The following is a 114,468-nucleotide window of genomic DNA, read 5'->3' as shown; positions in this document are numbered from 1 at the left end:
TGCGCTGCGGCCGGCCTCCAGCGGGACGTCCAGGACGTCGTGGACCATGCCGGTCGCGGTGATGAAGTTGGCCTGGGGCTGGTTGCGCGCCCACCGTTCGATCTGTGCGCGGTCGGTGGTCGACTGGGTCTGCCAGGCGAAGGAGACGGGGTGCCGGGCGGGCGTGGGACAGCCGATGCGGTCGCACGAACAGCGATAGCCGGCGGGATGGGCGGCGGGGGAGATCGGGAGGCCGGCGGCGGCGACGGCCAGGAGCAGGGCCTCGCGTTCCTTGCCGGGGTCCTCGGCGGCAGGTTTCGAGCGGCGGCGCAGCCACTGGGAAATCCTGCTCTGCTCACCGCGTTTGACGCGGCCGGACTCAGACCCCATCTGTCCCCTCACCTACCGTTGCCCCGGCGGACCGATCCATCGTCCCACCATCCTGAGCCCCGGATGACCGCACCCCTCAATCGGGTACCCGGATCCGGACCCCCACATAAGCACAGAATTCGGCCATATGTTCTCGGCCGGTCGGCCGACACCCTCCGCCGGGCTGTCAGCCGGTGACTTTTCCCACCCCCGCGAGCACCGAGTCCACCAGTGCGTCCGCGTACGCGTGCGTCAGCGGCGCGGTCCGCAGCAGCCACCGGTACGTCAGCGGCCCGAGCAACATCTCCACCACCAGCCGTAGATCGGCGTCCGCCGCGAGCTGCCCCGCCTCCTGAGCCGTCCGCAGGCGCGCCTCGTAGAGGGCGAGCTGAGGTTCCAGCAACTGTTCGGTGAAGCGGGCCCCCAGCTCCGGGTCGGTCGCCCCGGCCGCCGTCAGGGCGCGCGCGGGGGCCTCGTACCTCTCGTCGGCGAACTCGTCGACCGTCGCGCGCAGGACGTACTTGAGGTCGGCGGCGAGGTCTCCGGTGTCGGGGAAGCCGCTCCAGCCGGCGGCGGACTCGGCGTCCCCGGCCAGGGCGAGGGAGGCGTCCAGCAGCACCGCCGCCTTCGAGGGCCACCAGCGGTAGATGGTCTGCTTGCCGACGCCCGCGCGGGCGGCGATCGCCTCGACGGTCAGCTTGTTGTAGCCGACCTCACCGACCAGGGCGAGGGCGGCGTCGAGGATCGCGCGCCGGGAGCGCTCGCTGCGGCGGGTGGCATCGGGAGACTTGTTCATGCGCCCAGTATCGGCGCGAGACGTATCGTCTTCCAGCCGTCGCCGTAAACCACCCAATCAGTTCACTGCGCGGTCTTCCCCGAGGAGAGACGATTCTCTTCACATCGTCGTGAGTCGTAGTCGTGAGGAGCCTTCTTTGCGCAGAGACGCCACACCCCGGCGCTACCTGATGTGCCCACCCGCACACTTCAAGGTCACGTACTCCATCAACCCGTGGATGGACCCCACGAAACCGGTGGACCTGCCCCTCGCACTCGCCCAGTGGGAAGACCTGAGGGACCGCTACCGCTCCCTCGGCCACACCGTCGAGACCCTCGTGCCCGATCCCGGCCTGCCCGACATGGTCTTCGCCGCCAACGGCGCCCTGGTCGTCGACGGCCGGGTGCTCGGCGCCCGCTTCGCCTACCCGGAACGGACCGCCGAGGCCGAGATCCACCTCGACTGGTTCCGGGACCACGGCTTCACCGACATCCACGAGCCCTCCCACGTCAACGAGGGCGAGGGGGACTTCGCCGTCACCGCCACCTACATCCTGGCCGGCCGGGGCTTCCGCTCCAGCCCGCTCTCCCACGACGAGGCCCAGGAGTTCTTCGGCCGCCCCGTCATCGGCCTCGACCTGGTGGACCCGCGCTACTACCACCTGGACACCGCGCTCTGCGTCCTCGACGGCGACGAGATCATGTACCACCCGCAGGCCTTCTCGCAGGGCAGCCAGGCCGTCCTGCGGCGGCTCTTCCCCGACGCCCTGCTCGTGGACGGCGAGGCCGCGGCGGCCTTCGGGCTCAACTCCGTCTCGGACGGGCGGCACGTGCTGCTGCCCCAGGCCGCGACCGGACTGCTGGCGCCGCTGCGCGACCGCGGGTTCGAGCCGGTCCCCATGGACCTCGGGGAACTGCTCAAGGGCGGCGGCAGCGTGAAGTGCTGCACCCAGGAGCTGCGGCCCGCCTAAACCGAGGGCGGCGGCCAGCCCTGGCCCCAGTCGGCGTCCCGCGCCGCCTTGTAGAGGTCGCCGTGGCGCTTGGTCACGGTGGCCCGGGTCAGCCCCGCCGACGGACCTTCCTCGGGACCGCACAGGTCCAGCAGGACCAGCCCCTTCCGGATCTGCGGCCTCCGCGTGATCCGGGAGGGGACCGGGAGCGCCGGGAAACGGGTCGCGGCGACGTAGCTGAACTTCTCGTCCTCGTACGGGAGGGAGCCGCCCTTGACCTGGCGGTGCAGGGAGGAGCGGCTGACCCGCGCCGAGAAGTGGCACCAGTCCTGGCCCACCTCGATCGGGCAGGTCCCGTCGTGCGGACACGGCGCGGCCACCTTCAGCCCGGCCTCGACCAGCTGCTCGCGGGCCTCGCGGATGCGCAGGTAGCCCTCGGGCGTGCCCGGCTCGATCAGCACCACCGCCTGCCCGGCGCGGGCCGCCTCGGCGACCACGACCCGGCGGGCCTCCGGGGTGAGCTCGCCCAGCACGTACGAGACCGTCACCAGGTCGGCGTCGGGGAGCGCCAGCCCGGCCCCGATGACGGCCCGCCGCCACTCGGCCGCGCGCAGCGCCCCGGAGGCCGACCGCGCCGCCAGTTCCTTGCCGAGCGCGAGGGCGGGCTCCGCCCAGTCCAGCACCGTCGTCGTGCGGGGCCCGTCCCAGGTGGCGTCCACGGCCCAGGTCGCGGCCCCCGTCCCGCCGCCGACGTCCACGTGGGAGCCGGGGGACCACTCGGGCGCGGCCTCGGCCAGCCCGTCGAGGGCGGACCGTACGGCCTCGAAGGTGGCCGGCATCCGGTACGCGGCGTACGCGGCGACGTCGGAACGGTCGCGCAGCACGGGCGCGTTCGTCGGGGTCGCGCCCCGGTAGTTGGCGATCAGTCGCTCGACGGCGGCCGTGGCCTGCTTCGGCGGGAGCCCGTCGAGCAGCCCGCCGAGCGCGCTGCGGAGGGTTTCGGCGGTGGTGGGGTTGGAGGCGGCGTTCACCAGCGAAGTTTACGTTCCGGCGGGCACCGCCACCGCATCCGCGGCAGCCCCGCGAGATCAGGCCGTCGGCTCCGGGGCGCGCCAGGGACGGCACATGCCGAGGAAGCAGGCGACCGCCAGCAGCGAGCAGGTCAGCTGGACCACGGCCATCGGCACCGCGGTGCCCTCGCCCGCGATCCCGACGAGCGGCGAGGCCACCGCCCCGACGAGGAAGGAGGAGGTGCCGAGCAGCGCGGACGCCGATCCGGCGGCGTGCGGGGTGCGCATCAGCGCCTGCGCGTTGGTGTTCGGCAGGACCAGGCCCATCGCCGACATCAGCACGAACAGGGCGGCGGCGACCGGCACCAGTCCGACCTTCCCGAAGACCCCGGAGGACATCAGCAGCAGGGCCACCGATGCGACGGTGATGACGGCGAGACCGGCGCCCAGGGCCTTGTCCAGGCTGACCCGGCCCACCAGCAGCTTGCCGTTGATCTGGCCGAAGAGGATCAGGCCGACGGCGTTCAGGCCGAACAGCAGGCTGAAGGCCTGCGGGGAGGCCCCGTAGATCTCCTGCACCACGAAGGGCGAGGCGGAGATGTAGGAGAAGAGCACGGCGAAGGCGAAGCCGCCCGCCAGGGTGTACCCGGCGAAGACCCGGTCGCCGAGCAGCCCGCGCATGGTCCGCAGGGCGGCGCCCACCCCGCCGGTCTGCCGCCGCTCGGGCGGCAGCGTCTCGTCGAGCCGGCGCCACACGACCAGGGTGAGCGCGAGGCCGACGCCGGTGAGGACGACGAACACCCCGCGCCAGTCGGAGAAGCGCAGCACCTGCCCGCCGATGAGCGGGGCGATGATCGGGGCGGCCCCGGATATGAGCATCAGGGTGGAGAAGAACCGGGCCATCTCGACCCCGTCGTACAGGTCGCGGACCACGGCCCGCGCGATGACGATCGCGGCCGCGCCCGCCAGGCCCTGGAGCAGCCGGAAGCCGATCAGCATCTCGGTGGTCGGGGCGAGGGCGCAGATCGCGGTGGCGAGGACGTAGACGGCCATGCCGGCGAGGAGGGGGCGGCGGCGCCCCCACTTGTCGCTCATGGGGCCGATCACCAGCTGGCCCAGCGCCATGCCGGCGAGGCAGGAGGTGAGGGTCAGCTGCACGGTGGCGGCCGGGCTGTGCAGGGCGGTGGTGACCTCCGGCAGTGCCGGGAGGTACATGTCCATGGACAGCGGGGGGAGGGCGGAGAGCCCGCCGAGTATGAAGGTGACGAGCAGACTGGTGCGGCGTGCCGCCTTCAGGGGTGCCGTCTCCAGGGGCTCCGGGGGTGCCGGGGGCGCCGAGCCCGCTGACGCGGTGGCCGGGGCGGCGGCGGTGGGAACGGAGGGCGATTCGGGCGACGGCCCCTGCGCGGGGGCCGCCGAGGGGCCTCTCTCCGACATGCGGAACTCCAGTCTTCTCATCTGATCACAGCACCCCGGACCCACCCATGCTCTCAGCTGTCGGAACGTCCGGGGCCGGATGCGCGGTGTGACGTACTCTGCGGCCCCATGAACGCACCTCGGAAGAAGATCGCCGTAGTGACCGGCGCCGGCTCCGGCATCGGCCGCTCCGTGGCCCTCGCCCTGGCCGGGGCCGGCTGGTCCGTGGCCGTGGCCGGACGCCGGACCGAGCCCCTCCAGGAGACGGCCCGGGCCGCCGGGGAGGACGCGGACGTGCTCCCCGTACGGGCCGACGTGAGCGATCCGCAGGAGGTCGCCGCGCTGTTCGAGACCGTCCGCGCCCGCCACGGACGCCTCGACCTGCTCTTCAACAACGCCGGCACCTTCGGCCCGGCCGGGGTCGCGCTGGAGGACATCTCCTACGAGGCCTGGCGCCAGGTCGTCGACGTCAACCTGACCGGGTCCTTCCTGTGCGCGCAGGCGGCCTTCCGGGTGATGAAGGAGCAGGACCCGCAGGGCGGCCGCATCATCAACAACGGATCCATCTCGGCGCACGTGCCCCGCCCGAACTCCGTCGCCTACACCGCGACCAAGCACGCCATGACCGGCCTGACGAAGTCGCTGTCGCTGGACGGGCGCCCGTACCGGATCGCCTGCGGGCAGATCGACATCGGCAACGCGGCCACCGAGATGACCGAGCGCATGCAGACCGGCATCCTCCAGGCCAACGGGCAGCTGGCGGTGGAGCCGGTGATGGACGCCGCCGACGTGGCCCGCACCGTGCTGCACATGGCGGAGCTGCCGCTGGAGGCGAACGTGCAGTTCGCGACGGTGATGGCGACGGCCATGCCGTACATCGGACGCGGCTGAGCAACCCCGTTGCCAGGCGCGGCGGCGTTGGTGATCATGACCGCATGACCGATACCGAGGTACTGCGCTACACCGCTTTCTCCAGCGACCCGGAAGGCGGCAACCCCGCCGGGATCGTGCTCGACGCCGCCGGCCTGGACGAGGCCGCCATGCTGGAGGTCGCCGCCCGGCTCGGCTACAGCGAGACGGCCTTCCTCACCGCCCCGCCGGAGGGCCTGGGCGGCCCGGCCGGCCGCGGTTTCACCGTGCGGTACTTCAGCCCGAAGGCGGAGGTGCCGTTCTGCGGGCACGCCACCGTCGCCACCGCCGTGGCGCTGGCCGAGCGGATCGGGCCCGGGGACCTGCTCCTCGCGACCCGCGTCGGGACCGTGCCGGTCTCCGTCACCGCCGAGGAGGGGGGCCTGCGGGCCACCCTGACCAGCGTCGAACCGCACACCGAGGAGATCGACGGGGCCGACCTCGCGGAGGCGCTGGCCGCACTGGACTGGCCCGCGGCGGACCTGGACCCGGCGTTCCCGCCCCGGATCGCCTACGCGGGAGCGCGGCACCTCGTACTCGGCGCCGCCACCCGGGCCCGGCTCGCGGACCTCGCGTACGACTTCGCGCGGCTGGATGCCCTGATGCGGCGCCTGGACCTCACCACCGTCCAGCTCGTGCACCGGGCGGGCCCGGCGGAGTTCCACGTACGGGACCCCTTCCCGGTCGGCGGCGTCGTCGAGGACCCCGCCACGGGCGCCGCCGCAGCCGCCTTCGGCGCGTACGCGCGCGAGCTGGGCCTGGTCCCGGCGCAGGCCGTGCTGACCCTCCACCAGGGCGAGGACATGGGCCGGCCGGGCCTGCTCACGGTGGAACTGCGCGAAGGGGACCCGCGCGTCCACGTCAGCGGCACGGGCGTACGGATCGCCTGACCCGCGAACGACACGCGAAGGGCCCCCTCCGTGAACCACGGAAGGGGCCCTTCGTCCGTCAGGTGCTCAGTCGCGCGAGGCGGCGGCCGGGGCCTTGGCCGCCGGGTTCCCCGAGGACGACCGGCCGAAGCCGGCCGGCAGCAGGAACAGCGTCAGCACGACGGCCAGGTACAGCGCCCACACCACCAGCTGGGTGACCGTCGGGTCGGGCTGGAAGTTGAAGACGCCCTTGAGCAGGACCCCGTACCAGCTGTCCGGCGGGACCGCCGAGCTGATGTCGAAGGCCTTGTCGTTCAGACCGCCGAGGAACGCCGCCTCCTGGAGGTCGTGGACCCCGTACGCGAGCACGCCCGCGGCCACGACCACCAGCATGCCGCCGGTCCACCGGAAGAACTTCGCCAGGTTGATCCTCAGGGCGCCCCGGTAGAACAGCCAGCCCAGCACGATGGCCGTGCCGATGCCCAGCAGCACCCCGATCAGCGGCGCGGACGAGCCCTCACCGCTCGCGCGGACCGAGGCCCACACGAACAGCGCGGTCTCCAGGCCCTCGCGGCCCACCGCCAGGAAGGCGGTGGCCACCAGCGCGCCGGTGCCCATGGCCAGGGCCGCGTCGAGCTTGCCCTCCAGCTCGCCCTTCAGGTGCCGCGCGGTGCGCTTCATCCAGAAGACCATCCAGGTCACCAGACCGACCGAGAGGATCGACAGGCTGCCGCCCAGCAGCTCCTGCGCCTCGAAGGTCAGCTCCTGCGTCCCGAAGGTCAGCAGGGCGCCGAAGGCCAGCGAGATGGTGCAGGCGATGCCGATGCCGATCCACACCGGGCGCAGCGCGGCCCGGTTCTGCGTCTTCACCAGGTAGGCGACGAGGATGCAGACGACCAGGCTCGCCTCCAGACCCTCGCGCAGGCCGATCAGATAGTTGCCGAACACGGCGGTGGTTCCTCTCCAGGCTCTACGACGGGGACTACGCGAACAGCGTCCGGCCCCACCAGTCGTCCTTGTCGCGGACGCCCGGCGGGACGGCGAAGACGGCCGAACCCACGTGCTGGATGTATTCGTTGAGGACGTCGGCCTTGGCCAGCTGGCGCTGGATCGGCACGAAGCCCTTGCGGACGTCACGCTGGTAGGCCAGGAAGAACAGGCCCGCGTCGAGCCGGCCCAGGCCGTCCGTGCCGTCCGTGAAGGAGTAGCCGCGGCGCAGGATGGTCGCCCCGTCGTTGGTGTCGGGGTGCGCGAGACGGACGTGCGCCTCGGGCTTCATCGCCTTCAGGAACGGCTCGTCGCGCTCCTTGGACTTGCCGACGGGGGCACCCTCGCCCTTGTCGCGGCCGAAGATGTCCTCCTGCTCCCGCAGCGGGGTGCGGTCCCAGATCTCGATGTTCATCCGGATGCGCCGGGCGACCAGGTACGAGCCGCCGGTCAGCCAGTCGCTGCCGTCGCCGGAGCCGACCCACACGTGCTTTGCCAGGGCCGCGGTGTCGGTGCCCGAGATGTTCCGGGTGCCGTCCTTGAAGCCCATCATGTTGCGCGGGGTCTGCTCGTCCGGGGTGGTGGACGAGGTCTTGCCGAAGCCGAGCTGCGACCAGCGCACGGCGACCTTGCCGAAGCCGATGCGGGCCAGCTGGCGGATGGCGTGCACCGCGACCTGCGGGTCGTCGGCGCAGGCCTGGACGCACAGGTCGCCGCCGGAGCGGGCCGCGTCCAGGTTGTCGCCGGGGAACAGCTCCAGGTCGATCAGGGCCTCGGGGCGCTTGCCCTCCAGTCCGAAGCGGTCCTTGGCGAACACGCCCGGGCCGAAGCCGATGGTCAGGGTGAGGCGGGAGGGCTTGAGGCCGAGGGCCTCGCCGGTGTCGGTGGGCGGGGCCTCGGGCAGGCCCTCGTACACGTCGCCGACCGGGTGGCCGGCCGTCATCAGCCGGGCCGCGGCCGTCCATTCCTTGAGGAGCTGGACCAGCTCGTCGCGGCTCTTCGTCTTCACGTCGAAGGCCGCGAAGTGCAGCCGGTCCTGGACGGCGCTGGCGATGCCGGCCTGGTGTTCGCCGTGGAAGGGCACGGCCGCCCCGGCGGAGGCCGCCGGCGCCATGTCCGAGCCGCTGCCGAACGCGGCGACCGCGCCGCCGGCCGCGGCCGCGCCGATCGCGAGCCCCGCCCCGCCCCACCCGAGCACGGAGCGGCGCGAGGGCGCGGCGGCGGAGTCCTCGGACTCCTGCGTCACCTGGTCGTCAGTCATGAAAGTTCTCCCGCCTCTGCCTGGTCCTGACTACTTGACGACCGCGGCGGCCAGCTTGGACAGCGGCTCGCCCAGTGCGCTGACGGCGTCCGAGAGCTCCTTGCGCTCGGCCTCGCCGACCTTGTCGTACGAGGTGAACTCGTAGGTGGTCTTGTCGGCGCGGTACTTGTCCAGAAGGGTGTTCATCGCGGCGAACTGGGTGTCGAGCTGCTTGGCGAGCTCCGGGTCGTTCTTCGCGGTGACCGTCTTGAGGAGCTCGTACGACTTCTGGGCGCCCTCGACGTTGGCCTTGAAGTCGACCAGGTCGGTGTGGCTGTAGCGCTCTTCCTCGCCCGTCACCTTGCCGGTGGCGACCTCGTCGAGCAGCTCCTTGGCGCCGTTGGCCATGGAGGTCGGGGTGATCTCGGCCGTGCCGACCTTCTTCTGCCAGTCGGTCAGGTCGGCGATCAGGGTGTCGGCGAGCTTCTTCTCCTCGTCACCGATCTTGTTGTCCTGGAACAGCGACTTCTCCAGGCGGTGCCAGCCGGTCCAGTCCTTCGCCGGGTCCTGGCCGGCCTCCAGGCCGTCCTCACGGACGTCGACCTTCGGGTCGATGTCGCCGAAGGACTCGGCGACCGGCTCGGTGCGCTCCCAGCCGATGCGGGACGGGGCGTAGGCCTTCTTCGCGGCCTCCACGTCACCGGCCTTGACGGCGTCGACGAAGGTCTGGGCCTTCGGCAGCGTCTCGTCCGCCTGCTCCTGGACGTACTTGCGGTACGCGGCGACCGCGGCGTCCAGCTCGGGGGTGCGCTTCTCGCCGCCGCCCTGGCCGGTGGCCTTGACCTTCGTGCGGATGCCGTCGCCCTTCATGCCGGGCTTGCACGCGAAGGCGTAGTCGCCCGCCTTGATCTCGGCGGTGATGGTGGCCTTGGTGCCGGGGCCGATGTTCTCGCGCTCGGCGACGATGCGGTCGTCCGGGAAGAGGACGTACAGCTCGGTGACCTTGGAGCCCTTGTTCTCGACCTCGATCTCGACCTTGCCGGCCGGGAACTCGGTCTTGGAGAGCTCGCAGGCGGTGTCGGTCGCCTTCACGTGGATGTGGCCCGCGCCGGCCTTGTCGCTCTTCTCGGCGCAGCCGGTGACGGCGGTGATCGCGGCCACCGCGGCGACCGCGGTGAGGACAGTGAGGCGAGCGGGTCGCATGGGGGCTCCTGGCGAGGGTGAAGGCTGGTGGTGGCCCGTGGGGGCCGGTGAGGCGGACCTAACTTAACCGAGGCTTACCTCACCGATACCCACTCGTCCAGTGATTCAGCTCTCACCTCCCGGCCCCGGACACAAGGCCGTCACGGCCCCTCCATGGCCCCCTCAAGCCGAGGTCAAGGGAAGGTCAAGTCCCCGTTCGCATTCCGTACGCCGCAGCGGCTGCCGTCCGGTCCGTCCCGGAGCGGGACCACCAGCGGGGCACCCGTCCTGGGGTGGGGGAACACCTCCACCGGCTGCCGGTAGACCCGGCTCAGCAGCCCGGCCCCGAACACCTCGGACGGCGGTCCCACCGCCGCGATCCGGCCCTCGTGCAGGACGGCGGCCCGGTCCGCGTACGCGGCCGCCAGCCCCAGGTCGTGCAGGACGACGACCACCGCGTCCCCGGCCGCCGCCCGCTCCCGGCAGATCCGCAGCACCAGCTCCTGGTGGCGCAGGTCCAGGGCCGCCGTGGGCTCGTCCAGGAGCAGCAGCGGGGCCCGCTGGGCCAGGACGCGGGCCAGCGCCACCCGGGCCCGCTCCCCGCCCGACAGGGCCGAGAAGGGCCGCTCGGCGAAACGGGTGACCTCGGTGGCGGCCATCGCGGCGGCCACCGCCTCCTCGTCCTGGCCGGCGAGCGGGGTCCCCGCCCAGGGGGCCCGGCCCATCCGCACCACGTCCCGGACGGGGAAGGGGAAGGACAGGGCGGCCGACTGGGGGAGCACGGAGCGGCGCAGGGCCAGCTCGGGGGCCGACCAGTCGCCCACCGGGCGCCCGTCGATCCGTACGGTCCCCGAGGCGGCCGGCAGGTCGGCGGCGAGCGCGGCCAGCAGGGTGGACTTCCCGGCGCCGTTCGGGCCGACGAGGGCCAGCACCTCGCCCGCGCGGGCGCTCAGACCGATCCCGGCGAGCACCTCCCGCTCCCCGAGCCGCACGTGCAGGTCCGTGACCTCCGCGAGGGCGCTCCCGGGCACGGGCCGGGCCGGAACCGTCCGCCGGCTCCGGCGCAGCAGGGCGGTCAGCCGGGCCGGACGCCTGGCCGCGGCCCCGGCCGGGGTGCGGTCGGCCGACCCGGTCGCTGTGCTGGTCACGCCCAGCCTCCTTGCTTACGGCGGGTGCGGCGCAGCAGCCAGAAGAAGAACGGGCTGCCGATCAGGGCGGTCAGCACACCGAGCGGCAGCTCGGCCGGCTGGGCGAGCGTACGGGCCGCCAGGTCGCCGCCCGTCAGGACGACGGCCCCGGCCAGGGTGCTGCCGGGCACCAGGAAGCGGTGTCCCGGCCCGTTCGCCATCCGCAGCAGGTGCGGGACGAGCAGACCGACGAAGGTGATGACCCCGGCCACGGCCACGGCGGCCGCCGTCAGCAGCGCCACCACCAGGATCAGCGCCACGCGCAGCCGCTCCACGTCGATGCCGAGGTGGCGGGCGGGCCGCTCACCGAGCGCGAGGAGGTCCAGCTTGCGTGCGTAGAAGGGGGCGACGAGCAGTCCCGCGAGCGCGCACGGCAGGACGGCGAGCACCTTGGGCCAGGTGGCCTGGGCGAGCGAGCCGAGCTGCCAGAAGGTGATCTGGTTGACCTGGCCGCTGTCCGCGAAGAAGACGAACAGGCCGATCAGGGCGCCCGCGAAGGCGTTCACGGCGATGCCGGTGAGGATGAGGGTGACCACCTCGGTCCGGCCGCCGTTGCGGGAGAGCAGGTAGACGGCGGTGACCGTGACCAGCCCCGCGACGAAGGCGCAGGCGGTGATGGTCCAGTTGCCGAGGAAGCTCAGGCCCAGACCGATGGCGGCGACCGCGCCGACGGCGGCGCCCGCCGAGATGCCGATCACGCCCGGCTCGGCCAGCGGGTTGCCGAAGACGCCCTGCATCAGCGCGCCCGCGCAGCCGAGGCTGGCACCGACCAGCAGGGCGAGCACGACGCGGGGGAGGCGTACGTTCCACAGCACGCTCTCCCCGACCCGGTCCAGGGGGGCGCCGCCGAGGCCCAGGCGGTGCGCGACGGAGTCGAGCACGTCCCCGGTCGGGATGCGGTAGGCGCCGACTCCGGCGGAGAGCAGGGCGAGGACCAGCAGGGCGAGCAGCAGCGCGCCGGTCAGCGCCAGGGCCTTGCGGGAGCGGCGCCGCGGGACCTGCTTCCCGGACTCCCGTTCGGGCGCGGACGGTCGGGCTGCGGGCAGTGCGGCCGTCGGCCCGGCCGCAGGTCCGGCCGCGGTCCCCTCCGGCGTGGTCGCGCCACCGCGCGGGGGATCGTAGGAGACGGTCACCTCAGGCACCCTTGCCGTAGAGCTGCGCGACCAGGGAGGACAGCACCTGGTCGGTACGGGGCCCGTAGTTGAGCAGCACCCCGTCGTCCACGGTGACCACGCGGCGGTCCATCCCGGCGGGGGTCTGCGCGACGCCCGGGATCTTCGTCAGGCCGTCGACGCCGCCCACCGATTCGAGCCCCTTGGTCATGACGAGGATCGCGTCGGGCGCGGCGGCGGCCAGCGCCTCGCTGGTGATCGGGGTGAAGTCCTTGCCGAGCCCGGACTCCTTGCCCGTGTCGACCGCTCCGGCCGCCTCCAGCAGCGAGGCCGCGCCGGAGTCGGAGCCGCCCAGCAGGTACACGGAGGCGGTGCCGCGCAGGTAGAGGAAGGCGACCCGGGGCTTCTTGCCGGACGCGGCCGGGACGTCCCTGCGGACGGCGGCGATCCGGTCGGCGGTGCGCTGGTTCAGCTGCGCGCCGGCCTCCTTGACGCCCAGCGCGGCGGCGACGGCGTCGATCCGCTTCGGGACGTCCTCCAGGGCCTTGGCGGGGGCGACGACGAGGACGGGGACGCCGGCGTCACGGATCTGCTGCACCGCTTCGCCGGGGCCGGTGGTGGTCTCGGCCAGCACCAGCGTCGGGCGCAGCGAGAGCACGCTCTCGGCGGAGACGTCGTGTCCACGGGTCACCACCGGCAGGGACGCGGCCTGTTCGAAGGTGGCGGTGATGTCGCGGGCGACGACCTGGCCGCCGAGGCCCAGGGTCTGGACGATCTCGTTCAGGCTGCCGGTCAGCGGGATGATCCGCTCCGCCGAGGCGACGGTGACCTGCGTCCCGTCCGCCGAGGGCACGGTCACCGGGAGGGCGGGCCGCGGCGTGCCGGCGAGCGGCTCCACCCGGTCCGGGGCGGCGGCGACAGCGGGGGATTCTGCGGGAGCGGCCGTACCTGCGCAGCCCGTCACGGCCAGTGCCAGTGTCACCACGGCAAGGGCGAGACGGGGGAAGCGGGTTGACGCGGCGGGCGTAGGCACGAAGGCACCGTCCTGATCGTCCGACTGGAGGCGGGAGCTGGGAGCTGAGGGGGCGGGGGCGGGAGCGGGGGTGGAGCCGGACCGGGGCCGACCCGGATCCGGGGCCCGGGTCAGGTTCCGCCGTCCCGGGGGTTCCCCGCTCGACCGGCATAGCTTAGGTTAGCCTAACCTTGCCCGCTAGGCCCTGGAGGGGACCTTCATGTCCGCAAGACCCGCCCGTGCGTTCGCCGTCGCCCTGCTGGCGGCCCTGCTCGGGACTCTGCTCCCGGCCTCAGCCGCGCACGCGGCGAGCCGCACCGTGCAGGGGGGTCGGCTCGACTGGGGTATCAAATCCTCCTTCCAGAGTTATGTCACGGGTCCGGTCGCGAAAGGCGGTTTCAAGCTGAAGAACGGAGCCGCCACCGTCGGCGGCAGCCTGTTCCGCTTCCACTCGGCCAACGGCTCCTACGACCCCGACTCCGGTGAGTTCAGCGCCGCCTTCACCGGCGGCGTCAGCTTCCAGGGCCACCAGAAGCCCGACGGCGTGTACGAGCTGGACATGACCGTCAGCCGGCCGACCGTCAAGATCTCCGGCGGCCGCGGCACCCTCTACCTGGACGTCTCCAGCAAGGCCAAGGACACCGGCGCGGTCAGCGAGCAGTCCCAGGTGCCCTTCGCCACGCTCGGCCTCGGCAACGTGAACATGAAGGGCGGCGGCAGCCCGCTGGCCCTCACCAACATCCCCGCCACCCTGACCGAAGAGGGCGCCAAGGCCTTCGCCGGCTACTACGCGGCCGGCGCGCAGCTCGACCCCGTCTCCCTCTCCGCCGACGTCCTGGCCCCGGCCGCCGGGCAGCAGCCCGCCACGCCCGCGCCGACGCCGACCGCCCCGGAGCAGAGCCCGCAGGGTCAGGGCGGCTTCACCGACGCCGCCGTCGACTGGGGCGTACGCCGCACCTTCCGCGAGTACGTCTCCGGCTCCGTCGGCCAGGGCAGGTGGACCCTCGCCGAAGGCGCCCAGGACGGCGGCGCGCTGTTCCGCTTCCCGCAGGGCAAGGGGTCGTACGACGGCCAGAAGGGCACCTTCGACGCCGCGTTCGCCGGTACCGTCCAGTTCACGGGCGCCCACCTGGACCTCAAGCTCGGCAAGGTGAGCGTCAAGGTGGAGAACGGCAAGGGCGTCCTGTCCGCCGACGTGACCACCGGCGGGCAGACGAAGAACGCCGTACCGCTCGTCGAGTTCGACGCCAAGGGCCTCAAGACCGAGGGGAAGCTCGCCACCTTGACCGAAGCCCCGGCCACCCTCACCGAGGGCGGCTCCCAGGCCTTCAACGCCATGTACAAGGCCGGCACCGAGATGGACCCCGTCTCGCTCGCCGTGGCCCTGGACGGCAGCGCCCGGCTTCCGGCCCTGCCGAACCTGGGCTCCACCGCCTCCCCGGCAGCCCCGGCGCCCGCCGCCCCCGCCGCCTCGCCCACCGCGGCACCCGTACCCGCCGCCGAGGCGGGGGAGTCCTCGAACACCGGGCTGTACGCCGCCCTCGCCGCGGCCGTGCTGGTCCTGGCCGGCGGCGCCGCCTTCCTCGTCCTGCGCAGGCGCCGTACGGCAGCGGCAGCGGCAGCGGCCACGACCGCGGACACGCCCTGACGCCACCGCGGCGCCCGCCCCCTTCCCTTCACACCGCGTTCCCACGGGAGTCCTCCACCATGTCCACGTCCCACCGCCGCGCGCTCGCCGCCGCGGCCGCCGTCCTCACCGCCGCCGCCCTCGGCACCACCGCCTTCGTCCTGCCCGCGACCGCCGACGCCGGCGGCCGGGCCGCCGGGGCCCGGGCAGCCGCCGAGACGTTCCCGATCCTGAGCGGCACCCTCGACTGGGGCGTGCGGGGCAGCTACCGCAACTACGTCGAGCACACGGCCCAGGGCACGATCACCGTGAAGGACGGCGCCACCAAGAATGCGGACGGCACCTTCCGCTTCTCCGGCGCCAGCGGCACGTACGACAAGGCCGGCGGCCACGTGCTGACCGCGAAGTTCCTGGGCTCCGTCACCTTCCACTCGACCCACCACGGCTTCACGGTCACGCTGGCGAACCTCCGCTTCGACTCGGGCACGAAGAAGCTCCTGGTCGACGTCACCCGCAACGACGTGCTCACCCGGGACGTCCACTTCGCGGACGTGGCCTTCGCCGGCATGAACACGGCCGGCCTGAAGACCACCCTCACCCAGTCCGCCGCCGACCTCCTCGGCAACCAGTCGTACGCCGGCGAGGACGGCGACCCGCTGTCGGCCGCCCTGGACATCCAGCAGCCGTCCCCGACCACCTCCACCTCGGGCTCCTCCTCGCCCGCCCCCACCACCTCGACCTCCACCTCCGCCGGGCCCACGACGTCCACGACGTCCGCCGCCCCCACCACCTCGACCTCCGCCACGGGCCCGACGCCGAGCACCACCGGGGCCACTCCGTCGCAGGGCGGGTCCACCACCCCCGTCGACGGCCCGCAGCAGATCCTCAGCGGCAAGCTCGCCTGGGGCGTCAAGGAGTCCCTGCGCACCTACGTCGGGGACGGCGGCGCCATCACCCCCGAGGGCGGCGCCGCCAAGAACGGCGACAGCTTCTCCTTCGGCGGCGGCACGGGCACCCTCGACGCCAAGGCGCAGAAGCTGAACGCCTCCTTCCAGGGCAGCCTGCGCTTCCAGCGCCCCGACCACGGCGTCGACCTGAGCTTCGCCAACGTCCGCATCAACGCCGAGGGCGCCAAGGGCACCCTGGTCCTGGACATGAAGAACGGCGCCACCACGAAGACCGGCATCTCCTTCGCCACCCTCGACCTGACCACGGCCGACTACAAGACCAAGAACGGCGTCCTCACCCTGAACGCCGTCCGCACCGCCCTCACCGCCGAGGGTGCGGCCGCCTTCAGCCGGAACGGCGGCGCCAGCTCCGACTACAAGGCGGGCGTGCGGTTCGACGACGTCAACCTCTCCGTATCCGTGGACAAGGACGCCACCCTTCCCACCACCGGCGGCTCCAGCGGCGGCAGCAGCGGCGGTTCCACCACCGGCGGCTCGGTGGGCGGTTCGGCCGGCGGGTCCGTCGGCGGCAACCTCGCCTCCACCGGCTCCGAGATCCCCGCCGGCGCCCTCCTGGGCGCCTCCGGCGCGGTCATCGCCGCCGGAGCGGGAGCGGTGTACATCGCCCGCCGCCGCCGCGGAGCCGCCCAGAACTGACCCGCGGCCCCGCCGTGTTTGAATGCCCGCGTGAACGATCTCGATGTGCTCAGGGTCTTCTGCGCGGGTGACGGCCGGTACGGCAACCCGCTCGGAGTCGTCCGCGACGGCCGCACCTGCCCGGACGACGCGGCCCGGCAGGCGCTGGCCGCCGAACTCGGCTACAGCGAGACGGTGTTCGTCGACGACCCCGAGCGCGGGGTCGTCGACATCCGCACGCCCGGCACCCGCCTGGCCTTCGCCGGCCACCCGCTGGTCGGGCTCGCCTGGCTGCTCGACGTGGAGGAGCTCCAGCCGCCCGCCGGATCCGTATGGGCGCGTGACGACGGGGAGTTCACCTGGATCACGGCCCGCCCCGAGTGGGTCACCCCGATCCGCACCGAGCAGTACGCCACCCCCGCCGAGGTCGACGCGCTGCCCGCCCCGCCGCCGGGCGAGGGCTGGCTGTACGCCTGGGCCTGGGAGGACGAGAGGGCGGGCCGCGTCCGCGCCCGGGGCTTCCCCCGCCGCCCCGACGGAGCCGTCCCCGAGGACGAGGCCACCGGCTCGGCGGCGATCGTGCTGACGGCACGGCTGAACCGCGCCCTGAACATCACCCAGGGCGCCGGCTCGCAGATCCTCACGGCCCCGGGCCCGGACGGCACCGTGGAACTCGGCGGCCGGGTCCGCTTCGCCTCGTAGGACGGGACACGGCGAGAGGGACACGGCGAGGGCCGGCCCGGTGCTCCGCGCACCGGACCGGCCCTCACCTGCTGCCCGTGGGCCTCACGCGCTGAGCGGGAACTCCTCGCCCAGCTCGCGGAAGACCGCGCCGTTGAAGTCGAAGGCGCGCTTGCACTCGTCGATGATGCGCTGCTTCTCCAGGTCGTCCGCGGCGATGCCGTCCAGCAGCTCCCGGTAGGTCCGCTTGAAGGCGGCGGGGTTGGTTATGGCGGCGAAGACGTAGAATCGCACGCCGTCACCCTTGCGCTCGAAGCCCCAGGTCCGCTCCGCCTTGTCGCGGATGATCTGCCCGCCGGAGAGGTCGCCCAGGTAGCGGGTGTAGTGGTGGGCGACGTACCCGCCCGGCCAGGTGGCCGCGCACTCGGCCACGCGCTCCGCGTACGCACGCGTCGCGGGCAGCGCGCTGACGCGCTCGCGCCAGTCCGGGCCCAGCAGGTGCGCGAGGTCCCGCTCGATCTCGGCGACGCGCATCAGCTCGGGCTGGATGAAGGGCCCCGCGACGGGGTCCTCGCGCAGCGCCCCGGCCGCGTCCTCCAGAGCCCGGTACACGAACCACAGCTGCTCGGTGTACCGGGTGTACGCCTCGACCCCGAGCTGCCCGCCGAGCAGGTCGCTCATGAAGGAAGAGGTCTCGGCCTCGGTGTGCTGCTCGTGCGAGGCGACACGGATGACCGTGGAGAAGGCGTCCAAGACGGACCTCCGTAGAAGAGGAATCGGGCGTGGCGGCATCGCCACCCACGCCCGATCTTCCTACTTAGGTTTGCCTAAGTCAATGTGTTCCCGACGCCTTGTCGGTAAAAAATGAAGCCGCCCCGCGGGGCCCGCGCACTAGGGCAGGGTCAGGATCTCCGCCCCGGTGTCGGTCACCACGAGGGTGTGCTCGAACTGCGCGGTGCGCTTGCGGTCCTTCGTGACGACCGTCCAGCCGTCCTCCCACATGTCGTACTCGTGGGTGCCCAGCGTCAGCATCGGCTCGATGGTGAAGGTCATGCCGGGCTCGATCACGGTCGTGGCGTGCGGGCTGTCGTAGTGCGGGACGATCAGGCCGGAGTGGAAGGACGAGTTGATGCCGTGCCCGGTGAAGTCCCGGACCACGCCGTAGCCGAAGCGCTTCGCGTACGACTCGATGACCCGGCCGATGATGTTGATCTGACGGCCCGGCTTCACGGCCTTGACGGCCCGGTTCAGGGCCTCGCGGGTGCGCTCCACCAGCAGCCGCGACTCCTCGTCGACCTCGCCGCACAGGTAGGTGGCGTTGTTGTCGCCGTGCACCCCGCCGATGTACGCGGTCACGTCGAGGTTCACGATGTCGCCGTCGCGCAGGACGGTCGAGTCGGGGATCCCGTGGCAGATGACCTCGTTGACCGAGGAACACAGGGACTTGGGGAAGCCCCGGTAGCCCAGCGTCGAGGGATAGGCGCCGTGGTCGCACATGTACGCGTGCGCGACCCGGTCCAGCTCGTCGGTGGTCACCCCCGGAGCGATGTGCTTGGCGGCCTCCTCCATCGCCTGGGCGGCGATCCGGCCGGCGATGCGCATGGCCTCGATGGTTTCGGCCGACTGCACCTCCGGACCGGTGTACGGGGTGGGCGCGGGCTTGCCCACGTACTCGGGGCGGCGGATGTTTCCGGGAACGGAACGGGCGGGAGAGAGCTCGCCTGGTACGAGCAGCGACTGGCCGGACATGCAAGCGAGTGTATCCAGCGGGGATGGGGCAGCATGGCGGCAGAGAGAGCCGGAGAGCGGCATCGAGAGGAGCCTGACGACGATGGCCCTGTTCAAGAAGCGCCAGGTGGGCAAAGCGGGCGAGTGGTACTACTGCCTGGTCCACAAGAAGGTCGAAGAGGGACCCGAGTGCCCCGCCAAGGACCGTTTCGGCCCTTACGAGACGCCCGAGGAGGCCGGCCGCGCCATGGAGGCGGCGCAGGAACGCAACCTCGAGTGGCAGAACGACCCCAAGTGGAACGACAAGACCCGCGAGGAGGAGGAAGGCGAGGGCACGGCCGGCACCGCCACCTGAGCCCGCCCCCGCGGCAGGGCCCTCACCAGCGGCTGGGTGGTGGCGCGGTCAGCTGGTCGGCCAGCCGTGCCAGCCGGTCCCGCAGCCGCCGAGGCCCGCGCTGCACCGGCAGGCCGTTCTCCCCGGCCGCCGCGCTGACCAGGTGCTGCACCGTGTCCAGGTCCAGCTCGGCGGCGCCCCGCGGCACCGACAGTGCGTCGTGCGCGAGCGTCCCCAGATCCGGGTCCCCGCCGTCCAGCGACAGTACGGTGGCCCCCGCCCGCCGGGCGTCGTGCACCCGCTCCAGCAGGCCCTCGCCGGGCCGCTCCGGAGCCACCACCAGCAGCGTGTGCCCGCGCCGGGCCGCCTCCAGCCGGCTCAGCCCGACCGACAGGTGCGGCGGCTCACCCGGCCGCACGTGGTGGCGTACCAGGGTCGGCGCCAGCTCCGGCAGACCCGACCAGGCGGCCTCGTCCACCAGGTGCGCCGCCATGTGCCAGGGCTCGTACTGCTCCGTCCCCACCAGCAGCAGACTGCCCCCGGCCGGCATCACCGAGCGCCGCAGCGCCCCGGCGAAGCGCCGGGCGTCGCCCGGCCACTGCGTACCGGCGAGCACCTCCCGCAGCAGAGCGACCCTCACGGCATCCATGTCGGCATCCTGCACCATCCGTGGCCCCCGGGAGCGCGCATCGCCGCGCCCGGGCCCCGGCCGGTCCCCGCGTGCCCACCCCTTCGACCTTGGCCTACTCGGCAGTACCCTCGCCCCCATGACTTCCTCAGACAGCACGCAGAAGCCCCCGGCCAAGGACCCCTGGGACCTGCCCGACGTCTCCGGCCTCGTCGTCGGCGTCCTCGGCGGCACCGGGGACCAGGGCCGCGGCCTCGCCTACCGGCTCGCCCGGGCCGGCCAGAAGGTGATCATCGGCTCCCGCGCCGCCGACCGCGCGCGCACCGCGGCCGAGGAACTGGGGCTCGGCGTGGAGGGCGCGGACAACGCCGAATGCGCGCGCCGCAGCGACATCGTCATCATCGCCGTGCCGTGGGAGGGCCACGCCAAGACCCTCGAAGCGCTCCGCGAGGACCTCGCGGGCAAGCTCGTCGTGGACTGCGTCAACCCGCTGGGCTTCGACAAGCAGGGCGCCTACGCCCTCCAGGTCGAGGAGGGCAGCGCCGCCCAGCAGGCCGCCGCCCTGCTCCCCGACTCCCGCGTCACCGCCGCCTTCCACCACCTCTCGGCGGTCCTGCTCCAGGACGAGTCGGTGGAGGAGATCGACACCGACGTCATGGTCCTCGGCGAGTCCCGCGCCGACACCGACCTGGTCCAGGCCCTCGCGGCCCGCATCCCCGGCATGCGCGGCGTCTTCTCGGGCCGGCTGCGCAACGCCCACCAGGTCGAGGCCATGGTCGCCAACCTGATCTCCACCAACCGCCGCTACAAGGCCCACGCCGGCCTGCGCCTCACCGACGTCTGACCGGCCCCGCCCCTGCCGCCCCGGCACGTCCGTGCCGGGGCGGCAGGGGCATGGGGGACACTGGAGGGGCTCGACCCGTCTTGTGTTCCCGAGGAGCTGTTCCGGATGCCCCGCCTTGCCGTCTTCGCCGTTGTCGTCTGCGCCCTCGCCGTGGCCGCGGCCGTGATCGCCTTCGTCGAGGGGAGCTTCCTCGGGATCGTGTGGGTGCTGCTCGCCGGCCTGACGTCCAACATGGCCTGGTACTACATCCGCAAGGCGAAGGCCGAGAAGCAGGCCTGACGGCGGGCTAGCCCTGCTCGACGACGCAGTAGCCGTCCGTGTCCTGCCAGAAGCGGTACAGGTCGCGGCCGCAGTACGTCTCCAGGTCCGACACGCCCAGCGAGCTCAGCACTCCGCTGACCACGTCGAAGAAGAACGCGTTGACCTCCGGGATCCACAGCAGCGCGAACACGCCGATCAGCGCGAACGGGGCCAGCGGCGCCAGCTCCCGGCGCGCCCGGTGCGAGAGCCACGGCTCGATCACCCCGTAGCCGTCCAGGCCCGGCACCGGCAGGAAGTTCAGGATCGCCGCCGACACCTGGAGCAGCGCCAGGAACGCCAGCGCGAAACGGAACGCCATGGGCACCCCGTCCAGGGCGTCCAGCCAGAACGGCGCCGTGCACACGATCGCGAAGGCCACGTTCGTCAGCGGCCCCGCCGCCGAGACCAGACTGTGCTTCCAGCGGCCCTGGATCCGGTCGCGCTCGATGTACACGGCCCCGCCGGGCAGACCCAGCCCGCCCAGGATCACGAACACCACCGGCAGCACGATGCTGAGCAGTGCGTGCGTGTACTTCAGCGGGTTCAGCGTCAGGTAGCCCTTCGCGCCGACCGAGATGTCCCCGCCGTGCAGGGCGGTCCGGGCGTGCGCGTACTCGTGCAGGCACAGGGACACGATCCAGGCCGCCGTCACGAACAGGAACACCGCGAGACCGGTGCTCGTCGCGTACCCCGTCCACACCGCCCAGCCGGTGACGGCCATGACGGCGACGATGCCGAGGAATACGGAACTGATCTGCCGCTCGCCGCGGCTGCCCTGGTGACCCATGCGGCGAAACCTATCCCGGGGCCCCGGCGGGCGGGGGTCCGGGGCCGGTTCCCCGTACGGGGACAATGGGCCGGTGCGCTACGCGATTCTCGGCACCGCCCAGGCCCTCCACGACGACGGGAACCCCGTCGCCGTCGGCGGCGCGCGCCTGCGGGCGCTGCTGACCGCCCTCGCGCTGCGGCCCGGCCGGGCCGTGCCCGTCGCGCTGCTCGTCGCCGAGGTGTGGGACGCCGACCCGCCGGGCGACGCCGCGGCCGCGCTCCAGGCGCTCGTGGGGCGCCTGCGGCGGACGCTGGGGCGCGCGGCCGTACGCTCCGTCGAGGGCGGCTACCTCCTGGAGGCGCGGCGCGAGGACGTCGACGTGTACCGCTTCGAACGCCTCGTGCGGACGGCGGCGGCCACCCCCGACCCCGCCGGGGCGGCAGCCCTGTACGACGAGGCCCTCTCCCTGTGGCGGGGCCCGGCGCTGGCCTCCCTCCCCGACGCGACGGCCGAGTCCGCGCGCTGGGAGGCCGTACGGATGGACGCGCGCCGGGGCCGGCTCGGCGCGGCGCTCGCCCTGGGCGAGGCGGAGTCGGCGCTCCCCGAACTGACCGCGCTCTGCGCCCGGCAGCCCCTGGACGAGCCCCTCCAGGCGCTGCGCATCGAAGCCCTGCGTGCGGTGGGCCGCCCCGCGGAGGCGCTGGCCGCTTACGAGGAGGTCCGCCGCGACCTCGCGACCCGCCTGGGCACCGACCCGGGCCCAACCCTCCGCACCCTCCACACCACCCTCCTCACCCCGACCCCGACCACGCCACCCGTCCCGGCCCACCAGGCCCCGGCCGTCCCGGGCCACGGGTTCCCCGCGGCCCCCGGCTACCCGGCCCCCGACCGGCAGGCTCCCGCCGGGCCGGAGCGCCTGCCCGTCGGCGGCCCCCACCTTCCGGGCGCCGCCGGTCCGGGTCACCCGGACCCGGGGCATCCGGGGCCCGTGGCAGCCGGGCACGCGGGTGCCGCCGAGCCGGGTCACCCGGCCGCGGCCGGGCCGGGGCACGGGGCGGTCGCCGGGCACGGGCAGCCGGTGTCCGCCGCCCCCGGGCCGGGGAACCTCCGGGCGCGGTTGACGACCTTCGTCGGGCGGGAGGAGGACATCCGGGTCATCGGGGAGGATCTCGCGCGGGCGCGGCTCGTCACCCTGCTCGGGCCCGGCGGGGCCGGGAAGACGCGGCTGTCGCAGGAGGCCGCCGAAACGCACGCCGCAGGCGACTGGCCCGACGGGGTGTGGATCGTCGAGCTGGCGCCCGTGGACGATCCGGAGGACGTCGCCGAGGCCGTCCTCGCCGCCCTCGGCGCCCGTGAGACCAAGCTGCGCGGCGCCGCCGCCGAGGAGCTGCGGGCGCTCACGGGGGCGGGCGGGGACGACCCGCTGGCCCGGCTCGCCGAGCACTGCTCCCGCCGCCGGCTGCTGCTGCTCCTGGACAACTGCGAGCACGTCGTCGACGCCGCCGCCACCCTCGCCGAACACGTCCTCACGCACTGCCCGGGCGTGCGGATCCTGGCCACCAGCCGTGAACCCCTCGGCGTCCCGGGGGAGTTGCTGCGGCCCGTGGAGCCGCTGCCCGACCCCGTCGCGCTGCGGCTCCTCGGTGAGCGAGGGGCCGCCGCCCGCCCCGGGTTCTCCGTCGCCGACGACCCGGCCGCCGCCGCCGAGATCTGCCGCCGCCTGGACGGTCTGCCGCTGGCCATCGAACTGGCCGCCGCCCGGCTGCGGCTGCTCACCCCGCGCCAGATCGCCGACCGCCTCGACGACCGCTTCCGCCTCCTGACCAGTGGCGCCCGCACGCTCCTGCCCCGCCAGAAGACCCTGCGCGCCGTCGTCGACTGGTCCTGGGACCTCCTCGACGCACCCGAACGGGCCGTCCTCGCCCGCCTGTCGGTCTTCGCCGGCGGCTGCGACCTCGCCGCCGCCGAAGCCGTCTGCGCGCACGGCTCCCTCGACGTCGCCGACGTCCTCGGCTCCCTCGTCGACAAGTCCCTCGTCGTCGCCGAGCCGGGCGGCCCCGACGGCATGCGCTACCGGCTCCTGGAGACGGTCGGCGAGTACGCCGCCGAACGCCTCAACGCGGCCGACGGCGCCCTGGAGGACACCGCGCGCCGCCACCTCGTCCACTACCGCGAACTCGCCCGTACCAGCGAGCCCCTGCTCCGCGGCCACGGCCAGCGGCAGGCCGCCGACCGGATCGCCACCGAGTACGAGAACCTCCGTACGGCCCTGCGCCGCGCCGTCGCCACCCGCGACACCGACGAGGTGCTCTGCCTCGTCCATTCCCTGGGCTGGTACTGGCACATGCACGACCAGCGCGCCGAGTCCCGGCACTGGACCGACGCGGCCGCCGCCCTCGGCCCCAACCCCTTCCTGCCGCCCGTGACCCCCGCGCAGCCCGTGTACACGCAGCTCGTCGACTCACCCCCGCCCTACTCCGGCGAGGTCCGCACCGAGGCCTGGCGCGCCCTCCACCTGGTCCAGCTGGCCTCCCGGGACCAGACCAACGCCACCTGGGACTCCCCGGAGGTCCGCGCCCTGGTCGACGGGGTCCTCGCCACCTACCGGCCGGGGCTCCCGCAGACCTGCCGGACGCCGGCCTTCCTGTGGATCTACGCCGTCATGATCGCGGGCGACACCGGGCTGCTCCAGCGTGTCGTCGACGCCACCGTCGACACCTCCCGCACCCTCGGCTACCGCTGGGAACTGGCCTCCGCGCTCCAGCTGCGCGCCAACATCCTCGCCAACCGCGCCGACTGGGCGGGCGACGCCTCCCGCGACGCCGAGGAGAGCCTGGCCCTCTTCCGCGAACTCGGCGACACCTGGGGCTGCGCCGAGGCGATCTCCGCCCGCGCAGAGGCCCGGGAGAAGTGCGGCGAGTACGACCTCGCCACCCAGGACTACCGCGAGGCCATCTCCTACGCCGAACGCCTCGGCGCGAAGGCCCAGGTGGCGGTCCTGCGCGTGCGGATGGCCGGAACCCTCGCCGAGGCCGGCCGGAACGAGGAGGCCGAGGAGATCCTCACCGAGATCACCGGCACGGTCCAACGGTTCAGCAACGAGGCCATGCCCGCCGCCCGGATGTTCCTCGCGGGCGTCCTCGGCCGCACCGGCCGGATCACCGAGGCCCGCGCGCAGCTCCAGCTCCTGCGCGACGAGTTCGCCTTCGGCGCCTTCGCCATCTTCGACGGCTTCCTGCTGGGCACGATGGCCTGGCTGGACAACCAGGAAGGCTGCCACGAGGAGGCCCTGGAGCGGCTGCGCCAGGCCCTGCGGGTCGTCGAGGACCCCATGGCGCGGATGATGGCCCCGCAGATACCGGCGGTCTACCTGATGACCGCGAGCCTTGCCCTGGCCTCCCTCGGCGGCCGGCAGCGCAGCCGCGACGCCGCCCGGCTGCTCGGCGCCTACCGCGCCCACCTGCCCCCGGGGCACTTCCGGGTCAGCACCGAACGCGAGGACAGCGCCCGCGCCGAGGAGCTGGCGCGGGCGGCACTGGGCGACGCCGCGTACGAGGCGGCGTACGCCGAAGGCGGCGGCCTCACCCTGGAGGAGGCCACCGCCCTCTTCTGATCCGGCTCCGTCCCCCGTGCGGGTCCGTCCGGGACGCGATCCGGACGGACCGGCCGGACGCGGATCAGGTCTTCTGGCGGAACTTGCGGACCGCGATCGGCATGGTGACCGCCGTGATGGCGACCGACCAGGCCAGGGTGATCCACACCGAGTTGCCGAGCGGCGTGCCGTTGATCAGGCCGCGCGCCGCGTCGGCCAGGTTGGACAGCGGGTTGACGTCGGTGAAGCTCTGCAGCCAGCCGGGCATCGTCGTCGGCGGGGCGAAGATCGAGCTGCCGAACTGCAGCGGCATCAGGACGATCATCGCCATGCCCTGCACCGCCTGGGCGGTCTTCAGGGTGAGACCCAGCAGGATGAAGATCCACATCAGCGAGGCGCCGAAGACCGCCGACAGCCCGATGGCCAGGAACAGGTCCACCACCGACGACTTGATCGACAGGCCGAGGATGAAGCCCATGCCGAGCAGGATGGTGATGGCGACCATCATCCGGCCGAGCTCGACGACGATCTTGGCGACGAGGACCGAGGACCGGGCGATCGGCATGGACCGGAAGCGGTCCATCACGCCCTTCTTGAAGTCGTCGTTGACGCCGGTGCCGACGCCCATCGCGATGTTCATGCCCATCATGGCCATCAGGCCGGGGACCACGTAGTTGACGTAGTCGCCCTGGTTGCCCTTGCCGGAGATCGCGCCGCCGAAGACGAACACGAACAGCAGCGTGAAGATGATCGGCATGAACAGGACGTCGAACATCGACTCCGGGTCCTGCTTGATCTGCAGGGCGTTGCGGCGCACCAGCGCGCCGATGTGCCGCAGGTTGGCCCGCAGGCCGATCCGGCCCTCGCCGGGGGCCTCGGTCCGCCCGGCCGGGGCGGTGACGGCGTCGGCGGGCTTGGTCGTGGTGACGGAGCTCATGCCGCTACCTCCTCGGTGATGGCGGGCTTCTGCCCGGTGATGGACAGGAACACCTCGTCCAGGCTGGGCAGGTACGTGCCGAGGTCGGCGATGGCGTACCCGCGGGCGGCCAGCAGGCCGACCACGGCGGTCAGCTGCTCGTCGCTGAGGATCGGCACCAGCAGCGCCCCCTCGTCCGGCACGGCCTGCGAACCGGCGACGCCGTCCAGCCCGGCCTCCGCGAGGGCGCGGGCCATGCCCGGCAGGCCGGAGGGATCGACGGGGCGGATCCGCAGCGTACGGCCGCCGACCTTCGCCTTCAGCTCGTCGACCTTGCCGCTGGCGATGACCTTGCCGCGGTCGATGACCGTCAGCTCGCTCGCGAGCTGCTCGGCCTCCTCCATGTACTGGGTGGTGAGCAGGACGGTGGCGCCCTCGGCGACCAGCCGCTGCACCTCGTCCCACACCTCGTTGCGGGTACGCGGATCCAGACCGGTGGTCGGCTCGTCCAGGTAGAGGACGGCCGGGTTGCCGATCAGCGAGGCGGCCAGGTCGAGCCGGCGGCGCATACCGCCGGAGTAGTTCATCGCGGCCTTCTTCGCGGCCTCGGTGAGGGAGAACCGCTCCAGCATCTCGTCGGCGCGGGAGCGGGCGTCCTTGCGGGACAGGTCCAGCAGCCGGCCGATCATGTAGAGGTTCTCCCAGCCGGAGAGCTTCTCGTCGACCGAGGCGTACTGGCCGGTGAGGCCTATGGTGCGGCGCAGCTGCCGGGGCTGGAGGACCACGTCGTAGCCCGCGACCCGGGCGGTGCCCGCGTCCGGGATGATCAGGGTGGACAGGCAGCGCACCAGGGTGGTCTTGCCCGCGCCGTTCGGTCCGAGGACCCCGAGGACCGTGCCCTCGCGGACATCCAGGTCGACCCCGTCGAGGGCCTTGGTCTCGCCGTAGTGCTTGACCAGCCCCCGTACTTCCACGGCGTTGGGGTTCTTGTCGTTTCGCGTCATGTCCACCATGGGACCAGTCGTCACTGACAAAGCACCGACAGACGGCCGACAGGCGACCGACAGGCAGCCGACAGCCCGTCGGCGCCGGGCCGGCGGGCTGTCGGTGGAGGCCCCGGAGGACCGGGTGGGACTAGTGGAAGGCGTGCTGCTCCTGCGGGAACGTTCCGCCGACCACGTCCTCGGCGAAGGCCTTCGCCGCGTCACCCATGGTCGCCCGGAGGTTCGCGTACTGCTTCACGAACTTCGGCAGCTTCCCGCCGGTCAGCCCCATCATGTCGGTCCACACCAGCACCTGCGCGTCGCACTCCGCGCCGGCCCCGATGCCGACCGTCGGGATGTGCAGGGACCGGGTGACCTCGGCGGCCAGCTCGGCCGGGACCAGCTCCAGCACCACCGCGAAGGCGCCCGCGTCCTGCGCGGCCTTCGCGTCGCGCAGCAGCTGGTGCGCGGCCTCGTCGCCCCGGCCCTGCACCCGGTAGCCCATGGCGTTCACGGACTGCGGGGTCAGCCCCAGGTGCGACATGACCGGGATGCCCGCCTGCACGATCAGCTCGGTCTGGGCGAGGGAACGCTCGCCGCCCTCCAGCTTGACCGCGCCGACCCCGGCCTCCTTGACCAGCCGGGTGGCGTTGCGCAGGGCCTGGACCGGGCCCTCCTGGTACGAGCCGAACGGCATGTCGCCGATGACCAGCGCGCGGCTGGTGCCCCGTACGACCGCCGCGGACAGCATGGTCATGTGGTCCATGGTGACGGGGACGGTGGTGTCGTAGCCGAGGTGACAGTTGCCCATCGAGTCACCGACGAGGATCACCGGGATGCCGGCCTCGTCGAACACCGACGCCGTCATGGCGTCGTAGGCGGTGAGCATGGGCCACTTCTCGCCGCGCTCCTTGGCGAGGTTCAGGTCGCGAACGGTGATGCGCCGGGTGCCCTTGCCCCCGTACAGGGTCGGGCCGGAGGCTTCGCGGGCAGGCGAAACGGCGTGCGTCATTGCAACTGCTCCTTGTGTCATCTCGAGGCGCCCTCACGGCGTCCCCGGACTCACCCACCATGGTGGCACCCGTCGGGCCGGAGGCGGAAGTGGCGCGGACCCGGCGCACTGACCCGTACGTCACACTCCCGGCCCTCCCCGGGGGCGCGGGGGCCAATGTGCGCGTTTCGTGACAAGCGGAACCTAGGCCGCACGGCCGTTCGTCCTCCCGGTGGTACGGCCGCGAGGACGGCACGGAAGGCTTCGAACATCGCCTAGGGTCAAAGGGCGGGGACGGAGCGCGAGCACGGCAGCGAGGACACGGCATGGCACAGGCGTACTTGACGGAGACGGGGAACGACGGCTCCGAGCCCGAGCCCTCCGGATCCGGTCTGCGGCGCCGGCTGGCCGAGCTGCGCCGCGACCCGGGCATCTGGAAGCGCGGGATCGTGACCGCCTCGGTGGCCGCCGTGATCTCGCTGATCATGATCTTCCACGCGGAGCTGCCCAACGACGTGGGCAACCTCGGCAGCCTCACCGAGACCTTCCTGCCCTGGCTGGGCCTGGCCGTACCGGTGCTGCTGGTCATCGCGGTGGTCCGCAAGTCCGCCACCGCGCTGATCTCGATACTGCTGACGGCCGCCGTCTGGGCCAACCTCTTCGGCGGGCTCGTCACCGACAAGTCCGGCTCCGGCGGCAACCTGACCGTCGCCACCCACAACGTCGACGCCGACAACCCGGACCCGCGCCGCACCGCCGAGTCCGTGGCCAAGTCGGGGGCCGACGTACTGGCCCTGACCGAGCTCAAGGCCGACGCCGTCCCCGTCTACGAGAAGGCCCTCGAAGGCACGTACAAGTACCACGCCGTCGAGGGCACGGTCGGGGTGTGGAGCAAGTACCCGCTGACCTCCAGCAAGCCCGTGGACATCCGGCTGGGCTGGGTCCGGGCCATGCGCACCACCGTCGCCGGCCCCTTCGGTGACCTCGGCGTCTACGTGGCCCACCTGCCCTCGGTCCGGGTCAAGCTCAACGCCGGCTTCACCGCCAACCAGCGCGACAACAGCGCCGACGCGCTGGGCGAGGCCCTCGCCTCCGAACCGCTGAAGAACGTGGTCCTGCTCGGCGACCTCAACGGCACCATGAACGACCGCGCACTGTCCGAGGTCACCTCCCAGATGCGCTCCACGCAGGGCGCGGCCGGAGACGGCTTCGGCTTCAGCTGGCCCGCCCAGTTCCCGATGGCCCGGATCGACCAGATCCTGGTGCGCGGGGTGAAGCCGGAGGCCTCCTGGACCCTGCCGCGCACCGGCAGCGACCACCTGCCCGTGGCCGCCCGGGTGACCGGGCGGCCGTAGGGCGGCGGCCGCGGCGCGGGCCGGCTACGCCTGCTCGCGCCAGCCGTTCGTGATGGGCAGGCGGCGGTCCTTGCCGAAGCCCTTCGCGGAGATCTTGGTGCCCGGCGGGTACTGGCGGCGCTTGTACTCGGCGGCGTCCACCATCCGCAGGGTCCTGGCGACCAGCTCGGGGTCGAAGCCGGCCGCGACGATCGCCTCCAGGCCCTGGTCGCGGTCCACGTACAGGTCGAGGACCGCGTCGAGCACCGGATAGTCGGGCAGCGAGTCCGTGTCGACCTGTCCGGGCCGCAGTTCCGCGCTCGGCGGCTTCACGATCGAGTTCTCCGGGATCGGCGGGGTCTCGCCGCGCTCGGCGGCCGCCCGGTTGCGGTACCGCGCGAGCCGGAAGACATCCGTCTTGTAGACGTCCTTGATCGGACCGTAGGCGCCGACCGAGTCCCCGTAGAGCGTGGAGTAGCCGACGGCCAGCTCGGACTTGTTGCCCGGGGCCAGCACGATGTGGCCCTCCTGGTTGGAGAGGGCCATCAGCAGGGTGCCGCGCAGCCGGGACTGGAGGTTCTCCTCGGCGAGGCCGGTGAGGCCCAGCGCGCCCATGTAGGCGTCGAACATCGGCTCGATCGGGACGGTCCGGAAGTGGAGGCCGGTCCGCTGCGCCAGGTCCGCCGCGTCGCCCTTGGAGTGCTCGGAGGAGTACTTCGAGGGCATCGCGACGCCGTACACGTTCTGCGCGCCGATCGCGTCGCAGGCGACGGCCGCGACGAGCGCCGAGTCGATGCCGCCGGAGAGCCCGATCAGGACGGAGCGGAAGCCGTTCTTGCGGACGTACGCGCGCAGGCCCACGACCAGCGCGTCGTAGATCTCCTCGTCGTCGTCGAGCCGGTCGGCGTAGCCGCCGGGCACCACCGGGTCGTACGGGGCCACGGGCTCCTCGGACAGGATCACGCGGTCGATGCGCAGCCCGTCGTCCACGACGCCCTCGGGGGCGTCGGCCCGGGCGGCGGGCAGCTCCAGGTCGACCAGGACGCAGCCCTCGGAGAACTGCGGGGCGCGGGCGATCACCTCGCCGCCGGCGTCCACGACGATCGAGTCCCCGTCGAAGACCAGCTCGTCCTGGCCGCCGATCATCGCCAGGTAGGCGAGGGTGCAACCGGCCTCCTGGGCGCGCCCCCGCACCAGCTCCAGGCGCTGGTCGTCCTTGTTGCGCTCGTAGGGGGAGGCGTTGACCGAGATCAGCAGACCGGCCCCGGCGGAGCGGGTGGCGGGGACGCGGCCGCCCTCCTGCCAGAGGTCCTCGCAGATGGCGAGGGCCACGTCGACGCCGCGCACCCGGATCACGGGCTGGGTGTCGCCCGGCACGAAGTACCGGAACTCGTCGAACACCCCGTAGTTGGGGAGGTGGTGCTTGGCGAAGCGCAGCACGACCTCGCCGCGGTGCAGGACGGCGGCCGCGTTCTCGGGGGAGCCGGCCGGGCGGCCGAGCCGGGGCGCGGCCTTCTCGGTGCGGTCCAGGTAGCCGACGACGACCGGCAGCTCGTCGAGGCCCTCCGCCGCGAGGCGCTCCGCGAGGGTGCGCAGTGCGGTGCGGGAGGCCTCGACGAAGGACGCGCGCAGCGCGAGGTCCTCGACGGGGTACCCGGTCAGCATCATCTCGGGGAACGCCACCAGGTGGGCGCCCTGCTCGGCGGAGTGCCGGGTCCAGTGGACGACCGAGTCGGCGTTGGCGGCGATGTCGCCGACGTGCGAGTCGATCTGATTCAGCGCGAGGCGAAGTTGAGGCACCCCGCCAGTCTAATCGTCTTTCTGACGCGATGTCCGGGAATCCGCGCGGAACGGCGGTACCGGGCGGGGTCCGGACGGGGTCCGGACGGGGTCCGGCCGGGCGGCCGGACCCTTCGCACCGGCCGGCGTCAGCCGATCGGGCCGGCGAACTTCACCTGGTCGAGGAGGGTCCCGCCGGAGATGGAGGCGCTGATGTTCGTGGTCCCCTCGGGCACCTCGAACGCCGCGACCCCGCTGGCCGACTGCCCGGGCAGGATCGAGCCCGTGATCATCTTCGGTACGCCGCCGGCGCTGTCGTAGACCTGCTGGGCGGTCCCGCCGCTGCCGTCGCGGACGCTGGGCACGGCGTAGATCACGTCGTGCGGCGCGTCCGTGTCGTTGGTGATCGTGATCGCGATCCGGACCGCGTTCTTGATCCGGTCACGGGCGTAGCCCTTCGGCTCGTACTTCGTCGGGACCCCGAGGCTGACCTTGAGTCCGTTGTCGTACGTGAAGGTCTCGCCGAACGGCAGCGCGCTGGTCAGGCCCGGCACCTGGGAGGGGGACGCCGACGGGTCGTCCTCCGGGTACATGTGGTCCAGCTTCTCGCGCTCGCGCTCGAGGCTCCGGTCGATCGCCTTGCCGGTCTCCTTGACGACGGCGACGGTGATGAAGAAACCGGCGACCGAGGTCAGGATGCTGAGCAGGCCCAGGATCGTGCCCGCCAGGGCCATCCCCTTGCGGGGGCCGCCGTTGCGGGCGCGCACCACGGCGGCGATGCCGAGGCCCAGGCCGACCAGGCCGAGGACCGTACCGGCCCAGAAGAAGAACGGGGCGAAGGCCACCGGGAGGGCGATGATGCCGAGCACCAGGGAGGCGATGGCCATGCCGTTGGTGGGGCCGGAGGGCCGCTGCGGGTATCCCGGGTAGCCGGGGTGCCCGGGGTATCCGGGTGCCGCGGGCGGGCCGGAGGCGCCGGCGCCGTAGCCGGGACCGGGGGGCGGGCCCCAGGGGCCGCCGGGTGCGGCGGGCGCGTCCGGGGCGCCCGGGGCGCCGAACGCGCCGGCCGGGGGAGCGGGCTGCTGCGCCGGGGGCGTGAGCGGCGCGAACTGCGGCCGCGGCGCGTCCGGCGCGGGCGGGGCGTGCGGCGCGGGCGGGGCGTGCGGCGCGGGCGGGGCGTGCGGCGCGGGCGCCGCGAAGGGGTTGACCTCCGTGGGCGTCGGCGGCGTGGGGGCCGGGGCCGGGGTCTTCGACAGCGACGGCCGGGCCGCCTCGGGTATGGGCGTTCCCGAGGGCTCCGTCGGCGGACCGGGCGGGTTGCTGGGCGGGTTCGGGGGCGTGCTCATACCTGGCGGCGTCCTTGTGGAGGTGAGTGCGGCGTACCGCGGCCTGCGGCCGTGGCGTACGGGAACCACGGCGCCCGCCAGCCTGTCACGGCCCCCGGTGGCCTCCAACCGGATTCGCCCCACGCGCCACCCGCACCATCCGGAATGAGGTGATGTGTCGTAATCGCCCCCTGGGGCTGGGCAACGCGGCAGCCGGGAACCGCGTCCTCCAGGGCGTGGGGCCCGGATCCGACCGGAGGGCCGGCCACGGACCTGCTTAGGATTGGTCACACTATGCGCACAAATGGGAACGCATGGGCCGTCGCGGCCCCCATCGGCCTCGGCGCGGCCGCCTACACCGCGTGGGTGCTCGAAGTGGTCCTCTCCACCGGCCTCAACCCCATCGAGACCTACGTCAGCGAACTCGCCGCCCAGGACCAGCCCCTCGGAGGCCTCTTCCGGGCCACCGACTTCACCGCCGGCCTCCTCGCCTTCCTCGGCGGCCTCCTCGCCCTGGCCCGGCTGACCCGCCACCCCGAGTCCCGCCGCCCCTGGGCGGTCGCCGGCTGGGCCGGAGTCACCCTCTTCGGCGCGGGCACCGCCGCGGACGCCTGGCTCCCGCTGAGCTGCCAGCCGACGGTGGACCCCGAGTGCGCCGCCCGCGAGACCGCCGGACTGGTCCCCGCCACCCACCAGGCCCACGCCGTCAGCAGCAGCCTCGCCATGACCGGTGCGCTCCTCGGCATAGTCGCCCTGACGGTCGCGGCCCGCCGCTACGGCTGGTTCGCCCCGCTCGCCCGCTACGGCCCCGCCCTCGTCGCGCTGGAACTGCTCGCCACCGTCTGGACCCTGACCGCCATCGCCCTGTTCACCGCCGGGCGCGGCACCTGGGCGCTCGGCGCCGGGCAGCGGCTCCAGGTGCTGCTCGTGGCCCTCTGGCTGGGCCTGCTCGCGTACTCCGTCCACAAGGAGCGGCGTACGTGACCCGCCGCGCGTTCTTCCTCCGGGTGGCCGGCGTCCCCCTCCACGTCCGCGTCGACGGCCCGCCCCTCCCGGACGGCGCCGGCACCGGCAGCGGTGGGCCGCCCGTGGTGCTCAGCGCCGGGCTCGCCATGGCCTGGTTCGACTGGGACCCCGTCGCCGCGGAGCTCGCCGCCCGGGGGCGTACCGTCATCCGCTTCGACCGGCCGGGCCACGGACTCAGCGCCCCGGCCCTCGAACCCCCGACCGCCGCCGGGGAGGCCCGGCGGATCGCCGGCCTGCTGGACGCCCTCGGCCTGCCCCCGGAGGCCCGGGTCACCGTCGTCGGGCACTCCATCGCCGGGTTCCACGCCGAGGCCTTCGCCCGCCTCCACCCGCACCGCACCGCCGCCCTGGTGCTCCTCGACCCCAGCGTCGAGGAGGCCCCCCGCACCCTGCTGCCCGCCGCGCTGCGCACCGGCGCCGCCCGCGCGCTCGGCCGGGCCGTGACCGCCGTCGGGCTCCCCGCCGCGCTCGGCCCGGCGGCCCGGCGCGCGGCCGTCCGCGCGGCCCGGGCGGGCCGGGCGCCGGACCCGGCCGCACGCGACCTCGTACGCCGCTGCTACCGCACGGGCCGGGTCTGGCGCGGGGCCCTGCTGGAGAACGCCCGCTACCCCGACGTGGCCGCCGAGGTGCTCGCACTGGCGGCGCGGCTCCCGCTGGCCGCCCCCGCCACCGTCCTCGCGGGCCACGAGGGCGGCTCCGGCCGCGCCGGGCAGCGCTGGCTCGACCGGCAGGCGGCCCTGGCCCGCCGCCTCGGAGCCCGCTTCGAGGTCGCCGAACCCGCCGGCCACCTGGTCATGCTGGACCGCCCGCACCAGGTGGTACGGGCGGTCCTGACGGCCTAGGCCGTCTCTTCCGGATCTTGCCTGGCCCGCGCCGCCCGGCACCGCACCTCGCCGCGTTGGCGGGGCGCCCGAGTACGTCCAGTACACGGACGCCCCGCCAACGCGCCGAGGCACGGCACCGGACGACGCGGGCTTAACCGGCAAGATCCGAAAGAGACGGCCTAGCTCTTCGCGTACACCTCGGCCGCCCAGCCGGCTATCTGCTCCTCGGAGAGGTGCTTGGCGAGATCGGCCTCGCTGATCATCCCGACCAGCCGCTTGTCCTTGATCACCGGCAGTCGGCGGATCTGGTGGCTCTGCATCTCCTGGAGCACCTCGGACACGTCCGCGCCGGCGTCGATCCAGCGCGGGGTGCCCCGGGCCATGTCACCGGCCGTGATCCTCGACGGGTCGTGCCCCTTGGCCACACAGCCCACCACGATGTCGCGGTCGGTCAGGATGCCGCAGAGCCTCTCGTCGGCGTCACTGATGGGCAGCGCGCCCACATTCAGCCGGGCCATCAGCTGCGCGGCCCGGTCCAGGGTCTCGGTGGCGGGGATCCACTGGGCCCCGGGGTGCATGATCTCTGCGGCGGTGGTCATCGCGTCAACCTCCTGAGCATGCCGTCGCGGCGGGCGCGGGCGCGTCCGTCCCGGCGTCCTCATCCTCGTTCGGCTGTTCGGAGTACGCGACTCCACGCGAGGCGGACGCACCCGTACGGGTGAGAACCCGCCCGGCGCCGCGGCCCCGGGCACCGCCCCCGTACGCCGGCGGGGCCGCCCGGGATCCCCCGGACGGCCCCGCCGCCTGCCCGCCTCAGCCGCGCGGGGCCGCCCCGCGCTGCTTCAGCATGTCCGCCATCAAGGTCAGCTCCGACTGCTGCGCCTCGGCCATCCCCTGCGCCAGCGCCCGCTCCGCCGGGACCCGGCACTGCCGCGCACAGGCCTCGGCCATCGCCACGCCGCCCTTGTGGTGGTCGGTCATCAGCTGGAGGTACAGCACCTCCGCGTCCCGGCCGCCCGCGGCGCCGAGCCGCACCAGCTCCTCCTTGGTGGCCATGCCCGGCATGAGCGCCCCGTCCTGCGCGGCCTGGGCGCCGTGCCCCGCGTGCCCGGTGTGGCCCCCCTGTTCCGGGGCCGCCATCCAGGACATCGGCGGCTCACCGGACACCACCTTCGGCAGGTCCCACAGGTCCAGCCAGCCCAGCATCATGCCGCGCTGGTTGGCCTGCGTGTTGGCGATGTCGTAGGCGAGGCTGCGCACCGGCTCGTCCTGGGTGCGGTCGCGGACGACGAAGGACATCTCGACCGCCTGCTGGTGGTGCACCGACATGTCCCGGGCGAAACCGGCGTCGGGGGAGTACAGCGAGGGCCGCGTGCCCGCCCCCGCCCCCGTACCGCCCGCGGGGGCGGCGACCGTGGCCCCCACCGCGAACAGCACGGCCAGCACCACGGCCGCGCCCGCGGCCCAGTACGTACGGGTCGTCGTACGGGTCACTTGTCGGCCAGCCCGTTGGTGCAGGCCGCGCCCGGCTCGGGGGTCTGCGGGCCCTGCACGTACTTGGTGAAGAACTGCGCCACCCGGGGGTCGGACGCGTCGTCGACCGTCAGCTGCCTGCCCCACGCGCTGAGCATGATCGTCCCGCCCTGCTCCTTGACCGGGCTCATCAGCGTGTACGGGGTCTTCGCCACCGTCCCGGCGAGCTTGTCCAGGTCGGCCTTGGCGGCCTTCTCGTTGTACGTCACCCAGACCGCGCCGTGCTCCAGCGAGTGCACGGCGTTCACCTCCGGCACCGGGTTCTTGTAGACGTCGCCGTTGCAGTTCATCCAGCGGGGGTGGTGGTCCCCGCCGACGGGCGGGTTCGTCTCGTACTTGACCGGGGTCTCGACGTGGTTGCGGCCCAGCTTCTTCGCGTCCCACTCGCGCTCGCCGCTCACCGGCGAGTTGCGGGCCGCGGTCGCGGCCTTCTCCTTCTGTTCCTTCTGCTGCTTCTGGTCGATCAGCACCCACGAGCCGAAGCCGATGAGTCCGGCGACGACCGCCGTCGACACGGTGATCGCGATGATCCGGTTACGCCGTTCGCGTGCCCGGTCGGCGCGGCGCATCTCGGCTATGCGGCTCTGCCGGGAGTGCTGGTCCTGGTCCGGTGTCCTGCTGGCCATGTGCCCTGGTTCCTTCTGCTGAGGGGGGTGTCGGGATGGAGCCGGTGGTGCAGCGAGGGGTGCGCCGCGCGGGGCGGCGCCGGACCCGTCAGGTCCGCAGCACTTGCAGGGCGTGCAGGTCGGGGGCGCGCGCGAGCGTCCCGGGCGGCCGGACCGGCCCGCCGGAGGCCCGGCGTACGGGCGCCGGCGGCCCGGCGGCCCCGGCCGCGCTCACGGCGGGCGGCGGGGCCGGCAGCACGGCCGGGGTCACGTGCGACAGGCCGGAACAGCCCGGAAGGTCGTACGGGGACACGCACGCGGCGTGCGCGGCGTCGGCCCCGGCCCAGGCCCCGGCCCGTACGGGATGCGCCTCGGCGGGCCGCGGGCACAGGAACGCGGCCGCGGCCACCACGCCGAAGGCGAACAGCAGCAGGAAGGCGGCAGCGCGGCGGGCGGGACGCCGTCGGCTCCCGTTACGCGTGTGCTGCCGGCCCCCCATGGGCGCAGATGGTAATGCTCATGACGGGTGGGAGGTCAGTGCGGGGGTGTCACCACCTTTCGGGGGTGCGTAATGTGGCGGAAACCACCGCTGGCGATACTGGGCCGGCCCGACTGTGCCCCCGTCCCCCACGGCCGGTGGTGCACAGGCCGTCTGAACTGCGAGGATGAAGGCATGGACAAGCAGCAGGAATTCGTCCTCCGGACGCTCGAGGAGCGCGACATCCGCTTCGTGCGCCTGTGGTTCACCGACGTACTGGGCTTCCTCAAGTCCGTCGCGGTCGCCCCCGCGGAGCTGGAGCAGGCCTTCGACGAGGGCATCGGCTTCGACGGCTCCGCGATCGAGGGCTTCGCCCGGGTCTACGAGTCCGACATGATCGCCAAGCCGGACCCGAGCACCTTCCAGATACTGCCGTGGCGCGCCGAGGCCCCCGGGACCGCCCGGATGTTCTGCGACATCCTGATGCCGGACGGCTCCCCGTCGTACGCGGACCCCCGCTACGTCCTCAAGCGCATCCTGAACAAGACCTCGGACCTGGGCTTCACCTTCTACACCCACCCCGAGATCGAGTTCTTCCTGCTGAAGGACAAGCCGCTGGACGGCACCCGCCCGGTCCCGGCGGACAACTCCGGCTACTTCGACCACACTCCGCAGAACGTCGGCATGGACTTCCGCCGTCAGGCCATCACGATGCTCGAATCCATGGGCATCTCGGTGGAGTTCAGCCACCACGAGGGTGCCCCCGGCCAGCAGGAGATCGACCTCCGCTACGCCGACGCCCTCTCGACGGCCGACAACATCATGACCTTCCGCCTGGTCATGAAGCAGGTGGCCCTGGAACAGGGAGTCCAGGCCACCTTCATGCCGAAGCCCTTCTCGGAGTACCCGGGCTCGGGCATGCACACCCACCTCTCCCTCTTCGAGGGCGACCGCAACGCCTTCTACGAGTCGGGCGCCGAGTACCAGCTCTCGAAGGTCGGCCGCTCCTTCATCGCGGGCCTCCTGAAGCACGCCGCGGAGACCGCCGCGGTCACCAACCAGTGGGTCAACTCCTACAAGCGCATCTGGGGCGGCTCCTCCCGCACCGCCGGCTCCGGCGGCGAGGCCCCCTCGTACATCTGCTGGGGCCACAACAACCGCTCGGCCCTGATCCGCGTCCCGATGTACAAGCCGGGCAAGACGGGTTCCTCCCGGGTCGAGGTCCGCTCGATCGACTCGGGCGCCAACCCCTACCTCACGTACGCCGTCCTCCTGGCGGCCGGCCTCAAGGGCATCGAGGAGGGCTACGAACTCCCGGCGGGCGCCGACGACGACGTCTGGGCCCTCTCCGACGCCGAACGCCGCGCGATGGGCATCGAACCCCTCCCGCAGAACCTCGGCGAGGCCATCGCCCTGATGGAACGCAGCGAACTGGTCGCCGAAACCCTCGGCGAACACGTCTTCGACTTCTTCCTGCGCAACAAGAAGCAGGAGTGGGAGGAGTACCGGAGCGAGGTCACGGCCTTCGAGCTCCGCAAGAACCTGCCGGTGCTGTAACGGCAGCTCAGCACCTCCGTCAGGAATTTCTGACACTCCGGGCCGGTGGTCATCGACCACCGGCCCGGTCCGTTCGCCGCCGCGAGCGTGCTCCGCCCGTCCGATCTCCGATCGATCGGACCGGCGCACCAAGGTCACCCGTTCGGCCGAACGCGCCCTTTCCGGGGCGGTACGGCGAGGCAGCGCCGGTTTCCCGCTGTCCCGCCCCCGTCCCGGGAGCTGCCGCAGGGGAAGGCGTGCGGGCTCGGTTTGCCGGTGAATCAGCCGAGTGCGATACCTGGGGGGAGGGGGCTCTCAACGATCGCCGGGAACCTGCTGGCCATGTCGGAAGAGGCGACGTCATGACAGGAGCGCGCGAACCCGCCGGGCGCGTGATCGCCGGGCGTTACCGGCTCTTGCGCCAGCTGGGGGCCGGAGGCATGGGCCGTGTGTGGCTCGCCTACGACCAGGAGCTGGCGTGCGAGGTCGCCCTCAAGGAGATCAGTCTGCTGCCGGGCGTGCCGGAAGCAGAGGTGAGCAGCCGGATCGTCCGGGCCCGCGGCGAGGCCCGCCACGCCGCGCGGTTGCGCGACCATCCCCATGTGGTCACCGTCCACGACATCGTGGAGGAGGGCGGCCTGCCGTGGATCGTCATGGCATTCGTCCCCGGCGCGACCGATCTGGAGGCGGTGGTGCGCGAGAACGGGCCGCTGCCGCCCGTCGAGGTCGCGCGGATCGGGCTGGCGGTCCTGGACGCTCTGCTGGAGGGCCACCGGCTCGGAATCCTGCACCGGGACGTCAAACCGGCCAACGTCCTCCTGACGCGCCCCGGTCAGAACTCCGGGCAGTACGCCGAGCGTGGCAAGGTGTTGCTCGCCGACTACGGCATCGCACTGCAACCGAGCTCCGGCGAACTGCGCCTGACCGGCACGGCGGGGATCCTCGGTTCCCCGCCCTACATGGCGCCCGAACGTGCCCGCGGCGAACCGCCCACCGCGGCCGCCGATCTCTTCGGGCTCGGCGCCACCCTGTATTTCGCGCTGGAGGGGACCGGCCCCTTCGAACGGGACTCGGCCTCCGCCACGCTGGCCGCCCTGCTCACCGAGGACCCCACCCCACCGCGCCGGGCAGGGGCGCTGGCCCCGGTCGTGGAGGGGCTGTTGGCCAAGGACCCCGCGCAGCGGATGGAGGGGGAGGAGGCCGTACGGAGGCTCAGCTCCGTCGCCGACGGGCTCAAGCCGCCGCCGCGGACGGTTCTTTCGGACGGGGCGCCTGGGCCCGAGCGCCCCGAGTACCGGACGCTGACGTCCCTCCCGGGATCGGTCCCGCCCCCGGGCTCCCGCCCTCCGCCCGATCAGGCCGGCCCGGGTCCCGAACCGGCCCGGAGGCGCTCCCGGCGGAATCTTGTCCTGGCCGTCACCGGCGCGGCCGTGGTGCTGGTGGTGGGCTTGGTGCTGCTGCTTCGAGGCGGCGTTGGGGGTCCTTCGCCCTCCCGCTCCCCTTCCCCCTCCTCCAGCGGCGCCACGTCCACAGTCGCAGAGGCGCACAGGATCGTATCGGCGGTGCCGCTCTCGCCCCAGGACTGGGGACCGGGGTATGCCCGGAGCGACCCGTACGAGTGGGACCCGGCCCCGGAATCCGGGGTCCGGCCCAATTGCGAGGTGTACGAGAAACCCGCGCGGACGGGCACGCTTGCCGCGGTCGCACGCGCGGTGCAGGACGACAAACTAGGCTTCTCGGCCAGCTCCGGGGCGGTGGTGTACGTGGACGAGAGCACGGCACGGGAGTCCGTCGCCGACGACAGGGACGCGATCCACCGCTGCACGAATCAGCACCAGGGCAAAGCGCGTTGGGCTGATGTGCACGAAGCGATCGCCCCGGAACTGTCCGGCTTCGACGAGGTGTTCTCCGAAGAAGGAAGGCTCATCGCCTACGACGACGGCAGCAAGGCGAACATTCCGTACGTCATCCTGATCGGCCGGACGGGGAAGTCCGCCGTCTCGGTCTACGTGGGCGGCCCGCCGGAGAAGCAAGCGGAGACCCGGAAGAAGGCCACGGAAGTCCTGCTGCTGATGCAGAGCCGTCTCTCCGCGCAGTGACCACCGCCGCCTGGCTGCCGCCGGGGTGTCAGGGGGAGAGGACGGCCGGGTGCCAGGTGGGGTGGGGGGTTGTGGTGGTGGTGTGGAGTTGGGCGTCCAGGCCCAGGGCGGCTGTCGTGGTGGCGGTGGGTTCGAGGACGGAGGACGGGGCGCCCGCGTAGAGCAGGCGGGACTCCGCCCAGGCCGGGGGGCCGCCGAGGGTGGTGGTGCTGACGGTGCCGGTGTCGGCGCGGCCCGTCAGGAGGCGGCCCGCGACGCCGACCGCGCCGTAGCCCGCCCGGCCGCCGGACTCGGTGACGCTGGAGAGCTGCGGGGCGCCCGGGCCCGCGGTGGACAGGGCGCTGCGGACCACCCCGGAGTCGGGGCGGCGGAAGTAGAGGCGGATGCCCGCGCCGTCCGGGGTCGCCGAGAGGGGAACGGTGGTGGCGGGGAGGTTGGTGGGGAAGGGGCCGGCGAGCGGGGCGCCGGGGGCGGGCTGGGTCCAGGCCAGGACCGAGCCGGTGGTGGTGGCGTAGACGTGGCGCCGGCCGGCGGTGTCCACCACCGCGACGGGGTCGCTCTGGAGGTCCTCGCCGCCCAGGCGCTGCCAGTCGGTGAAGCCGCCCGACGGCTGCTGGACGCGGGCGCGCAGGGTGCGCCGGGTGTCGCGGACGTAGACGGTGAGGCGGCCCGCGGCGTCGACGGCGGCGGCGGGGGCGCTGATCGCGGAGGTGCCGGGTTCGTCGCCCGCCTCGGGGGTGCCGAGGGACTGCCAGGGGCCGAACGGGCCGTCGGGCGCCGCCTGGACGGCGTAGACGACGTCCCGCCGGTAGTCGGCGGGCCGGGGTCCGAGCGTGGTGCGGGTGGCGAGGACGGCGACGCGCCCGTCGGGGAGGCGGGAGGCGCAGGCGCCGGGGTCGATGCCGGTGCCGGGGAGCAGGGCGGGGCCGGTCCAGGTGCCGGCCCGGTCGCGGTTCCAGACGGCCATCCGCCCGTCCAGTACGGCGAACGCCCACAACCGGCCGGGGGTGCCCGCCGTCAGCCAGGAGGTCTGGTCGGCGCGGGCGTAGCGCAGGGACTGGGCCCAGTTGCGGCCGGTGGGGCTGCCCGCGACCTTGCGGTCGCCGCAGCCCGAGGGGCTGCCGCAGTAGTCGGTGCGGTCCTGCCAGGCGTAGGTGCGCAGGAAGCCGGTCTTCGTCTCGGCGGTCTGCGGGTCCAGCGCGTGGGGGAGGGTGCCGTTGTGGTAGCCGAGGTAGTTCTGGACCGAGAAGTGGGGCCGGTCGGCGACCCGCTCGGCGTACAGGGCGGTGGCGGCCTGCACGAAGCGGGCCCCGTACATGTGGTCCTGGTGGTCGGTGTACTTGCCGGTGTCGGCGTACCGGCCGGGGGTGGGGTCCTGCATGCGTATCGTCGTAGGCCTGTACAGCGCCAGGATCCCGGCTATCGACTCCGTCAGCTGGTCCTTGGTGTACGAGAACTGCTGCCTGACGGGGGTGCCCGAGGTCAGCTGGGCGCCGAGCGCCGGTACCGCGCCGTTCCACAGGCCGCGCAGGCTGTCCGGATTGTCCCCGGCGGGGCTGCGGGCCTCGCGCAGTTGCAGCCAGACCAGGTTGACCTGCGGGCGGGCTATGAGGACGTCGAGCTCGGCCTGGCCGCCGCCCGTGGTGGGTATGACCGTACGCCGCCACGCGCTGGTGCGGTCCCCGGTCGCCATCTGGGCGTAGGCGGACCGTATGCCGTTCTGCCGGGCCTCCGCGTAGTGGGTGCGGTCGGCGGGCTGCTCCGGGTCCTTGGCCTCGCCGCCGCGCGCCTCGTTGCGGCCGTCGGCCTCGCCGGAGGTGAGGTAGGCGGTGGTGAGCTGGGTGCCGGCCTGCAGGGAGCGGCTGAGGTCGGGGTTCATGAAGAACAGGTCGTCGTCGGGGTGCGCCACGACCTGGACGACGGTGCCGGCCGTCGTGCTGGCGGGCAGGACGGGGGCCTGGTCCCGTGACTGGGTGGCCTCGGCCGACGTCTGCTGGCCGGAGGCCACGGCGAGTACGCCGGAGGCGCCCACGGTGAGCATGGGCAGCACGGCCGCGAGGAGGAAGCGGCGGCGGGATACGGGCATCAGGTCACGCCTCGAGGTCGTTCCGGACGGGCAGGAAGAACCGCTGTGCAGTCAGTGAGAGGCCAAATCGGGGGACTTGGTTCACCGATTCCACCGATGACGCCTGCTTTCCGAAAACGACCGGTTGTGATTGTGCCTGGTGTGGTCCGGGTAGGTGCATGTGCCCGCGATGTGGACGCGGGGCGGAGGCAGTTGGAGGCACCATAAAACAACGAACACCCCTGAATGGGGTGTTCGTTGATATTTGGCACTATCCGGTGGCATCCACCGCTATTCGTTGCTGTGTGGCGAATATGGGTGTTATTGCGGAATTTCGTCTGCGTTTACGGTGCGATGTTGCGCGGGCCCACCGGCTGCCAGGGCGCCAGGTGCGCGTTCGGGTCGTCCGCGGTGGAGGTGACGTAGAGCCGGGCGTCGAGCCCGACCACCGCCAGGCTGACCATGCGCTTCCCGGTCATCGTGCTGGACGGCGCCCCGACGAACATCAGCGGCGAACGCTCCCACGGCCGGCCCCGCCCGAGGTCCGAGCCGAGCTGGCCGCCCGAGGAGCGGCCCGCCAGCAGGTGCCCGCTCGCGGTGACCGACCCGAAGCCCTGGAGGCCGCCGAGGTCGGTGAGCCCGCTCACCGCCAGCCCGTCGCCGGCGGTCATCAGGGCCGTACGGACGTTGCCCGAGCCCGGCTTGCGGAACCACAGCCGCACCCCGCCCTCGCGGCCCTCCGCCGTCAGCGGGAGCGTGGTGTCCGGCAGTCCGGTGTGCGTGGCCGGACCCAGCGGGCCGCCCGGGGCGGACTGCGTCCAGCCCAGCACCGTCTTCGTGGTGGAGGCGAAGACCATCCGCCGCCCGGCCCCGTCGGTCGCGGTCGCCGGGGTGCCGTGCACGTCGGCGCCGCCGAGGCTCTCCCACGGCCCCCAGGCGCCGTCCTCCTGCTGGACGCGGCCGCGCAGGGTGTACGCGCCGTCGCGCACGTACACGGCCGGTCGGCCGGTGCCGTCGACGGACACGGCGGGGGCGCTGATGTCGGAGGTCCAGTTCTCGTCGGAGGTCTCGGGGGTGCCGAGCGACTGCCACGCGCCGAACTCCTCGGAGCCGGGGGCCTGCTGGACGGCGTAGACGACCTCGCGCCGGTAGTCGGCCGGGCGCTCGCCGAAGGAGGTGCGGGTGCCGAAGGCGGCGGTCCGGCCGTCGGGGAGGGTGGCGGTGGATATGCCCTGGTCCATCCCGGTTCCGGGGAGCAGGCGGGGGCCGCTCCAGCGGCCGAGGAGGCCGGTGCGGTGCCAGACGGCGACCTGGCCGTCGAGGACCTTGAAGGCCCACAGCCCGTGGTCCTTGTCGGAGGTCAGCCAGGAGGTGCTGGTGCCGCGGGCGTAGTTGATCGAGTCCGTCCAGCGGTTGCCGGAGGGGTGGTCGGCGACCTTGAGGTCCCCGCAGCCGGCGTCGCTGCCGCAGTGGTTCTCGCGGTCGAGCCAGGCGTAGGTGTCCAGGATGTCCAGCTTCTCCTTGGCCTCGCCGGGGTCGAGGGCGCTGGGGAGGGAGCCGTTGAAGTAACCGATGTAGTTCTGCGTCGCGAAGTGCGGGCGGTCCTCGACCTCCTTCGCGTAGGCGGCGGCGGCCATCTGCGCGAAGCGCGCACCGTAGAAGTGGTCCTGGTGGTCGGTGTACCGCTTGGTGTCGGGGAAGCGGCCGGGAGTGGGGTCCTGCATGCGTATCGTCGTCGGCCTGTAGTGCGCCAGGACCCCGGCGATCGTCCGGACGACCTGGTCCTTCGTGTACGTGAACCCCTGCTTGACGGGGCTGCCGGAGGCGAGCACCGACTCCAGGTGCGGGACCTTGCCGTCCCACAGGCCGTGCAGGCTGTCGGGGACGTCCTGGTAGACGTTGCCGGCCTCGCGCATCTGCAGCCAGACGAGGTTGACCTCGGGCTTGGCGGTGAGGACGTCGACCTCGGCGTGGCCGCCGCCCGCGGTCGGGACGACGCTGCGCCGCCAGGGGCTGCTGCGGTCGCCGGTGGCCATCTTGGCGTAGGCGGCGCGTATGCCGTTCTGGCGGGCCTCGGCGTAGGCCGGCTTGTCGGGGCGGGTGGAGGCCTCCTTGGCGGCGCCGGCATTGATGCCGTCGGCCTCGCCGGAGGTGAGGTAGACCGAGGTGACGGGGTGGCCGGTGGCTATGGAATAGCGCAGGTCCGGGTTCATGAAGTACAGGTCGTCGTCGGGGTGGGCGACGATCTGGAGCACTCGGCCGGGGTCGGGGGCGTCCGCGGTGGTGGCGGTGGTGAGCTTGGAGTCGGCGGCGGTGGGCTCGGCGAGGGCGGCGAGGGCCTCGTTGCCGCGCAGCACGAACATGAAGGCGGCGGCGGTGGCGGCGGCGAGGGCCACGCCCTTGACGACCCGCCCCTTGGCCTGGCCGGCCGGAGCGGCGACTCCCGCGGTGGGGGGCGTGGGGCTGGTGGGGGCCAGGAGGTTGGCGGGGGCGGGGGGTCCGTCGGACATGGGGCTCCTCGCGGCCGGTCGGGCGGGGACCGGGCCCCATACGGATACAACTCAGGCAAAAGCGCCCGTACGGGGTCCGATCGGATGGAGACCGGTCCTCATGCGGATGCGACTTAAGCAACCTAAGTAAACAGATAATCCGACAATCGTCCTCATGGTGTGGGCTACGACACCCCGCGCGTCGCAACACCCGCCCCCACCCCGCCCGCCCGACGCGGCGCCTCCGCTTCGAAGATCGCCCGGCCAGGGCCTAGGCTCGCTCCTGGGGCCGGGCCACCGGCAGCGACGTACGCGGGAGGCGGCGGGATGACAGTCCCGGGACGCAGGAGCAGCACCTTCATCCGGCTGCTGCGCAGCGGGTTCACCGATCCCTCCGCCGCGAGCCGGCTCCTCGACGCCGAAGCGCTCGCCGCCGTACGCGCCGACCCGGTGCTCCTCGACGCCCTCGGCGCCACCGCCGACCCCGACCTCGCCCTCCTCGGACTCGTCCGCCTCGCCGAGGCGCAGAGCGAGGAGGACCGGCCCCTGCTCCTCGACACCCTCGTCAGCGCCAAACCCCTGCGCGACCGCCTCCTCGGCGTCCTCGGCGCCTCGGAGGCCCTCGCCGACCACCTCGCCCGCCACCCCCGCGACTGGCAGGCCCTCGTCACCTACGAGGCCGCCGACCTGCACCCCGGCCTCGCCGACTTCGAACGCGGCCTCGCCGACGCCCACGACCCCGTCCACCTGCGGGTCGCCTACCGCCGCTGCCTCCTGTCCATCGCCGCCCGCGACGTCTGCGGCACCATCGACGTCGCCCAGACCGCCGCCGAGCTCGCCGACCTCGCCACCGCCACCCTCCGCGCCGCCCTGCGCATCGCGAGCGCCGCCGACCCCGAGGACGCGGCGCGGTGCCGGCTCGCCGTCATCGCCATGGGCAAGTGCGGCGGCAACGAGCTCAACTACGTCTCCGACGTCGACGTGATCTTCGTCGGCGAGGCGGCCCCCGGCACCGACGAGGGCAAGGGCGTCCAGGCCGCCACCCGCCTCGCCTCCCACCTCATGCGGATCTGCTCCGAGACCACCGTCGAGGGCACCATCTGGCCCGTCGACGCCAACCTCCGCCCCGAGGGCAGAAACGGTCCGCTCGTCCGCACCCTCTCCTCCCACCTCGCCTACTACCAGCGCTGGGCCAAGACCTGGGAGTTCCAGGCCCTCCTCAAGGCCCGCGCCGTCGCCGGCGACCCCGAGCTCGGCGCCCAGTACATCGACGCCATAAGCCCGCTCGTCTGGCAGGCCGCCGAACGCGAGAACTTCGTCCCCGACGTCCAGAAGATGCGCCGCCGCGTCGTCGACAACATCCCCGCCGCCCAGGTCGACCGCGAGCTCAAACTCGGCCCCGGCGGCCTGCGCGACGTCGAGTTCGCCGTCCAGCTCCTCCAGCTCGTGCACGGCCGCGGCGACGCCACCCTGCACTCCGGCACCACCCTCGACGCCCTCCACGCCCTCGCCGCCGGCGGCTACGTCGGCCGCGCCGACGCCGCCCAGCTGCACGACGCGTACCGCTTCCTGCGCGCCATGGAGCACCGCATCCAGCTCTACCGGCTGCGCCGCACCCACCTCGTCCCCGAGGACGAGAACGACCTGCGGCGCCTCGGCCGCTCCATGGGCCTGCGCACCGAACCCGTCGCCGAACTCAACAAGGCCTGGCGCCGGCACGCCTCCGTCGTCCGCCGCCTGCACGAGAAGCTCTTCTACCGGCCCCTCCTCGACGCCGTCGCCCAGCTCACCCCCGGCGAGGCCCGGCTCTCCCCGCGCGCCGCCGGCCAGCGCCTCGAAGCCCTCGGCTACGCCGACCCGGCCTCCGCCCTGCGCCACATCGAGGCCCTCGCCTCCGGAGTCAGCCGCAAGGCAGCCATCCAGCGCACCCTGCTGCCCGTCCTCCTCGGCTGGTTCGCGGACTCCGCCGACCCCGACGCCGGACTGCTCAACTTCCGCAAGGTCTCCGACGCCCTCGGCAAGACCCCCTGGTACCTGCGCCTGCTGCGCGACGAGGGCGCCGCCGCCGAGAACCTCGCCCGCGTCCTGTCCGCCGGACGCCTCGCCCCCGACCTCCTCATGCGCGCCCCCGAGGCCGTCGCCCTGCTCGGCGACCCCGAAGGCCTCCAGCCCCGTACGTACGAGGCCCTCGCCCAGGAGGTGCTCGCCGCCGTCGGCCGCGCCGAAAGCGCCGAAGCCGCCGTCACCGCCGCCCGCGGGGTCCGCCGCCGCGAACTCTTCCGCACCACCGCCGCCGACATCATCAGCTCCTACGGTACGGAGGACAGCCCCGCCGAGACCGACCCCGGAGCCCTCGTCGACCGGGTCGGGCGGGCCGTCTCCGACCTCACCGCCGCCACCGTCGCCGGCGCCCTGCGCGCCGCCGTACGCGACCACTGGGGCGAAACCCTCCCCACCCGCTTCGCCGTCATCGGCGTCGGCCGCTTCGGCGGGCACGAACTCGGCTACGGCTCCGACGCCGACGTCCTGTTCGTCCACGAACCCCGCGAGGGCGTCGACGAGACCGAGGCCGCCAAGGCCGCCCAGGCCGTCATCGCCGAGATGCGCAGACTGCTCCAGCTGCCCACCGCCGACCCGCCGCTGCTCATCGACGCCGACCTGCGCCCCGAAGGCCGCTCCGGCCCGCTCGTGCGCACCCTGTCCTCGTACGCCGCCTACTACCGCCGCTGGTCCCTGACCTGGGAGAGCCAGGCCCTGCTGCGCGCCGAACCGGTCGCCGGGGACGAGGAGCTCGGCGCCCGCTTCATCGAGCTGATCGACCCGCTGCGCTACCCCTTCGAGGGCCTCGGCGAGGACGCCGTCCGCGAGATCCGCCGGCTCAAGGCGCGCATGGAGTCGGAGCGGATGCCGCGCGGCGCCGACCCGACCCTGCACACCAAACTCGGCCGCGGCGGGCTCAGCGACGTCGAGTGGACCGTCCAGCTCCTCCAGATGCGGCACGCCTGGGCCGAACCGGGCCTGCGCACCACCCGCACCCGCGAGGCCCTGGCCGCCGCCCACGCCGCCGGGCTGATCCCCACCGAGGAGGCGCAGATCCTCGACGAGGCGTGGGTCCTGGCGACCCGCGTGCGCAACGCCGTCATGCTGGTCCGCGGCCGCGCCGGGGACACCTTCCCCTCAGAGGCCCGCGAACTGGCCGCCGTCGGCCGCTACCTCGGCTACGCGGAGGGCACGGTCGGCGACATGCTCGACGACTACCGCCGCATCACCCGCCGCGCGCGGGCGGTGGTGGACGAACTCTTCTACGGCGCGTAGGCCACGGACCCGGTGCGGGTCAGTGGCCTACGCGGGCGCGGGCCCCGCTCGAGGCGGGGTGGTCAGGGCCCGGCGACCGTGGCGAACTCGTCCCGGGTCCGGGCGGTTTCCGCCTTCGCGGCCGCTTCGGCCTTGCGGCCGCGCATGAGGAGCAGCGACAGCGCGGCCGCCGCCAGCACCCCGCAGGCGCCGACCAGGAAGGTGACGGACATCGCGGAGGTGAAGGCCTCGCGGGCGGCGGCGGCCAGCCCCTCGTCCCCCGTACGGGCGGCCACGGCGAGCGCGTCGGCCACGGCGTGCCGGGCGGCCTCGGGCGCGCCGTCCGGCATCTCCGAGGTGAAGGTGCTCGACAGGACGGCGCCCAGCGCGGCCACGCCGAGGGCGGCGCCGGCCTGCTGGATGGTGTCGTTGAGCGCCGACCCGACACCCGCGTGCTCGGTCGGTACGGCCCCCATCAGGGCCGTGGTCGCGGCGGGCATGACCAGGCCGGCACCCGCACCCATCAGCACCATGGCGGTGGTCAGCAGCCCCCATCCGTCACCCGCGGTCAGGGTGGCCAGGACGGCGGACCCGGCCGCGATCACCAGCATGCCGAGGACCACCAGGGTCCGGGTGCCCACCTTCGCCAGCAGCCCGGCGCCGATGCCGTTGAAGGCGAGCGCGGCGACGGCGAGCGGGGTGAAGGCCAGGCCGGTCCCGGTGGGGGTGTAGCCGAGGACGAACTGCAGGTACTGCGTCAGCACCAGCAGCAGGCCGCCGTTGGCGAAGGTCAGCAGGACCAGCGAGAGGCTGGAGCCCGTGAAGACCCGGTTGCGGAACAGCGCCACCGGCACCATCGGGTGCGCCGTACGGGTCTCCCAGACGGCGAAGGCGGTCAGGGCCAGCAGCGCCACGGCCAGTGTGAGCTGGGTGCTCGTGTGCCCCAGGCCCTTCGTGGGCAGCTCGATGATCGTCCACACCAGCGCGGTCATACCGGTCACGGACAGGACCATGCCCAGCGGATCGGCCTTGCGCCAGGGCCCCTTGGACTCCGGCATCAGCACCAGCGCCGCGACGATGGCCAGGGCGGCGATCGGGATGTTGACCAGGAAGACCGCGCCCCACCAGTACGCGGAGATCAGCCAGCCGCCGAGCAGCGGCCCGCCCACCACGCCGAGCATGGACACCGACCCCCAGGCGGCGATCGCCCTGGGCCGCTCCTGCTCGTCGAAGACGGTGATCAGGATGGACAGCGTGCTCGGCATGATCAGCGCGCCGCCCACACCCATCAGCACACGGGCCAGGATCAGCTGCCCCGGGCTGTCGGCCACGGTGCCGAGCACCGAGGCCGCGCCGAACACCGCGAGCCCGATGCCGAACCGGTCGGACAGCAGCTGCGCGACGACCTGCGCCCCGTCTACCAGGGGCTGAAGGCGAGCATGGACCGGGCGAGGCTCACCGCCCAGGGCAAGACGGACCTGCTGCGGATCGGCATGATGGTGAGCAACGGACACGAACTCCGCCCCTTCTGGGACGCCTTCAGGTCCCTGCATCCGCAATGGGGCCTACGGCTGCGTCACAACGGCTTCGTCGATCCCTTCGGGCCGCTGCGCAGGGGCGAGATCGACCTGCTGGTCTCCTGGCTTCCCGTCGAGGAACCGGATCTCAGCGTGGGCCCGGTGCTGTTCCAGGAGGCCCGGGTCGCGGCGGTGGCCTCCGACCACCGGCTGGCGGACCGGAAGTCGGTCTCCGTGGAAGCGCTCGCCGACTACGGGGTCCTCGGCGGGGAGACCAAGCAGCCGGACTACTGGGAGGACGCGTTCACACCCTTCTACGCGCCCAGCGGCCGGACGATCGAACGGAACTTCAACGTCGCGGACCTGGACCACCTCTACGCGATCGTCTCCGCCGGAGACGCCATCCATCCCCTGGGCGCCCAGGTCACCCGCTTCTACGTCCGCCCCGACATCACCTACCTGCACCTCCACGACGCACCGATGCTGCGCTGGGGCCTGGTCCGGCGCTCGGACGACGACAACCCCATGGTCCGGGCCTTCGTACGCGTCGCACGCGAACTCGGCACCATGTCGCTCTGAGGTCAGCCCGCCGTCCCCTCCCGCAGTGCCCGCGCGTGGGCGAGGAGGCCCGTCAGGGCCAGGTCGAAGGCGGCGTCCGCGCGGCCCGGGCCACCCGCCGCCAGGGCGGCGGCCAGCAGCGGGGTCTGCGGGGTCGGCTCCCACATGGCCTCCGGGGCCGCCAGGTCCAGCGCCGAGCCGAGGACCAGGTTCTCCAGGCCGGTCAGCAGCGGCATCACGTCCTCCGCCCGGAACCCGGCCGCGCCCAGCAGCGCCACCGCCTGCTCGTACTGCGCGAGCACGGCGGGCGCCCGTACCGGGGTGGTCATCAGCAGCGGGATGGCGCGGGGGTAGGCGGCGAAGGCGGCCCGGTAGGAGCGTGCCCACGCCTCCAGGGCCCGGTCCCAGGGCTCCGAGGCCAGGGCCTCGCCGTCGATGCCGGAGCACACCCGCTCCCGTATCAGCTCGATCACCCCGGCCCGGCCGTCCACGTGGTGATACACCGAGGCGGTCTGCACCCCCAGCGCCCGCGCGATCTGCGGAACGCTGAACTCGCCCTGCTCCGCCAGCAGTTGCAGGGCCACAGCACCGATCCGCTCCCGGTCCAGCAAGGGGGTGCGTGGCCGCGCCATCGTTTTTCTCCCGCCGTCAGGTCTTCCCGTACGCCAAAACCGGAGGCTACATTGCCGCGAACCGAAAGCCTTTAGGTTTACGTTCCCGCCGCCTGCCGTTCGCAGAAGGGTGCCCCCGCATGCCCGAAACGCCAGAGCCACACAGACCCGCGACCCCCCTGCGCTCCGGCGCGCTCGGTACCGCCGACATCTCCTTCTTCGTCGTCTCCGCCGCCGCCCCCCTCACCGTCATGGCCGGCGTCGCCCCCGTCGCGATCCTCCTCGGCGGCATCGGCGCCCCCGCCGGCTACCTCCTCGCCGGCATCACCCTCGCCGTCTTCGCCGTCGGCTTCACCACCATGAGCCGCCACGTCAGGAGCGGCGGCGCCTTCTACGCGTACATCGCCCGCGGACTCGGCAAGCACGTCGGCATCGGCGCCGCCCTCCTCGCCCTCGTCGGCTACAACGGCATGGAGATCGGCGTCTACGGCCTCCTCGGCACCACCACCGCCGACACCGGACTCGCCCTCGCCGGGATCCACATCCCCTGGCTGCCCGTCTCCCTCGCCGGGCTCCTCCTCATCTGGTACGGCGGCTACCGCTCCATCGACTTCGGCGCCAAGCTCCTCGGCGTCCTCCTCGTCGCCGAGACCGGGATACTCGTCCTCCTCGCGGCAGGCGTGCTCCTCAAGGGCGGCGCCCACGGCCTCTCCGCCGGCTCCTTCGCCCCCGGCGCGGTCCTCGTCCCCGGCACCGCCGCCGTCCTGGCCTTCGCCTTCGCCGCCTTCACCGGCTTCGAGTCCACCGTCATCTACCGCCGCGAGGCCCGCGACCCCGACCGCACCATCCCTCGCGCCACCTACATCGCCGTCGCCTTCCTCGGCCTCTTCTACGCCTTCGTCGTCTGGACCGTCATCCAGGCCTTCGGCGCCGAGGAAGTAGTCAAGGCCGCCACCGACGACCCCGGCGGCCTCTTCTTCACCGCCATCACCACCTACGTCGGACCCTGGGCCGCCGACCTGATGCACCTGTTCATCGTCACCAGCGTCATCGCCTCCCTCCTCGCCTTCCACAACGCCATCAACCGCTACGCCCTCGCCCTCGCCGAGGAAGGGGTCCTGCCCGCCGTCCTCGGCCGCGTCCACCCCCGCCACGGCTCCCCGTACCTCGCCGGCGCCGCCCAGAGCGCCCTCGGCGCCGTCGTCGTCCTCGGGTTCGCGCTCGCCGGAGCCGACCCGTACCAGCAGCTCCTGCTCTGGGTGAACACCCCGGGCATGATCGGCCTCATGGCACTGATGCTGCTCGCCGCCATCGCCGTACCCGTCTACTTCCGCCGCACCGCCGCAGAACCGGACGGGCACGGCGAGGGCCCCTGGCGGACCGTGGTCGCGCCCGTCGCCGCCGCCCTCCTGCTGACCGTCGCGATCGTCCTCGTCGTCTCCAAGGTCAGCCTCTTCACCATGGCCTCCCCGGCCGTCAACACCGTCCTCGTCGCCCTCGTCCCCGCCGTCTTCCTCCTCGGCCTCGCCCTGGCCCGCCGCCTGAAGACCCGCCGCCCCGAGACCTACGCCCGGTTCGCCGAAGAACCCGCCCCAGAAGCCCCTGAAGCCCCCGAAGCCCCTGAAGGAGCAGAGCCGTGCCCGCTGCCGACACCGTCCTCACCGGAGCCCGCGTCCGCACCCTCGACCCCGGCCGCCCCGAAGCCGGCGCGGTAGCCGTACGCGACGGGGAGATCCTCGCCGTCGGCGACGAGCACGACGTACGCGACTGGCGCGGACCCGGCACCGAGGTCATCGACCTCGGTGGCGCCACCCTCACCCCCGGCCTCACCGACGCCCACAGCCACCCCGTCTGGGGCGTCGAGATGGCCGCCGGCACCGACCTCACCGCCGTCCAGGACCTCGACCAGCTGCGCGCCGCCCTGCGCACGGCCCCCCGCACCGGCGGCTGGGTCCTGGGCTGGGGCCTCGACCACAACGCCTTCGGCGGCCGCCCCGTCCACCGGGACCTCATCGAGGACGCCCTCGGCGGAGCCCCCGCCTTCCTGCGCCTCTACGACGGCCACTCCGCCCTCGCCAGCGGCCCGGCCCTCGCCGCCGCCGGCATCACCGGCCCCCGCACCTTCGCCCAGCGCTCCGAGATCGTCTGCGACGCCGACGGCCGCCCCACCGGCCACCTCGTCGAACACGCCGCCATGGAACTGGCCGGCTCCCTCACCCCCAGGCCCCCGGCCGCCGAGCGCCGCGCCCGCCTCGTCGAGCTCCTCTCCGCCATGGCCGCCACCGGCCTCACCGGCGCCCACGTCATGGACCTCGGCGGCGGCGACGTACCCGCCCTCCTCGCCACCGTCGAGTACGAGGGCCACCTGCCCCTGCGGCTGCGCCTGGCCCCCTGGTGCATGCCCGGAGCCGACGAGGACACCCTCGCGGAGCTCATCGAGCTCCAGGGGCGGGCCGGACGCCACTGGCAGGTCGGCGGGGTCAAGCTCTTCATGGACGGCAGCGTCGAGGGAGGCACCGCCTGGCTGGAGCACGCCGACTGCCACGGCCAGGGCACCGACGCCTTCTGGCCCGACCCCCGGGCCTACGCCCGCGCCGTACGCGTCCTCGACGCGGCCGGGGTGCGCACCGTCACCCACGCCATCGGCGACGCGGCCGTGCGGCACGTCCTGGACACGGTGGCCGGGCTCGGCGAGCGGGCCCGCATGCGGCACCGCATCGAACACATCGAGACCGTCCCCGACGACCAGCTGAAGCGGTTCGCGGAGCTCGGGGTGATCGCCTCCATGCAGCCCCCGCACACCGCGTACACCCGCGCCGACCACACCGACGAGTGGTCCAAGCGCCTCGGGGACGAACGGGCCGGCCGGGCCTGGCGCTGCCGGGACCTGCGCGACGCGGGCGCCGTCCTCGCCCTCGGCTCCGACTGGCCCATCGCGCACCACGACGCCCGCCAGGTACTGGCCACCGCCCGCAGCCCGCGCGGCGCGGCCGCCGCGGGCCGGGCCCTGACCGGGCTGATGGCACTGGAGGGCATGACCTCCCACGCGGCGCTCGCGGCGGGGGAGGAGGCGGTGGCGGGCCGGATCGCCCCCGGCTTCCGCGCGGACCTGACGGCCCTCACCCTGGACCCCGTCACGGCCACCCCCGACGAGCTGGCCGAGGCCCCCGTACGCCTGACCATGTCGGGCGGCCGGATCACGCACCGGGGCTAGGGGGAGGGGCTACCGCTTCCGGTGAGGTGCTAGCGCCGGAAGCGGTTCAGCGCCGCCGAGACCGGGTGGGGCCCGATGTGCGCCGGGTGGCGGGGCAGCCGGTGCGGCAGCGAGCCGTACCAGGCGCGGGAGACCCCGTACCCGAAGGCGAGGCAGGCCATGCCGCCGAGGGCGTCGAGCCAGAAGTGGTTCGCGGTGGCCACGATGACGACCAGGGTCGCCGTCGGGTAGAGCAGGCCCAGGATCCGGGCCCAGGGGGCGGAGGCGACCGCGAAGATCGTCAGCCCGCACCAGAGCGACCACCCTATGTGCATGGACGGCATCGCCGCGTACTGGTTCGACATGTGCTTGAGGTTCCCCGAGGCCATCGAACCCCAGGTGTGGTGGACCAGCACGGTGTCGACGAAGTCCTGCCCGTTCATCAGCCGGGGCGGCGCGAGCGGGTAGAAGTAGTAGCCGACGAGCGCCACGCCCGTGGTGGCGAAGAGGATCAGGCGCGTGGCGGCGTAACGCCCCGGGTGGAAGCGGTAGATCCACACCAGCACGCCGATCGTCACGACGAAGTGCAGCGTGGCGTAGTAGTAGTTCATGCCCACGATCAGCCACGTCACGGAGTTCACCGCGTGGTTGACGGACTGCTCGACGGCGATGCCGAGACCGCGCTCGACGCTCCAGATCCAGTCGGCGTTCGCGAGCGCGGCCGCCTTCTGCTCGGGCACGGCGTTGCGGATCAGCGAGTACGTCCAGTAGCTGACGGCGATCAGCAGGATCTCGAACCAGATCCTCGGCCGGCGGGGCGCGCGGAGCCGGGTGAGGAGGGCATCCTCGGACTCCGGGCGGGTCTCGATCCCGGTCACGATGGGTGACGAGACGTCCGTCCGGGTTTCCAGTGTCTTCACGCTCGATTCACCCATGAGGAGAGAGTCTGCCAGATGCGTTACCGCCTCCGATCATCCCTCGGGACGGTCTTCGGCGCCTGTGCTCAGCCCTGGGGACTACGACGGACCCCTACGGCCTGCGCCGCTGCCCGGGCCCGGACGCCGTCGACCCGCGCACCACCAGTTCCGGCAGGAACACGAACTCGCTGTGCGGGGCCGGCGTACCGCCGATCTCCTCCAGCAGGGTGCGCACGGCGGCCTGCCCCATGGCCTGCACGGGCTGGCGGATCGTGGTGAGCGGAGGGTCCGTGAACGCTATGAGCGGGGAGTCGTCGAAGCCGACCACCGACACGTCCTGCGGGACCCGCAGCCCCTGCTGCCGGGCCGCCCGGATCGCGCCGAGCGCCATCATGTCGCTCGCGCACACGATCGCCGTGCAGCCCCGCGCGACGAGCGCGCTCGCGGCGGCCTGCCCGCCCTCCAGCGTGTACAGGGAGTGCTGGATCAGCTCCTCCGTCTCGGCCTCGCCGAGCCCGAGCCGCTCCTTCATCCCGAGCCGGAAGCCCTCGATCTTGCGGAGCACCGGCACGAACCGCTTCGGCCCGACCGCGAGCCCGATCCGGGTGTGGCCCAGCGCCGTCAGATGGGTCACCGCGAGCTGCATCGCCGCCCGGTCGTCGGGGGAGACGAAGGGGGCCCGCACCTTGTCGGAGAAGCCGTTGATGAGGACGTACGGGACGCCCTGGCCGCGCAGTTGGTCGTAGCGCGTCATGTCGGCGGTGGTGTCGGCGTGCAGCCCGGACACGAAGATGATCCCGGAGACCCCGCGGTCGACCAGCATCTCGGTCAGCTCGTCCTCGGTGGACCCGCCGGGCGTCTGCGTGGCCAGCACCGGGGTGTACCCCTGCCGGGTCAGCGCCTGGCCGATGACCTGCGCGAGCGCCGGGAAGATGGGGTTGTCCAGCTCGGGGGTTATCAGCCCGACGAGTCCCGCGCTGCGCTGGCGCAGCCGTACGGGCCGCTCGTAGCCGAGCACGTCGAGGGCGGCCAGTACGGATTCACGGGTGCCCGCGGCCACACCGGGCTTGCCGTTGAGCACGCGGCTGACTGTGGCTTCGCTGACCCCCGCCTGGGCTGCGATGTCGGCTAGCCGTGCGGTCACGGGATTGGACTGTACCGGTCGCGCCTTCAGAATGCCCACCACGTGCACGAATCGGGGGGAAGGCGGACCGTGCGGCCGTCCGTCTCGACCGGCGCGCTGGACAGCACGGGCCGGCCGGGGGCCGGCAGCTCCACCGCGGCCGCGCGGGTGTTGAGGGTGCAGGCGAAGCCGGGGCGGGTGAACAGCAGCACCCCGTCGGGGGCTCCCTGCCAGGTCAGCGGCCCCGACTCGGGACCCCCGAGGCCCGGTACCGCGCGGCGCAGCTCCAGGGCGGCGCGGTACAGCTCCAGCGTGGAGTGCGGGTCGCCGGTCTGCGCGGCCACCGTCAGCTCCGCCCAGCCGGCCGGCTGCGGCAGCCAGCTGCCCGAGGGTCCGAAACCGTACGGGGCCTCCTGCCCGGACCAGGGGATCGGGACCCGGCAGCCGTCGCGCAGCCCCTCCTGCCCGGCGGAGCGGTGGAAGGCCGGGTCCTGGCGGGCCTCGTCGGGCAGGTCGCTCACCTCGGGCAGGCCCAGCTCCTCGCCCTGGTAGACGTACGCCGACCCGGGCAGCGCCAGCATCAGCAGCGCGGCCGCCCGCCCCCGGGCCAGGCCGCGCGGCCCGCCCCCGTACCGGGTCACGTGCCGCACCACGTCGTGGTTGGACAGCACCCAGGTGGTCGGGGCGCCCACGGACGCGGTGGCGGCCAGCGACTCGTCGATGACGGTGCGCATCGCGGCCGGGTCCCAGGGGCAGTTCAGGAAGCGGAAGTTGAAGGCCTGGTGCAGCTCGTCGGGCCGCACGTACAGCGCGAGCCGCTCCGAGGTGGGCGCCCAGGCCTCGGCGACCCCGATGCGCTGCCCCTCGTAGGAGTCGAGGAGGCGGCGCCAGGAGCGGTGGATCTCGTGCACGCCGTCCTGGTCGAAGAAGGGGAGCGGCTCGGTGCCGATCAGGGTGGCCTGGGCGCCCCGGCCGATGTCGGGCAGGCCGGGGGCCTTGACCATGCCGTGGGCGACGTCGACGCGGAAGCCGTCCACGCCCAGGTCCAGCCAGAACCGCAGCACGGAGGCGAACTCCTCCGCGACCTCCGGATTCTCCCAGTCCAGATCGGGCTGCTCGGGCGCGAAGAGGTGCAGGTACCAGTCCCCGTCCGGGACCCGGGCCCAGGCGGGTCCGCCGAAGACGGACTCCCAGTCGTTGGGCGGCTCGGCCCCGTCCGCGCCGCGCCCCGGGCGGAAGAGGTAGCGGCCACGGGCGCCGGGCTCGTCGGCGAGGGCCGCCAGGAACCAGGGGTGGCGCTCGGAGGTGTGGTTCGGCACCACGTCGACGATCACCCGCAGGCCCAGCGCGTGCGCGGCCCGGACGAGGTCGTCGGCGTCGGCGAGGTCCCCGAAGAGGGGGTCGACGGCCCGGTAGTCGGCGACGTCGTAGCCGCCGTCGGCCTGCGGGGAGACGTAGAAGGGGGTGAGCCACACGGCGTCGACCCCGAGCCGGGCCAGGTGCGGGAGCCGCTCGCGGACCCCGCGCAGGTCCCCGACGCCGTCGCCGTCGCTGTCCGCGAAGGAGCGCACGTACACCTGATAGATGACGGCGTCGCGCCACCAGCCGCCGCCCGCGGTGGTGTTGCTGGAAGCGCTTGCAAGCGGGAGGGCCGTCAACTCGTGGGTCATATCGGGTCCAACGCGGCTGCACGGCCCCTGGTTGCGGGCCCGGACACTCGAAGGTGACTCGAACTAACAGCAAGCTGCGGCAACCTTCGGGACACACGGATGTAACGATCAGCTCGTCTTGCAGAAATTTGCCGCAAGGTCTTTCGGTCGGCTTGCAGGCTTGTTACGTTCCTGGCAACTCGGGACCGCGAGGGCGCGGCCGGGATCATCGAAGGAGTTCATATGCGGCGTGGCATAGCGGCCACCGCGCTGGTCGCGACCCTGGCGCTCGCGGTTACGGCTTGCGGTGGTGACACCAAGGACGCCAACGGCGAGACCAAGGCCGGCGGCGAGCTCAGCGGCACCGTCACCTGGTGGGACACGTCGAACGACGCCGAGAAGGCCAGCTTCCAGAAGATCGCCGAGGCGTTCACCGCGAAGCACCCGAAGGTGACCGTCAAGTACGTCAACATCCCGTACGGCGACGCCCAGAACAAGGTCAAGAACGCCTTCAGCAGCGGCTCCGAGGCCCCTGACGTGATCCGCGCCGACGTCGGCTGGGTCGCCGACTTCGCCTCGCTCGGCTACCTCGACGAGGTCCCGGCCGACACCGCGAAGAAGATCGACGCCGAGTTCCTGCCGCAGGCCGCCGCCAGCGGCAAGTACGAGGGCAAGACCTTCGCCGTCCCGCAGGTCATCGACACCCTCGGCCTCTTCTACAACAAGAAGATGCTCGCCGACGCCGGCGTCCAGCCCCCCAAGACGCTGGAGGAGCTGAAGACGGCCGCCGCCGCGATCAAGGCGAAGAGCGGCAAGACCGGCCTCTACCTGCGCGGCGACGACTCCTACTGGTTCCTCCCCTTCATCTACGGCGAGGGCGGCGACCTGGTCGACGCCAAGACCAAGACGGTCACCGTCGACAACGCCGCGGGCGTCAAGGCCTTCAAGGCCGCCCGCGACCTGGTCACCTCGGGCGCGGCGGTCACCAACGCCACCGACGGCTGGACCAACATGCAGACCGCCTTCAAGTCGGGCGAGGCCGCGATGATGATCAACGGCCCGTGGGCCGTGGCCGACAGCTACGCCGGCGACCAGTTCAAGGACAAGTCCAACCTCGGCGTCGCCGCCGTCCCCGCCGGCTCGGCCAAGGCCGGCGCCCCGCAGGGCGGCCACGACCTCGCCGTCTACGCGGGCTCGAAGAACACCGCCGCCGCGCACGCCTTCGTCGAGTACATGACCTCGCAGGAGGTCCAGGTCCAGTCCGCGAAGGACCTCAGCCTGCTCCCGACGCGCACCGCCGCCTACGAGCAGCCCGACGTCAAGGGCAGCGAGATGGTCCAGTTCTTCAAGCCGGCCGTCGACAAGGCCGTCGAGCGCGCCTGGATCCCGGAGAACGGCTCCCTCTTCGAGCCGCTGAAGGTCGAGTACACCAAGGCCGTCACCGGCGCCTCGACCCCCGAGGACGCGGCCAAGGCGGCCGGCGTCGAGTTCCGCAAGATCCTCAAGGGCTGGAAGTAGTAGGAACGATGGCTGCCGACACCAGCCAGTCGGTGGCGAAGGCCGCGGGTGACGCCGAGAGCGTCGCCCGCGGCCCCCGCCGCACGACTGCCGGAAACAAGCGCGGTCTCACCCGCGCCCTCGCCACGCACTGGTACGCCTGGGCCATGGTCGCCCCCGTGGTGCTCGTCCTCGGCGTGATCATCGGGTGGCCGCTGGTCCGCGGGATCTACCTCTCGCTGACCGACGCCAACGAGCGCAACGTCGCCCGTACCATCGGCGTCCGCCACATCGAGGCCACGTACGAGTTCGTCGGACTCGACAACTACGCGGCCGTGCTCGGCGACCCCGTCTTCTGGCAGCGGCTGGTGTGGACGGTGCTGTGGACCGTCGCCTGCGTGTCCATCACCTTCGCCCTCGGCCTCGCCCTGGCCACCATGCTCAACCGGGAGTTCCGCGGCCGCGCCGCCTACCGGATGGCGCTCATCCTGCCCTGGGCCGTCCCCGGCTTCGTCTCCGTCTTCGCCTGGCGGTTCCTCTTCAACCGCGACAACGGCATCCTCAACAAGGTCCTCGACGGCGGGGGCATCGCCGCCGTCCCGTGGCTCGACGACCCCACTTGGGCCAAGGTCTCCGTCATCGCCGTCAACGTCTGGCTCGGCGTCCCCTTCATGATGGTCGCCCTGCTCGGCGGACTGCAGTCCATCCCCGGAGAGCTCTACGAGGCCGCCGAGATGGACGGCGCCGGCCCCTGGCAGCGCTTCCGGCACATCACCCTGCCCGGACTGCGCGCGGTGAGCATGACGGTGATCCTGCTCTCCACCATCTGGACCTTCAACATGTTCCCGGTGATCTTCCTGCTCACGCGCGGCGGACCGGGAGACTCCACCGAGATCCTCGTGACCCAGGCCTTCCGCGAGGCCTTCATCGCCAGCCCGCGCGACTTCGCCGGCTCCGCGACCTGGGGCGTACTGATCCTCGCCCTGCTCATGATCTTCGCGCTGGTCTACCGGCGCTCGCTGCGCAAGCAGGGAGAGGTGTGGTGACCATGACCGAGACGACCGACATGACCACGGCCGCCGCCACGACCGCCGCCGCCCGCCCCAGGGGCACCCGCTCCCCGCTGGCCTCCTTCGCCCTGCACGCCACCCTCGTCGGCGCCTCCGTGATCGCCGTGTTCCCCGTGCTGTGGATCCTGCTGACCTCGCTCAAGCCCGCGAAGTACGCGATCACCACGGACTTCGTCAAGGAACCGACCTTCGGGAACTACCGCTACCTGCTCGAGGACAGCCACTTCCTCAGCTGGTTCGCCAACTCCGTCCTGGTCGCCGGCATCACCACCGTCCTCGGCGTGTTCATCGCCGCCACCACCGGCTACGCCGTCAGCCGCTTCAAGTTCCCGGGCATGAAGCCGCTCATGTGGACCCTGCTCATCACGCAGATGTTCCCCATGGCCATCCTGATCGTCCCGCTCTACAACCTGATGGGCGACCTCGGCCTGCTCAACCAGCCCCTCGGCCTGATCATCACCTACCTCACCATCGCCGTGCCGTTCTGCGCCTGGATGATGAAGGGCTTCTTCGACACCATCCCGGTGGAGATCGACGAATCCGGGCGGGTGGACGGCCTCAACCCCTTCGGCACCTTCTGGCGCCTCATCCTGCCCCTCGCCAAGCCCGGCCTCGCCGTCACCGGCTTCTACGCCTTCATCACCGCCTGGGGCGAGGTCGCGTACGCCTCCGCCTTCATGGTCGGCGAGGAGAACCTCACCCTGGCCGGCGGACTCCAGACCTTCGTCACGCAGTACACCTCCAACTGGGGTGCCATGAGCGCGGCTTCCGTCCTCATCGCGATCCCGGCGGCGGTCTTCTTCCTCTTCGCCCAGCGTCACCTCGTCGCCGGGATGACGGCAGGCGCCACCAAGGGCTGACCACCCGCGCCCGCCCCCTCTCGCCCCCGGCCCGACCTCTCCAAGGACGACATGACCCAGCACCTCGCCGACGCACTTCCCACCACCACCGGCACCCGGCCCGGCTGGTGGAGAGACGCGGTGATCTACCAGGTCTATCCGCGCAGCTTCGCCGACTCCAACGGGGACGGCATGGGGGACCTCGAAGGCATCCGCAGCCGCCTGCCCTACCTCAAGGAACTCGGGGTCGACGCCGTCTGGCTGAGCCCCTTCTACGCCTCCCCGCAGGCCGACGCCGGCTACGACGTCGCCGACTACCGGGCCATCGACCCCATGTTCGGCGACCTCCACGACGCCGACGCCGTCATCCGCGAAGCCCACGCGCTGGGCATGCGGATCATCGTCGACCTCGTCCCCAACCACTGCTCCGACCAGCACGAATGGTTCAAGCAGGCGCTGCGCGAAGGCCCCGGGACGCCGCTGCGCGAGCGGTTCCACTTCCGCCCCGGCAAGGGCGAGTCCGGGGAGCTGCCGCCCAACGACTGGGAGTCGATCTTCGGCGGCCCCGCCTGGACGCGAGTGGCCGACGGCGAGTGGTACCTGCACCTCTTCGCCCCCGAGCAGCCCGACTTCAACTGGGAACACCCCGCCGTCCAGGACGAGTTCCGCTCCATCCTGCGCTTCTGGCTCGACCTCGGCGCCGACGGCTTCCGCATCGACGTCGCCCACGGCCTCGTCAAGGCCCCCGGCCTGCCCGACCTCGGGCGCGACGAACAGCTCAAGCTCCTCGGCAACCAGGTCCTGCCCTTCTTCGACCAGGACGGCGTTCACGAGATCTACCGCTCCTGGCGGAAGGTGCTCGACGAGTACGCGGGCGACCGGATCGGCGTCGCCGAAGCCTGGACGCCGAGCGCGGACCGCACCGCGATGTACCTGCGGCCCGACGAGCTCCACCAGGCCTTCAACTTCCACTACCTGGGGACCGGGTGGGACGCCGAGGCGCTGAGGGGTGCCATCGACGACTCGCTCGACTCGATGCGGCCCGTGGGCGCGCCGACGACCTGGGTGCTGTCCAACCACGACGTGGTGCGCCACCGCACCCGCTTCGGCAGCCTGGAGCGGGCCCGGGCGGCCGCGCTGCTGATGCTGGCGCTGCCCGGATCGGCGTACGTCTACCAGGGCGAGGAGCTCGGGCTGCCGGAGGTCGTGGATCTCCCCGCGGAGGTCCGCCAGGACCCGGCCTTCCACCGCTCGGCCGGGCAGGACGGGCTGCGCGACGGCTGCCGCGTACCGATCCCGTGGTCCGGGACCGAGGCCCCGTACGGCTTCGGCGACGGCGGCAGCTGGCTCCCGCAGCCGGCCGACTGGGCCGCGCTGAGCGTGGCCGCGCAGACCGGCGACCCGGACTCCACGCTGGAGCTGTACCGCGCTGCGTTGAGGATCCGGCGCGAGCGGGCCGACCTGGGGGCGGGCGACGGGGTGGAGTGGCTCGACGCCCCGGCGGGCGTGCTGGCCTTCCGGCGGGGGGAGTTCGTCTGCACCGTGAACACGACCGGTGAGGCCGTACGCTTCCCCGCGCCGGGTGAGGTGCTGCTGGCGAGCGCCGGCCCGGCCGAGCCGGGCGTCCTGCCCGCGGACAGCACGGTGTGGTGGCGGGGGTGACCACCCCGCTGCGGCTGACGGACATCGCCGCGCAGGCCCAGGTCAGCGAGGCGACCGTCAGCCGTGTGCTCAACGGCAAGACGGGCGTCGCGGCCGGCACCCGGCACAAGGTGCTGGCCGCGCTCGACGTCCTCGGCTACGAACGGCCGGTGAGACTGAAACGCCGCAGCAACGGGCTGGTGGGCCTCCTCATACCCGAGCTGACCAACCCCATCTTCCCGGCGTTCGCCCAGGTCATCGAACAGGCCCTGGCCGGGCACGGGTACACCCCCGTGCTGTGCACGCAGACACCGGGCGGGGCCACGGAGGACGAGCTGGTCGAGCAGCTGGAGGAGCGCGGGGTCACGGGGATCGTCTTCCTGTCCGGCCTGCACGCCGACGCGTCCGCCGACCCCGTCCGCTACCAGCGGCTCGCGGCGCGGGGGGTGCCGTTCGTGCTGATCAACGGCTTCAACGAGTCCGTCAACGCCCCGTTCATCTCCCCCGACGACCGGGCGGCGGCGGAGATGGCGGTGCGGCACCTGGAGGAGCTCGGACACCGCCGGATCGGGCTGGCCATCGGGCCGACCCGGTACGTCCCGTCCGCGCGCAAGGAGCAGGGTTTCCTGGCCGCCCTGCCGGGCGGGGAGGGGCTCGTGGAGCGCACCCTGTTCACCGTCGAGGGCGGGCATGCGGCGGGCGGCGCCCTGCTGGACCGGGGCTGCACGGGCGTCGTGTGCGCGAGCGACATGATGGCCCTCGGCGTCATCCGCGCGGCCCGCGAGCGGGGCCTGCGCGTCCCGGAGGACATCTCGGTCGTCGGCTTCGACGACTCCCCGCTCATCGCCTTCACCGACCCCCCACTGACCACGATCCGCCAGCCGGTCCGCGCGATGGCCACAGCGGCGGTGGGCGCCCTGCTGGAGGCGGTGGCCGGCACGCCGGTGCAGCGCACGGAGTACGTGTTCCAGCCGGAGCTGGTGGTCCGGGGGTCGACGGGTCGGGTGGCGGGGGGCTGACGCCGCCGACGTCCCGGGCCCGGGGGGTGGGGCGGGGGCTGCCCGCCTGCTTCCTCGGGTCAGGGTCGGGTTCCACCCTGGGGCGGTCTCGGGGAGGGGTTGGGGCTTTCCCGTCAGTCTCATCGTCCTTCCGTGTCGGGCCGGCCTGTCAAGGGCGCTCCCTTCGGTCGCGTCGCTTCGCGATGGCCTTCGGCCACCCTTGACAGACCGTCCCGCCCCGGAAAAACGAAGACTGCCGGGAAACCCCCAAAAGAACGGGACGGGGCGGAGAGAGGGAGGAGCGGGTCTCTCAGCGATGAGACGAGCCGTCTCCGGCCGCCATCCACCCATCCGGCCAGCTCACAGCCCATTCCCGGGCCAGGGCGCGGCCTTACCCGCACGAAATGACGACCAGAAGGCCATCCGGAGCAGACAGGCGCATCAGATCGCTACGCGCTTCGCTCATTCCGGCGTCTGCGGTCCGTCTGTGGCTGGTCAGCGGCGGGCTCGATGTTGTCGACTGCGGTGGTGAATTCGCGGCCCGACGCGCCCCGGATGTAGGCCAGCATCATCCAGCGCTCGTAGGCGGCGGAGTCCGAGACGTCCTCGTTGATCACGGCCATCAGCTCTCCCTCGGTGCCCGAGGCGATATCGCGCACACGACGGCGCAGGAGCTGATGCGGCACGTATTCGTATTGCTCAGTCATCGGACGCCTCCTCGAAAGAGTCGATGAAGCGCTCCAGCACGCGCAGATGCACGTCAGGCCCTTCGCTCGCGCGACGTGGGTGCGGTGTTCCGATACGTCCAGCAGTACAGCGGAGCCAGCCAGGCGCGTATCGCGGCGGCGGTCGGTATGACTCAGGCGCGGGTGAACGAGATCATCAACCGGCGCCGTGAGGTGTCGCGGCTCGATGTGTACGAGCGGATCGCTGATGGTCTGTACATGCCCGACGACGCTCGCCATCTCCTCGGGCTGGCGGCTGGCCGAGGCTCGGCTCCGTGAGCTTGCCGGGATCTGTGACATCGAGGTGTACAGGTACGGCATGCTGCCGACGTGGCGGCTGATCCGGGCTGACTCCACCCTGTTCGTCGGGGCGTTCGACTCGGGGTGGGAAGGGCACGAATCTGCCACCTACAAGGTGATGGAGACGCCGCACGGCCCGCTGTTCAGGGGGTTTCGGCGCATGTTCGAGGCTGTGGCCAATGGCGCCGAACGTACGGTTTGAGAGGGGACGGGCGGATGATCGAAGCGGAGCTGAAGGCGCGGGTGCACGCGCCGCAAGAGACGCTGCGACGGCTGGACGAGCGGGCCGTGGGCCGGGCCGAGGTGTACCAGGACACCTACTACGACACGCCGGACGGGGCGTTGGAGGCTCAGGACGAGGAGCTTCGGGTCAGGACCGTGCACGGGGCGGACGAGACGCGCACGGTCCTCACCTACAAGGGCGCCCGGGTGGACGAGGAGTCCGGGTCGAAGCCGGAGCACGAAACCCGCGTAGAGGATGCCCAAGCTGTCCATGCCTTGCTCCGTGGGCTGGGGTACGTACAGGCTGTCGCGTTCGAGAAGCGGTGCAGGAACTACGCCTTCGAGGCGCGAGGCCGGCAGATGCTCGCCACGTTGGTCCGTGTCCCCGAGGTGGACGGGACGTTCCTGGAGCTGGAGACGCTGGTCGAGGAGAAGGACGTCACCGAGGCCCTTGATGATGTCCGGGAGGTTCTTGTCGAGCTCGGCATCGATGCGGGGGACCTGACGCGTGAGCAGTACACCGACGCTGTGAAGGCCCGCCGCAGGGCCCCTGACATCGCGAGCGCGACCTAACGCATCAAGACTGCTCGGGGACCGTTTTCGTGCGGCCGACGCCTACGAGACACTCAGGCACACCACAACTCCCGCCGGACAAGCCATCGTCCGCCCGGACAGGAGGCGCCTCCCCAAGGCGGGTCGCAGACGCCGAGATATGAGGAGCGCGTAGCGATCTGATGCGCCTGGAGGGGGCTGGCGGCCCCCTCGTCGTCATTTCGTGCAGGTAGGGCCGCGCCCTGGCCCGGAAAGGGACTCTGAGCTGCCCGGATGGGTGGATGGCGGCCGGAGGCGGCCCGCCGCATCGCTGAGAGACCCGCCCCTCTGTCCTTCCCCCCGTCCCGTTCTTTTGGGGGTTTCCCGGCAGTCTTCGTTTTTCCGGGGCGGGACGGTCTGTCAAGGGTGGCCGAAGGCCATCGCGAAGCGACGCGACGAAGGAGCGCCCTTGACAGGCCGGCCCGCCCCGGAAGGACGATGAGGCTGACGGGAAAGCCCCAACCCCTCCCTGAGACCGCCCAGGCGGCACCCCGCCACCCCCCCCCCGACACCGCTCAACGTCCCCGTGAGGCGTGTGGCCAGACCCCGTGAGGCGGCGGCCGTGTCGGAAACAATTCTGCAATCTCTTGCGCAAGCTCTTGCAACACTCCATGGCGGCGCCCTACGGTCAGCGGCAATCCCCACCTCTCCCGCCAGGAGGTACCGCATGCCCCCCGTCCGTAGGACCCGCAGATCCGCGCTCGCCGCTGCCGTGGCCGCCGTTGCCGCGCTCGGTGTGCAGGCCGCGCCGCAGGCCGTGGCCGTGCCGCCCGGGGTGAAGGACGTCACCGCCGTGATGTTCGAGTGGAAGTTCGATGCAGTGGCCGCCGCCTGTACCGGGCAGCTCGGGCCCGCCGGGTACGGGTACGTGCAGGTCTCGCCGCCCCAGGAGCACATCCAGGGGGCCCAGTGGTGGACGTCCTATCAGCCCGTCAGTTACAAGATCGCCGGGCGGCTGGGGGACCGGGCGGCCTTCAAGGCCATGGTCGACACCTGTCATGCCGCCGGCGTGAAGGTGGTCGCCGACTCCGTCATCAATCACATGGCCGCCGGTGACGGCGTCGGGACCGGGGGGTCTTCGTACACGAAGTACGGGTATCCGGGCGTCTACTCCGGGTCCGACATGGACGACTGCCGGGCGACGATCTCGAACTACCAGGACAAGGCCAACGTCCAGAACTGCGAGCTCGTGCAGCTCGCGGACCTGGACACCGGCGAGGAGTACGTGCGGGGCCGGATCGCCGGGTATCTGAACGACCTGCTGTCGCTGGGCGTGGACGGGTTCCGGATCGACGCCGCCAAGCACATGCCCGCCGCCGACCTCGCCAACATCAAGTCCCGGCTGACGAATCCGGGGGCCTACTGGAAGCAGGAGGCGATATTCGGGGCCGGGGAGGCCGTCTCGCCCAGTGAGTACCTGGGGAGCGGTGACGTCCAGGAGTTCCGGTACGCGCGGGACCTGAAGAGGGTGTTCCAGGGCGAGAACCTCGCCTATCTGAAGAACTTCGGCGAGGCGTGGGGGTACATGCCCGGCTCGCAGGCCGGGGTGTTCGTCGACAACCACGACACCGAGCGCGGCGGTGACACGCTGAACTACAAGGACGGCTCCGCCTACACCCTCGCCAGCGTGTTCATGCTGGCCTGGCCCTACGGGTCGCCCGACGTGCACTCCGGGTACGAGTGGACCGACCGGGACGCCGGCCCGCCCAACGGGGGTGCGGTGAACGCCTGTTACGCCGACGGGTGGAAGTGCCAGCACGCCTGGCGGGAGATCTCCTCCATGGTGGGCTTCCGGAACGAGGCGCGCGGGCAGGGCGTCACCGGCTGGTGGGACAACGGCGGTGACCAGATCGCCTTCGGGCGGGGGTCCAAGGCCTATGTGGTGATCAACCATGAAGGTGCTGGGCTGACGCGGACCTTCCAGACCTCGCTGGCCGCAGGGGACTACTGCGACGTCCAGAGCGGCCGCGCCGTCACCGTCAACGGGTCCGGGCAGTTCACCGCCACCGTCGCCGCCGGGACCGCGCTCGCCCTGCACACCGGGGCCCGTACCTGCACGGGAGCGCCGGCCGTCGCCGGGGCCTCCTTCGCCGTCAACGCCACCACCGTGACCGGCCAGGACATCTACGTCACCGGTGACCTCCCCGAGCTGGGCTCCTGGAACACCGGGAGCGCCCTGAAGCTCGACCCGGCCGCCTACCCCGTCTGGAAGCGCGAGGTCACCCTCCCCGCCGGAACCGCGTTCGCCTACAAGTACCTCCGCAAGGACTCCGCCGGGAACGTCACCTGGGAGAGCGGGGCCAACCGCACCGCCACCGTCCCGGCGAGCGGCAAGGCCGTGCTGAACGACACCTGGCGCGGCTGAGCCGCAGCCACCACAGACCAGGGCCGCCCGGCACGTCACGACCCCGCCACCGCCGGGCGGCCCTCACCCCGTGACCAAGGAGATCCGCCGTGATACGCCCAGCCGCAGGAGTGCTCGCCGCCGCCCTGGCCGTGACGCTCCTGCCCGCCCTCCCGGCCGCCGCCGGCACCGCCCCGGGCCCGCCGTCCGACGCGAAGCTGGCGGCCGAGCCCTCCCGGCACGACCTGACCCGCGAGCAGTTCTACTTCGTCCTCCCGGACCGCTTCGCGAACGGCGACCCGCGCAACGACCGGGGCGGGCTGACCGGCAGCCGGCTGGAGACCGGGCTGGACCCGACGGACAAGGGGTTCTACCAGGGCGGCGACCTCAAGGGGCTGACCGACCGGCTCGACTACATCAAGGGCCTGGGCACCACCGCCATCTGGATGGCGCCGATCTTCAAGAACCAGCCGGTGCAGGGGACGGGCAAGGACGCGTCGGCCGGCTACCACGGCTACTGGATCACCGACTTCACCCAGGTCGACCCGCACTTCGGGACCAATGCCGACCTCGAGCGGCTGATCGACAAGGCGCACGGGAAGGGGATGAAGGTCTTCTTCGACGTCATCACCAACCACACCGCCGATGTCGTGGACTACCGGGAGGGCTCGCACGACTACCTGTCCAAGGGGGCCTTCCCCTATCTGGCCACGGACGGCGTGCCCTTCGACGACGCGGCCGTGGGAGCCGGCGGGAAGTTCCCGAAGACCGGGCCCGCCGCCTTCCCGCGGACCCCGTTCGTGCCCGAGGCGAAGAAGAACCTCAAGGTTCCCGCCTGGCTCAACGACCCGACGATGTACCACAACCGCGGCGACTCCACCTTCGCCGGTGAGTCCTCCGAGCAGGGCGACTTCTCCGGCCTCGACGACCTGTGGACCGAGCGCCCCGAGGTCGTCAGCGGGATGGAGAAGATCTACGAGAAGTGGGTCAAGGACTTCGACATCGACGGCTTCCGGATCGACACCGTCAAGCACGTCGACACCCCCTTCTGGACCCAGTGGGCCACCGCCCTCGACAAGTACGCGGCCCAGCGCGGCCGGAAGAACTTCTTCATGTTCGGCGAGGTCTACTCCGCCGACACCGCCGTCACCTCCCCGTACGTGACCCGCGGCCGCCTCGACGCCACCCTCGACTTCCCGCTCCAGGACGCCGTCCGCGCCTACGCCTCCCAGGGCGCGCAGGCCGGCCGGCTGGGCTCCGTACTGGCCGAGGACCACCGGTACACCACCGACAAGGCCAACGCCTACGAGCAGGTCACCTTCCTCGGCAACCACGACATGGGCCGCTTCGGGACCTTCCTCAAGCAGGACCACCCGCAGGCGGGGGAGCAGGAGCTGCTCGACCGCTACCGGCTCGCGAACGAGCTGCTGTTCCTCTCCCGCGGCAACCCGGTGATCTACTCCGGCGACGAGCAGGGCTTCACCGGCGCCGGCGGGGACAAGGACGCCCGCCAGCCGCTGTTCGCCTCCCGCGTCACCGACTACCTCGACGACGACCAGCTGGGCACCGCGCGCACCCACGCGAGCGACGCCTACGATCCGGGACACCCGCTCTACAAGCAGATCAGTGCTCTCTCCAAGCTGACCCGCGAACACCCGGCCCTGCGCGACGGCGTCCAGAGCGAGCGCCTCGCCGACGGCCCCGTGTACGCCTTCGCCCGCACCGACCCCAAGACCCGCACCGAGTACCTCGTCGCCGCCAACAACGCCACCGAGGCCAAGGCCGTCCAGATCGACGCCCCCGCCGGCGCCGCCTACCGCACCCTCTACGGCGGCCCGGCCACGCAGGTCCGCGCCTCCGCCGCCGGGAAGCTGACCGTGACCGTCCCCGCGCTCGGCTCCGTCGTCCTGCGCGCCGAAACCCCCCTCGCCAAGCCCGCCACCGCCCCCACCCTCACCCTCAAGGCCCCGGCCCCCGGCGCCACCGGCACCGTCGAGCTGTCCGCCGAGGTCGCAGGCGGCGGCCTGAACCGGGTCGTCTTCGCCGCCCAAGCCGGCAACGCCCCCTGGCAGGTGCTCGGCAGCGCCGACCACGCCCCGTACAAGGTCACCCAGCACGTCACGGCCCCCGCCGGCACCCCCCTGCGCTACAAGGCCGTCGCCGTCGACTCCGCCGGACGCACCGCGAGCGCCCTCGCCGCCTCCACCGCGGGCCAGGCCCCGCCGAAGGAGACCCCGACCGCCACCCAGCGCGACTACGCCGTCGTCCACTACAACCGCCCCGACGGCGACTACACGAACTGGCGCCTCTACGCCTGGGGCGACCTCGCCGAGGGTGAGGCCACTCCCTGGCCCGAGGGCCACGGCTTCACCGGCCGGGACGCCTACGGGGCCTTCGCCTACGTCCGCCTCAAGCCCGGCGCCTCCTCCGTCGGCTACCTCGTCATCGACAAGGACGGCAACAAGGACGTCGCCGCCGACCGCACCCTCGACGTGACGAAGACCGGCGAGATCTGGCTGGAGCAGGGCAAGGAACCCGCCCGCACCGACCGCCCCGCCTACCCGCCGCAGGACCAGTCCAAGGCCGTCCTGCACTACCAGCGCCCCGACGGCGCCTACGACGGCTGGGGCCTGCACGTCTGGGCCGGCGCCGCGAACCCCACCGACTGGTCGAAGCCGCTGCTGCCCGTACGCACCGACGCCTACGGAGCCGTCTACGAGGTCCCCCTCGCCGCCGGCGCGACCAGCCTGAGCTACATCCTCCACAAGGGCGACGAGAAGGACCTCCCCACCGACCAGTCCCTGGACCTCAAGGCCACCGGCCACGAGGTGTGGATGCTCGGCGGCAAGGAGCGTTACCTCCTCCCGCAGCCCGCCGGATCCGCCGCCGCCCTCGACCTCACCAAGGCCCAGGCCGTCTGGATCGACCGCGACACCCTCGCCTGGAACGCCCCCGCGGCCGCCGCGTCCGTCCAGCTCCTCGCCTCCCGCGAAGGCCGCATCACCGCCCAGAACGGCATCCTCCACGAGGGCGGCGCCGCCTGGCTGCGGCTGAACCGCTCCGAGCTCACCGCCGCCCAGAAGCAGAAGTTCCCGCACCTGGCGGCGTACACCGCCTTCACCGTCGACCCCCGCGACCGGGGCCGGGTCCGCGAGGCCCTGCGCGGCCAGCTCGTCGCGAGCGCCCGCGCCGCCACCGGAGCCGTCCTCGCCGCGACCGGCGTGCAGCTCGCCGGGGTCCTCGACGACCTGTACGCGACGAACACCCCCCTCGGCCCCGTCTTCCACGACGGCCGCCCCACCCTCTCCGTATGGGCCCCCACCGCCCAGCAGGTCTCCCTCGAACTCGACGGCCGCACCCACACCATGCGCCGCGACGACACCACCGGCGTCTGGTCCGTGCGCGGCGAACGCTCCTGGACCGGCAAGCCCTACCGCTACGCCGTGACGGTCTGGGCCCCGAGCACCCGCCAGATCGTCCGCAACCTCGTCACCGACCCCTACTCCACCGCCCTCACCACCGACTCCACCCACAGCCTCGCCGTCGACCTCGCCGACCCGAAGCTCGCCCCGCCCGGCTGGCGCGACCTGCGCAAGCCCGCGCCCGTCCCCTTCACCTCGGCGCAGATCCAGGAACTCCACATCCGCGACTTCTCCGTCGCGGACCGCACCAGCACCCACCCCGGCCAGTACCTGGCCTTCACCGACACCGCCTCGAACGGCATGCGCCACCTGCGCGAACTCGCCGCCGCCGGCACCTCCTACGTCCACCTGCTCCCGGCCTTCGACATCGGCACCGTCCCCGAGAAGCCCGCCGACCGCACCGAACCCGCCTGCGACCTCAAGGTCTACGCCCCCGACTCCGAGGAGCAGCAGGCCTGTGTGGCCGCCGCCGCGGCGAAGGACGCCTACAACTGGGGCTACGACCCCCTGCACTACACCGTCCCCGAAGGCTCCTACGCGAGCGACCCGAACGGCACCGCCCGCACCACCGAGTTCCGCAGGATGGTCCAGTCCCTCAACGGGGCGGGCCTGCGCACCGTGATGGACGTGGTCTACAACCACACCGTCGCCGCCGGCCAGTCCGACAAGTCCGTCCTGGACCGCGTCGTCCCCGGCTACTACCAGCGGCTCCTCGCCGACGGCAGCGTCGCCACCTCCACCTGCTGCGCCAACACCGCACCCGAGAACGCCATGATGGGCCGCCTCGTCGTGGACTCGATCGTCACCTGGGCCAAGGAGTACAAGGTCGACGGCTTCCGCTTCGACCTGATGGGCCACCACCCCAAGGCCAACATCCTCGCCGTCCGCAAGGCCCTCGACGAGCTCACCCCCGCCAAGGACGGGGTCGACGGCAAGAAGATCGTCCTCTACGGGGAGGGCTGGAACTTCGGCGAGGTCGCCGACGACGCCCGCTTCGTCCAGGCCACCCAGAAGAACATGGCCGGCACCGGCATCGCCACCTTCTCCGACCGCGCCCGCGACGCCGTACGCGGCGGCGGCCCCTTCGACGAGGACCCGCGCGTCCAGGGCTTCGCCACCGGCCTGTTCACCGCCCCCAACGGCTCCCCGGCCAACGGCACCCCCGACGAGCAGCGCACCCGCCTCCTGCACGCCCAGGACCTGATCAAGGTCGGGCTCACCGGCAACCTCGCCCCGTACACGTACACGGACAGCGCCGGCCGCCGCACCACCGGCGCCGGCACCGACTACAACGGTGCCCCGGCCGGCTACGCCGCCGCCCCCGGCGACGCCCTCGCCTACGTCGACGCCCACGACAACGAAACCCTCGCCGACGCCCTCACCTACAAACTCCCGCAGGGCACCGCCCCCGCCGACCAGGCCCGCGCCCAGGTCCTGGCGATGGCCACGGCCGCCCTCTCCCAGGGCCCGGCCCTCTCCCAGGCGGGCACCGACCTGCTCCGCTCGAAGTCCCTGGACCGCAACTCCTTCGACAGCGGCGACTGGTTCAACGCCGTCCACTGGGACTGCCGGGACGGCAACGGCTTCGGCCGGGGCCTGCCCCCCGCCGCCGACAACCGCCCCAAGTGGCCCTACGCGAAACCCCTGCTGACCGGGCCCGCCCCCGGCTGCGCCGAGATCACCGCCGCCTCCGCCGCCTACCGGGACCTGCTGAGGATCCGTACGACCGAACCCGCCTTCGCCCTCACCACCGCCGAGGCCGTCCAGGCGCAGCTGAGCTTCCCGCTGTCCGGCCGCGAGGAGACCCCGGGCGTGATCACCATGGCCCTCGGCGGCCTCGTCGTCGTCTTCAACGCCGGCCCCGACACCCAGGTGCAGCGCGTCCCCGCCCTCGCGGGCACCGGCTACGCCCTGCACCCGGTCCAGGCCGCGGGCTCCGACGCCACGGTCCGCCGCTCCGCCTACGACGCGGCAACGGGCGAGTTCACCGTCCCCGCCCGCACCGTGGCGGTCTTCAAACGGTCCTGACCGGCCGGTACGACGAGGGGGTGCCGGCCACGGGCCGGCACCCCCTCCTCACGTCAGACGGCGAGGCGCCGCTCCAGCAGGATCACCCCGTAGACCCTGCCGTCCTTGCCCTCCTTGTTCGGCAACTCCCCGACCACCCGGTACCCGGCGTCCTGGTAGTACACGAGCAGCCGCGGGTTCGTCGACACGCAGTCCAGGCGCGCCCGGTCCCGCCCGGTACGGGCGATCCGCCGCTCGGCGTGCTCCAGCATGCGCAGGCCCGCCCCGGCCGGAGCGGCTTCGCGCTCCACCATCAGCCGGTGCACGTAGCCCGCGACGGGGGGCTGGACGCCCCAGGCCTCCTCGTCGGACCACCACAGTTCGTACCCGCCGACGATCCGGCCGTCGGCGTCCTCGGCGAGCCACACCTCGCCGTCGCGCATCCGGTCGCGGAAGTGCGCGGCGTCCTTGTCGCCCGGCTGCCACTGCTCGATGCCCTGCTCGCGCATCCACCGGGCAGCCTGGTCGTACAGCTTCACCAGCGTGCCGGCGTCCTTCTCCGCGGCCGGCCGGAACAACATCCCGTCGTCAATGATCACGCACGTATTATCACCAGCGCGTTTCTCTCCGGTCCGCTCTCTCCGGTCCGCTCTCTCCGGTCCGCTCTCTCCGGTCCGCTCTCTGCGGTCCGCTGACCGCCGCGGCCCGTCCCTCAGCCGGCTGCGCGCGGAGCGGGCACCAGCGCGGCCAGCCGGCCGACCAGTTCACCGAAGGGCCCGTCGGACGGTTCGTCCGCCAGGATGCGGACGAGGATGCCCGCCATCTCCGCGTCGTACGCCGCGCTCACCGCCGCCAGCGCCGCGAAGTCGTGCACCAGCTGCAACTCCAGCTCGGCCCGCGGGATCCGCCGCCCGTCCAGCCAGAGCAGCGCCGTGGACTCGGCCAGCGACACCCAGGACCGCACCACCAGCTCCAGCCGGGCCGGCGGGTCCTGCACGCCGATGTGCGCGAGGATCTGCTCGTACGCCGCCTGCCGCACCTCGTCGATCATCGCGTTGGTCCGGCTGCTGCCCGCCGCCGGACCGCCCCGCATCAGCGCCGAGAAACCCGGCCCGTGCTCGTCGACGAAGGCGAAGTACCGCCCCATCACCCGCAGCAGCCGCGCCCCGAGCGGACCCTCGTGCGGCTCGACGAACCGCTGCGCCAGCTCGTCGGCGGCCCGCCGCAGCGCGGCCTCGTACAGGCTGAGCTTGCCCGGGAAGTAGTGGTAGACGAGCGGCCGCGATATCCCGGCCGCCGAGGCGATCTCGTCGATCGACACGTCGTCGGGCGACCGGTGGCTGAACAGCTCCAGGGCGACCCCGATCAGCTGTTGCCGCCGCTCCTCGACACCCATCCTGCGTCGCACCCCGGTTGTCATGCCGACACCCTACTTCGCCGCCCCGTGCGCGACGGAAGGCCCCGGGGCCCCGTTTCTCCAGGTCGGGCGTCCTACAGGTCGAGCGCGAGACGGTCCGACGCGGCGCGCGAGACGCACAGCAGCATCGAGTCCGCACGCTCCCCGTCCGTGAGGAGTTCGTCGCGGTGCTCCACCTCGCCCGCCAGGACCCGGTGTTGGCAGGTCCCGCAGAAGCCCTGCTCGCAGGAGTACGGGGTGTCCGGCAGCTCCCGGCGCACCGCCGTCAGGGTGGACTCGTCCGCCGCGACCTCCACCGTGCGGCCGGAGCGGCGCAATTCGACCGTGAAGGGCCGCGCCGGGGCGGCCGCCGCCGGGGCGAAGCGCTCCAGGCGGACCGCCGAAGGGTCCGGGGCGGCCTCCGTGACCGCCCGCATCAGGGGTTCGGGGCCGCAGGCGTAGACCAGGGTGCCCGGCCGGATCCCGGCGAGCACCGTCAGGTCGGGCCGCCCCGTCTCGTCCTCGGGGCAGACGGTCACCCGGTCCCCGTAGGCGGCGAGTTCGGGCAGGAAGGGCATCGAGGCGCGCGAGCGGCCCCCGTACAGCAGGGTCCAGTCGGCGCCCGCCGCCGTCGCCGCGCGGAGCATCGGCAGGACCGGGGTGATCCCGATGCCGCCCGCGACGAAGACGTACGAGGACGCGGGCGCCAGCTCGAACCGGTTGCGCGGCGGCCGCAGTTCCAGCTCGGCCCCCTCCACCAGCAGCTCGTGCGCCTCCCGGGAGCCGCCGCGGCCGTCCTCGACGAGCCGGACCGCGATCGTCCAGCGGCCCGCCTCGGCCGGGTCCCCGCACAGCGAGTACTGCCGGACCAGCCCGGAGGGCAGCGTCACGTCCACGTGCGCCCCCGGGGCCCACGCGGGCAGCTCGTCCGACTCCAGCACCAGCCGCAGCACGCCCTCGGCCGGCTCCGTACGGGAGACGATCAGGGCGCGCAGCCGCCGGCGCGGCGAGTGGCCCGACACCGGGGTGTCCAGGGCGGGCAGCGGCCACAGCGGGGAGCGGCCGATGCGGCGGCGCAGCGCGCGCCGGGTCAGGGCGGCGGCCCCCGCCACCGCCGTGACGGCCAGGACCCCGCGCCTCACGGCCGCACCCCGCCGTTGGCGCCGGGGGAGGCGGCGAGGTAGGCCTCGGCCTGGGCGGTGGAGCCCTCCTGCGAGGGGTGGTAGGTGCGCGAGAGGTAGGTGGGGATGGACTTCAGCATCGCCCCCGTCGAGGGCAGGACGCCCTGCTGGCCCGACCGGAAGAACTGCCCGAGGGAGGCCTTCGCGGCCGGCAGGTGGGGGTCGTTGTCCATGAAGAAGCGGGCGCCGCGCTGCCACAGGAAGGCCAGGGCGGCGAAACCGGTGGCCCAGGTCCTGGCGCGGCGGCGGTAGCTTCCGTCCACGTGCATGAAGAGGTCGAAGGCCACCGAGCGGTGCTCCACCTCCTCCGCGCCGTGCCAGCGCAGCAGGTCCAGCATCATCGGGTCGGCGCCCCGGCGGTCGAGTTCCTCCGCGTTGAGGATCCAGTCGCCCAGGAACGCCGTGTAGTGCTCGATCGCCGCGATCATCGCGACCCGCTCCATCAGCCACCACTTGCGGGCCCGGCCCGGGGGCAGGGTGCGGTCGCCGAGCAGCTTCTCGAAGAGCCAGTCCACCTGCGCGGTGTAGGGGGTCGGGTCCAGGCCCAGGCGCCTCAGGTGGGGGAGCACGTCGTCGTGCGCGGCGGCGTGCATGGCCTCCTGCCCGATGAACCCGATGACGTCCGCCCGCAGCCGCTCGTCCGTGATGTACGGGAGCACCTGCTTGTAGACGTGGACGAACCAGCGCTCACCGGCGGGCAGCAGCAGGTGCAGCACGTTGATGGTGTGCCCGGCGAAGGGGTCGCCGGGCAGCCAGTGCAGCGGGGTGTCCTCCCACGAGAAGGACACGTTGCGCGCCTGGAGGTCTATGTGTTCCGACGCCACGGGGGCGGGCACGAGCGGCGTATTAGACATGGCGTCAATGTACTGATGGGTACGGGAGAGGAGAACCCCTCTGCAACGCCGAAATCACCACCCGGCCCGGATCCGCGCGCACACGACGGCTGTTGCCGCCCGGACGACCTAGCGCAGCACCCCGGCCTTCGTACCGTCCGTCAGCTTGCCCGAAAGATCGACCTGCGCTCCCTCAGGGGCCTTGAGGGCCAGTCGATTCCCGTTCGCGGCCCCGCTCACCCCGCCGCCCGACACCGACAGCGAGGCGAACTGCGCGCTGCCCGCCGCCAGCACGTACCACTGCCCCGCCCGCGACTTCCACAGCACCCCGGCCAGCACCCGCGGCTCCCGCGGACCGCAGGCCGCCGAGCCCTCCGCCTTCGCCGCCTGGGCCGCCAGCGGCGCCCCCGGGGCCAGGAACTGCGCCTGCACCCGGTCCGCCGTGCCCTGCCAGGTCTCCGCCCGCGTGCACAGCCAGGTCGCCGTCCCGTCGCCCTCCGGCAGCGGCTGCTTCGCGTACGTCCACGCGTTGACCGAACGCACCCCGTGCGAGCGGACCGAGGGCAGCAGACAAGCGATCCTCGACCACTCGCCCAGCTCCGCCGCCTCCGACACGTCCCGCGCCGCGCCCGGAGCCCCCGAGGTCAGCCGGGCCGGCGTCAGCTCGCCCAGGTCGGTCACCAGCCGGGTCGTACCTTCCCCCGTCAGCGCCAGCGCGTTCCAGCTGCCGCAGGTCCCGCCCGGGGCCGGACCCACCACCGGCGGGGTGACCCCGTCCGGGGTGAGCTTCAGCGCGGTCGGCGCCTCGGCGGGCTTGAGCAGGTCACGCAGGGCGGCCCCGGTGACCCAGGGGGCCGTCAGATAGCGGACGTTGCCGTCGACCCGGCTGAGCACCAGCCCCGTCGCGGTCTCCGCCGAAGCCCCGTCGGTCCGCGCGAAGTCCAGGGCGGCGCCCGCCGTCCCCGAACGCGGCTCCGCGTACCGCACCACCCGCAGCCCGTCGTGCAGCAGCACCACCACGGCCTGGTCGACCGTCCCCGCGAACAGCAGCTGCGGCGGACCCATCGGCGGCCCGGACGGGGTACCCGGAGTCGCCGAGACCACCACCGCCTTCCCCGGCCGCGCCCAGCTGGCCAGCGCCCGGCGCAGCAGCTCCGTGTCCTCGGCGCGGTCCCCGCGCGCGGGCCAGGCGGAGTAGTCCGTACGGGAGGACGTACGCCACACCGTGGGCGCGACCCGCACCAGCTGCCCCGGATCCAGGGCCTGCTCCGCCGCCGCGTTGCGCGCGTACAGCGGAGCGGCGGGCCCGTCCGAGCCCCAGCCGCCGCCGGGCAGCGCCAGCAGCGCCCCGCACACCGCGAGGGCGGCGGCCGCCGCCAGCCCGCCCCGCGCCAGCCGACGCCGGCGCAGCAGGTCGGTGGGCCGGGCCTGGAGCACGCACGGGTCGAACTCGGGAGAGGCGAAGAGGGCGTCGTGCGCCGGGTCCCCGGACTCCGCGACCGCCGCCGCCGGATCCGCCACCCCGGCCTGGGTCAGCACCCGCAGCACGTCCGGCTCGGCCAGCCCCTCCAGCGCCCGCAGCACGCAGGCCGCGCGGCCGGGCCCGTTCAGGGTCGCCAGCCACTGGTCCAGGGCCAGCTCCTCGGCCCCGCCCGAACGCGGGAACAGCCGCAGCCCCCACACCTGGGGGAGCACCGCGGGCAGCTGCCCGCGCAGCGGGAGCGCCTTGAAGGTCAGCGGGATCCCCGCCTCCAGGGCGGCGCGCAGCACCCGCAGCCGGACGTACGCGTACCCGGACTCGGGGCCGTCCACCCCGCCGCGCTGCGCCGGGACCCCGCCCCGCACGGCCTCGGGGTCGGCGCCCCGCCGCCCGCGCGGCAGGGCCCGCTGGGCCAGCGAATGGGCGGTGAGCACCCGCCGGTTGCGGCCGAGGGCGGGCGGCAGCACCAGGTAGGCGAGCCGCACCAGCCGCGGGTAGTGCTCGACGATGGCGGCCTCGGCCTGCTCGACGTCGGGAGGCAGGGGGCGGGTGGCGGTGTCCGGCGCAGTCACGTTCAGCAGAACGAGCGAATCGTCGGATGGTCACCCGCCCCCAGCGCACACGTTCGGCCGATTCACACCGCGCGGGGGTGCCGTCCGGTCAGACGATCAGCCTGGCGCGCAGGGCCTCGACCGTCTCGTCGGAGACGCCCAGACCCTCGCGCACGTACTTCTCCATCGAGCCGTAGCGGATCCGGACCTCGTCCAGCCCCGCCTCCAGGTAGGCGGGGAAGACCCCGATCAGCGCGAGCGCGATGTCCGGGTCCCCGCCGGCCGCGGTGAACCCCTCGATCAGCGGGGCGAAGGCCTGCTTGACCGCCGGGTTCACCGACAGGTACTCGGCCATCAGGGTGTCCTCGTCGGCCCCGAGCAGCGCCAGGATCACCGTCGCGCCCCAGCCCGTACGGTCCTTGCCGGCCGTGCAGTGGAAGAGCAGCGGGCCCGCGTCCGCGTCGGCGGCCTCGGTCAGCAGCGTGCGGTACGCCGCCTGCGCCGAGGCGGTGCTGACGAAGGAGCGGTAGACGGAGCCGAACAGGGCCTGCGCCTTGCCGCCGCCGAGGTGCTCCTCGGCCACGACCGGGTCGGCCAGCAGGTCCTTGAGCTGCGCGGCGGCGGGCATCCTGGACTCGCTCATCTTGTCGGCGAGCACGTCGTGCACCAGCAGCCGGGCCCCGTCCGGCACCCGGTCCGGGTGGTCGGCCCGCTCGGCGTCGCTGCGCAGGTCGATGACGGTGCGCAGGCCCAGCCCGGCCACCACCGGGTCGGTGGCGGGGTCGAGGCGGTCGAGGCCGCCCGAGCGCAGCACGAGGCCGGGGCGGACGCTGCGGCCGCCGGCGAGCGGGGTGCCACCGAGGTCGCGGAGGTTGGCGACGGTGGTGGAGGGCTTGGCGGTCATGGTGGCGGCTCCAGCGTTCGGCTGACTCGTGTCAGTCACGGCAGTCGGGTCTTGAGGTATTCGGCTCATATGCCTCAGGCGGGTCATACGGGTCATACGGTGGATTTGGATCAGGTAAGAGTGATTTTCCGATGATTCTTTTCGGAAAGGCAATCGGAAAGACGGTCGGCCGCCACCGCGACCCCGATCCCGATGCCCAGCGCCACCAGGTGGCCGGCGTCCGTGAAGGTCCGCCCGCGCCGCAGCACCGGCCGCACGGCGAGCGCCAGCAGCCCGGCCCGGGCGGCGCCCCGCACCGCCCCGCGCGGCAGGGTCGAGGTCAGGGCGCCGAGCACGGCGTTGAACCCGTAGCTCGTGCCGACGTCCAGGGCCCGCCGGGTGGCGGTGCCGGCGGTGCGCCGCAGGACCCCGTAGACGAGGAGGGTGGCCGAGGTGTGGCCGAAGAGGAACACGGCCGCCGTCCACCAGGCCCCGTACGCGTACTCCGCGTACCCGAGCACGGCGACCAGCAGCAGCGCGTACGCCAGCGGCATGGGCTCCTCGACGACGAGGGCGCTCGTCAGCAGCGTCTCCCAGTGCCCGGCGTCGAGATTGTCGACATTCGTCGAACAGCCGCGCAGCACCCGCTCCCGCTCCTGCGGAGCCAGTCGTTCCAGGACATGGGCCCCGAGCTGTACGCCTCCGGTGTAGAGCGCACCCAGCGGCAATGACCATGACCACGGCAAGGGATTCACCTGTCCATGATCGGATACGGCCCTCTTGCGGCTGTCACCGGGCCCCGTGCGACCATGACGGGAACATGTCTGAATCCCGTACCCGCGCGCCGATGCGCGCCACGCGGGCCGCGATGTTCGCGGCCGTGTGCGTGGCATTGGGTGCGGTGGGGCATTCGTACATGTCCGGGATGGATATCCCCGTCCATTGGCTTCTGGGTGCATTCGCGGCGACCTGTGCGGCGGCCTGGACGGCCGCCGGCCGCCGGTGCGGGCCGCTGGGCATCACCGCCGCGCTGCTCTCCGCGCAGGGCATGCTCCACCTGGCCTTCTCGGCGAGCGGCGCACACGCGGCCACGGTCGCACCCGCCCCCCACCTCCCCGCCTCCGTACCGGAGCCGATGCCCGGCCACCACCACGTCCAGGGCATGGCGATGCCCATGCCGATGGCGGGTACGGGGAGCACGGGCGGCGGCGCGACCTCCATGCCCGGCATGGAGGACATGGCCGGGATGGCCGGGATGGCCGGCCACGGCGGCCTCGGCATGATCGCCGCGCACGTCCTCGCCGGCCTCTTCTGCGCCGTATGGCTCGCCCGGGGCGAGGCCGCCGTCTTCCGGCTGGCCGAGGCCCTCGGCGCCGTCGCGCTGCTGGCCGCCCGGCCGCTCACCCGCGCGCTGACCCTGCTGCGGACCCGGGTGGCCCCCCGGCCGGCGCCGCCCGCGCACCTGCCCCCGTACGTACGGCCGCGCCGACTGCGCGGAGCCGTGCACGCGCACACCGCGGTCCGGCGCGGCCCGCCCCCCGGGCGCAGCACCCGCACCACGGCCCCGAGGCCGTGCCATCGGACCCCCGCCCGCCCGGCGGCCCCCACCGCGCACCACCGGTGCGCCGCCGGGGGACACCGGCGCGCCGCGTCGCACGCGTACGCGCCGCACCCGGCCGGAGCCGGTCCGACGGCACACCCTGCCCCACCTGCCCGCGCCGCCTGACGGCCGGCGCACCCTCCGTCGTCGGAGGGGGGCGAGCCCGGGGCCGATCACCCCAGTTCTCGCCGACCCTTAGGACCCACATGTCCCTCGACGAAATCCAGGACGTCCCCGCGCGGGACGCCGAGGCACCCCCCAAGCCCGCCGCACGCGCCGCCGGCGGCTGGGCCGCCCTGCGCCCGCTGCTCCTGCGCATGCACTTCTACGCCGGGCTCCTCATAGCCCCCGTCCTCTTCCTCGCCGCCACCACCGGCCTGCTGTACGCGGGCTCCTGGCAGGCCGAGCGGATCCTCTACTCCGACCAGCTGACCGTTCCCCGCGTCGGCGAGGCCGCCGTACCGCTCAGCACCCAGGTCAAGGCCGCCCAGCAGGCCGCACCCGAGGGCAAGGTGCTGGGCGTGTGGCCCGCGCCCGAGGACGGGGCGACCACCCGGGTGATCATGGAGAACCCGGGGCTCGCCGAGGGCGAGACCCTCACCGTCTTCGTCGACCCCTACACCGCCGACGTACGCGGTCAGCTCACCACCGCCGGTGACGCCCTGCCGTTGCGCGCCTGGCTGAGCGAGTTCCACTCCAGCCTCCAGCTGGGCGACCTCGGCCGGAACTACAGCGAGCTCGCCGCCAGCTGGCTGTGGGTGGTCGCACTGGGCGGCCTCGCCCTGTGGATCGGCCGCCGCCGCGCCCGCAAGGCCGACCTCGTCCTGCCCGACCGCAAGGCCACCGGCCGCCGCAAGACCCTCTCCTGGCACGGCACCGTCGGCCTGTGGGCGGTGGCCGGCCTGGTCGTCCTCTCCGCCACCGGCCTGACCTGGTCGAAGTACGCGGGCGAGAACATCGGGCAGCTCCAGGACAGCCTCGGCGGCGCCACCCCGTCCGTCTCCGCGAAGCTGAACGGCGCCGCCGGCGGCTCCGACGAGCACGCCGGGCACATCCCCCAGACTCCGTCCGGGGGGACCCCCAGGACCGACGGCATGGAGATGCCCCCGCCGGCCCCCACCGCCGACATCGGCATCGACCGGGCCGTGGCCGCCGCCCGAGCCGCCGGGGTCACCGAGAGCCTGCGCGTCACGCTGCCCGCCAAGGGCAAGGGATACGTCGTCAAGGAGGTCGACAAGCAGGTGCCCGTGCACCTGGACTCCGTCGCCCTCGACCCCGCCGACGGCCGGGTCATGGACGAACTGCGCTTCGCCGACTACCCGTTGCTCGCGAAGATGACCCGCTTCGGCATCGACCTGCACATGGGGCTGACCTTCGGGATCGTCAACCAGCTCGCGCTCGCCGCGCTCGCCGTCGCCGTCATGTTCCTCGTGGTGTGGGGCTACCGGATGTGGTGGCTGCGCCGGCCCACCAAGGAGCGCACGCTCTCGGTCGGCCGCGCCCAGCCGCGCGGCGCCTGGCGCAAGCTGCCGGTGACCGTGCTGCTGCCGCTCGCCGCCGTGACCGCGCTCGTCGGCTGGTTCGTCCCGATGCTCGGGATCAGCCTGCTGGTCTTCCTCGCGGCCGACGTGGCCCTCGGGTTCGCGGCCGGACGCCGCGCGGCGAAGGCCGAGGCCCCGGCCCAGGCCCAGGCCCAGTAGGACAGCCGCTCCGGCAGACAGGCGGGCCCGTACTCCCCCCGGAGTACGGGCCCGCCGTCGTGTCCGGGGTCAGGGCGTGTACTTGTAGCCGACCCGGCGCACCGTCTGGATCGCGCCCCGGTGCGCCGCGCCCAGCTTGCGGCGCAGCCGGGCGATGTGGACGTCGACCGTACGGCCGTCGCCGACGTGGCCGTAGCCCCACACCGTGGTCACCAGCTGGTCCCGGCTGTGCACCCGGTGCGGGTGCGCCACCAGGTGGGCGAGCAGCTCGAACTCCAGGTACGTCAGGTCCAGCTGCTGCCCGTCCACCTCGGCGGTGCGCTGCGCGGAGTCGATCCGGACGAGCTCGTCGCCGGTGGTGGCGGCGCCGGCGTTCGTGGTGGTGACGGTGGCGGACGGGGCGGGAACGGACTGCGGGGAGAAGGCGATCGGCGGCTGCTGGTCGGCCGGTACGAGGACCAGGTAGCCGACCATCGGCGGCTGGCCGGGCAGCGCCGGGAGGGCGTGCTGCGGCGCGGGCAGCCAGGTGGCGCCGGGCGGGAGGAAGTCCACGACCCGGGCCACCTCGTCCCGGTCCACGGCGCGCAGCCGGTGGCGCGGACTGGGCGGGAAGGTCAGGGGAGAGGAGGTCGCAGCGGAGGCGGCAGAAGCGATGGAACGGGTGTTAGCCATGAGTGGTCAGCTCTTTCACGCGGAGTGGTCGGCAGGAGACGTGCTGTACGTCGTCGTTGTCGTTCCGCGCAGACCGAAGGCCTCGGGGCAGGTCTGGAATGAGGTCCCGAAGGCTTTAGAGGGCCGGCGCGTTCTTCGCGCGGCAACACACCCGGTCGAAATCGTGGTCCTGACGGGACGGCCAGAACGGCTCGAGGTCGCTGCGACCTGTCGAGGTGTACGAGTAGCTGGCCATGGACGTCATTCAAGCAGATGTGCGGGGCCCGGGGCAGACCCCGTCTCACCTCGTGGAGCGGAATCTCAAATTCCGTGACGATCTCTTCGTGAGACCGTCATAATCCCGACAAACCATCAGGCCGTCAGTCGCCTGCGCCAGTCCAGACCGGTGACGCGTATCGCATCGTGGGCGGATCCGTCCCACAGCCACCCCAGCCCCACGGCGTCGAGGGCCGCGGTCACCTCCCGGCCCACCGAAGCCGTGAGTTCCCCGTCGGGCTCGAAGCCCCCGTAGAGCAGGTACAGGTCGTGGCCCTCGGCGGCGCCCTCCGTGCACTGGCTGTGGAAGAAGACGAACCCCCGCGCATCCTCCTCACCGTCCGCCCAGATCTCCCCGAGACCACAGCTGCGGCAACAGGTGAAGTTCTCCCGGGCCGTGATGCCCGAAGCCTCCAGCGCCTCGAACGCCCTGGTCAGCCGCTCCGGATCGGTCTCACCCAGCCAGCCCCCCTGCTCCGCCGCCCGCTCCCGCCACAGCCGGTCCACCAGCTCCTGCGCCTGGGCCCGCGACACCGGCCGGACGTCACCCACCACCAGGTTGTCCTCGGCGTCCTCCACGAGCCCGGCCCGGCTGCGGTACCCGCACCGCAGCCACCCCCGGACGATCCCCGAGAGCTGCTCCTCCACCTCCGGGTCGAGCGGCGGCGGCGCCTCCTCCGCAGGGAACTCCAGCCGCTCCCAGGCCGGACCGAGCTCCCAGCCCTTCTCCCGACCGGCCCAGCCGGACATCACCCGGACCACCTCGGCCGCCGACGCCACGAAGGCCTGGAAGTGCCGGTCGGGAGAGCCGTCCCGGTACTCCAGCTGGTAGGCGTCGCCGCCCGGCTCGCGCAGCACCTGCACGTAGTCGTCCGGATCGTCCGGGAGCCGCGCCATGACGAGGAAGGTGTCGCCCTCCTCCCCGATGCGCTCCACGAGTCCGGGCAGCAGCGGGAGCGCGGGGCGGACGTAGGAGCCGTAGGACCCGCCGTCCTCGGTCTGGACTCTGATGGCCTGCATGCGCACACCATGACAGCCCCCACTGACAGCGCGGTCGCCGTCGGTGGGGGCTGCTGTGGTGGGGCTGTCGTGGCGGGGCCGGGATCAGACCAGGCCGTCCTTCTCCAGGCCGGTGCAGCAGGTGTCCGTGATCAGCCGGGTGACCACGTACGGGTCCACGTTCGCGTTCGGACGGCGGTCCTCGATGTAGCCCTTGCCGTCCTTCTCCACCTGCCACGGGATGCGGACCGAGGCGCCGCGGTCCGAGACGCCGTAGCTGAACTCGTTCCAGGGGGCGGTCTCGTGCATGCCCGTCAGGCGCTTGTCGATGTCGGCGCCGTAGTTCTTGACGTGGTCGAAGGGCTTGCTGCCCTCACCCAGCGCCTCGCACGCCGAGACGATCGCCCGGTAGTCCTCGCGCATCGCCTTCGTGGAGAAGTTGGTGTGCGCACCCGCGCCGTTCCAGTCGCCCGGGGCCGGCTTCGGGTTCAGCGTCGCCGAGACGTTGAAGTCCTCGGCCGTGCGGTACAGCAGCCAGCGCGCGATCCACAGCTGGTCGGAGACCTCCAGCGGGCCGACCGGGCCGACCTGGAACTCCCACTGGCCCGGCATGACCTCGGCGTTGATGCCGGAGATCTCCAGACCGGCGGCCAGGCAGTGGTCCAGGTGCTTCTCGACGATCTCGCGGCCGAAGATCTCGTCCGCGCCGACACCGCAGTAGTAGCCGCCCTGCGCCGCCGGGAAGCCGCCGACCGGGAAACCGAGCGGGCGGGCCCCGTCGAAGAAGGTGTACTCCTGCTCGATGCCGAAGATCGGCTCCTGCCCGGCGAACTTCTCCGCGACCGGACGCAGCAGCGCGCGGGTGTTCGACTCGTGCGGCGTCATGTCGATGTTCAGGACCTCGCAGAGCACGAGGACGTCGTCACCGCCGCGGATCGGGTCCGGGCAGGAGAACACCGGCTGGAGGACGCGGTCGGAGGCGTGGCCCTCGGCCTGGTTGGTGCTCGACCCGTCGAAGCCCCAGATCGGCAGCTCCGCGCCGTCGGCGAGGATCTTCGTCTTCGAGCGGAGCTTCGCCGTCGGCGCGGTGCCGTCGATCCAGATGTACTCAGCCTTGTAGCTCACGGGCCCCATCCTGACTCTGCGGGTGCTGCGGATCGCCATGGTGTTCACCGCAGCGTCCCCCGCCGCGATTTCCCGTCCGTTGCCCGTGTGTGAACCCCGTGTTACCGAGGTTTACAGCCCTGGTCGGGTGGGCTGTGCGGGTCGGCCGCGGGACATCCGTACGAGTGGGGCAGACTGAGCGGGTGAGCATTTCGTACGATTTGAACCCCGCCCCCGAAGGTCACGGTGCCGGCGCCACGAGCCCCCGCCCCCGCGTCGGCCTGCTCGGCACCGGCCCATGGGCCCACCGCACCCACGCCCCCGCGCTCACCGCGCACACCGGCTCCGACTTCGCCGGAGTGTGGGGCCGCCGCCCCGAAGCCGCCGCCGAACTCGCCCGGACGCACGGCGTGAAGGTGTACGAAGACCCCGACGAGCTGTTCGCGGACTGTGACGTCGCCGCCTTCGCCCTGCCCCCGGACGTCCAGGCCCCGCTGGCCGAACGCGCCGCCGCCGCCGGATGCCACCTCCTCCTCGACAAACCCGTCGCGACCACCCCGGCACAGGCCCGCTCCGTCGCCGACGCCGCCACGCGGCACGGCGTCGCCTCCGTCGTCTTCCTCACCCTCCGCTTCGCCGAACCCACCGCCGGCTGGGTCACCGAACAGGCCGCGCGCTCCGGCTGGTACACCGCCTCCGCCCACTGGCTCGGCGCGGTCTTCCCGCCCGACGGGGCCCCCAGCGCGTACGCCGAATCGCCCTGGCGCAAGACCAAGGGCGGACTGTGGGACGTCGGCCCCCACGCCCTGTCCGTCCTGATCCCGGTCCTCGGCGAGGTCACCGCCATCACCGCCGCACGCGGCCCGTCCGACCTGGTCCAACTGGCCCTGCGGCACGCCTCCGGCGCGGCCAGCACCGCCGTCCTCAGCCTGGGCGCCCCGCGCGCGGCCGCCGGGGTGGGGCTCGAACTGCGCGGCGCCGAGGGCGTCTTCGCACTGCCCGACTGGAGCGACGTACCGGGCGCCTACGGCCGCGCCCTGGACGCCCTCCTGACGGCGGCCCGTACGGGCGTACCGGACCCGCGCGACGCCCGGTTCGGAGCCCGGCTGACGGAGATCCTGGCGGAGGCGGAGGGGCAGTTGGGGTGAGGTGCGGGTGGGGTCCGCTACTTGATCAGGGCGTTCGCCACGATGATGGCCAGCCCGATGGTGGCGTCGGCCAGGCCGATGAGCAGCGCCGACCCGATCCGGTAGCCGACCCGCACCGCCACGAAGGCCCCCCAGCCGAAGAGCAGCGCGGTGTTCAGCCCGAGCCCGACGGCCGTCACCCCGTACGACTCCCAGCCCGCGATCCCGGCGATCAGCAGCAGGAGCACGGTGGGCAGGGCGGCGGCGATCATCGGCCACTCGTTCCACAGGGCCCGCACGAGCAACCGCCACCGGTGCCCGGCCGAGCCGGCCTGGTGGGAGGCCATGTGGTGCGAGTACCCGTGCGCGAGCCCGGCGGTGGCGGCGGTGACCAGCACCCAGCTGGCGTCGTAGAAGGGCGTGTACTCCCCGCCCTTCTGATCGAGCGCGGCCAACAGCCCACTGGCGAGCACCGTCCCGTACACCCCGCCGAACATCCAGTCGGCACCCCGGCGGGGCGGGGGGATGGGGTAGCCGTGGGCGGTGGGGTGGGGGTGGAGGTGGGGCTTGGGCGGCTGCGGCTCGGTCACGGGGTGACGTCCCTTTGGTGCGGTTTGTTCCTGTCCGGTCCGGAGTCACCCTACGAGGTACGGGGGTGGGGGCGGGGTGAAGAAGCGGGGCGGGGCTGCGGGGGTGGCGGTCCACCCTTGGGCGGTTTCAGGGAGGGGTTGGGGCTTTCCCGTCAGTCTCATCGTCCTTCCGGGTCGGGCCGGCCTGTCAAGGGCGCTCCCTTCGGTCGCGTCGCTTCGCGATGGCCTTCGGCCACCCTTGACAGACCGTCCCGCCCCGGAAAAACGAAGACTGCCGGGAAACCCCCAAAGAAACGGGACGGGGCGGAGAGGATGAGGAGCGGCCCCGTCAGGGAGGGGCGGGCTGCCTTCGGCCGCCATCCACCCATCCGGCCAGCTCACAGCCTCTTTCCGCACCAAGGCGCGGCCCTACCCGCACGAAATGACGACCAGACAGCCATCGGGAGCGGGGAGGCGCGTCAGATCGCTACGCGCTCCTCATTTCTCAGCTTGATCTTTAACCTTGTATGTCATCCGACCTGCTGAGATCTACCGCTTCCGGGGGCGCGCGACGCGGCCGCCCTCCACGCTTCGAGATGTTGAGTAACGAAGTGTCGAGGAACGGCCGCTGAGGATGAGTTTCCCTGTCGATGTTCCCGCCGTCGAGGCGTTGGGTGTTCTGTCCCGCTTTCGTGTTGCGTTTTACGAGTGCCTGTATGCCCGTGCGGATGCGCTCTTCGAGCTCACCGACGCGGTGCTGTGCACTGACGGGCCGGTCAGGTCACTGGTCGAGCTGACGCTGACGGCCGAGCATCGGCGCGGGCATGGAGCGATGTACGACGCGGTCAACCACGGCTGGCTGGAGCCGCGCCGCCTGCGCAGACTGCTGGCCTCGACGCCGCTGCCGAGGGCGGCCGACGGGCGGATCGTCCTCGCGGTCGACGTGAGCAACTGGCTGCGGCCCGACGCGCCCACCAGCCCGGACCTGCTGTTCTGCCACGTATACGGGCGAGGTCGCAGTGCTGACCAGATGATCCCCGGCTGGCCCTATTCCTTCGTCGCCGCCCTGGAGACAGGACGCACCTCGTGGACCGCCGTGCTCGACGCGATCCGCCTGGGCCCGACCGACGACGCCACCGCGGTAACCGCCGGCCAGCTCCGCGAGGTCGTCGGCCGGCTCCTGCGGGCCGGCCAGTGGAAGCCCGGCGACCCGGACATTCTCATCGTCGTGGACTCCGGCTACGACGTCACCCGCCTCGCCTACGTACTGGCGGACCTGCCCGTCGAGCTGGTCGGCCGACTGCGCTCGGACCGGGTCATGCTCCGCGACGCAGGCCCGCGCCGTTCCACCCCGCGCGGTGGGCAGCCCCGCAAGCACGGCGGCGTGCTCACCTTCTCGAAGTCGAACTCCTGGCACACCCCCGACCAGGCAACGACCTGCGACACCACCCGCTACGGCCGGGCCGAAACCTTCGCCTGGGACAGCATGCACCCCCGCCTTCAGGCCCGTGGCCCCTGGCTTGACCACTGCGGTGAACTCCCGCTGATCCATGGCACATTGATCCGACTGAAGGTCGAGCGCCTGCCCGGCGACCGCGACCCGAAACCGGTCTGGCTGTGGTCCTCTAAGACCGGGATGACAGGCGGGGACGTCGACCTGCGCTGGCAGTCGTTCCTCCGGCGTTTCGATCTCGAGCACACTTTCCGGCTGTTCAAGCAGACCCTCGGCTGGACCGTCCCGAAGGTCCGAGACCCGCACACCGCCGACCTGTGGACCTGGCTGATCATTGCCGCCCACACCCAGCTCCGCCTCGCCCGACCGCTCGCCGAGGACCTCCGCCGCCCCTGGGAACGGCCCGCCGAGCCCCGCCGGCTCACCCCCGCACGCGTCCGCCGGGGGTTCCGCCACCTCCGCGCGAAGACCCCCCGTCCCGCAGGTGTGCCAAGACCCACACGGCCCGGCCCCGGACGCCCACCCGGCTCCAAAAACCGCAGGCCAGCACCACGCCACGAGCCCGGAAAGACCGTGAAGCGACCCGAAACCCTCACCGAACATGTCCTCTTGAAACAACAGCGAGGTTAAAGATCAAGCTCAGCGCCTGCGGTCCGTCTGGGGCTGGGAAGAGGGCGACAGGTGGGCCGTTAGGGTGAGGTGATCGTTCCTGGTAGAAAGGCCACGTAGCTCACAGTGACCGAGTCGCGCCCACACATCCTGTTCTCCTTCGGCACGCTGATGGACCGCAAGGTCCAGATCGCCCTCTTCGGCCAGGCCGTGCCCAGCGCTCCCGCGTCGCTGGCCGGCTATACGACGAGGCCGCAGCCGATCACCGACCCGGCCGTGATCGCCGCCAGCGGCCTTGACGTACACCTGACCCTGGAGCGCAAGCTCGGTGCTGTCGTCGAGGGTGTCGTCCTGCACCTCACCGACGAGGACCTCGCTGCGGCCGATGCCTACGAGGTCGACGACTACGCCCGCCGGCGGGTGGTCCTCTCCTCCGGGGAGAGTGCCTGGGCCTACCTGGACGCGAAGCCGATGCGGTCGGCGGCGCGCATCGTGATCGTGGGCGACAGCATCGCCTACGGCCGCTGCGATCCGCAGGGAGGATGGGCGGCCCACCTGGCGGCCGCCCACATCGCCGGGAACGAGATCGACCACCGGGTCTTCAACCTGGCCATACCCGGCAGCACCCTGGCCGACGTGGCCGAGCAGACACCCGCGCTGATGGCTCCTCGCCGGCCCGACACCCTCCTCCTCGCCGCAGGTATCAACGACAGCGCCGTGCCGCTCGCCACCCCGGACGTCGACGGACTGGCGCACATCGAGGCCAGCCTCGCCTCGCTGGCCGCCACCGCCCACGACTACAACGCGCGACTCGTCGTCATGGGGCCGGCATGGCTCGACGAGGAACGCACCAACGACTACGAGGGCCTGCGGTTCACCCAGGCGCGAGCACTGGCCCTGCGCGAGTCCCTGCGGACCTGGTGCGACGAGAACCACGTCGACTACCTCGACATGTGGGACCCGCTCCACGAGAAGCCCGAACTCCTCGTAGACGGCGTCCACCCCACCCCGGAAGGACACCAGACCCTCCACCAGCACCTCGCCACCCTCGCCCTCTGAGAAGCGCGTAGGTGATCGTGGGCGGTCTATGCCCAGCCCAAGACGGCCGCCAGTCGCTGAGATGCGAGAAGCGCGTAGCGATCGTCGGCGGCTTCTGACCAGCCCCAGACGGCCGCCGGACGCTGAGAAATGAGGAGCGCGTAGCGATCTGATGCGTCTCCCCGCTCCCGATGGCTGTCTGGTCGTCATTTCGTGCGGGTAGGGCCGCGCCTTGGTTCGGAAAGGGACTTTGAGATGCCTGGATGGGTGGATGGCGGCCGAAGGTAGCCCGCCCCTCCCTGACTGACCCGCCCCTCCCTCTCTCCGCCCCGTCCCGTTTCTTTGGGGGTTTCCCGGCAGTCTTCGTTTTTCCGGGGCGGGACGGTCTGTCAAGGGTGGCCGAAGGCCATCGCGAAGCGACGCGACCGAAGGGAGCGCCCTTGACAGGCCGGCCCGACCCGGAAGGACGATGAGACTGACGGGAAAGCCCCAACCCCTCCCTGAGACCGCCCGAGGGTGGATCCGGCGGCGCCTCCGTTCAGCTCTCCCGGCCCGGCGCGAAGGTTTCGTGGGCCGTCGTCAGGAACTTGCGGATCGTGTTCCGTTCGGCGGGGGAGAGGGGGGGCGAGGGCTTCGAGCAGGGCGGTGATCGACGGGCCGAAGAACTCCTGGCCCAGGCGGACCGCTTCCGGCCGGACGTGCAGGAGGATGCGGCGCCGGTCGTGGGTGTCGCGGGTGCTGCTCCAGGAGCGGACGGCCGGCTTTCCCACCGTCCGGCCGGTCACCGGGCCCCGCCCCGACCCGGCCGGGCTGCGGGGGACGCGGGTCGACGTCCTCGTCGCCGGGGGTGCCCGGTGCCACGACCCCGCCCGCGTGGCGCGCGCCGCGCGGGCGGCGCTGCCGGGCGCGCGGGTCGACGTACTGCCCCACGTGTCGCACCACGCGCTGCCCCTGGCGGCGGCCGGGGAGGTCGCCGCGTTCCTGGCCGCCGGCGGGGGATAGCCGCTGCTTCCGGAGCCCGGAAGCAGCGGCTCTTGGACGCGCGGCGCGCGCGGCAAACCTGGGGACATGGAGATCACCACGCGTCGGATACGCCTCGTCCACGGACCGGCCCTGCTTTCCACGGGCCTGCTCGCCGGGGCCCCAGCCCCCAGCCCCGCCCTCAGCCCTTGCGGGACAGGGCCTCGCGGACGGCCTCGTCCGTGCGGGCGATGACGGCGGTGCCGTCCTCGGCGGTGATGATCGGGCGCTGGATCAGCTTCGGGTGGGCGGCCAGGTGGGTGATCCAGCGCTGCCGGGCCCCCTCGGTCGCCTCGCGCGGCAGCTCCCGTACGCCGGTCTCCTTCGCGAGGGGGTCGGAGGTGCGCGTGATGTCCCAGGGCTCCAGCCCGAGGCGCCCCAGCACCTCGCGGATCTCGGCCTCGGACGGTACGTCCTCCAGGTAGCGGCGCACGGTGTACTCGGCGTTCTCCGCGTCGAGCAGGGTCAGCGCGGCGCGGCACTTCGAACAGGCGGGATTGATCCAGATCTCCATGCCCGCAAGGTTAGGCGGACTCCGCCCGGCCAGGGCTTTTGTCAGTGCCCCCCGGTAAAATCGAAGGAGAACGACAGGAAGCCAACTACCGTTTGGGAGGCTGTAGATGGCCGCTGCCGCGATCATTGTGATGCCGAGGAAGAAGCCGCTGCCCGCGGGTCTGCCCCGCGAGTGGTACGAGAGCCACAACCGCCGCCTGAAGGCGATGCGGCTGGCGATTTCCCTGCTCGACACCGGGACCTACGACGCCAAGCGCGCGACCAACCGCAAGATACGGACGATGGCGGTGCGGGTGGGCATCCACCGGCCGTCGAACCTCACCTGCAAGATGGTCCGGGCCTTCATCACGGCCAGCACCGGCTGACGCGTCGGCCAGGTGGCCGGCCGGCCGGCAGCTGGAGCTGTCAGCCGGCCGGCCTCACCTCACCTCACCGCTCCTCGAAGACAATCTCCGTCGGCCCGTGTGTCATCCGCACACTGTGATCGGTGACCCCGGTGGTGACCTCGACGACGTGGTGCAGGCCGCTGAGCAGCTCGGGCCTCCCCGGGATGAAGAACCGGTCCTCGGAGGCCCCTGCCAGGTAGGCGCGGAAGCAGGACAGGGAGGGGTCCGTCGGGTTGAGGTCCAGGTAGTCCTTCAGTCGGCGGAACAGCTTGGGCAGGATCACGGCCCCGTCGTCGGCGGTCAGCGAGGTCAGTCCGCAGATCTTGGTGCCGCTGAGGGTCGTGTCCTTCTCCCACACGCCCTTCCTGGCGGCCCGCGCCGCCTCGGCCGCGGCGGTGAGGGAGGCGCGCAGGCGCTCGGGGAAGGTGCTGTAGTAGGTCGGGTAGGCCATGCCCTGTTCGACCAGCTGGTAGTTGGCGGTCCTCTTCAGCTGCTCCTCCTCCAGCTCGACCTCGTAGCCGTTGAAGGCCGGCTGGAACTCGTGGCCGATCAGGGCGACGCACCGGCCGAAGAGGTCGGCGCCGTGCGTGAGGATGTAGCCCTTCACGACCTCGGGAGTGGTGCTGGTGATGGTCTCGGTCGCTTCGTCCCGGGTGAAGTCGGTGAAGCCGATCGCCTTCAGGAGCGCGTCGGAGGCCGCGCGGGCCTGGGGCAGGGGCTGGTGCTGCACCCCCGAGGGCGAGTCGTCGAGGCCGTAGTGGAGTTCCAGTGCGTCGATGCCTTCCAGGCGGATGGGGGCGTTGCCGCCCGTCCTCGGTACGACCGGCCTGGGACCGGGTACGCGCCTCCAGTCGGTCACGTCGTCCGGTGTGAAGGAGATGGTGTCGCCATCGGGTTTGGAGCCCTTCGCGCGGAAGGTTCCCCTGATCAGCAGCATCGGCATGGACATGGCGGCTCCCACGGGTGTCGGGACGAGGACGCGCAGTGCATGCCCCGTGAATCTAGGGACCGCGCGGCCCGCCGGACAACCGCTGTTCGAGGGACAGCATCAGCAGGGCCACGTCGTCGCGCGGGCCGCCCCGGGTGAAGGCCGCGAGGTCCTGCCAGACCGCCGGGACCAGGCCCGCCGCGTCGCCCGCGAGGACCGGGACGCGGGTGGCGAGCGGGTAGAAGTGGCCCGAGGAGTCCCGCGCCTCGGTCACCCCGTCGGTGTAGGCGAGGAGCCGGTCGCCGGGCAGCAGCGGGAGCTCCGTCACGGCCGGGAGGGCCGGCCGGCCGAGCCCCAGGCCCAGCGGAGGGCCCGGCTCCGTCTTCACCTCCGAGGCCGCGAAGTCCCGTAGCAGCAGCACCGGCGGGTGCCCGCACGCCACGATGCGTACGAGGTCCAGGCCCGGCGGGAACTCCAGCAGCACCGCCGTCGCGAACAGTTCCGGGCTGGAGTTCGCCGCCGAGTCCGCCGCCAGCCGCCGGTCCAGCCGGGCCGCGACCGCCGCCAGCTCCGGATCGTCCAGGACCGCCTCCCGGAAGGCGCCGAGCAGCGCGACCACCGTCCCGACCGCCGTCAGCCCGTGCCCCTGCACGTCCGCGACCACCGCCCGCACCCCGTACGGCCCGGCCCGTACGTCGTACAGGTCGCCGCCGACCAGCGTGCCGACCTGCGCCGCCCGGTAGAGGCCGGCGCAGCGCACCGGACCCACCCGCTCCGGCACGGGCGGCAGCACCGCCAGCTGGGCCGCCTCGGCGACCGTGCGGACGCTGACCAGCTGGGCGTCCCGGCGCCGCCGCACCCAGGCGATCACCACGCTGAGCAGGCCCACGGTGGCCACCGTGGCCAGGTCCGAGCCCTGGGCGTGCCCGACACCGAGCTCAGGCACCCCGAGCAGCAGCAGCACGGCGGCGGCGAAGACGGCGGTGCCGGGAGCCCCGTACGAGAACGCGGCCACGGCGGGCAGGGCGGCCAGGAAATAGCCCAGCTCGATGTTCCCCGGCGTCAGCCACTGGGCGAAGCAGAGCACCGCCATGGCCACCGCGGGCGCGAACCGGGCCCACCGCGGTGGCGGCGCCCCGTGCAGCCAGCCCGGATCCTGCCGTCCGCGTCTCACCCCTCCACCCTGGTACGGCGGCGGTGGCCGCGCACGCCGGGTGGCCCTGCCGGGCGCGGACCCCCACAGTGGTCCCGTGACGGACACGCAGAGCGCCGCCATCAGCACCCGGCTGAACTGGCTGCGCGCCGGGGTCCTCGGCGCCAACGACGGGATCATCTCGACGGCCGGCCTGGTCGTGGGCGTGGCCGGAGCCACCACCTCGCGCACCGCGATCCTGACCGCGGGAGTGGCCGGCCTCCTGGCGGGCTCCCTGTCGATGGCGGCGGGGGAGTACGTGTCGGTCAGCTCGCAGCGGGACTCCGAGCGGGCGGCACTGGAAGTGGAACGGCGGGAGCTCGCGGCGGAGCCGGAAGCGGAGCTCGACGAACTCACCGGCCTGCTCATGGGGCGGGGCCTCGACCACGCGGTGGCCCGGGAAGCGGCCGAGCAGCTCACCGAACGGGACGCGCTGCGGGCGCACGCGCGGGTGGAACTGGGCATCGAGCCCGACGAACTGGCGAACCCGTGGCACGCGGCGCTCGCCAGCCTGGTCGCCTTCACGGTGGGGGCGGTGCTGCCGCTGCTCGCGATCGTCCTGCCGGGGGCTTCGGGGCGGGTGCCGGTCACGGTGGGGGCGGTGCTTTGTGCGCTCACGCTGTGCGGGGTGCTCAGCGCGCGGCTGGGTGGGGCGCCGGTGGGGCGGGCGGTCCTGCGCAACGTCCTCGGCGGGGCCCTGGCCATGGCCGTCACCTACGCGGTGGGCACCTGGCTGGGCACCGCCTGACCCCTGCCCCTGCCCTGGCCGGGCGGTAGCGGATGTCCCGCTGCGCGGAGCCGTCCCCTACCCGCCCTTCCACCGTTCCCTGGGGCTCCGCCCCAGACCCCGCGCCTCAAACGCCGGCGAGGCTGAATTCGACCCGAGGGGTCGGGGACGGGGTGGGGTGTCGTCCGGGATGTAAAACGTGATTTGTTGGCGCGCGGTACCGCCACACCGACGCAGCTGCGGAACGGGCGCCATAAATCATGCCTATCCCGGACGGCACCCCACCCCGTCCCCGACCCCGCCCCCACCCACAGCCCCGCCCCGCCCGGCCCGGGCAGAGCCGGGGGAGACTGGGCGCATGCGTATCGCCATCACCGGATCCTCCGGTCTCATCGGGCAGGCCCTCGTACGCTCCCTCCTCGCCGACCGGCACGACGTCGTCCGTTTCGTGCGCCGTGCGCCCGCCGCCGCCGGGGAGGTGCGGTGGGATCCCCGGCAGGGGTACGTCGATCCCGCCGGGCTCGTCGGGTGTGACGCCGTCGTGCACCTGGCCGGGGCCGGGGTCGGGGACCACCGGTGGACGGCCGCGTACAAGAAGGAGATCCGCGACAGCCGGGTCCTCGGTACCGCCGCCGTAGCCCGCGCCGTGGCCGCCCTCGACACCCCGCCCCCCGTCCTGGTCTGCGGCTCCGCCGTCGGTTTCTACGGTGACACCGGCGACCGCCCCGTCGACGAGTCCGCCCCGCCGGGCCACGGCTTCCTGCCCTCGGTCTGCGTGGAGTGGGAGGCCGCCGCCGCCCCCGCCCGCGAGGCCGGGATCCGTACCGTGTTCGCCCGTACCGGCCTGGTGGTGTCGGGCCGGGGCGGGGCCTGGGGGCGGATGTTCCCCCTCTTCCGGGCGGGCCTCGGCGGCCGCCTCGGCAGCGGCCGCCAGTACTGGCCGTACATCTCGATGGCCGACGAGATCGCCGCCCTGCGGCACCTCATCGACACCCCCGCCCTGTCCGGCCCGGTGAACCTCACCGCCCCGCACCCCCTGACGAACCGTGAGATCACCGCCGCCATGGGCCGGGTCCTGCACCGCCCGACCGTGTGCGCCGTACCGGCCCCCGCGCTGCGCCTGGTCCTCGGCGAGTTCTCCCAGGACGTGCTGGTCAGTCAGCGGGCGCTGCCCGCCCGCCTGTTGGAGTCGGGCTTCGTCTTCCGCCACCCCACCATCGAGGAGTCGATCAGGGCGGCGCTGGCGTAGGCGCGCGTGGGCGCACCGCCCGACCACGTGCGACCGTTCGTGACCCGGATGCGACCGTCATGCGACCGGAGTTGTGCGCAATACCCGGCCGGACTCGGGTTCTCCTGGAGCCCGTTGGGGGAAGGAGGATCCCCACACAGCCGCGCCGACCTCGGGGAGGGGCACGTGCTCAGCAGCGCACACCATGCCGCACACCATGCGGACGTCGTCATCGTAGGAGCCGGGGTCTCAGGACTCGCGGCCGCACACCACCTGATCGCGGCGGGGGTCACGGTCATGGTCCTGGAGACCGCCGGTGATCCCGGAGGCCGGATGGCCACCGGCTCCGCCGACGGTTTCCGCCTCGACCGCATCGGCCAGCTCCTCAACACCTCGTACACCGAGCCGGCCCGCACCCCCGGCCTGTCGGGGCTGGTCCTGCGCCCCTTCGCCCCCGGGGTCCTGGTGCACGGCGCCGACGGCAAGCAGCAGCGGGCCGGGGCCCTCACCCCGGCCCGCGCGCTGGCCAGCGGCTCCCTGGACCAGGCCCGCCTCAGCGCGGCCCTCGGTCGGCTCGCCGCCCTGCCCCCGGACCGGGTCCTCGCCCGGCCCGAACGCACCGCGCTCGCCGCCCTGCGCACCCGCGGCCTGCCGCCGCGCACCGTCAACGGGGTCCTGCGCCCCCTGCTCGCCACCCTGCTGCGCGACCCGGACCTCGGCACCTCCAGCCGCGTCGCCGACCTGGCCCTGCGCACCTTCGCCCGGGGCCGCCTCGCCGTCCCCGAGGGCGGGGCCTCGGCCCTGCCCGACCTGCTCGCGGCCGCCCTGCCGCCCGGCACCGTCCGCACCGGCGTCAAGGTCCGCTCGGTGGCCACCAACCTGGTCACCACCGAGGAGCACGGCGACTTCGGCTGTCGCTCCGTCCTGCTGGCCACCGGCGCCCGCGCCGCGGCCGAACTCCTGCCCGGACTGCGGGTCCCGGCGTTCCACGAGGTCACCGTCATCCACCACGCGACGCCCGCGCCCCTGCCCTGGGACGGCTCGCTGCTCCTGGACGCCGACCCGAAGTGGCCGCTGGCCCACACCACGGTGATGAGCGCCGTCGACCCCACCCGGGCCCCGGCCGGCCGCAGCCTGGTCACCACCACCGTCCACGGCCCGCCACCGCCCGCCCGGACCGTCGCCTCGCGCCTCGCCCGGCTCTACGACACCTCGACCCGGGACTGGGACCTCCTGGCCGTCCACCACACCCCGGAGGCCGTCCCCGCGATGCCCCCGCCGCACGACCTGCGGCGCCCCGTACGGGTCCTGGCCGGGCTCTACGTCTGCGGGGACCACCGCGACTCCAACACCGTCCAGGGCGCCCTGCACTCCGCCCGGCGGGCCGCCACGGCCCTGCTCCGCGACTTCGGCGTCCCGCTCCCGTCCCATCCGGAACCCGCCGCCGCAGCGGCCTGAACCACCCGCGCCGGGGTCCGGCCCCTCCAGGGACCGGGCCCCGTGCGCACCACGGCCGCACACGACCGCGAGGGGCGCGTCGACATCACGACAGCGCGCTCACCCGGTCCCGGTAGGTCCGTACGGCCGACGCGTCCCGGTACGGCTCCAGCCGCCGTTCGAAGTCCCGTACGTACTCCACCGCGCGCACCGACCGCATCTCCATCGCCTGCTGCGCCGCCTCCGCGCCCAGCGCGCACGCCTGGTCGAGCTCGCCGAGCCCCAGCCGCGCCGTGGCCAGCACCACCCGGCAGAACAGCCGCGAGCGCGCGAACCCGGGCGCCCGCAGCTGCAACGACCGCTCGGCGTGCTGCGCCGAGGCCCGGTACTGCTGGAGGTCCCGGTGGCAGTGCCCGAACTCGTCCGCGAGCTGCGCCTCGTCGAAGGCCCGCGCCCAGTGCGGTACGTCGTCGCCGGGCCGGGCCGCGCCCAGCGCCCGTTCGGCCCGCACCAGCGAGGCCGTCGCCGCCCGGACCTCGCCCAGCACCGCGTGCCCGCGCGCCTCGGCGGCGTGCAGCAGGGCCTGCACCACCGGCGGCGGGCCGGAGCCCACGCCCTGCTGGGCGACCCGGGCCAGCTGGACGGCCTCCCGGCCGTGCCCGAGGTAGACGGCCTGGCGGCTCATCGTGACCAGCACGTACGAGCCGTAGGGCCGGTCCCCGGCGGCCTGCGCGAGGCGCAGCGCCTGGACGAAGTACCGCTGGGCCAGCCCGTGCGCGGCGATGTCGTACGAGGTCCAGCCCGCGAGCCGGGTCAGGTCGGCGGCGGCGGAGAACAGCCGCCGTCCGGTGGTTTCCCCGTAGGTGCCGCGGAGCATGGGTTCGGCCTCGTGCTCGAGGTAGCGCACCAGGGCCTGGCGGGCGTGCCCGCCGCCGTAGGCGTGGTCCAGGGTGCGGAACAGTTCGCTGACCGAGCGCAGCGCCGCGATGTCCCCGCCGGTGACGCGCTGGCCGGGGCCGCGGTCGATCTGCCGCTGCCGGGGTACGGAGGCGCGGCCCTGCGGGGGGACGCGGGAGGCGGCGGGGTCGGCGCCCCGTCCGACGCGTTCGTCGGCGCGGCCGATGAGCCAGTCCCGGCTGGGGACCACGAGCCCGGCCGGGGTGAAGGCGATCTTGCGGAGCTCGGCGTGCGAGCCGGAGTCCTTGCGCCACAGCCCGCTGGCGATGTCCACGGCCTCCTCGGGGGTGGCCGCGAACTCCAGCCCGGCGTACACGGGAGCGCAGGCGTCGAGGCCGAGGTCCTGGGCCGACAGCCGCCGCCCGAGGCGCCGGGTGAAGACCTCCGCGATCAGCGCGGGGGTGGTGCCGCGGGGCTGCTGGCCGCGCAGCCACCGGGTCACGGAGGTTTTGTCGTACCGCAGGTCCAGACCGTGCTCCAGGCCGAGCTGGTCGACGCGGCGGGCGAGCCCGGCGTTGGAGAACCCGGCTTCCGCGATCAGCGCCGCGAGCTGCCGGTTGGGGACGCGCTGGGCAGGTCGTTCCGTCATCGGCTCCACGGTTTCCTGACGTGACGGACCGGAGTCCCGGCCCTGTGAACGGCGTGAATGTAGCGGCGAACTCCGCCCGCACCGCCCTCTCTGCCCCACATTCATCCGATCGTGTGCAGAATGGGTAGGGCTCTTTACGGACCGACCCACTCCGTCCGCGTACGCTGCGGCCCATGACCCGCCGACCCCACGGGGCACATCCCCCCGACCTGTACGCGGAATCGACGACCCCGCTGCCCGCTCCCGAGCTCACCGAGGCCGAGTGCCGCCGGTGCGGCACCTACATCGCGGGACTGGACGGGCGTTACGCGTGCGGGGTCTGCGGCTGGGTCAACGACCACTCCGAGGGCCACCGCAGGCTGCCGAGGGCCGACGAGGACCCGGACCGGCCGCCGCAGGGCCGAAGGCGCCCCCGCCGGCTCCCGGGCCCGCCGCCCCCGGAGCATCCGCAGACCTGGGGAGCTGCCGCGGAACCGGCCTCCGAACCGGCCTCCGAACCGGCCGGGAAGCGGTCCGGGACAGGGGCCTGAGGGCCCGCGCACGGCCCGCCGTACTCTTGCCTGGGTGCGATACGTGCACACAGCAGGTTCAACGAGGAGGCGCTGCGGTGACTGAGCTCCGGTTTGTCCATCTGGGCTTCGGGCCTGAATCCGTCGAGTACACCGAGGCCTGGGAGGAGCAGCGGCGCGTGCACGCCGCCCGCTTCGCCGACGAGATCGAGGACACCTGCCTGCTGGTGGAGCACCAGCCGGTGTACACCGCGGGCCGGCGCACCGACCCGAGCGAGCGTCCGCTGGACGGCACCCCCGTCATAGACGTGGACCGCGGCGGGAAGATCACCTGGCACGGTCCGGGCCAGCTCGTCGGCTACCCGATCATGAAGCTGCCCCGCCCGGTCGACGTGGTCGCCCACGTGCGCCGCCTCGAAGAGGCCCTGATCCGCACCGCCGCCGAGTTCGGCGTGACGACCACCCGGATCGAGGGCCGCTCCGGCGTGTGGGTGCTCGGCGATCCGGTCGAGGACCGGCCGAAGATCGGCGGGCTCTCCCTGGACTTCGACCCGCGCCTGCACGACGACGAGTTCGACGCGCGCCTCAACGGCCCCGAGTACGCCCCGTCCAACGCCGGCCAGCGCCGCGAGGACCGCAAGCTCGCCGCGATCGGCATCCGCGTGGCCAAGGGCGTCACGATGCACGGCTTCTCGATCAACGTGAACCCGGACAACACCTGGTTCGACCGGATCGTCCCCTGCGGGATCCGCGACGCCGGTGTGACCTCGCTCTCCTACGAGCTCGGCCGCGAGATCACCATCGCCGAGCTGCTGCCGGTCGTCGAACGGCACCTGAAGGACGTCCTGGAGAACGCCGAGCTGCGCCCGCGCGAGATCGAGGCCGCCGCCGGGTAACCGGCGGGGGAATGCGTCCGCCCACCCCCGGGTTGGCCGACGTAAGAGCGTACGAAATTACGGGCGTACCCTGGTGGGCGCCGAAGAATCGAAGTCACAGGGAGCCGGTCGTGTCCGCAGTCGCACCCGACGGACGCAAGATGCTGCGCCTCGAGGTCCGTAACGCCCAAACCCCCATCGAGCGCAAGCCCGAGTGGATCAAGACCCGGGCGAAGATGGGCCCCGAGTACACCAAGATGCAGGCCCTGGTGAAGGGCGAAGGACTGCACACGGTGTGCCAGGAAGCCGGCTGTCCGAACATCTACGAATGCTGGGAGGACCGCGAGGCCACCTTCCTCATCGGTGGCGACCAGTGCACCCGGCGCTGCGACTTCTGCCAGATCGACACGGGCAAGCCCGAGGCCCTGGACCGGGACGAGCCGCGCCGTGTCGGCGAGTCCGTGGTCACCATGGACCTGAACTACGCCACGATCACCGGCGTCGCCCGCGACGACCTGGCGGACGGCGGCGCGTGGCTGTACGCGGAGACCGTGCGCCAGATCCACGAGCAGACGGCGGGCCGCGAGGCCGGCCAGACCAAGGTCGAGCTGCTGGCGCCCGACTTCAACGCGGTCCCGGAGCTGCTGGAGGAGGTCTTCGCCTCCCGCCCCGAGGTCTTCGCGCACAACGTCGAGACCGTGCCCCGCATCTTCAAGCGGATCCGCCCCGGCTTCCGCTACGAGCGCTCGCTGGACGTGATCACCAAGGCCCGCGAGTACGGCCTGATCACCAAGTCCAACCTGATCCTCGGCATGGGCGAGGAGCGCGAGGAGGTCAGCGAGGCGCTGCGCGACCTGCACGCGGCGGGTTGCGAACTCATCACGATCACCCAGTACCTGCGGCCCTCGCCGCGGCACCACCCCGTCGAGCGCTGGGTGAAGCCGGCCGAGTTCGTCGAGCTGGCGAAGGAGGCCGAGGAGATCGGCTTCTCCGGTGTGATGTCGGGCCCGCTGGTCCGCTCTTCGTACCGGGCGGGTCGTCTCTACACCCAGGCGATGGAGAAGCGCGCGAGCGTGTGACCCGCACTACGCAGTGGACTGTGTGAACTCACGCACAAAGTCCTACCAGGCAGTAACACCGCGCTGACGCGGCCCCTAGGCTCATTCGAGGAAGAGCCCGGTGGGCCGCGTCAGTGTTTGCGGCGAAAGGTCGTCAATCACATTTGACCGACCGGTCACGCCCTGGTAACACCAGTCAGTGACGCTGGGTCCACGCACCGCACACACCTCGATGCCAGCACCGAGAGAGGGATCGACATCATGCAGGCCGCGCCCGTCCGCGCCATCGCCATCCCGTCCTTCACCGAAGCCTTCCGCGGCATCGAGTCGCTGCTCATGAGCGGCGCCCGTCGCAACGCCTGGACGGCGGTCCTGGAGGACCGCCGCAGGGCCAAGGACCGGGTCGAAACCGAGCACGTACTCGAGGCCGCGGCCACCCGGACCCCACAGGCCACGTAAACTTCGCCTTATGGCGAGGAAGTCAAACGCAGAGACTGCTGCGAACCCCGGGCGACTGAAGCAGATCGCCCTGACGTACAAGATGACGCGCAAGGCCGACCCGAAGGTCGGTCTGATCGTCGCGGGCGTGGGAATCGTCACCTTCGGTGTCTTTCTTGCGATCGGCTTCCTGATCGACCACCCGGTCTACCTGGGCATCCTGGGCTTCCTGGTGGCGTTCCTCGCGATGGCGATCGTCTTCGGACGACGGGCCGAGCGGGCTGCCTTCGGGCAGATGGAGGGACAGCCGGGCGCGGCCGCGGCCGTACTGGACAACGTGGGACGGGGCTGGACGACCACCCCGGCCGTCGCGATGAACAAGAACCAGGACATCGTCCACCGGGCCGTCGGCAAGGCGGGCGTGGTCCTGATCGCGGAGGGCAACCCCAACCGGGTCAAGACGCTGCTCGCGGCCGAGAAGAAGAAGCTGGCCCGGATCATGCCCGACGTCCCGGTCCACGACTTCATCGTCGGCACCGGTGAGGGCGAGGTTCCGCTCAAGAAGGTCCGTACGACGCTGCTGAAGCTCCCGCGCGTCCTGGCCGGCCCGCAGATCACCCAGGTCAACGACAAGCTCCGGGCCATGGGCGACCTCATGAGCAACATGCCGGTGCCGAAGGGCCCGATGCCCAAGGGCATGCGCATGCCGCGCGGCGGAAAGATGCGCTGACCCTCTTTTCACATACGCATTTCGTATACACACAGGGGCGCCCCCGAGCCGCAAGGCATCGGGGGCGCCCCTGTGTCCGTCGTCCGTACGGGTCCTAGATGCGCACCTGGACCGCGCCGGCCAGCCGGTCGTGCAGCCCGCGCCCGTCCCGGTCCCAGATCAGCGCCGGGACCACCAGGACCAGCAGCAGGGTGCGGACGAGCACGCGGACGGGGCCGAGGCGGCCGCCGTCCTGCCCGATCACCCGGAGTCCGAGGATCCGCTTGCCGGGGGTGAAGCCCACGGTGCCCACGGTCAGCAGGGTCAGGGCCGCGAAGAGGCCCAGCGTCCAGTTGCCCGCGGCGGCCAGGTCGCCGCCCGTGATCAGCCCGTATGCGATCAGCTGGCAGCCCACCCAGTCGATGGCGACGGCGCCGAGCCGGCGTCCGAAACGGGCCACCGAGCCGGGCCCCGACTGCGGCAGGCCGAGCCGCTGGCCCGGATGGCCGAAGTCGACGCCCATGTCCTCGGCGGCCGCGCGGGGGCCGGAGAGCCAGGATCCGATTGCTTGCCTGTTGTCCACCCGTCCACGGTACCGGTGGCGCTCCACGCCCCTCGGGCGGGACCCTGGTTAACTTGTGCGAAACAAATGGGTCATGCTTGGGAAATCCCGTCTGCTTATGGTCGGGTCAGCGTGCGGCACCGCACTGACGCACCACGAGCTATAAAGCCCGTCCCTGCCCCGGGGCCGGGAGTAGGAGGAGTTGGATGTTCAAGAACGCCGACGAAGTGACGCAGTACATCAAGGAGAACGACGTCAAGTTCGTTGACGTCCGCTTCTGCGACCTGCCTGGTGTGATGCAGCACTTCACCATCCCGGGGCGCGCGTTCGACCCGAACGAGGAGCTCGCCTTCGACGGCTCCTCGATCCGCGGCTTCCAGGCGATCCACGAGTCCGACATGGCGCTGCGTGCCGACATCAGCACTGCGCGTCTGGACCCGTTCCGCAAGGACAAGACGCTCAACATCAACTTCTTCATCCACGACCCGATCACGGGCGAGGCCTACAGCCGCGACCCGCGCAACGTCGCGAAGAAGGCCGAGGCGTACCTCGCCTCCACCGGCATCGCCGACACCGCGTTCTTCGGCCCCGAGGCCGAGTTCTACGTGTTCGACAGCGTGCGCTTCGCGACCTCCGCGAACGAGAGCTTCTACCACATCGACTCCGAGGCCGGCGCCTGGAACACGGGCTCCGAGGAGAACAACCGTGGTTACAAGGTCCGCTACAAGGGTGGTTACTTCCCCGTAGCCCCGGTCGACCACTTCGCCGACCTGCGCGCCGAGATCTCCCTGGAGCTCGACGCCCAGGGCCTCCAGGTCGAGCGCCAGCACCACGAGGTCGGCACCGGCGGCCAGGCCGAGATCAACTACAAGTTCAACACGCTGCTCGCCGCGGCCGACGACCTGATGCTCTTCAAGTACATCGTGAAGAACGTCGCCTGGCGCAACGGCAAGACCGCGACCTTCATGCCGAAGCCGATCTTCGGTGACAACGGCTCGGGCATGCACGTGCACCAGTCGCTGTGGGCGAACGGCGACCCGCTGTTCTACGACGAGGCCGGCTACGCGGGCCTGTCGGACACCGCGCGCTACTACATCGGCGGCATCCTCAAGCACGCCCCGTCGCTGCTGGCCTTCACCAACCCGACGGTGAACTCCTACCACCGCCTGGTGCCGGGCTTCGAGGCGCCGGTCAACATGGTGTACTCGCAGCGCAACCGCTCCGCCGCCATGCGCATCCCGATCACGGGCTCGAACCCGAAGGCCAAGCGCGTCGAGTTCCGCGCGCCGGACCCGTCCTCGAACCCGTACCTCGCCTTCGCGGCGCTGCTCCTCGCGGGCCTCGACGGTGTCAAGAACAAGATCGAGCCGATGGAGCCGATCGACAAGGACCTCTACGAGCTCTCGCCCGACGAGCACGCGAGCGTCCCGCAGGTCCCGACCAGCCTCGAGGACGTCCTCAAGGCGCTGGAGGAGGACCACGAGTACCTCCTCGCCGGCGGTGTCTTCACCCCGGACCTGATCGAGACCTGGATCGACTACAAGCGCACGCACGAGATCGCCCCGATCGCGCAGCGTCCGCACCCGCACGAGTTCGAGCTCTACTTCGACCTCTAAACCGGGACTGTTTCAACCAGGCGTCGTGCCTGATGGAAGGCCCCCCGCCGCTCTCCCGGAGAGCGGCGGGGGGCCTTCTGCTTTTGACAGCCCGCCCGACCCGGGTGACCGTGGATAGGGACCTAAAAGCCCGATAAGCGAGACATGTTCGGAGGTGCATGAAGATGCGCCGTAGGATCATCGGTGCTGTTGTCGCAGGAGCCGCGGGGCTGACACTCGGCCTGCTGCCCCTCACCAGCGCGTCCGCCCACGACGGCGGCTGGGACTCACGGTCGAGTCACTCCCGGTACCACGACAACAACTGGGACGACGACGACTGCGGGAACGGCTACCGGCACGGCAACTGGAACGACCACGACTGGAACGACCACGACTGGGGCCGCTGGGACAACGCGAACTGGCGCCACGACGGTGACTGGGGAGGCTGGCGCTGAACCTGCTGCCGAAAATCCCTCCCTCTTCCGATGCCCCTGCCCCGCTCAGCGGAGCAGGGGCATCGCGCCGGTCAGCTCGCGCAGGCAGTGGACCGCCAGGTCGGCGGGGGAGCCGGGACCCGAGACCGGGGCGTCGCCGGCCGACCAGACCTCCAGCGCGACCCGGATCGCGTCCGTGGCGGCCGCGGCCAGCAGGCGTACCGACACCACATCGGCGTCCGGCCCGGCGAGCCGGGCCACCACCGGCACCAGGCGCTCCTCCGACTCCTGGTTCACCCGGTACCAGACGGCCCGCAGCGCCTCGTCGCCCGTGGCCGCGCGCAGCAGCCCCCGGGTGACCTTCAGTCCCTCCTCCACCGCCTGCGAATCGCTCAGCGACCGGGTCACCGCCCGCTCCAGGGCCGCGGCGAGGGGGGTGCCGGGGTCCTCCTCGGCGAGCAGGGCGCGCCAGGCGTCGCCGCCGCCCGCCAGCAGCGGGGCCACGGCCTCCTGCTTGTTGCGGAAGTAGCGGTAGAACGTGCGCAGTGCCACGCCGGCGCGGTGGGCGATGTCCTCGGCGGTGGTGCCGTCGGGACCGTGCTCGGCGAAGAGCTCGCAGGCCGCGCGGGCGATGTCCAGCTGGGTGGCGGCCTTGCGGCGCTCGGTCAGCGACTGTGCTCCGGGGCCGGCCTGGGGGGAGTACGGGCGGGGAGATCTCACCGGTGAAGCGTACCGTCCGGCATGTCCGGCGATTGCATCGAGTGACAGACTGGCAAAACGTGCCATCTAGCCCGTACGCTCGCCCCATGAACCGTTACGAAGGACGTCGCGTCCTCATCACCGGTGGCGGGTCCGGCATCGGCCAGGCCTCCGTCCACCGCATCCTGTCCGAGGGCGGCCGCGTCCACGCCGTCGACGTCAACGAGGAAGGCCTCAAGGCCACCGCCGGGCAGGCGGCCGCCGCCGGCCACGCGGACCGGCTGACCACCGCCGTCCTGGACATATCCGACGAAGCCGCCGTCAAGGCAGGCGTCGCCGCCGCCGTCGACGCCCTCACCGGCATGGACGTCCTGGTCAACGCGGCGGGCATCCTGCGCTCCGCGCACACCCACCAGACCACCCTGGACTTCTGGAACAAGGTCATCGCGGTCAACCTGACCGGCACCTTCCTGATGATCCGCGAGTCCCTCCCGGCGCTGCTCGCCGGCGACCAGCCGGTCGTCGTGAACTTCAGCTCCACCTCGGCGACCTTCGCCCACCCCTACATGACCGCCTACGCGGCCAGCAAGGGCGGCATCCAGTCCATGACCCACGCCCTGGCCGCCGAGTACAGCAAGCAGGGCCTGCGCTTCGTCTCCGTGGCCCCCGGCTCCATCGAGAGCGGCATGACCACCGGCAACGGCCCCGGCCTGCCCGAGGACACCGACTGGAGCCTGTTCGCCAAGCTCGCCCCGGCCCTCGGTCAGGGCTTCGCCGGCCCCCAGACCGTGGCCGGCGTCGTCGCCATGCTCGGCTCCGAGGACGGCGCCTTCATCACCGGTACCGAGATCCGCATCGACGGCGGCACCCACTACTGAGCCCCGGCGTCAGCCCCTGAAGCGGTCCCACAGCCGGGGGAAGCGCTCCGCCAGCACGGCTTCGTCCTCGAAGTCCAGCGCAGCGCCCTCCGGCTCCGCCGCCTGGAGCGGGACCCCCAGCTCCGGCGCCACCGCGCCCGTCAACTGCTCGTACGCCTCGTCGGCCGCGTACCCCAGCTCCTCGCCGTCCCCGTCGATCTCCTCGTCGAACTCCCCGAGCAGCTCCGCCAGCTGGTCCGGGTCGTGCACCCCGCCCTCGAAGACCTCCCGGCCCTGCCCGATCAGCCAGCACCGGAAGTAGTCGAAGGCGTCGTCGCTCGCCCCGTCCAGGAGCACCCACGCCGCGCCCCACAGGTCCCAGGTGTACGCCCGGTTGTAGCGCGACTCGAAGTGCCGCGCGAAGTCCAGCACGGAGTCGGGATCGAGCTGTGCCAGCCGTTCCACCAGCAGCTCCGCGTGCTCCTCGGGGTCGCCCTCGGCGGCCTCGCGGGTACGGTCGACGATCTCCCAGAACTCCGTCTCGTCCATCACCGCTCCAGCATCACGGGTCCACCCCCGCGCCGCCACCGCGCATACGGCCAAAGGCCGGTGTCGGACCCCCGCCTGGCCGCATACTCGGACCCACGGCACGGCAGCGGGGGAGGGGTGCTGATGCGGGGCGAATTGCTCGAAGGCCGGTACCGGCTGGAGGAGCGGCTGGGCGGGGGCGGCATGGGCGAGGTCTGGAGCGCCCTGGACGTACGGATGATGCGGCCGGTCGCCGCCAAGCTCGTCGAGAGCGAGCCGGGAATGGACGCGGCGCAGGTCGAACAGCGGTTCACCCACGAGGTGCGCTCGGCGGCCAACCTCCCCCACCGGCACACGGTGACCGTCCACGACTGCGGCGAGGCCGTGCTGGGGCGGCGCAGGCTGCTCTACCTGGTGATGGAACGCCTCGACGGCAGCACGCTCGCGCAGATCTTCTGCGGCCCCGGTCGAGTTCCCTGGTACGACGTGGCGAACTGGGCCGGCCAGATCGCGACCGCCTTGTCCGCGGCGCACGAGCGCGGCATCATCCACCGGGACGTCAAGCCGCAGAACGTGATGCTCACCGATGCCGGCGTGATCAAGGTCCTGGACTTCGGCCTCGCGAAGATCCTCGGGGAGACCCTGCGCGTCGCGGACCTCACCGTCACCGGGACCGCCATGGGCACCTACGCGTACATGTCCCCCGAACAGTGCCGGGGCGACTCCGGCATCGACCACCGCGCGGACCTCTACAGCCTGGGCTGTCTGATCTACGAGGGCCTCACCGGCCACCCGCCCTTCGCGAGCCCCACGCCGGTGGCGCTGCTCTACCAGCACGTGCACGAGCCGCCCCGCCCCCTCCCCCCGGGCAGCGCCCCCGCCGGCCTCGCCGACCTGGTCATGAGCCTCCTGGCCAAGGACCCGGCATACCGCCCGCCCGACGCGGCCACCGTCGTACGGGAACTGAACCGCCACCTGGCCGCGTACCGGCCGCCCGCGAGCGTACGGGGCGGCGCGGACGCCGCGACGGAAGTGGCCCGGATGCGGGCCGAGGCCGAGAGGGAGATCGCGGAGCTGCGCGAGACGGCCACGCGCGACGCGATGACCGTCCGCGCGGCCGCACAGCGGGACGCGGCGTCCAAGCGCGAGGAGGCCGATGCCCTCTTCGAGGAGACCCGCGCCAAGGCCGCCCAGGCCGCCATGGAGTTCGAGACCGGCCTGGCCAGGCGGCGCGAGCAGTCCGAGCGCGACCTGGCCTCGCGTCAGCAGAAGGCCGTGAAGCGCCTCGAGGAGATCGAGTACCGTGCCGAGCAGCTGCGCCTCGAGGCCGAGAATCTCCGCACGGATGCGGACCGCCGGGCCCGTCAGACGTTGGAGACCGCGCAGGGTCAGGCCGAGGACATCGTGGCCGGCGCCGGCGCCGACGCGGACCGGATCCGCAGAGAGTCCGAGCGCGAGCTGGCGGCGCTCACCAACCGCCGCGACTCGATCAACGCCCAGCTGACCAACGTCCGCGAGATGCTGGCGAAGCTGACCGGAGTGGCGGTCGCGGCGGTCGAGGCCCAGGGGAGCCAGGTGCGGTCCCCCAGAACGCCGTGAGGCGGCCCGCCCGCCCCCTGAAGGGGTGGGCCGGGCCGCCTCACGGACGGGTACGCGGGGCTCAGAGGCCGTAGCGCTCCCGGGCCTCCTTGACGGAGGACGCCGGGACCTCGCCGCGGCGGGCGAGCTGGGCCAGCGAGGCCACCACGATCGACTGGGCGTCGACACCGAAGTGGCGGCGGGCGCCCTCGCGGGTGTCGGACAGACCGAAGCCGTCCGTACCGAGCGAGGTGTAGTCCTGCTCGACCCACTGGCTGATCTGGTCCGGGACCTGACGCATCCAGTCGGACACGGCGAGCACCGGGCCCTGGGCGCCTTCCAGCGCGCGGGTGACGTACGGGGTGCGGACCTCGCCGCGCAGCAGCGCCTCGTCGCACTCCAGCGCGTCGCGGCGCAGCTCGCCCCACGAGGTCGCGGACCAGACGTCGGCCGAGACGTTCCACTCGGCGGCGAGCAGCTTCTGCGCCTCCAGGACCCAGTGGATCGCCGTACCCGAGGCCATCAGCTGGATCTTCGGCGCGTCGGCGGCCGGGGCCGCCTCCGCCAGGTCGGCCGCCGTGTTGAAGCGGTACAGACCCTTGATGATGCCCTCTTCGACACCCTCCGGAATGGCGGGCTGGACCTTCGGCTCGTTGTAGACCGTCAGGTAGTAGAAGACGTCTTCCGGCTTCTCGCCGTACATCCGGCGCAGACCGTCCTTGACGATCACCGCGATCTCGTACGCGAAGGCCGGGTCGTAGTTGAGCGACGCCGGGTTCGTGGACGCGATCAGGTGCGAGTGGCCGTCCGCGTGCTGGAGGCCCTCACCGGTCAGCGTGGTGCGGCCCGCGGTGGCGCCGACGATGAAGCCCTTGCCGAGCTGGTCGGCGAGCTGCCACATCTGGTCGGCGGTGCGCTGCCAGCCGAACATCGAGTAGAAGATGTAGAACGGGATCATCGGCTCGCCGTGCGTCGCGTACGACGTGCAGGCGGCGATGAAGTCGGCCATGGCGCCGGCCTCGGTGATCCCCTCGTTGAGGATCTGGCCGTCCTTGGCTTCCTTGTAGTACATGAGCTGGTCGCGGTCGACCGGCTCGTACGTCTGGCCCAGCGGCGAGTAGATGCCGGCCGACGGGAAGAGGGACTCCATACCGAAGGTACGGGCCTCGTCGGGGACGATCGGCACCCAGCGCTTGCCGGTCTCCTTGTCCCGCATCAGGTCCTTGACGAGCCGGACGAAGGCCATGGTGGTGGCCATCTCCTGCTTGCCGGAACCCTTGAGCAGCGGGGCGAAGGAACGGTCCGCGGGGGCGGGCAGGGCGACCTGCTTGACCTTGCGGGCCGGGGCGGGCCCGCCGAGCGCCGCGCGGCGCTCGTTCAGGTACTGGACCTCGGGGCTGTTCGCGCCCGGGTGGCCGTAGGGGACCACGCCGTCGGCGAAGGCGCTGTCCGGGATCGGGAGGCCAAGGAGGTCACGCATGTCCTTGAACTCGTCGATCGTCAGCTTCTTCATCTGGTGGTTCGCGTTCTTCGACTCGAACCCGGCACCCAGCGTGTAGCCCTTGACGGTCTGCGCGAGGATGACCGTCGGCGCGCCCTTGTGCTCCAGGGCGGCCTTGTACGCGGCGTAGACCTTGCGGGGCTCGTGGCCGCCGCGGGAGCTGTGGAAGCACTCCGCGATCTTCGCGTCGGACAGCACACCGGCGAGCTGGACCAGCTCGGGGTTCGCGCCGAAGAAGTGGTTGCGGATGTAGGCCACGTCGCGGGTCGCGTACGTCTGGAACTGCGCGTCGGGTACCTCGCGCAGGCGGCGTACCAGGGCGCCCGTGGTGTCGAGCTGGAACAGCTCGTCCCAGGCGGAGCCCCACAGCGACTTGATGACGTTCCAGCCGGCGCCGCGGAACTGGGCTTCCAGTTCCTGGACGACGCGGAAGTTCGCGCGGACCGGACCGTCGAGGCGCTGCAGGTTGCAGTTGATGACGAAGGTCAGGTTGTCGAGCTGCTCGCGGGAGGCCAGGGCCAGGGCGGCGGTCGACTCGGGCTCGTCCATCTCGCCGTCGCCCAGGAAGGCCCAGACGTGCGAGTTGGCGGTGTCCTTGATGCTGCGGTTGTGCAGGTAGCGGTTGAAGCGCGCCTGGTAGATCGCAGACAGCGGGCCGAGGCCCATGGAGACCGTCGGGAACTCCCACAGCCACGGCAGGCGCCGCGGGTGCGGGTAGGACGGCAGGCCGTTGCCGCCGGACTCCTGGCGGAAGTTGTCGAGCTGCTGCTCGGAGATGCGCCCGTCGAGGAAGGCGCGGGCGTAGATGCCGGGGGAGGCGTGGCCCTGGATGTAGAGCTGGTCGCCCGATCCGTCGGCCTCCTTCCCGCGGAAGAAGTGCTGGAAGCCGGTCTCGTACAGCCACGCGGCGGAGGCGAAGGTGGCGATGTGGCCGCCGACGCCGTACTTGGAGCCGCGGGTGACCATGGCGGCCGCGTTCCAGCGGTTCCAGGCCGTGATCCTGGCTTCCATCGCCTCGTCACCCGGGAACTCGGGCTCCGCGGAGGTGGGGATGGTGTTGACGTAGTCCGTTTCCAGCAGCTTGGGCAGGGCGAGGCCCGCGGCTTCGGCGTGCTGGAGGGTACGGCGGAGCAAGTACTCGGCGCGGCGCGTACCGGCGGCCTTTGCGACGGCATCGAGGGAGGCCGCCCATTCGGCGGTCTCCTCCGTGTCGCGGTCCGGGAGCTGGTCGAGCTCGCTCGGAAGCTTTCCTACGGGGTCGGACATCGGTGTGCGCCGCCTTCCGGACAAAGGAGAGGTGGTGGTGAAGAAAACCCTGACGGGCAGGACAGGGTCGATGGACCCGGGTGGGGTCCGCGTTGACTGTAAAGCGCTGATCGATGATCGATCAAATAAAAGTGACGAATAAATGTCACTACGACGAAAGTCGGCACCCGGTGCCATGAAGTCAGGCACGCGGTGCCGGTGGTTCCGCCGGTGTGATCAGTACAGGCCGCAGCGGTAGCGGCCCCCTGGAGAGCCGCTCAAAACCGCAGGTCAGACGGTGTTTCACCGGGTAATGCGTCCGGCCCGCCACCAGGGCGGGCCGGATGGGTCAAGGGGAAATCAGGCGCGCGGGGCGCAGCCCAGGACGTGCCGCTTCACGAGCAGCCCGATGTCCGGATCCTGGGCACGGAAGGCCGCGACGAGGGCTTCGTGTTCCTCCGCGTAGGACTTCTGGACGGTTCCCAGCCACCGGATGGACAGGGCCGTGAACACCTCGATGCCCAGGCTCTCCCAGGTGTGCAGGAGCACGCTGTTTCCGGCCGCCCGGACCATCTCCCGGTGGAAGCCCACCGTGTGCCGCACCTGCGCCGTGCCGTCCTCGGTGCGGTCGGCCTCCCACAGGGCCGCCACGTGCGGCTCCAGGGCCGTGCAGTCGGCCGCCAGCCGGGGCGCGGCCAGCTCCGCCGCGATCTGCTCCAGGCCGGCCCGGACCGGGTAGATCTCCTCCAGGTCGGCCGCGGAGAGGTTCCGTACGCGGACCCCCTTGTTCGGGGCCGACTCGATCAGCCGCAGCGTCTCCAGCTCGCGCAGGGCCTCCCGTACGGGCGTCTGGCTGACCTCCAGCTCCACCGCGATCCGCCGCTCGACGATCCGCTCGCCGGGCTTCCAGCGGCCGCTGACGATCCCCTCCACGATGTGCTCGCGGATCTGCTCGCGCAGCGAGTGCACGACGGGTGGGGTGATCATCGGCGCTTCAACTCCTGGGTGGGGGCACACGGGGCCTGATGCGTAGACAATACGGCCGCCGTGGCCTGCTGCGTTGCGTTCCCGGTCAGGGACTGCGGGTGAGGCTCGTTACAAAGACGGCGCCCCCGCCCGGACGAATCCGGGCGGGGGCGCCGTAAGCGACAGCCGGGGCTGTGCGCGGGGCCTTACAGGCTCAGCTCAACCTCGTTCAGACCCTCTCGGTCTCAGAGACCGAGCTCGACCTCGAACTCGCCGGCCTCGAGGATGGCCTTGACGGCCGAGAGGTACCGGGCCGCGTCCGCGCCGTCCACCAGACGGTGGTCGTAGGACAGGGTCAGGTACGTCATGTCCCGGATGCCGATGTTCGTGCCCTCGGCGGTCTCGATGACCACCGGGCGCTTGACCGTGGCACCGATGCCCAGGATGGCGACCTGGTTCGGGGGCACGATGACGGTGTCGAACAGCGCACCGCGCGAGCCGGTGTTGCTGATGGTGAAGGTCGCGCCCGACAGCTCGTCCGGCGTGATCTTGTTGCCGCGGACCTTGGCGGCCAGGTCGGCGGTCGCCTTGGAGATGCCCGCCAGGTTGAGGTCACCGGCACCCTTGATGACCGGGGTCATCAGGCCCTTCTCGGAGTCCACGGCGATGCCGATGTTCTCCGAGTCGAAGTAGGTGATGGTGCCCTCGTCGTCGTTGATCCGGGCGTTGACGACCGCGTGGGCCTTCAGCGCCTGGGCAGCGGCCTTGACGAAGAACGGCATCGGGGACAGCTTGACGCCCTCGCGGGCGAGGAAGCCGGCCTTGGCCTTCTCGCGCAGCTTCATGATCTTGGTGATGTCCACCTCGACCACGGAGCTGAGCTGCGCCTGCGAGTGCAGGGCCT

The 114,468-nt window shown here is 72.5% G+C and carries 98 protein-coding genes and 3 pseudogenes (2 of these 101 only partly in view); 49 read left to right on the top strand and 52 right to left on the bottom strand.

The annotated features are described in order from the left end of the window. Together OOK31_RS24320 and OOK31_RS24315 are read right to left on the bottom strand one after the other, a co-directional pair. Positions 1-369, bottom strand: partial view of a bifunctional DNA primase/polymerase gene (locus OOK31_RS24320; RefSeq protein WP_267089421.1) — the 5' portion only. It extends 381 nt beyond the left edge of the window; 369 of the gene's 750 nt are visible here — the first part of the coding sequence; it begins with the start codon at positions 367-369; its stop codon lies off the left edge, out of view. Positions 370-535: 166 nt separating this feature from the next. After that, entirely contained in the window at positions 536-1,144 is a 609-nt protein-coding gene (locus OOK31_RS24315; RefSeq protein ID WP_267089420.1) for a TetR/AcrR family transcriptional regulator, read from the bottom strand. Here OOK31_RS24315 and ddaH point away from each other — a divergent pair. Continuing rightward, positions 1,143-2,093: a dimethylargininase gene (ddaH, locus tag OOK31_RS24310; protein WP_353962695.1), complete on the top strand. Its 951-nt coding sequence runs from the start codon at positions 1,143-1,145 to the stop codon at positions 2,091-2,093. The genes OOK31_RS24315 and ddaH overlap by 2 nt on opposite strands. Here the strand turns inward: ddaH and OOK31_RS24305 are convergent. Continuing rightward, on the bottom strand, positions 2,090-3,103 hold the full coding sequence (locus OOK31_RS24305) for a small ribosomal subunit Rsm22 family protein (protein WP_267089418.1): 1,014 nt from the start codon (positions 3,101-3,103) through the stop codon (positions 2,090-2,092). The genes ddaH and OOK31_RS24305 overlap by 4 nt on opposite strands. Before the next feature lie 57 nt (positions 3,104-3,160). Then, on the bottom strand, positions 3,161-4,519 hold the full coding sequence (locus OOK31_RS24300; RefSeq protein WP_267089417.1) for a Bcr/CflA family multidrug efflux MFS transporter: 1,359 nt from the start codon (positions 4,517-4,519) through the stop codon (positions 3,161-3,163). A gap of 108 nt (positions 4,520-4,627) precedes the next feature. Between OOK31_RS24300 and OOK31_RS24295 the strand changes: the two genes are divergently transcribed. Beyond that, positions 4,628-5,389, top strand: coding sequence for an SDR family oxidoreductase (locus OOK31_RS24295; protein ID WP_267089416.1), 762 nt, complete (start codon positions 4,628-4,630; stop codon positions 5,387-5,389). A gap of 44 nt (positions 5,390-5,433) precedes the next feature. Beyond that, positions 5,434-6,297 carry a PhzF family phenazine biosynthesis protein gene (locus OOK31_RS24290; protein WP_267089415.1) on the top strand — a complete coding sequence of 288 codons (864 nt, stop codon included), beginning with the start codon at positions 5,434-5,436 and terminating at the stop codon, positions 6,295-6,297. Positions 6,298-6,363: 66 nt separating this feature from the next. Here the strand turns inward: OOK31_RS24290 and efeU are convergent, their stop codons facing one another. From efeU to OOK31_RS24260, 6 genes are all read right to left on the bottom strand, one after another. Beyond that, positions 6,364-7,224 carry an iron uptake transporter permease EfeU gene (gene efeU / locus OOK31_RS24285; protein WP_267089414.1) on the bottom strand — a complete coding sequence of 287 codons (861 nt, stop codon included), beginning with the start codon at positions 7,222-7,224 and terminating at the stop codon, positions 6,364-6,366. A gap of 34 nt (positions 7,225-7,258) precedes the next feature. Continuing rightward, the gene (efeB, locus tag OOK31_RS24280) at positions 7,259-8,524 is read right to left on the bottom strand and encodes an iron uptake transporter deferrochelatase/peroxidase subunit (RefSeq protein ID WP_267089413.1); all 1,266 of its coding nucleotides are present in this window, start codon (positions 8,522-8,524) and stop codon (positions 7,259-7,261) included. A gap of 30 nt (positions 8,525-8,554) precedes the next feature. Further along, complete coding sequence (gene efeO / locus OOK31_RS24275) at positions 8,555-9,706, bottom strand: iron uptake system protein EfeO (RefSeq protein ID WP_267089412.1); 1,152 nt, start codon at positions 9,704-9,706, stop codon at positions 8,555-8,557. Between the two features lie 173 nt (positions 9,707-9,879). Then, positions 9,880-10,716 (bottom strand): heme ABC transporter ATP-binding protein, encoded by an 837-nt coding sequence (locus tag OOK31_RS24270; protein ID WP_267089530.1) that lies wholly within the window; start codon positions 10,714-10,716, stop codon positions 9,880-9,882. 113 nt (positions 10,717-10,829) lie between these two features. After that, positions 10,830-11,918, bottom strand: a complete 1,089-nt coding sequence (locus OOK31_RS24265) for an iron ABC transporter permease (RefSeq protein WP_267089529.1) — start codon at positions 11,916-11,918, stop codon at positions 10,830-10,832. Positions 11,919-12,006: 88 nt separating this feature from the next. After that, entirely contained in the window at positions 12,007-13,017 is a 1,011-nt protein-coding gene (locus OOK31_RS24260) for a hemin ABC transporter substrate-binding protein (protein ID WP_267089411.1), read from the bottom strand. Positions 13,018-13,216: 199 nt separating this feature from the next. Here OOK31_RS24260 and OOK31_RS24255 point away from each other — a divergent pair, with 199 nt between their 5' ends. The 3 genes from OOK31_RS24255 to OOK31_RS24245 are packed head-to-tail and all read left to right on the top strand — an operon-like array spanning position 13,217 to position 16,908. Then, on the top strand, positions 13,217-14,644 hold the full coding sequence (locus OOK31_RS24255; RefSeq protein WP_267089410.1) for an HtaA domain-containing protein: 1,428 nt from the start codon (positions 13,217-13,219) through the stop codon (positions 14,642-14,644). 59 nt (positions 14,645-14,703) lie between these two features. Further along, positions 14,704-16,227, top strand: a complete 1,524-nt coding sequence (locus OOK31_RS24250) for an HtaA domain-containing protein (protein ID WP_267089409.1) — start codon at positions 14,704-14,706, stop codon at positions 16,225-16,227. Positions 16,228-16,257: 30 nt separating this feature from the next. After that, positions 16,258-16,908 carry a PhzF family phenazine biosynthesis protein gene (locus tag OOK31_RS24245; RefSeq protein WP_267089408.1) on the top strand — a complete coding sequence of 217 codons (651 nt, stop codon included), beginning with the start codon at positions 16,258-16,260 and terminating at the stop codon, positions 16,906-16,908. A gap of 84 nt (positions 16,909-16,992) precedes the next feature. Here the strand turns inward: OOK31_RS24245 and OOK31_RS24240 are convergent, their stop codons facing one another. Together OOK31_RS24240 and map are read right to left on the bottom strand one after the other, a co-directional pair. After that, the gene (locus OOK31_RS24240; protein ID WP_267089407.1) at positions 16,993-17,640 is read right to left on the bottom strand and encodes a heme oxygenase (biliverdin-producing); all 648 of its coding nucleotides are present in this window, start codon (positions 17,638-17,640) and stop codon (positions 16,993-16,995) included. A gap of 138 nt (positions 17,641-17,778) precedes the next feature. After that, the gene (map, locus tag OOK31_RS24235) at positions 17,779-18,636 is read right to left on the bottom strand and encodes a type I methionyl aminopeptidase (protein ID WP_267089406.1); all 858 of its coding nucleotides are present in this window, start codon (positions 18,634-18,636) and stop codon (positions 17,779-17,781) included. 82 nt (positions 18,637-18,718) lie between these two features. On the opposite strand from map, the gene OOK31_RS24230 reads away from it, so the two are divergent. After that, on the top strand, positions 18,719-18,970 hold the full coding sequence (locus OOK31_RS24230) for a hypothetical protein (protein WP_267089405.1): 252 nt from the start codon (positions 18,719-18,721) through the stop codon (positions 18,968-18,970). A gap of 22 nt (positions 18,971-18,992) precedes the next feature. Here the strand turns inward: OOK31_RS24230 and OOK31_RS24225 are convergent, their stop codons facing one another. After that, on the bottom strand, positions 18,993-19,598 hold the full coding sequence (locus tag OOK31_RS24225) for a hypothetical protein (RefSeq protein ID WP_267089404.1): 606 nt from the start codon (positions 19,596-19,598) through the stop codon (positions 18,993-18,995). 118 nt (positions 19,599-19,716) lie between these two features. Between OOK31_RS24225 and npdG the strand changes: the two genes are divergently transcribed. Beyond that, positions 19,717-20,421 (top strand): NADPH-dependent F420 reductase, encoded by a 705-nt coding sequence (npdG, locus tag OOK31_RS24220; RefSeq protein ID WP_267089403.1) that lies wholly within the window; start codon positions 19,717-19,719, stop codon positions 20,419-20,421. Positions 20,422-20,526: 105 nt separating this feature from the next. Beyond that, positions 20,527-20,700: a hypothetical protein gene (locus tag OOK31_RS24215; protein ID WP_267089402.1), complete on the top strand. Its 174-nt coding sequence runs from the start codon at positions 20,527-20,529 to the stop codon at positions 20,698-20,700. A gap of 7 nt (positions 20,701-20,707) precedes the next feature. On the opposite strand, the gene OOK31_RS24210 is transcribed toward OOK31_RS24215, so the two are convergent. Next, positions 20,708-21,508, bottom strand: a complete 801-nt coding sequence (locus OOK31_RS24210; protein ID WP_267089401.1) for a site-2 protease family protein — start codon at positions 21,506-21,508, stop codon at positions 20,708-20,710. 73 nt (positions 21,509-21,581) lie between these two features. Between OOK31_RS24210 and OOK31_RS24205 the strand changes: the two genes are divergently transcribed. Further along, entirely contained in the window at positions 21,582-25,103 is a 3,522-nt protein-coding gene (locus tag OOK31_RS24205) for a BTAD domain-containing putative transcriptional regulator (RefSeq protein WP_267089400.1), read from the top strand. 64 nt (positions 25,104-25,167) lie between these two features. On the opposite strand, the gene OOK31_RS24200 is transcribed toward OOK31_RS24205, so the two are convergent. From OOK31_RS24200 to panB, 3 genes are all read right to left on the bottom strand, one after another. Continuing rightward, entirely contained in the window at positions 25,168-26,019 is an 852-nt protein-coding gene (locus tag OOK31_RS24200; protein WP_267089399.1) for an ABC transporter permease, read from the bottom strand. Next, positions 26,016-27,002 carry an ATP-binding cassette domain-containing protein gene (locus OOK31_RS24195; protein ID WP_267089398.1) on the bottom strand — a complete coding sequence of 329 codons (987 nt, stop codon included), beginning with the start codon at positions 27,000-27,002 and terminating at the stop codon, positions 26,016-26,018. The genes OOK31_RS24200 and OOK31_RS24195 overlap by 4 nt, the downstream gene beginning before the upstream one ends. Positions 27,003-27,132: 130 nt before the next feature. Beyond that, positions 27,133-28,014, bottom strand: coding sequence for a 3-methyl-2-oxobutanoate hydroxymethyltransferase (panB, locus tag OOK31_RS24190; protein WP_267089397.1), 882 nt, complete (start codon positions 28,012-28,014; stop codon positions 27,133-27,135). Positions 28,015-28,298: 284 nt separating this feature from the next. Between panB and OOK31_RS24185 the strand changes: the two genes are divergently transcribed. Next, a complete protein-coding gene (locus OOK31_RS24185) occupies positions 28,299-29,327 on the top strand; it encodes an endonuclease/exonuclease/phosphatase family protein (RefSeq protein ID WP_267089396.1) in 1,029 nt (342 codons plus the stop codon). Between the two features lie 24 nt (positions 29,328-29,351). Here the strand turns inward: OOK31_RS24185 and OOK31_RS24180 are convergent, their stop codons facing one another. Both OOK31_RS24180 and OOK31_RS24175 read right to left on the bottom strand, forming a co-directional pair. Then, positions 29,352-31,106 carry an NAD+ synthase gene (locus OOK31_RS24180; RefSeq protein ID WP_267089395.1) on the bottom strand — a complete coding sequence of 585 codons (1,755 nt, stop codon included), beginning with the start codon at positions 31,104-31,106 and terminating at the stop codon, positions 29,352-29,354. A gap of 128 nt (positions 31,107-31,234) precedes the next feature. Next, entirely contained in the window at positions 31,235-32,431 is a 1,197-nt protein-coding gene (locus tag OOK31_RS24175) for a hypothetical protein (protein WP_267089394.1), read from the bottom strand. Between the two features lie 273 nt (positions 32,432-32,704). On the opposite strand from OOK31_RS24175, the gene OOK31_RS24170 reads away from it, so the two are divergent. Together OOK31_RS24170 and OOK31_RS24165 are read left to right on the top strand one after the other, a co-directional pair. Then, on the top strand, positions 32,705-33,394 hold the full coding sequence (locus OOK31_RS24170; RefSeq protein ID WP_267089393.1) for a DUF998 domain-containing protein: 690 nt from the start codon (positions 32,705-32,707) through the stop codon (positions 33,392-33,394). Next, positions 33,391-34,278 carry an alpha/beta fold hydrolase gene (locus OOK31_RS24165; RefSeq protein WP_267089392.1) on the top strand — a complete coding sequence of 296 codons (888 nt, stop codon included), beginning with the start codon at positions 33,391-33,393 and terminating at the stop codon, positions 34,276-34,278. The genes OOK31_RS24170 and OOK31_RS24165 overlap by 4 nt, the downstream gene beginning before the upstream one ends. A gap of 161 nt (positions 34,279-34,439) precedes the next feature. Here OOK31_RS24165 and OOK31_RS24160 read toward each other — a convergent pair whose 3' ends face one another. The 4 genes from OOK31_RS24160 to OOK31_RS24145 form a co-directional block, all read right to left on the bottom strand. Further along, positions 34,440-34,859 (bottom strand): CBS domain-containing protein, encoded by a 420-nt coding sequence (locus OOK31_RS24160; protein ID WP_267089391.1) that lies wholly within the window; start codon positions 34,857-34,859, stop codon positions 34,440-34,442. 214 nt (positions 34,860-35,073) lie between these two features. Next, on the bottom strand, positions 35,074-35,754 hold the full coding sequence (locus tag OOK31_RS24155) for a DUF305 domain-containing protein (protein WP_267089390.1): 681 nt from the start codon (positions 35,752-35,754) through the stop codon (positions 35,074-35,076). Beyond that, positions 35,751-36,419, bottom strand: a complete 669-nt coding sequence (locus OOK31_RS24150) for a DUF3105 domain-containing protein (RefSeq protein ID WP_267089389.1) — start codon at positions 36,417-36,419, stop codon at positions 35,751-35,753. Before OOK31_RS24150 ends, OOK31_RS24155 begins: the two co-directional genes overlap by 4 nt. Before the next feature lie 88 nt (positions 36,420-36,507). After that, complete coding sequence (locus tag OOK31_RS24145; RefSeq protein WP_267089388.1) at positions 36,508-36,897, bottom strand: hypothetical protein; 390 nt, start codon at positions 36,895-36,897, stop codon at positions 36,508-36,510. Positions 36,898-37,071: 174 nt separating this feature from the next. Between OOK31_RS24145 and glnA (OOK31_RS24140) the strand changes: the two genes are divergently transcribed. Continuing rightward, the gene (gene glnA / locus OOK31_RS24140) at positions 37,072-38,433 is read left to right on the top strand and encodes a type I glutamate--ammonia ligase (RefSeq protein WP_267089387.1); all 1,362 of its coding nucleotides are present in this window, start codon (positions 37,072-37,074) and stop codon (positions 38,431-38,433) included. Positions 38,434-38,774: 341 nt separating this feature from the next. Next, entirely contained in the window at positions 38,775-40,511 is a 1,737-nt protein-coding gene (locus OOK31_RS39420) for a serine/threonine-protein kinase (protein ID WP_323188248.1), read from the top strand. 28 nt (positions 40,512-40,539) lie between these two features. Here OOK31_RS39420 and OOK31_RS24130 read toward each other — a convergent pair whose 3' ends face one another. Together OOK31_RS24130 and OOK31_RS24125 are read right to left on the bottom strand one after the other, a co-directional pair. Next, positions 40,540-42,597 (bottom strand): PIG-L family deacetylase, encoded by a 2,058-nt coding sequence (locus tag OOK31_RS24130; RefSeq protein ID WP_267089386.1) that lies wholly within the window; start codon positions 42,595-42,597, stop codon positions 40,540-40,542. A 323-nt stretch (positions 42,598-42,920) separates the two neighbouring features. Beyond that, positions 42,921-45,086, bottom strand: a complete 2,166-nt coding sequence (locus OOK31_RS24125; protein WP_267089385.1) for a PIG-L family deacetylase — start codon at positions 45,084-45,086, stop codon at positions 42,921-42,923. Positions 45,087-45,392: 306 nt separating this feature from the next. Here OOK31_RS24125 and OOK31_RS24120 point away from each other — a divergent pair, with 306 nt between their 5' ends. Continuing rightward, entirely contained in the window at positions 45,393-48,380 is a 2,988-nt protein-coding gene (locus tag OOK31_RS24120) for a bifunctional [glutamine synthetase] adenylyltransferase/[glutamine synthetase]-adenylyl-L-tyrosine phosphorylase (RefSeq protein ID WP_267089384.1), read from the top strand. Between the two features lie 62 nt (positions 48,381-48,442). Here OOK31_RS24120 and OOK31_RS24115 read toward each other — a convergent pair. Then, positions 48,443-49,750: pseudogene (locus OOK31_RS24115) on the bottom strand (MFS transporter); the annotation flags it as partial. Between the two features lie 48 nt (positions 49,751-49,798). Here OOK31_RS24115 and OOK31_RS24110 point away from each other — a divergent pair. Then, the gene (locus tag OOK31_RS24110; protein ID WP_267089383.1) at positions 49,799-50,455 is read left to right on the top strand and encodes a LysR substrate-binding domain-containing protein; all 657 of its coding nucleotides are present in this window, start codon (positions 49,799-49,801) and stop codon (positions 50,453-50,455) included. Positions 50,456-50,457: 2 nt separating this feature from the next. Here OOK31_RS24110 and OOK31_RS24105 read toward each other — a convergent pair whose 3' ends face one another. Further along, positions 50,458-51,066, bottom strand: coding sequence for a TetR/AcrR family transcriptional regulator (locus OOK31_RS24105; protein ID WP_267089382.1), 609 nt, complete (start codon positions 51,064-51,066; stop codon positions 50,458-50,460). A gap of 119 nt (positions 51,067-51,185) precedes the next feature. On the opposite strand from OOK31_RS24105, the gene OOK31_RS24100 reads away from it, so the two are divergent. Together OOK31_RS24100 and OOK31_RS24095 are read left to right on the top strand one after the other, a co-directional pair. Continuing rightward, on the top strand, positions 51,186-52,760 hold the full coding sequence (locus OOK31_RS24100; protein ID WP_267089381.1) for an APC family permease: 1,575 nt from the start codon (positions 51,186-51,188) through the stop codon (positions 52,758-52,760). Continuing rightward, positions 52,682-54,259, top strand: coding sequence for an amidohydrolase (locus OOK31_RS24095; protein ID WP_267089380.1), 1,578 nt, complete (start codon positions 52,682-52,684; stop codon positions 54,257-54,259). Before OOK31_RS24100 ends, OOK31_RS24095 begins: the two co-directional genes overlap by 79 nt. Before the next feature lie 29 nt (positions 54,260-54,288). Here OOK31_RS24095 and OOK31_RS24090 read toward each other — a convergent pair whose 3' ends face one another. From OOK31_RS24090 to OOK31_RS24080, 3 genes are all read right to left on the bottom strand, one after another. After that, positions 54,289-55,173, bottom strand: a complete 885-nt coding sequence (locus OOK31_RS24090; RefSeq protein WP_267089379.1) for a phosphatase PAP2 family protein — start codon at positions 55,171-55,173, stop codon at positions 54,289-54,291. A gap of 94 nt (positions 55,174-55,267) precedes the next feature. Beyond that, positions 55,268-56,299 (bottom strand): LacI family DNA-binding transcriptional regulator, encoded by a 1,032-nt coding sequence (locus OOK31_RS24085; RefSeq protein ID WP_267089378.1) that lies wholly within the window; start codon positions 56,297-56,299, stop codon positions 55,268-55,270. A gap of 26 nt (positions 56,300-56,325) precedes the next feature. Then, positions 56,326-57,948: a glycoside hydrolase family 13 protein gene (locus OOK31_RS24080; protein ID WP_267089377.1), complete on the bottom strand. Its 1,623-nt coding sequence runs from the start codon at positions 57,946-57,948 to the stop codon at positions 56,326-56,328. Positions 57,949-58,170: 222 nt separating this feature from the next. On the opposite strand from OOK31_RS24080, the gene OOK31_RS24075 reads away from it, so the two are divergent. The 5 genes from OOK31_RS24075 to OOK31_RS24055 are packed head-to-tail and all read left to right on the top strand — an operon-like array spanning position 58,171 to position 63,993. Continuing rightward, positions 58,171-59,445 (top strand): extracellular solute-binding protein, encoded by a 1,275-nt coding sequence (locus OOK31_RS24075; protein WP_267089376.1) that lies wholly within the window; start codon positions 58,171-58,173, stop codon positions 59,443-59,445. An 8-nt stretch (positions 59,446-59,453) separates the two neighbouring features. Continuing rightward, positions 59,454-60,470, top strand: coding sequence for a carbohydrate ABC transporter permease (locus OOK31_RS24070; protein WP_267089375.1), 1,017 nt, complete (start codon positions 59,454-59,456; stop codon positions 60,468-60,470). Between the two features lie 2 nt (positions 60,471-60,472). Beyond that, a complete protein-coding gene (locus OOK31_RS24065) occupies positions 60,473-61,354 on the top strand; it encodes a sugar ABC transporter permease (RefSeq protein WP_267089374.1) in 882 nt (293 codons plus the stop codon). Positions 61,355-61,405: 51 nt separating this feature from the next. Next, the gene (locus OOK31_RS24060; RefSeq protein ID WP_267089373.1) at positions 61,406-62,995 is read left to right on the top strand and encodes a glycoside hydrolase family 13 protein; all 1,590 of its coding nucleotides are present in this window, start codon (positions 61,406-61,408) and stop codon (positions 62,993-62,995) included. Then, positions 62,983-63,993: a LacI family DNA-binding transcriptional regulator gene (locus OOK31_RS24055; RefSeq protein ID WP_267089372.1), complete on the top strand. Its 1,011-nt coding sequence runs from the start codon at positions 62,983-62,985 to the stop codon at positions 63,991-63,993. Before OOK31_RS24060 ends, OOK31_RS24055 begins: the two co-directional genes overlap by 13 nt. 428 nt (positions 63,994-64,421) lie before the next feature. Here OOK31_RS24055 and OOK31_RS24050 read toward each other — a convergent pair whose 3' ends face one another. Continuing rightward, positions 64,422-64,679 (bottom strand): hypothetical protein, encoded by a 258-nt coding sequence (locus OOK31_RS24050; RefSeq protein WP_267089371.1) that lies wholly within the window; start codon positions 64,677-64,679, stop codon positions 64,422-64,424. Positions 64,680-64,754: 75 nt separating this feature from the next. Between OOK31_RS24050 and OOK31_RS24045 the strand changes: the two genes are divergently transcribed. The 5 genes from OOK31_RS24045 (at position 64,755) to pulA (ending at position 73,604) form a co-directional block, all read left to right on the top strand. Then, the gene (locus OOK31_RS24045) at positions 64,755-64,976 is read left to right on the top strand and encodes a helix-turn-helix transcriptional regulator (RefSeq protein ID WP_267089370.1); all 222 of its coding nucleotides are present in this window, start codon (positions 64,755-64,757) and stop codon (positions 64,974-64,976) included. Between the two features lie 40 nt (positions 64,977-65,016). After that, a complete protein-coding gene (locus OOK31_RS24040; RefSeq protein ID WP_267089369.1) occupies positions 65,017-65,199 on the top strand; it encodes a hypothetical protein in 183 nt (60 codons plus the stop codon). 14 nt (positions 65,200-65,213) lie between these two features. Next, a complete protein-coding gene (gene cyaB / locus OOK31_RS24035) occupies positions 65,214-65,792 on the top strand; it encodes a class IV adenylate cyclase (RefSeq protein ID WP_267089368.1) in 579 nt (192 codons plus the stop codon). 685 nt (positions 65,793-66,477) lie between these two features. After that, a complete protein-coding gene (locus OOK31_RS24030) occupies positions 66,478-68,175 on the top strand; it encodes a carbohydrate-binding module family 20 domain-containing protein (protein ID WP_267089367.1) in 1,698 nt (565 codons plus the stop codon). Between the two features lie 89 nt (positions 68,176-68,264). Beyond that, positions 68,265-73,604 (top strand): pullulanase-type alpha-1,6-glucosidase, encoded by a 5,340-nt coding sequence (pulA, locus tag OOK31_RS24025; RefSeq protein ID WP_267089366.1) that lies wholly within the window; start codon positions 68,265-68,267, stop codon positions 73,602-73,604. A 53-nt stretch (positions 73,605-73,657) separates the two neighbouring features. Here pulA and OOK31_RS24020 read toward each other — a convergent pair whose 3' ends face one another. The 7 genes from OOK31_RS24020 to OOK31_RS23990 form a co-directional block, all read right to left on the bottom strand. Beyond that, positions 73,658-74,182, bottom strand: a complete 525-nt coding sequence (locus OOK31_RS24020) for a GNAT family N-acetyltransferase (RefSeq protein ID WP_267089365.1) — start codon at positions 74,180-74,182, stop codon at positions 73,658-73,660. 113 nt (positions 74,183-74,295) lie between these two features. Further along, positions 74,296-75,003, bottom strand: a complete 708-nt coding sequence (locus OOK31_RS24015) for a TetR/AcrR family transcriptional regulator (protein WP_267089364.1) — start codon at positions 75,001-75,003, stop codon at positions 74,296-74,298. Positions 75,004-75,074: 71 nt separating this feature from the next. Beyond that, positions 75,075-76,121 (bottom strand): PDR/VanB family oxidoreductase, encoded by a 1,047-nt coding sequence (locus tag OOK31_RS24010; protein WP_267089363.1) that lies wholly within the window; start codon positions 76,119-76,121, stop codon positions 75,075-75,077. Further along, complete coding sequence (locus tag OOK31_RS24005) at positions 76,118-77,014, bottom strand: metal-dependent hydrolase (protein WP_267089362.1); 897 nt, start codon at positions 77,012-77,014, stop codon at positions 76,118-76,120. Before OOK31_RS24005 ends, OOK31_RS24010 begins: the two co-directional genes overlap by 4 nt. A gap of 108 nt (positions 77,015-77,122) precedes the next feature. Next, positions 77,123-79,045, bottom strand: a complete 1,923-nt coding sequence (locus OOK31_RS24000) for a hypothetical protein (RefSeq protein WP_267089361.1) — start codon at positions 79,043-79,045, stop codon at positions 77,123-77,125. Positions 79,046-79,133: 88 nt separating this feature from the next. Next, entirely contained in the window at positions 79,134-79,928 is a 795-nt protein-coding gene (locus OOK31_RS23995; RefSeq protein WP_267089360.1) for a tyrosine-protein phosphatase, read from the bottom strand. A 110-nt stretch (positions 79,929-80,038) separates the two neighbouring features. Further along, on the bottom strand, positions 80,039-80,653 hold the full coding sequence (locus OOK31_RS23990) for a rhomboid-like protein (protein ID WP_267089359.1): 615 nt from the start codon (positions 80,651-80,653) through the stop codon (positions 80,039-80,041). Between the two features lie 74 nt (positions 80,654-80,727). Here OOK31_RS23990 and OOK31_RS23985 point away from each other — a divergent pair, with 74 nt between their 5' ends. Both OOK31_RS23985 and OOK31_RS23980 read left to right on the top strand, forming a co-directional pair. Then, complete coding sequence (locus OOK31_RS23985; protein ID WP_267089358.1) at positions 80,728-81,633, top strand: hypothetical protein; 906 nt, start codon at positions 80,728-80,730, stop codon at positions 81,631-81,633. An 80-nt stretch (positions 81,634-81,713) separates the two neighbouring features. Further along, complete coding sequence (locus OOK31_RS23980; RefSeq protein ID WP_267089357.1) at positions 81,714-83,207, top strand: PepSY domain-containing protein; 1,494 nt, start codon at positions 81,714-81,716, stop codon at positions 83,205-83,207. A 69-nt stretch (positions 83,208-83,276) separates the two neighbouring features. On the opposite strand, the gene OOK31_RS23975 is transcribed toward OOK31_RS23980, so the two are convergent. The 3 genes from OOK31_RS23975 to glnII all read right to left on the bottom strand — a co-directional run bounded on the left by OOK31_RS23975 (position 83,277) and on the right by glnII (position 86,258). Beyond that, positions 83,277-83,879, bottom strand: coding sequence for a winged helix-turn-helix domain-containing protein (locus OOK31_RS23975; protein WP_267089356.1), 603 nt, complete (start codon positions 83,877-83,879; stop codon positions 83,277-83,279). Positions 83,880-84,230: 351 nt separating this feature from the next. Beyond that, entirely contained in the window at positions 84,231-85,154 is a 924-nt protein-coding gene (locus OOK31_RS23970; RefSeq protein ID WP_267089355.1) for a hypothetical protein, read from the bottom strand. Between the two features lie 84 nt (positions 85,155-85,238). Further along, complete coding sequence (glnII, locus tag OOK31_RS23965) at positions 85,239-86,258, bottom strand: glutamine synthetase (RefSeq protein WP_267089354.1); 1,020 nt, start codon at positions 86,256-86,258, stop codon at positions 85,239-85,241. Between the two features lie 200 nt (positions 86,259-86,458). On the opposite strand from glnII, the gene OOK31_RS23960 reads away from it, so the two are divergent. After that, entirely contained in the window at positions 86,459-87,385 is a 927-nt protein-coding gene (locus OOK31_RS23960; protein ID WP_267089528.1) for a Gfo/Idh/MocA family protein, read from the top strand. A 17-nt stretch (positions 87,386-87,402) separates the two neighbouring features. Here OOK31_RS23960 and OOK31_RS23955 read toward each other — a convergent pair whose 3' ends face one another. Then, positions 87,403-87,954 carry a hypothetical protein gene (locus OOK31_RS23955; protein WP_267089353.1) on the bottom strand — a complete coding sequence of 184 codons (552 nt, stop codon included), beginning with the start codon at positions 87,952-87,954 and terminating at the stop codon, positions 87,403-87,405. A gap of 613 nt (positions 87,955-88,567) precedes the next feature. Between OOK31_RS23955 and OOK31_RS23950 the strand changes: the two genes are divergently transcribed. The 3 genes from OOK31_RS23950 (at position 88,568) to OOK31_RS23940 (ending at position 92,035) form a co-directional block, all read left to right on the top strand. Further along, on the top strand, positions 88,568-90,016 hold the full coding sequence (locus tag OOK31_RS23950; RefSeq protein WP_267089352.1) for an NF041680 family putative transposase: 1,449 nt from the start codon (positions 88,568-88,570) through the stop codon (positions 90,014-90,016). A gap of 105 nt (positions 90,017-90,121) precedes the next feature. Then, positions 90,122-91,054, top strand: coding sequence for a GDSL-type esterase/lipase family protein (locus OOK31_RS23945; RefSeq protein WP_267089351.1), 933 nt, complete (start codon positions 90,122-90,124; stop codon positions 91,052-91,054). Between the two features lie 687 nt (positions 91,055-91,741). Beyond that, positions 91,742-92,035: a hypothetical protein gene (locus tag OOK31_RS23940; RefSeq protein ID WP_267089350.1), complete on the top strand. Its 294-nt coding sequence runs from the start codon at positions 91,742-91,744 to the stop codon at positions 92,033-92,035. 160 nt (positions 92,036-92,195) lie between these two features. On the opposite strand, the gene OOK31_RS23935 is transcribed toward OOK31_RS23940, so the two are convergent. Further along, positions 92,196-92,567, bottom strand: a complete 372-nt coding sequence (locus tag OOK31_RS23935) for an ArsC/Spx/MgsR family protein (RefSeq protein ID WP_267089349.1) — start codon at positions 92,565-92,567, stop codon at positions 92,196-92,198. A 106-nt stretch (positions 92,568-92,673) separates the two neighbouring features. Between OOK31_RS23935 and OOK31_RS23930 the strand changes: the two genes are divergently transcribed. Next, on the top strand, positions 92,674-92,931 hold the full coding sequence (locus OOK31_RS23930; protein WP_267089348.1) for a hypothetical protein: 258 nt from the start codon (positions 92,674-92,676) through the stop codon (positions 92,929-92,931). Between the two features lie 64 nt (positions 92,932-92,995). Here the strand turns inward: OOK31_RS23930 and OOK31_RS23925 are convergent, their stop codons facing one another. After that, positions 92,996-93,901 (bottom strand): thermonuclease family protein, encoded by a 906-nt coding sequence (locus tag OOK31_RS23925; RefSeq protein ID WP_323188247.1) that lies wholly within the window; start codon positions 93,899-93,901, stop codon positions 92,996-92,998. Positions 93,902-93,953: 52 nt separating this feature from the next. Beyond that, on the bottom strand, positions 93,954-95,054 hold the full coding sequence (locus tag OOK31_RS23920; protein WP_267089347.1) for a PP2C family protein-serine/threonine phosphatase: 1,101 nt from the start codon (positions 95,052-95,054) through the stop codon (positions 93,954-93,956). A gap of 76 nt (positions 95,055-95,130) precedes the next feature. Between OOK31_RS23920 and OOK31_RS23915 the strand changes: the two genes are divergently transcribed. The 3 genes from OOK31_RS23915 to OOK31_RS23905 all read left to right on the top strand — a co-directional run bounded on the left by OOK31_RS23915 (position 95,131) and on the right by OOK31_RS23905 (position 98,485). Further along, positions 95,131-95,820, top strand: coding sequence for a VIT family protein (locus tag OOK31_RS23915; RefSeq protein WP_267089346.1), 690 nt, complete (start codon positions 95,131-95,133; stop codon positions 95,818-95,820). A 337-nt stretch (positions 95,821-96,157) separates the two neighbouring features. Next, positions 96,158-97,048, top strand: coding sequence for a TIGR01777 family oxidoreductase (locus tag OOK31_RS23910; protein ID WP_267089345.1), 891 nt, complete (start codon positions 96,158-96,160; stop codon positions 97,046-97,048). A 165-nt stretch (positions 97,049-97,213) separates the two neighbouring features. Continuing rightward, positions 97,214-98,485, top strand: a complete 1,272-nt coding sequence (locus OOK31_RS23905; protein ID WP_267089344.1) for an FAD-dependent oxidoreductase — start codon at positions 97,214-97,216, stop codon at positions 98,483-98,485. Positions 98,486-98,570: 85 nt separating this feature from the next. Here the strand turns inward: OOK31_RS23905 and OOK31_RS23900 are convergent, their stop codons facing one another. Then, positions 98,571-100,010 carry a regulator gene (locus OOK31_RS23900; RefSeq protein WP_267089343.1) on the bottom strand — a complete coding sequence of 480 codons (1,440 nt, stop codon included), beginning with the start codon at positions 100,008-100,010 and terminating at the stop codon, positions 98,571-98,573. Between the two features lie 173 nt (positions 100,011-100,183). Here OOK31_RS23900 and OOK31_RS23895 point away from each other — a divergent pair, with 173 nt between their 5' ends. The 5 genes from OOK31_RS23895 (at position 100,184) to OOK31_RS23875 (ending at position 103,620) form a co-directional block, all read left to right on the top strand. Further along, entirely contained in the window at positions 100,184-100,540 is a 357-nt protein-coding gene (locus OOK31_RS23895; RefSeq protein ID WP_267089342.1) for a hypothetical protein, read from the top strand. Positions 100,541-100,617: 77 nt separating this feature from the next. Continuing rightward, positions 100,618-101,415 (top strand): lipoyl(octanoyl) transferase LipB, encoded by a 798-nt coding sequence (gene lipB, locus OOK31_RS23890; RefSeq protein WP_267089341.1) that lies wholly within the window; start codon positions 100,618-100,620, stop codon positions 101,413-101,415. A 110-nt stretch (positions 101,416-101,525) separates the two neighbouring features. Beyond that, complete coding sequence (gene lipA / locus OOK31_RS23885; RefSeq protein WP_267089340.1) at positions 101,526-102,473, top strand: lipoyl synthase; 948 nt, start codon at positions 101,526-101,528, stop codon at positions 102,471-102,473. 240 nt (positions 102,474-102,713) lie between these two features. After that, positions 102,714-102,911: a hypothetical protein gene (locus OOK31_RS23880; protein ID WP_030233071.1), complete on the top strand. Its 198-nt coding sequence runs from the start codon at positions 102,714-102,716 to the stop codon at positions 102,909-102,911. Between the two features lie 10 nt (positions 102,912-102,921). After that, entirely contained in the window at positions 102,922-103,620 is a 699-nt protein-coding gene (locus OOK31_RS23875; protein ID WP_267089339.1) for a DUF4191 domain-containing protein, read from the top strand. 94 nt (positions 103,621-103,714) lie between these two features. Here the strand turns inward: OOK31_RS23875 and OOK31_RS23870 are convergent, their stop codons facing one another. After that, positions 103,715-104,182 carry an RDD family protein gene (locus tag OOK31_RS23870; protein ID WP_267089338.1) on the bottom strand — a complete coding sequence of 156 codons (468 nt, stop codon included), beginning with the start codon at positions 104,180-104,182 and terminating at the stop codon, positions 103,715-103,717. A 185-nt stretch (positions 104,183-104,367) separates the two neighbouring features. Between OOK31_RS23870 and glnA (OOK31_RS23865) the strand changes: the two genes are divergently transcribed. Both glnA (OOK31_RS23865) and OOK31_RS23860 read left to right on the top strand, forming a co-directional pair. Further along, entirely contained in the window at positions 104,368-105,777 is a 1,410-nt protein-coding gene (glnA, locus tag OOK31_RS23865) for a type I glutamate--ammonia ligase (protein ID WP_267089337.1), read from the top strand. A gap of 164 nt (positions 105,778-105,941) precedes the next feature. Then, positions 105,942-106,211 (top strand): hypothetical protein, encoded by a 270-nt coding sequence (locus OOK31_RS23860; protein WP_267089336.1) that lies wholly within the window; start codon positions 105,942-105,944, stop codon positions 106,209-106,211. 45 nt (positions 106,212-106,256) lie between these two features. Here OOK31_RS23860 and OOK31_RS23855 read toward each other — a convergent pair whose 3' ends face one another. Next, complete coding sequence (locus tag OOK31_RS23855; RefSeq protein ID WP_267089335.1) at positions 106,257-106,910, bottom strand: TetR family transcriptional regulator; 654 nt, start codon at positions 106,908-106,910, stop codon at positions 106,257-106,259. Positions 106,911-106,996: 86 nt separating this feature from the next. Here OOK31_RS23855 and OOK31_RS23850 point away from each other — a divergent pair, with 86 nt between their 5' ends. Then, the gene (locus tag OOK31_RS23850) at positions 106,997-107,767 is read left to right on the top strand and encodes an SDR family NAD(P)-dependent oxidoreductase (protein ID WP_267089334.1); all 771 of its coding nucleotides are present in this window, start codon (positions 106,997-106,999) and stop codon (positions 107,765-107,767) included. A 9-nt stretch (positions 107,768-107,776) separates the two neighbouring features. On the opposite strand, the gene OOK31_RS23845 is transcribed toward OOK31_RS23850, so the two are convergent. Beyond that, positions 107,777-108,295, bottom strand: a complete 519-nt coding sequence (locus OOK31_RS23845) for a DUF4240 domain-containing protein (protein WP_267089333.1) — start codon at positions 108,293-108,295, stop codon at positions 107,777-107,779. 123 nt (positions 108,296-108,418) lie between these two features. Between OOK31_RS23845 and OOK31_RS23840 the strand changes: the two are divergent. Next, positions 108,419-109,201: pseudogene (locus OOK31_RS23840) on the top strand (serine/threonine-protein kinase); the annotation flags it as partial. 117 nt (positions 109,202-109,318) lie between these two features. After that, positions 109,319-109,873: pseudogene (locus tag OOK31_RS23835) on the top strand (cellulose-binding protein); the annotation flags it as partial. Between the two features lie 61 nt (positions 109,874-109,934). On the opposite strand, the gene aceE reads toward OOK31_RS23835, so the two are convergent. The 3 genes from aceE to sucB form a co-directional block, all read right to left on the bottom strand. Next, positions 109,935-112,619 carry a pyruvate dehydrogenase (acetyl-transferring), homodimeric type gene (aceE, locus tag OOK31_RS23830; RefSeq protein WP_267089332.1) on the bottom strand — a complete coding sequence of 895 codons (2,685 nt, stop codon included), beginning with the start codon at positions 112,617-112,619 and terminating at the stop codon, positions 109,935-109,937. Between the two features lie 339 nt (positions 112,620-112,958). Then, positions 112,959-113,582 (bottom strand): GntR family transcriptional regulator, encoded by a 624-nt coding sequence (locus OOK31_RS23825; RefSeq protein ID WP_267089526.1) that lies wholly within the window; start codon positions 113,580-113,582, stop codon positions 112,959-112,961. A 227-nt stretch (positions 113,583-113,809) separates the two neighbouring features. Further along, positions 113,810-114,468, bottom strand: the final stretch of a protein-coding gene (sucB, locus tag OOK31_RS23820; RefSeq protein ID WP_267089331.1) for a 2-oxoglutarate dehydrogenase, E2 component, dihydrolipoamide succinyltransferase. 1,102 nt of this gene lie beyond the right edge of the window; only the last 659 of its 1,761 coding nucleotides appear in the window; the start codon falls outside the window, past its right edge; the stop codon is at positions 113,810-113,812.

The organism is Streptomyces sp. NBC_00249 (assembly GCF_026342355.1).
In the GTDB taxonomy this organism is placed as follows: Bacteria; Actinomycetota; Actinomycetes; order Streptomycetales; family Streptomycetaceae; genus Streptomyces.
The sequence above is the reverse complement of the archived record's forward strand: the minus strand, read 5'-3'. Positions and strand labels throughout refer to the sequence as shown.

Bases quoted from the DNA above. Each gene is read 5' to 3' on its own strand.
- OOK31_RS24300 (WP_267089417.1), bottom strand. From the start codon at position 4,519: ATGTCGGAGAGAGGCCCCTCGGCGGCCCCCGCGCAGGGGCCGTCGCCC.
- OOK31_RS24015 (WP_267089364.1), bottom strand. From the start codon at position 75,003: ATGACAACCGGGGTGCGACGCAGGATGGGTGTCGAGGAGCGGCGGCAA.
- OOK31_RS24315 (WP_267089420.1), bottom strand. From the start codon at position 1,144: ATGAACAAGTCTCCCGATGCCACCCGCCGCAGCGAGCGCTCCCGGCGC.
- OOK31_RS24110 (WP_267089383.1), top strand. From the start codon at position 49,799: ATGGACCGGGCGAGGCTCACCGCCCAGGGCAAGACGGACCTGCTGCGG.
- OOK31_RS23880 (WP_030233071.1), top strand. From the start codon at position 102,714: ATGCAGGCCGCGCCCGTCCGCGCCATCGCCATCCCGTCCTTCACCGAA.
- ddaH (WP_353962695.1), top strand. From the start codon at position 1,143: ATGCGCCCAGTATCGGCGCGAGACGTATCGTCTTCCAGCCGTCGCCGT.
- OOK31_RS24100 (WP_267089381.1), top strand. From the start codon at position 51,186: ATGCCCGAAACGCCAGAGCCACACAGACCCGCGACCCCCCTGCGCTCC.
- OOK31_RS24050 (WP_267089371.1), bottom strand. From the start codon at position 64,679: ATGACTGAGCAATACGAATACGTGCCGCATCAGCTCCTGCGCCGTCGT.
- OOK31_RS23875 (WP_267089339.1), top strand. From the start codon at position 102,922: ATGGCGAGGAAGTCAAACGCAGAGACTGCTGCGAACCCCGGGCGACTG.
- OOK31_RS23910 (WP_267089345.1), top strand. From the start codon at position 96,158: ATGCGTATCGCCATCACCGGATCCTCCGGTCTCATCGGGCAGGCCCTC.
- aceE (WP_267089332.1), bottom strand. From the start codon at position 112,619: ATGTCCGACCCCGTAGGAAAGCTTCCGAGCGAGCTCGACCAGCTCCCG.
- efeB (WP_267089413.1), bottom strand. From the start codon at position 8,524: ATGACTGACGACCAGGTGACGCAGGAGTCCGAGGACTCCGCCGCCGCG.
- OOK31_RS23995 (WP_267089360.1), bottom strand. From the start codon at position 79,928: ATGACCGCCAAGCCCTCCACCACCGTCGCCAACCTCCGCGACCTCGGT.
- OOK31_RS24145 (WP_267089388.1), bottom strand. From the start codon at position 36,897: ATGGGGGGCCGGCAGCACACGCGTAACGGGAGCCGACGGCGTCCCGCC.
- OOK31_RS23925 (WP_323188247.1), bottom strand. From the start codon at position 93,901: ATGTCCATGCCGATGCTGCTGATCAGGGGAACCTTCCGCGCGAAGGGC.
- OOK31_RS24255 (WP_267089410.1), top strand. From the start codon at position 13,217: ATGTCCGCAAGACCCGCCCGTGCGTTCGCCGTCGCCCTGCTGGCGGCC.
- npdG (WP_267089403.1), top strand. From the start codon at position 19,717: ATGACTTCCTCAGACAGCACGCAGAAGCCCCCGGCCAAGGACCCCTGG.
- OOK31_RS24065 (WP_267089374.1), top strand. From the start codon at position 60,473: ATGACCGAGACGACCGACATGACCACGGCCGCCGCCACGACCGCCGCC.
- OOK31_RS23845 (WP_267089333.1), bottom strand. From the start codon at position 108,295: ATGGACGAGACGGAGTTCTGGGAGATCGTCGACCGTACCCGCGAGGCC.
- OOK31_RS24215 (WP_267089402.1), top strand. From the start codon at position 20,527: ATGCCCCGCCTTGCCGTCTTCGCCGTTGTCGTCTGCGCCCTCGCCGTG.
- OOK31_RS24225 (WP_267089404.1), bottom strand. From the start codon at position 19,598: ATGGATGCCGTGAGGGTCGCTCTGCTGCGGGAGGTGCTCGCCGGTACG.
- OOK31_RS24230 (WP_267089405.1), top strand. From the start codon at position 18,719: ATGGCCCTGTTCAAGAAGCGCCAGGTGGGCAAAGCGGGCGAGTGGTAC.
- OOK31_RS24195 (WP_267089398.1), bottom strand. From the start codon at position 27,002: ATGACGCGAAACGACAAGAACCCCAACGCCGTGGAAGTACGGGGGCTG.
- panB (WP_267089397.1), bottom strand. From the start codon at position 28,014: ATGACACAAGGAGCAGTTGCAATGACGCACGCCGTTTCGCCTGCCCGC.
- OOK31_RS39420 (WP_323188248.1), top strand. From the start codon at position 38,775: ATGACAGGAGCGCGCGAACCCGCCGGGCGCGTGATCGCCGGGCGTTAC.
- map (WP_267089406.1), bottom strand. From the start codon at position 18,636: ATGTCCGGCCAGTCGCTGCTCGTACCAGGCGAGCTCTCTCCCGCCCGT.
- efeO (WP_267089412.1), bottom strand. From the start codon at position 9,706: ATGCGACCCGCTCGCCTCACTGTCCTCACCGCGGTCGCCGCGGTGGCC.
- OOK31_RS24075 (WP_267089376.1), top strand. From the start codon at position 58,171: ATGCGGCGTGGCATAGCGGCCACCGCGCTGGTCGCGACCCTGGCGCTC.
- OOK31_RS24040 (WP_267089369.1), top strand. From the start codon at position 65,017: ATGCTGCCGACGTGGCGGCTGATCCGGGCTGACTCCACCCTGTTCGTC.
- OOK31_RS24130 (WP_267089386.1), bottom strand. From the start codon at position 42,597: ATGCCCGTATCCCGCCGCCGCTTCCTCCTCGCGGCCGTGCTGCCCATG.
- OOK31_RS23980 (WP_267089357.1), top strand. From the start codon at position 81,714: ATGTCCCTCGACGAAATCCAGGACGTCCCCGCGCGGGACGCCGAGGCA.
- OOK31_RS23930 (WP_267089348.1), top strand. From the start codon at position 92,674: ATGGCCGCTGCCGCGATCATTGTGATGCCGAGGAAGAAGCCGCTGCCC.
- OOK31_RS24005 (WP_267089362.1), bottom strand. From the start codon at position 77,014: ATGTCTAATACGCCGCTCGTGCCCGCCCCCGTGGCGTCGGAACACATA.
- OOK31_RS24080 (WP_267089377.1), bottom strand. From the start codon at position 57,948: ATGACCCACGAGTTGACGGCCCTCCCGCTTGCAAGCGCTTCCAGCAAC.
- OOK31_RS24070 (WP_267089375.1), top strand. From the start codon at position 59,454: ATGGCTGCCGACACCAGCCAGTCGGTGGCGAAGGCCGCGGGTGACGCC.
- OOK31_RS23935 (WP_267089349.1), bottom strand. From the start codon at position 92,567: ATGGAGATCTGGATCAATCCCGCCTGTTCGAAGTGCCGCGCCGCGCTG.
- OOK31_RS24290 (WP_267089415.1), top strand. From the start codon at position 5,434: ATGACCGATACCGAGGTACTGCGCTACACCGCTTTCTCCAGCGACCCG.
- OOK31_RS23985 (WP_267089358.1), top strand. From the start codon at position 80,728: ATGTCTGAATCCCGTACCCGCGCGCCGATGCGCGCCACGCGGGCCGCG.
- OOK31_RS23850 (WP_267089334.1), top strand. From the start codon at position 106,997: ATGAACCGTTACGAAGGACGTCGCGTCCTCATCACCGGTGGCGGGTCC.
- OOK31_RS24030 (WP_267089367.1), top strand. From the start codon at position 66,478: ATGCCCCCCGTCCGTAGGACCCGCAGATCCGCGCTCGCCGCTGCCGTG.
- OOK31_RS24200 (WP_267089399.1), bottom strand. From the start codon at position 26,019: ATGAGCTCCGTCACCACGACCAAGCCCGCCGACGCCGTCACCGCCCCG.
- OOK31_RS23940 (WP_267089350.1), top strand. From the start codon at position 91,742: ATGCGGCGCCGGTCGTGGGTGTCGCGGGTGCTGCTCCAGGAGCGGACG.
- OOK31_RS24175 (WP_267089394.1), bottom strand. From the start codon at position 32,431: ATGAGCACGCCCCCGAACCCGCCCAGCAACCCGCCCGGTCCGCCGACG.
- OOK31_RS23970 (WP_267089355.1), bottom strand. From the start codon at position 85,154: ATGCAGGCCATCAGAGTCCAGACCGAGGACGGCGGGTCCTACGGCTCC.
- OOK31_RS24295 (WP_267089416.1), top strand. From the start codon at position 4,628: ATGAACGCACCTCGGAAGAAGATCGCCGTAGTGACCGGCGCCGGCTCC.
- OOK31_RS23895 (WP_267089342.1), top strand. From the start codon at position 100,184: ATGACCCGCCGACCCCACGGGGCACATCCCCCCGACCTGTACGCGGAA.
- OOK31_RS23975 (WP_267089356.1), bottom strand. From the start codon at position 83,879: ATGGCTAACACCCGTTCCATCGCTTCTGCCGCCTCCGCTGCGACCTCC.
- OOK31_RS24105 (WP_267089382.1), bottom strand. From the start codon at position 51,066: ATGGCGCGGCCACGCACCCCCTTGCTGGACCGGGAGCGGATCGGTGCT.
- OOK31_RS24120 (WP_267089384.1), top strand. From the start codon at position 45,393: ATGACAGTCCCGGGACGCAGGAGCAGCACCTTCATCCGGCTGCTGCGC.
- OOK31_RS24090 (WP_267089379.1), bottom strand. From the start codon at position 55,173: ATGGGTGAATCGAGCGTGAAGACACTGGAAACCCGGACGGACGTCTCG.
- OOK31_RS23950 (WP_267089352.1), top strand. From the start codon at position 88,568: ATGAGTTTCCCTGTCGATGTTCCCGCCGTCGAGGCGTTGGGTGTTCTG.
- OOK31_RS23860 (WP_267089336.1), top strand. From the start codon at position 105,942: ATGCGCCGTAGGATCATCGGTGCTGTTGTCGCAGGAGCCGCGGGGCTG.
- OOK31_RS24160 (WP_267089391.1), bottom strand. From the start codon at position 34,859: ATGACCACCGCCGCAGAGATCATGCACCCCGGGGCCCAGTGGATCCCC.
- OOK31_RS24125 (WP_267089385.1), bottom strand. From the start codon at position 45,086: ATGTCCGACGGACCCCCCGCCCCCGCCAACCTCCTGGCCCCCACCAGC.
- OOK31_RS24250 (WP_267089409.1), top strand. From the start codon at position 14,704: ATGTCCACGTCCCACCGCCGCGCGCTCGCCGCCGCGGCCGCCGTCCTC.
- cyaB (WP_267089368.1), top strand. From the start codon at position 65,214: ATGATCGAAGCGGAGCTGAAGGCGCGGGTGCACGCGCCGCAAGAGACG.
- OOK31_RS24170 (WP_267089393.1), top strand. From the start codon at position 32,705: ATGCGCACAAATGGGAACGCATGGGCCGTCGCGGCCCCCATCGGCCTC.
- OOK31_RS24210 (WP_267089401.1), bottom strand. From the start codon at position 21,508: ATGGGTCACCAGGGCAGCCGCGGCGAGCGGCAGATCAGTTCCGTATTC.
- OOK31_RS24185 (WP_267089396.1), top strand. From the start codon at position 28,299: ATGGCACAGGCGTACTTGACGGAGACGGGGAACGACGGCTCCGAGCCC.
- OOK31_RS24060 (WP_267089373.1), top strand. From the start codon at position 61,406: ATGACCCAGCACCTCGCCGACGCACTTCCCACCACCACCGGCACCCGG.
- OOK31_RS24150 (WP_267089389.1), bottom strand. From the start codon at position 36,419: ATGGCCAGCAGGACACCGGACCAGGACCAGCACTCCCGGCAGAGCCGC.
- OOK31_RS23900 (WP_267089343.1), bottom strand. From the start codon at position 100,010: ATGACGGAACGACCTGCCCAGCGCGTCCCCAACCGGCAGCTCGCGGCG.
- glnA (WP_267089387.1), top strand. From the start codon at position 37,072: ATGGACAAGCAGCAGGAATTCGTCCTCCGGACGCTCGAGGAGCGCGAC.
- glnA (WP_267089337.1), top strand. From the start codon at position 104,368: ATGTTCAAGAACGCCGACGAAGTGACGCAGTACATCAAGGAGAACGAC.